This is a genomic window from Cellulomonas sp. P4_H12, from assembly GCF_056400905.1.
In genome coordinates this window covers 1-99,474 of the sequence record NZ_JBFUKJ010000016.1, presented here as the reverse complement: position 1 = coordinate 99,474, position 99,474 = coordinate 1, and the positions used below count along the sequence as shown (strand labels likewise).

The window sequence follows — 99,474 nt, the reverse complement described above, 5'->3', positions numbered from 1 at the left end:
CGGCCCGTCCCGCACCCGCCGGCCCACCCGACGCCGTCCGCGGTCGCGGCCGCGCCCGCGGCACCCGTCGCCCCGCCGCAGGACGCCGCCGAGGCGGYTCACGCAGCGACGTTCGGCAGCGTCGACGCCGAGGGCAACGTCTCGGTCCGCGAGGCCGCGGGCGAGCGCGTGGTCGGCCAGTACCCCGGCGCGACGCAGGAGGAGGCGCTCGCCCTCTACGTGCGGCGGTTCCTCGACCTGCAGGCCAAGGTGACGCTCTTCGAGGCCCGCCTCGGCGCAACCGACCTCTCGGTCAAGGAGATCGACCAGACGCTCGCGCGGCTCACCGAGGAGGTAGCCGAGCCGGCCGCCGTCGGTGACCTGGACGGGCTCCGGGCGCGCCTCGAGGCGCTCCAGGCGACCGCGGCCGAGCGCCGCGCGGCCGCGGAGGTCGAGCGCGCTGCGGCCCGCGAGGCCGCGGTGGCCGCCCGGACTCAGATCGTCGAGCAGGCCGAGAAGATCGCGGCGACGGACCCGTCCCGCATCCAGTGGCGGCCCGCCGGCGAACAGCTGCGCACGCTGCTGGACCAGTGGAAGGAGGCGCAGCGCTCCGGGCCGCGCCTCGACCGGCCGACGGAGGAGTCGCTCTGGAAGCGGTTCAGCCACGCCCGCACCACGTTCGACCGCGAGCGTCGCCACTTCTTCGCCGAGCTGGAGACGCGCAACGCCTCGGCCAAGAGCGTCAAGGAGGGCCTCGTCGCCGAGGCCGAGCGGCTGCAGTCCAGCACCGACTGGGGCGCCACCGCGGGGGTCTTCCGTGACCTCATGACGCAGTGGAAGGCCGCCGGGCGTGCCAGCCGCGCCGACGACGACGCCCTCTGGGCCCGGTTCCGCGCCGCGCAGGACGCGTTCTTCGCCGCGCGCGACGCGCAGTCTGCGGCGACGGACGAGGAGTTCCGGGCGAACCTCGAGGTCAAGGAGGCCCTGCTGGTCGAGGCGGAGGCCCTCGTCCCGGTGACGGACCTCGCGGCGGCCAAGTCGGCGCTGCACCGGATCCAGGACCGCTGGGAGGCGGCGGGCAAGGTGCCTCGCGGCGACGTCCAGCGGGTCGAGGGTCGCCTCCGCGCGGTCGAGACCGCGATTCGCGACACCGACCAGGCGCAGTGGCGTCGCACCAACCCCGAGACCCGCGCGCGTGCCGAGGGGGCGGCCGCCCAGCTCGAGCAGGCGATCGCCGGTCTCGAGGCCGACCTGGACCGCGCGAAGGCGGCCGGCGACGCTCGCCGGATCGCCGACGCCCAGGCGGCACTCGACGCGCGCCGTGCGTGGCTCGAGCAGGTGCAGCGCGCCGCTCAGGACGCCCGCGGCTGACGGCACCCGCCCGGCTCCCAGGCCCTCGCCCCGTCCGGGGCGGGGGCCTGCGTCGTCCACAGATCGGCGCGACGGCCGCTCTGGCCGCCGCGCTGACGACCATGCTGGTCGCGTGGGCACCAGTCTGGAGGCGTATCGGGCCAGTGCGCCGGTCCTCCCCCGCACCGTGACCCGCGACGACGTCGGCGCGGCCGCGTGGTTCGGCCTCCTGCGCGACGGCGTCGTCCGGATCGTCTGGGGCGACGTGGCGATCGCTGCCGACCTCGTCGACACCCCTGAGCTCCGCGCCCTCGCGGTGGCCTCTCTCGTCCCCTCGCGCGGCGTGCTGGGCCGCCGGACCGCCGCCTGGGTGCACACGGGCCGCTACCCGCCCGTCCGCGTCGAGGTGCTCGTCCGCGCCGGCGGCCGGCGGACCGACCCGCACCCGGCCCGGATCGCGGCGGAGGCCGTGCTCGAGCCCGCGGACGTCGTGCACGTCGGCGGGCTCCGGGCCACGTCGGTCCAGCGGACCGGCATCGACGTCGCCCGCATGCTCCCGCGCCGAGAGGCCCTGCCGGTGCTGCACGCCCTGCAGGACGTCGGGCTCGACCCCGAGCGGGCCTGCGAGCAGCTCGCGACCCTGCGGGGGTACCGCGGGATCCGTCATGCCGACGCGACCCTGAGGTCCCTGGACCTCAGGCGCGGATGACGGGTTCCTCGGCGGCCTTGGCGCCGGTGATGCGGTAGACGTCGAACACGCCCTCCACCTTGCGGACGGCCGCGAGCACCGACGCGAGGTGGTTCGGCTCGGCCATCTCGAACACGAACCGCGACAGGGCCACCCGGTCCCGGGACGTCGAGACGGACGCCGACAGGATGTTGACGTGCGAGTCGGACAGCACGCGCGTGACGTCGGAGAGCAGGCGGCTGCGGTCCAGCGCCTCGACCTGGATCTGGACCAGGAACAGCGACGTGCTGTTGTGGCTCCAGGCGACGTCGACCATGCGCTCGGGCTCCGACCGCAGGCTCTGCACGTTGATGCAGTCGCTGCGGTGCACGCTCACGCCCGCGCCGCGGGTCACGAAGCCGACGATGTCATCGCCGGGCACGGGCGTGCAGCACTTGGCCAGCTTGACCCAGATGTCGTCGACGCCCTTGACCACGACGCCCGGGTCGCCCGTGCGCACCCGCCGCTGGGTCTGGCCGGGCCGCGCGACCTCGGCGAGGTCCTCCTCGGCGGCCGTCTCGCCACCCATCGACTGCACGAGCCGCTGCACGACCGTCGCCGCGGAGACTTGTCCCTCGCCGATCGCCGCGTACAGCGCCGAGACGTCGGCGTACCGCATCTCGTTGGCGAGGGCGACCAGGGACTCGTGCGACAGCAGGCGCTGGATCGGCAGGTTCTGCTTGCGCATCGCCTTGGCGATGGCGTCCTTGCCGTGCTCGATCGCCTCCTCGCGGCGCTCCTTGGAGAACCACTGGCGGATCTTGTTGCGCGCCCGGGGGCTCTTGACGAAACCGAGCCAGTCGCGCGACGGACCCGCGGTCTCGGACTTCGAGGTGAAGACGTCGACGACGTCGCCGTTCTCCAGCGACGAGTCGAGGGGCACGAGCCGGCCGTTGACGCGGGCGCCCATGGTCCGGTGCCCGACCTCGGTGTGCACGGCGTACGCGAAGTCGACCGGGGTCGAGCCCGACGGCAGGCCGATCACGTCGCCCTTGGGCGTGAACACGTAGACCTCGGAACCGGCGATCTCGAACCGCAGCGAGTCCAGGAACTCGCTGGGGTCGGCCGTCTCCTTCTGCCAGTCGACCAGCTGCCGCAGCCACTGCATGTCGTTGCCGGCGGTGTCCGGGTCCGCGGAGCTGCCGTTCTTCGCGCTCTCCTTGTACTTCCAGTGCGCGGCGACGCCGTACTCCGCACGACGGTGCATGTCGTGCGTGCGGATCTGGATCTCGACGGGCTTGCCGCCGGGGCCGATCACGGTGGTGTGCAGCGACTGGTAGAGGTTGAACTTGGGCATCGCGATGTAGTCCTTGAACCGGCCCGGCACCGGGTTCCACCGCGCGTGCAGCGCGCCCAGCGCCGCGTAGCAGTCCCGCACCGAGTCGACCAGGACGCGCACCCCGACGAGGTCGTAGATGTCCGCGAAGTCGCGGCCGCGCACGATCATCTTCTGGTAGATCGAGTAGTAGTGCTTGGGACGCCCGGTCACCGTCGCGCGGATCTTGGCCTTGCCGAGGTCCTGACCCACCTGCTCGCGGACGGTCGCCAGGTACTCCTCACGGGCCGGCGCGCGCTCGGCCACCAGGTGCACGATCTCGTCGTAGACCTTGGGGTACAGGGTCGCGAACGACAGGTCCTCGAGCTCCCACTTGATGGTGTTCATGCCGAGCCGGTGGGCCAGCGGCGCGTAGATCTCGAGCGTCTCGCGCGCCTTCTTCTCGGCCGACGCCGCGGCGACGAACTTCCAGGTCCGCGCGTTGTGCAGCCGGTCCGCCAGCTTGATCACCAGCACGCGGATGTCGCGGGACATCGCGACCACCATCTTGCGGACGGTCTCGGCCTGGGCCGCGTCCCCGTAGGTGACCTTGTCCAGCTTGGTGACGCCGTCGACGAGCATCGCGATCTCGGGCCCGAACTCGCGACGCAGCTGGTCGAGCGAGTAGTCGGTGTCCTCCACCGTGTCGTGCAGCAGCGCGGCGGCCAGCGTCGAGGGCGTCATGCCCAGCTCGGCGAGGATCGTCGCCACCGCGACGGGGTGCGTGATGTACGGGTCGCCGGACTTGCGCAGCTGACCCCGGTGCGCCCGCTCGGCGACGACGTACGCCTGCTCGACGACGGCCAGGTCGGCCTTCGGGTGGTTGGTGCGCGCGGCCTGGAGCACCGGCTCGATGGCCGGGAACGCAGCCCCGCTGCGTGCGCCGAACCGGCCCAGGCGCGAACGCATCCGGCTCGACGGAGAGTCGCTCTGCGTCGCCGGGACACCGGTCTCAGGCGTGCGGACGTCCTCGCTCATCACACCCCCTCCCACGGTCGAGGCGACAGTCTACGACCGCGCAGAGGGTGGGACGGTCACGGGGCGACGATGCCGGGGCAGGTCAGGCCACCGCGACGAGCACGTCGATCGCGCGGCCGGGCAGCTGGTCGCGCCCGCGGAGCGCCTCGAGCTCCACGAGGAACGACAGCCCGACGACCTCGGCGCCGCAGCGCTCCAGGAGGGCGACCGTGGCCGCCGCCGTACCGCCGGTGGCCAGGACGTCGTCGATGACCAGCACGCGGGCGCCCGCCGGGACGGTGTCCGCGTGGATCTCGATCGTCGCCGTCCCGTACTCGAGCTCGTACGACTCTGCGGCCGTCGGACCGGGAAGCTTGCCGGCCTTGCGCACCGGCAGCACCCCGGCACCGAGCGCGACGGCGACGGGGGCGGCGAAGAGGAACCCGCGCGCCTCCATGCCGGCCACGAGGTCGACCGGGCCGTCGACCCGACGGGCGATCTCGGCGACCACGTCGGCGAAGGCCCGGGCGTCGGCGAGCAGCGGCGTGATGTCGCGGAAGAGCACCCCGGGCTGGGGGTAGTCGGGGACCAGCCGCACCAGCTCGTCGATGCGGCGCAGCACGTCCGCACGCGCGGCGGGGACCCCCGAAGGAGTCCCCGCCGCGCCGACCGGACCGGTCATCGCTTGCGCTTCGGCTGGGCGGCGACGCCCTGGTGCGAGCCGGGCTTGAGGGCACCCACCGTGACGTGCACGGGGCCGACCTGGTCGGCCTCGACCTCGCCGTCGGCGACGCGCGCCGCCCGGGCCGCCAGGACCTTGCGGGTGTGCTCGCGGATCGGGGCCTCCTGCTGGCGCAGCACGACCTCGAACGGGGTCGCCAGGAAGATCGACGAGAACGTGCCGATCAGCATGCCGACGAAGAGCGCGAGAGCGATGTCGCGCAGCGTGCCGGCACCGAGGATGAACGCGCCGACGAACAGGATCGCGCTCACCGGGAGCAGTGCGACGACGGACGTGTTGATCGACCGGACGAGCGTCTGGTTGACCGCGAGGTTGGCCTTCTCCGCGTACGTGAACCGCGTCTGGTCCAACGTGTCCGCGGTGTTCTCGCGCACCTTGTCGAAGACCACGACCGTGTCGTAGATCGAGTACCCGAGGATGGTGAGGAACCCGATCACCGTCGCCGGCGTGACCTCCCAGCCGACGGCCGCGTACACGCCGACGGTGATGATGAGGTCGTGGAACAGCGCGATCAGTGCCGCGACGGCCATCCGCCAGTTGCGGAAGTAGATCGTCATCACGATCGTCACGAAGACGAGGAACACCAGGATGCCGGTGATCGCCTTCTTGGAGACGTCGGCGCCCCACGACGGACCGATGAACGAGCTGGTGACGTTGGTCGCCTCCGGCACGTTGTACGCGGTGGCGAGGGAGGACTTGACCTCTTCCACCTGGTCGTTGGTCAGCGTCGACGTCTGGATCCGCAGGCTGTCGTCGCCGACGGTCGTGACCTTCGGCTCCTCGTTGGGCGCGACGGCCAGCACGGTGTCGATCGCGAGCTGCTGGTCGTCCTGGGCCACGCCCGACACGACGAACTCGGAGCCGCCCCGGAACTCGATGCCGGGGTTGAGGCCGGGCTTCACGAGGAAGATCGCCGACAGGATCACGAGCACGGTCGAGATCGTGAACCAGATCTTGCGCCGGCCGACGATGTCGTACGACCGCCGGCCGGTGTACAGGTCGTTGCCCCACTGGGCGAATCCGGCGGCCATCAGTGCTCGTTCCCCTCGGTGCGCCCGGACTCGGGCTCGGACTCGGTCGGCGGTGCGTCGACGGGAGCGTCGGACACGGCGGCCTTCTGCTCCGCGGCCTTCGCCGCGGCGCGACGCTCGGCGATCGTCAGACCGCTCGTGCCGCCGCCGACCGCGACCGGCACGCGAGGCGCAGCGCCGGCCTCGACCGGCGCGTCCTCCACCGGGGCGTCCTCGACGCCACTGGTCCGCGGGCCGGTGACCGTGCGCCCGCGGCCCACGTAGCGGGTCCCCGTGACGCCGAGGCGCCGGGGGTCCAGACCGGACCAGCGGTGCCCCTCGCCCCAGAACTTCGTCCGGGCGACCAGCTGCATGATCGGGTGCGTGAACATGAAGACCACGAGCACGTCGATGAGCGTGGTGAGACCAAGCGTGAAGGCGAACCCACGCACGCCTCCGACGGCGAGCAGGTAGAGCACGATCGCCGCGAGGAAGTTCACCGCGTCGGACGCCAGGATGGTGCGCCGGGCGCGCGACCAACCGCGCTCCACGGCGGCCGGCAGCGTCCGGCCCTCGCGCAGCTCGTCGCGGATGCGCTCGAAGTACACGATGAACGAGTCGGCGGTGATACCGATGGCGACGATCAAGCCCGCCACGCCAGGCAGCGAGAGCCGGTAGCCCTGCGTCCACGACAGCAGGGTGATCACGCCGTACGTGACCGTCGCGGCGATGACCAGCGACGCGATCGTCACCAGGCCGAGCGCGCGGTACTGCAGCAGCGAGTAGAGGACGACCAGCACCAGGCCGATCAGGCCGGCGAGCAGACCCTTCTCCAGCTGCTCGGACCCGAGCGTCGCGGAGATCTGCTCCTCGCTCTGGACCTCGAACGTCAGCGGCAGCGAACCGAAGTTGAGCTGGTTGGCCAGGTTGGCCGCGCTCTCGCGCGTGAACGTGCCGGAGATCTGGGCCTTGCCGTCCGAGATGATCACGCCGGTGTCGAGGCTCGGGGCCGAGATGACCAGCCCGTCGAGGACCATCGCGAACTGGTTCTGCGGCGGCGACGACGCCAGGCCCTGCAGGCGGGTGGTGACGTCGGTGAACTGCGTGGTGCCCTTCGAGTCGAACGTGATGTTCACGACCCACTCGTTGCTGGTGCCGCCGTTGGGCAGCTGCTTCAGGCCCGAGCTCGCGCCCGAGATGCGCGCGCCCTCGATCTCGACCGGACCAAGGATGTACTTCGCGCTGCCGTCCTGGCTGCACGTGACGAAGGCCTTGTCCGGGTCACCGTTGACACCACCGGTGAGGTTCTTGGGGTCGGTGCAGTCGAGGGCGTCGAAGTCCGCCTGCACCTTCGGCGTGACGTAGTACGCCGTGTCGCTCGGGCTGTCGGGCGCCGCCTTGGTCGGCTCGTCCGACGGCTCCTCCGCGGCCGCCACGCTGGGCGTCGGCGTCGGGGTGGCCGCGGCATCCGTGCCGGCCGCGGAGGCGGTCGGGGACGGCGTCGCGGAGGTGTCCGTCGGGGTCGGGTTACCGACCGCGAGCACGGGACGGAAGGCCATCTGCGCCGAGGTCCGGACGAGCTCGAGGGTCTGCTCGCTCGGGTGACCCGGCAGGGCGACGACGATGTTGCCGCCGCTCTGGCTCGTGATCTCCGCCTCGGCCACGCCCGACGAGTCGACGCGCTGGCGGATGACGTCGATCGCCTGGGAGATCGTCGCCGAGTCCGGCGTGCCGCCGCCCTCCTCGAGCACGGGCTTGAGGATGATCTGCGTCCCGCCCTCGAGGTCGAGCGCAAGGTTCGGGGTCCACGAGGCGTCGGACCACTTGACGCCCGCGGCGATGGCGCCGAACAGGGCGAGGATGATGACGCCGAGCACGGTGAGCGTGCGGACGGGCCTCTGACGGCGGGTTGGAGGAGCCAACGGAGTTCTTCTCTCGTGCGCGCACCGACCGCGCGGAGCGGCCGGTGGGGTCAAGGTCCGGGCGTCGTCACCCAGACCAAACGGTCTACTTGGTGTCCGGGTCCCCGTCCTTGCGGGCGGGCGGCAGCGAGGACAGGTCGTCCGGGACGTCGATCACGTCGTCGTTCGCGTGGCTGATGCGGTCGGCATCGGCCACCGCGTCCTGCACCTCGTCGTCTGCCTCGACGTCGTCCACGTCGTCGATCTCCTCGACGACCGGGTCGATCTTCTTCGCGATGGCGGCGCGGATCCAACGCGTCTGGCTGCCCGGCGCGGACTCCAGCGTGATGACGTCGTCCTCGACGTCCACGACGGTGCCCAGCAGACCCGACGCCGTCATGACCTCGTCACCGGCGACCAGGTTGTTGCGGAACTCCGCTGCCGTGCGCTGCTGCTTGCGCGTGCGGTTCGACATGAGCCACAGGGCGCCGAGGGCGACGGCAAGGATGACGAGGAAGGAAGGATCCACGGCTGACAGGCTCCGATCGGGTGGTGTGTCCGCCGCAGTCTAGGCGCAGCGGCTCGCCGCTCCAACGCACGGAGCCCGCGAAGGGTTCCGACGTGCGAGACCGGCTCAGCCGAACAGTGTGCCCGATCCGTGGGGCATCTCGAGACCAAGGTGCGCCCAGGCTGCCGGCAGCGCGACCCGACCGCGGGCCGTCCGCCCGATCAGGCCCTCCCGCACGAGGAACGGCTCCGCCACGGTTTCCACCGTCTCCGCCTCCTCCGCGACGGCGACCGCCAGCGTGGTGAGACCCACCGGGCCTCCCCCGAACCGGGTGCAGAGCGCGGTGAGGACCGCGCGGTCCAGCCGGTCGAGCCCGAGCTGGTCGACCTCGTACACCTCGAGCGCCGCACGCGCCGCCGCCAGGCTGAGGGTGCCGTCTCCGCGCACCTCGGCCCAGTCCCGTACGCGTCTGAGCAGCCGGTTCGCGATGCGGGGAGTGCCCCGGGACCGGGACGCGATCTCGGCGGCGGCCGCGTGGTCGAGCGGCACGCCGAGCAGCCCGGCGGACCGCACCAGCACCTGCTCGAGCTCGTCGGCTGAGTAGAAGTCCAGGTGCGCTGTGAAGCCGAACCGGTCGCGCAACGGGGCCGGCAGCAGGCCCGCCCGCGTGGTGGCGCCGACCACGGTGAACGGCGGCAGGGTCAGCGGGATCGCGCTGGCGCCCGCCCCCTTGCCGACGATGACGTCGACCCGGAAGTCCTCCATCGCCATGTAGAGGAGTTCCTCGGCGGGCCGCGCGATCCGGTGGATCTCGTCCAGGAAGAGCACCTCGCCGTCCTCGAGCGAGGACAGGACGGCTGCGAGATCGCCCGCATGCTGGATGGCCGGTCCACTGGTGACGCGCAATGACGCCCCCATCTCGGCGGCGATGATCATGGCGAGCGTCGTCTTGCCCAGCCCCGGCGGACCCGAGAGCAGCACGTGGTCGGGCGCGCGGCCGCGACCTCGCGCGGCGTCGAGCACCAAGGAGAGCTGGTCGCGCACGACGCGCTGCSCGACGAACTCCTCGAGCCTGCGCGGGCGCAGCGCGGCCTCGGCGGCACGCTCCAGGTCGTCGGCCCCGGAGCGGACCAGCGACTCGGCGGCGAACCGCTCGGTCACCAGCTCCTCGTGCTCGTCAGCCACGACCGCCGCCCAGGGTCCGCAGGGCCGCCCGCAGCACGCCCGCGACCTCGTCGGCGGCCACCGGCCCCTCGGTGCCCTCGAGCACGGACGACACGGCGTCGCCCGCCGCGCGAGCGTTCCAGCCGAGACCGACGAGCGCCTCCACCACCTGGTCGCGACGGTCGCCGCCGAACACGGCGGCCGCCGGCGCGGAGACGCTAGAAGGGGCGCCGATCCGGTCCTTGAGCTCGAGGACGATGCGCTGCGCGCCCTTGAGGCCGATGCCGGGCACGCGCTGGAGCGCCTTGACGTCCTCCTCGACCACCGCGCGGCGCAGGCCGTCGGGCGTGTGCACGGCCAGCATGGCCAGAGCGAGCCGGGGGCCGACGCCGCTCACGGTCTGCACGATCTCGAAGATCTCGCGCTCCTCGGCGTCCGCGAACCCGAACAGCGTGAGCGCGTCCTCCCGGACGATCAGCGACGTGGCCAGCTGCGCGGTCGACCCCACCCGCAGCCCCGCGAGCGTCGCGGGGGTCGCGTGCACCAGCAGGCCCACTCCCCCGACCTCAACCACCGCCGCATCGAGCCGGACCGCCTGCACCGTGCCGTGGACCGACGCGATCACCGGTCACCCTCCTTGGGTCGAGAACTGAAGCCGGGAACACTCTGGCACACCGAGGCGAACAGGTGTACGAAGACACGCGGTCAGCCGCGGCGGCGCGCCGCCTGCTCGGCGGTGGCCCACGCGCGCTGGGCGGCGGTGAGCGAGCCGGGCGCGCGCTGCGGGGTGCCGAGCGCGCCGGCCGGCCGCCACAGGTGGCAGACGGCGAGGGCKAGGGCGTCGGCGGCGTCGGCAGGGCGGGGCAGCTCCTCGAGGCGCAGCAGCCGCTGCACCATGGTCTGGACCTGGACCTTGTCCGCGCGCCCGTTCCCCGTGACGGCGGCCTTGACCTCGCTCGGGGTGTGCAGCGCGACGGGGATCCTGCGGCGCGCGGCGGCCACCATCGCGATGCCCGCCACCTGGGCGGTGCCCATCACCGTGGGCAGGTTGTGCTGCGCGAACACGCGCTCCACGGCGACCGCGTCGGGCGCGTGCTCCTCGAGCCACTCCTCGATCTGGCGCTCGATCGACAGCAGCCGCTGGTCCACGTCCCAGAGCGCGTCCGACGTCGCGACGCCGACGGCGACCATGGCCAGGCCGCGGGACGGGAGCCCGTCGACGACCCCCAGCCCGCACCTGGTCAGGCCGGGGTCGACTCCGAGGACGCGCACGCCGCCATCGTCCCAGCCCCGGCGGTGCGATCCCGGGAGGCCACGCCCGGCACGACGAAGGGGCCCGACCGCCGCGCGGCCGGGCCCCTCCGTGACGCTCCGGCTCAGTCCTCCTCGTTCGTGGTCGGACCGAGCCTGCGCTCCGCTACGGCCGAGTGACGCTCCGCGCCCCTCGACCTCCGCTGCGCTCCGGCTCAGTCCTCCTCGAGCTCCGCCATGACCTCGTCGGACGCGTCGAAGTTCGCGTAGACGTTCTGCACGTCGTCGGAGTCCTCGAGCGCGTCGATGAGGCGCAGGATCTTGCGGGCGCCCTCGGCGTCGACCTCGATCTGCGTCGCGGGCCAGAACACGACGTCCGCCGAGTCGTACTCGATGCCGGCGTTCTGCAGGGCGGTGCGCACGGGCACGAGGTCGGTGGCCTCGGAGAGCACCTCGAAGGCCTCGCCGAGGTCGTTGACCTCCTCGCCACCCGCGTCGAGCACGGCCTCCACGACGGCGTCCTCGTCGGTGCCCTCCTTCGGCACGATGACGACGCCCTTGCGCGAGAACAGGTACGACACCGAGCCGGGATCGGCCATCTGACCGCCGTTGCGCGTGAACGCGACGCGCACGTCCGACGCGGCGCGGTTGCGGTTGTCCGTGAGGCACTCGACGAGCACCGCGACGCCGCCCGAGCCGTAGCCCTCGTACATGATCGTCGTGTAGTCGGCGCCGCCGGCCTCCTGGCCGGACCCGCGCTTGACCGCACGGTTGATGTTGTCGATGGGGACCGAGTTCTTCTTGGCCTTCTGCACCGCGTCGAAGAGCGTGGGGTTGCCCGCGAGGTCACCGCCGCCGGTGCGCGCGGCCACCTCGATGTTCTTGATGAGCTTCGCGAAGAGCTTGCTCCGCTTGGCGTCGACCACGGCCTTCTTGTGCTTGGTGGTGGCCCACTTGGAGTGACCCGACATCGCTTCGCTACCCCTTCGTCTCCCGCGCGGCTACGACGCCGACCCTCACAGGGTGTCGCGGACGATCTCTACGAACAGTTGGTGCACCCGGGTGTCCCCGGTGACCTCCGGATGGAACGAGGTCACGAGCAACGGCCCCTGACGCACCGCGACGATCCTACCGGCGGCGGGCCCGGACTCCACCCGCGCCAGCACGGTGGCGGCCGGCCCGACCTCCTCGACCCACGGTGCGCGGATGAACACGGCGTGCACCGGGCCGTCCACACCCTCGATCGACAGGTCGGTCTCGAACGACTCCACCTGCCGGCCGAAGGCGTTGCGGCGCACCGTGACGTCGACCCCGCCGAGCGTCTGCTGCCCCTCGATCCCGCCGAGCACGCGGTCGGCCAGCAGGATCATCCCGGCGCACGAGCCGTAGGCGGGCATGCCGCCGCGCAGGCGTTCCTGGACCGGGTCGAACAGGTCGAACGCGCGCAGGAGCTTGTCGATGGTCGTCGACTCGCCGCCGGGGATCACCAGGGCGTCGACGGCGTCGAGCTCGCGCCGGCGGCGCACCGGCACAGCCTGCGCCCCCACGGACGTGAGGGCGTGCACGTGCTCGCGCACGTCACCCTGCAGGGCGAGGACTCCGACGGTCACGGTCACGACGGGCGAGTCTAGGCGTCGCGCGCGCCGGCGCCACGACGTGCCCGCGCGCTGGATCCCGGCGAGACCGGCTCCCGGCGAGCGTCGGATCCCGCCGCACTTGGTGCCCCAGTGGCGTGTGGGACGCCGCGGACGCCACTCGAGCCCCGTGGGCACCAAGTGCGGCAGGGTCGGACGGCACCCAGGCGCCCAACGCGGCACGGCGGACGACCCCGGGGCGCGAAGCGGCGCAAGGGCGGCCGCGGCACGACCGTCGTCGTAGGCTCGCGGATCGTGACCCTCGACGAGCTCGACGCCCTCGCCGCGACCCTCGACGCCGCGCACGCCGCGACGGACCTGCGCGACCGCTTCCTGCTCCCGCCCGGCGTCGTGTACCTCGACGGCAACTCGCTGGGCGCGCTGCCGGTCGGCGTGCCCGAGGCGGTCGAGCGGGTGGTGCGGCAGGAGTGGGGCCACGACCTCATCGCGTCGTGGAACACGCACGGGTGGTGGGACGCGCCGGTCCGCGTGGGCGACGCGATCGGGCGGCTGGTCGGCGCCGCGCCGGGGCAGGTCGTCGTGGGCGACTCCACCAGCGTGCGCCTGCACCAGTCGCTGCACGCGGCCGCCGCGCTGCGTCCCGACCGCTCCGTGGTGCTCACCGAGCCGGGCTCGTTCCCCACCGACCAGTACGTGATCGCCGGCGTCGCCGCGCAGGTCGGGTGGCGCGTCGAGCACGCGACGCCCGCGGAGATCCCCGGCCGGCTCGGGCCCGACGTCGCGGTCGTCGTGCTGTCGCACGTGGACTACCGGACCGGCGAGCTGCTCGACCTGCCGGGGCTCACGGCCGCGGCGCACGACGCCGGCGCGCTGGTGGTGTGGGACCTCTGCCACTCCGCGGGCGCGGTACCGGTCGGGCTCGACGAGCACGGCGTCGACCTGGCCGTCGGCTGCGGCTACAAGTACCTGAACGGCGGCCCTGGAGCGCCGGCGTTCGGCTACGTCGCCGCGCGGCACCAGGACGCGTTCGTCAACGTGCTGCCCGGCTGGCACGGACATGCCCAGCCGTTCGCGATGGCCGACGAGTACGAGGGCGCGGCCGGGATCGCCCGGGCGCGCATCGGGACGCCGCCGCTGCTGTCGATGCTGGCCCTGGAGGCAGCGCTGCACGCGTTCGACGGGGTCGCGATCGAGGACGTCCGGCGCCGGTCGCTGTCCCTCACGCGGTTCCTGCGCGACGCCATCACGGCGGTGCTGCCCGCCGCCGAGTTCGCGTCGCCCGAGGCGGACGACCGGCGCGGCTCGCAGGTCGCCCTGCGACACCCGGACGCGTACGGCATCGTCCAGGCGTTGGCCGCGCGCGGGGTGGTCGGCGACTTCCGCACCCCCGACGTCGTCCGGCTGGGCGTCGCCGCGCCGTACCTGACGCACGCCGACCTGGTCACCGCGGTGCGCGCGCTGCGCGACGTGCTCGACGCGGGCGAGCACCGGGATCCCGCGTGGACGACGCGCAACGCCGTCACCTGACCTACTCGCGCGCGAGCCCCAGGTGCCGCGTCTGGCCGTCCCAAGCCGGCAGGAGCCCGCGCACGAGCGCTACCAGCGACTCGGGGAAGACCTCGATCTCGACCCGGTCGAGGTCGTCGAGCGACCACCACCGCAGCTCGTCGATGACGTCGTGCTCCAGCTCGGTCCAGCCGGCGCGGTCGACGGCCGCGAACGACGCCGCGGGCACCCGAGCCAGGTAGATCGTCTCGTCCTGCCGGCAGTGCTCGAGGAAGAAGTCGAAGATGGCCGAGCGCGTGAACACCGGCCCGACGAGCTGGGCGGGGTCGAGCACGATGCCCGTCTCCTCGCGGACCTCGCGCAGGGCCGCCGACAGTGGGTCCTCGCCGTCGTCGATGCCGCCACCGACCGTGAACCACCAGCTCCGCTCGGGCTGGTCGACGTCGTGCCCTCGGATCAGCAGCACCCGGTCGTCCTCGTCGAGCAGGATCACGCGCGCGGCCTCGCGGAACAGCAGGCCGTCGTCGCCGCGGCGCCACTCGGGCCCGAGCCCGTGCACCGGTCCGCCGCCGTGGGCGCTCGACCGGCCGGCAACGGCAGAGGCCGCGGACGGGTCGTCCGCGGCCTCGGCCACCGTGTGGTCCTGCGTCACCAGCCGCGCTCGGCCAGGCGGTGCGGCTCGGGGACGTCCTCGACGTTGATGCCGACCATGGCCTCGCCCAGGCCGCGCGAGACCTTGGCGATGACGTCCGGGTCGTCGAAGAACGTGGTCGCCTTGACGATCGCGGCAGCCCGCTCGGCGGGGTTGCCCGACTTGAAGATCCCGGAACCGACGAACACGCCCTCGGCGCCGAGCTGCATCATCATCGCGGCGTCGGCCGGGGTGGCGATGCCGCCCGCGGTGAAGAGCACGACGGGCAGCTTGCCCGCCTCGGCGACCTCCTTGACCAGGTCGTACGGCGCCTGCAGCTCCTTGGCGGCGACGAACAGCTCGTCCTCCGGCAGCGAGGTCAGGCGGCGGATCTGGTCGCGCAGAGTGCGCATGTGCGTCGTCGCGTTGGAGACGTCACCCGTGCCCGCCTCGCCCTTGGAGCGGATCATGGCCGCGCCCTCGGTGATGCGGCGCAGCGCCTCGCCCAGGTTGGTCGCGCCGCAGACGAAGGGAACCGTGAAGCCCCACTTGTCGATGTGGTGCGCGTAGTCCGCCGGCGTGAGCACCTCGGACTCGTCGATGTAGTCGACGCCGAGCGACTGCAGCACCTGCGCCTCGACGAAGTGGCCGATGCGGGCCTTCGCCATGACGGGGATGGAGACGGCCTCGATGATGCCGTCGATGAGGTCGGGGTCGCTCATGCGCGCGACGCCGCCCTGTGCGCGGATGTCGGCCGGCACGCGCTCGAGGGCCATCACGGCGACGGCTCCGGCGTCCTCGGCGATCTTCGCCTGGTCGGCGGTGACGACGTCCATGATGACGCCGCCCTTGAGCATCTCGGCCATCCCCCGCTTCACGCGGGCGGTGCCGATGACGCCGGCGTGCGTCGCGGTGGTGGGCTGGCTGTTCTCGCTGGTCACGTCGAGCCTCGCAGATCGTGGTGCGGTCGGGGTACGGCTGCCACGTGGGGACACGGCGGCCTGATCGGCCAATCGTAGTCCGTCGAGGACGGACTCCTCCGCGCGTCTCAGCGCGATGGCGGGGTCCCGACGGCGCCGGTCTGGGTGCCCGGTCGGCCGAGGTTCTCCGGCCAGGCGTCGTCCAGCTCGAGGCTCGTCGGCTCGGGCGCGTGCCCGGCGAGCCGGAGGAGCCGGACCAGCGGACCTCGTCGGGCGCGCCGGGTCTGGACCACGGCCTCGTTGGCGAACCGGCGGGCCAGCTGCACCCGGTACCAGGACGACGCGAGCAGGTCGACCAGCTCGGCGCCGGCGRGGTCGGCGCGGAGCGCGGCGACCTCGTCCGGGTCGTCGAGCGCCTCGCGGAGGGTGGCCGACAGCTCGCTCTCGATCCCGCCGCGGTCCACGGCGAGCAGCTCGGCTCCCCCGGGCGGCGCGTCGTCGGGACCGAGCAGCTCGAGCAGGTCGGGCGGGAGCTCGTTCGTGCTGGTCGACAGCGCAGCCCAGGCCGCCTCGCCGACGAGCACCGAGCTGACCGGGTCGAGCAGCCCGGACGTGGCGAGCTCCGCCGCGACGGTGGCGCGACGGACCAGCTGGGCGTCGAGCACCGCACGGGACGTGTTGACCTTGCGGTGCAGCCGGTCGAGGCGCGACGCCGTGACCCACAGCCACCACAGGACGAGGGCGACGACGATCGTCACGTAGACCGTGATCTCCGACCACCTCATCGGGACTCACCCCGCCCACGACGCATCTCGATCAGGCGCGCACCGCGCACGGACGACGGGTCCTCCCGGACGGGGGTGTGCCGCCCCGCGACGACCATCTCGTAGACCGCGAGCACCTGGTCGGTGACGGTCGCCCAGTCGTACTGGCGCACGACGTCGAGCGCGTGGGCCGAGACGCGGGCGCGCAGCTCGGGGTCACGCAGCACCCGCACGAGCGTCTGCGCCAGGTCGGCGCTGTCGCCGGTGCGGAAGAGGACGCCGGCCTCCCCGTCGTCGAGCACGCGAGAGAACGCCCCGAGGTCGCTGGCGACCACCGTGGCGCCGGCGCTCATCGCCTCCACGAGCACGATCCCGAAGCTCTCGCCCCCGGTCTGCGGGCCGCAGTAGACGTCGACCGACGCCAGGAGAGCCGCCTTCTCGTCGTCGGAGATCCCGCCGACGAACTCGACGGCCGCCGCGGCGTGCTCGCCCACCAGCTCGCGGACCTCGTCCGGACCGGTCTCGCCCCGACCGGCCACCAGGAACCGCGCACCCGGGATCTCGGCCAGCACGCGCGGCACGGCCTCGAGCAGCACCGGCAGACCCTTGCGCGCCTCGTCCAGCCGTCCGAGGAACGCGATCGTGGGCCGCTCGGGCGTCCCAGTCCAGCGGGGGTCCGGCTGCGCCGCGGCGAACGCGTCGACGTACACGCCGTTCGGGATGACGACGGCGTCGCCGCCCATGTGCTCGACGAGGGTGCGGCGCGCGTCCTCCGACACCGCGATCCGGGCCGAGATCTTCTCCAGCGACTGCCGCACCAACGGGTACGCCATCTGCAGCGGGCGCGACCGGATGAGCGCCGTGTGGAACGTCGCCACGATCGGTCCGTCGGCGATCCACAGCGCGAGCATGCCGAGGCTCGGCGTGACCGGCTCGTGCAGGTGCAGGACGTCGAACTCCCCCGCGCCCAGCCACTTGCGCACCCGCGCCGCGGTCACCGGGCCGAACGTCATGCGCGCGACCGCGCCGTTGTACCGGACCGGGATCGCCCGGCCGGCCGAGGTCATGTACGGCGGGATCGGCGTCTCGTCGTCGGCCGGCACGAGGACCGAGACCGAGTGGCCGCGCGCGATGAGGGCCTCGGCGAGGTCCCGCACGTGGAACTGGACGCCGCCGGGGACGTCGTAGGAGTACGGGCACACGATGCCGATCCGCAGCGGCCGCGCCGGGGGCTGCGGCCTCATCCGGCGGCCGCGATCGTCGCCGCGTAGCGCGCGGGGTCGAGGTCCTCGACGAACACCTTCTGCAGCATGTGCCAGTCCTGCGGCCGCTGCCGGACCCCGGCCGCGAACTGGTCGACCCAGGCCTGCGTCATCGCGCGCACCTGGTCGGCCCGAGGCACGCCCGGCGGGATCTCGATCGCCTTGTTGAACTGGATGACGATGCCCCACGGTGAGCGCGCCGCACGTCGGCGGGCACCACGGAGGCGTTCGTAGTAGATGACGGTGGTGACCAACGGGGCGCCCGTCGAGATCGAGAGGGCGGCCGGTCCCGCGGCGACCCGGGCGCGGTGGCCGAGGAAGTCGACCTCGATCCCCTTGGCGGTGAGGTCACGGTCGGCCAGCAGGGGCAGCAGGCCGGCGCCGGCGCGGGCCGCCCTGACGAGACCGCGGAACACGTCGCCGTCGCCGGTGAGCGCGAAGATCGTGATCCCGATGCTCTCCCGGAACGCGACGAACTCCTGGAACAGCTCCTCGGGCTCGAGCCGCTCCGCCACGGTGGTGACGGGCGCGACCGCGCGCGCCGCCCAGGCGCCGGCGAGGTCCCAGTTGCCGGTGTGCCCGAGCGCCAGGACGACCGCCTGGTCGCGGTCGGTGTGGACCCGCAGGTTCTCCGTGCCGACGGCGCGCACCCGCGCGTCGACGCGGTCCTGGGGCAGCGTGGCCAGCGCGAACGCCTCGCCGAAGTACCGCATGTAGGAGCGCATGCCGGCGCGGCTGAGCCGCCGCAACGCGCGGTCGTCGAGCTCGGGCCGCACCCGCTGCAGGTTCCGTTCCAGCTGGCGCACCCCGCCGCCGTGGCGCAGCCAGGCGAGGTCGGCCGCGGCGTCGCACGCCGTGCGCAGCACGGAGCCGGGCAGGCGCCCGGCCACCTTCCACGCGGTCGCATAGGCGCGCGCGACATCCAGCTTCACTCGGTCACCTGCGTGGCCTGCCGGTGCACCTTGCTCATCCGCTGCACGATCGTGACGGCCGACGCCAGGGCGAGCAGCCCGAGGACGACCGTGAGCACGACCGTGGGCGCGCCGACGCCGACCGCGAACGTGGCGACGAGCACCAGCGCGAGCCGGTCGGCGCGCTCGGCGATGCCGCCCGACGCCGTCATGCCGAGGCCCTCGGCGCGCGCGCGGGCGTAGGGCACGATCGAGCCGAGCACCAGGCAGGCGAGTGCGAGCACCGCGGAGAGCCGGTCGTCGCCGCCGGCGGTGAACCAGAGGACGAGCCCCGCGAAGATCGCGCCGTCGCCGAACCGGTCCATCGTCGAGTCGAGGAACGCCCCCCACGGCCCGGAGCGGCCGGCCTGACGCGCCATCACCCCGTCGAGCGAGTCCGTGAGCACGAAGACCGTGATGATCAGCGTGCCCGCCAGGAAGTGACCGGTCGGGAAGGCCCAGAGCGCCGTGAGGACCACGACGAGCGTGCCGCCGACGGTCACGGCGTCCGGTGAGACGCCGGCACGCAGGAGCGCCCGGGCGACGGGCGTGAAGACGCGGGTCATGGCACCGCGCAGTCCGTTCAGCACGTGCCGATCATCCCTTCGCCGGGGTCGGCCACGCGGCTGCGAGGCGCGCCCGCGTGTCCCCGAGCAGCTCGGGCAGCGCGCGGCTGCGCGCCACGATCGGCAGGAAGTTCGAGTCCCCGCCCCACCGCGGCACCACGTGCTGGTGCAGGTGGGCCGCGATGCCCGCGCCGGCCACCTCGCCCTGGTTCATGCCGAGGTTGAACCCCTGCGGCGCGGACACCTCCCGGACCACCCGCATCGCGGTCCGCGTGAGCTCGGCCACCTCGGCCACCTCGGGGTCGGTGAGGTCCGTGTAGTCGGCGACGTGCCGGTACGGGCATACGAGCAGGTGCCCCGAGTTGTACGGGTAGAGGTTGAGCACCACGTAGGCGACCTCGCCCCGCGCGACGATCAGGCCGTCTTCGTCGGACAGCGTCGGGATGCGGCAGAACGGGCACCCGTCCCCGGCCTCACGGTCGGCCGGCTTGTCCTGCCCGCCGAGGTAGGCCATGCGGTGCGGCGTCCAGAGTCGCTCGAACCCGTCCGGCACGCCGGCGAAGTGATCGGCTGGTTCGCTCACCGCTCAGACCTGCACGCGGTCGCGCACCGCCGACGCGATCCGTTCGATCGCCTCCGCCACGGGCACGCCGTTGTCCTGGCGCCCGTCGCGGTAGCGGAACGAGACGGCCCCGGCCTCGGCGTCCTCACCGCCCGCGATGAGCACGAACGGGATCTTCTGCGTGCTCGCGTTGCGGATCTTCTTGCCGAACCGGTCGTCGGAGCGGTCCACCTCGGCCCGGATCCCCTGGGCCCGCAGCTGCCGCACGACGTCGTCGAGGTAGGGCTCGAACGGCTCGGCCACCGGCACCGCCAGCACCTGCACGGGCGCGAGCCACGCGGGGAACGCGCCGCCGTAGTGCTCGGTCAGCACGGCGAAGAACCGCTCGACCGAGCCGAACAGCGCGCGGTGGATCATCACGGGCCGCTGCCGGCTGCCGTCGGACGCGGTGTACTCGAGCTCGAACCGCTCGGGAAGGTTGAAGTCGAGCTGGATCGTCGACATCTGCCAGGTGCGTCCGAGCGCGTCCTTGACCTGCACGGAGATCTTCGGACCGTAGAACGCCGCGCCGCCCGGGTCGGGAACAAGGTCCAGCCCCGACGCCTCGGCGACCTGGCGCAGCGTCTCGGTGGCCTCGTCCCAGACCTCGTCGGAACCCACGAACTTGTCGGGGTTCTTGGTCGAGAGCTCCAGGTAGTAGTCGTCGAGCCCGTAGTCCTTGAGCAGGTCGAGGACGAACTTGAGCGTGGTGGTGAGCTCGTCGGCCATCTGCTCGCGGGTGCAGTAGATGTGGGCATCGTCCTGGGTGAAGCCGCGCGCGCGGGTCATGCCGTGCACGACGCCGGACTTCTCGTAGCGGTACACGGTGCCGAACTCGAAGAGCCGCAGGGGCAGCTCCCGGTAGGAGCGTCCGCGCGCCGCGAAGATCAGGTTGTGCATCGGGCAGTTCATCGGCTTGAGGTAGTACTGCTGCCCCGCCTTGCGCACGTGCCCCTCGGCGTCGCGCTCCTCGTCGAGGGTCATCGGCGGGTACATGCCGTCGGCGTACCAGTCGAGGTGCCCCGAGATCTCGTACAGCTTGCTCTTGGTGATGTGCGGGGTGTTGACGAACTCGTACCCGCCCTGCACGTGCCGCAGGCGGCTGTAGTGCTCCATCTCCATGCGGATGACGCCGCCCTTGGGGTGGAACACGGCCAGGCCGGAGCCGATCTCGTCCGGGAACGAGAACAGGTCGAGCTCGGTCCCGAGTCGCCGGTGGTCGCGGCGCTCGGCCTCGGCGATCCGCTCCAGGTAGGCGCGCAGCTCGTCCTTGGTGGGCCACGCGGTGCCGTAGACGCGCTGGAGCTGCGGGTTCTTCTCGGACCCGCGCCAGTACGCCGCCGCCGACCGGGTCAGCTGGAAGCCGTTGCCCAGCAGACGGGTGCTCGGGATGTGCGGGCCGCGGCACAGGTCCTGCCAGACGACCTGCTCGCTCTCGCGGCCGGCCCCGCGCACGTTCTGGTAGATGCTCAGGCCGCCGAGCCCGACCTCGACGGACGCGCCGTCGGCCGCGGTCGGGTCGCCCTTGAGGCCGATGAGCTCGAGTTTGTACGGCTCGTCGCGCAGCTCCTTGCGGGCCTCCTCCTCGGTGACGTCCCACCGGCGGAAGGTCTGGCCCTCCTTGACGATCCGGCCCATCACCTTCTCGATCGCCTTGAGGTCCTCGGGGGTGAACGGGGTCTCGACGTCGAAGTCGTAGTAGAAGCCGTCGGTGATGGGCGGGCCGATGCCCAGCCGGGCGGAGGGGTTGACCTCCTGCACCGCCTGCGCGAGCACGTGCGCCGCCGAGTGGCGCAGGACGGCGAGGCCGTCGGGCTCGTCGAGAGTGACGGCCTCCACGACGGCACCGTCGGCCAGCGGGAGGTGCAGGTCGCGCAGCTCGCCGTCGACGCGGGCGACGACGACGTCTCGCCGGGAGGAGTACAGGTCGGTACCCGTCGTCCCCGGCTCCACCGTGGTCGCGATCCCGTCGACGGTGAGGGTGATGAGCTCGGGCACCGGTACAGCCTCCTTCGTGGCCGCTCGCCCTGGCGGCGAGCCCCTCGATGCTACCGGCGGCCCTACCGCCTGCCGGACCTCATATGGACGACAGGAGGGGCCGGCCCGCTGGGCCGACCCCTCCTGATCGAGTGGGCGATACCGGACTCGAACCGATGACCTCCTCGGTGTGAACGAGGCGCTCTACCAACTGAGCCAATCGCCCGTCTGCCGCGAGAACATCGTGCGCGACACGCCGGGCGTCACGAACGACCGTCACCCGCGGGTGACATCGAGGAGGATGCTACCCGGCTCGGCACGAGAATCCGAAACGGGAGCACTGCAGGTCATCGCGACGGCGTCAAGGGCCACGCCGTCGCCAAGATGGGTGCTGTCACCCCTGCGTCCCCGTTCAGGGGCGCGTCCCTCCGGGTGAACTCGCGCCATCTACCGGTCCAATCGGGCATCTGGCCTGCCATGATGGGACCTCCAGCCCTTGCGAACAGGAGGACCCGATGACGAGCTCGACTTACGACGTCGTCGAGGTCGTCGCCATGCAGCTCATCGGCTCTGACGCCAGCGTCATCCCGGTGAGCGCCGAGTTCTCCTTCCGGACCACCGATCCTTACACGGTGCGCGCGGTCTTCACCGGCCCGCACACCATGTCGACGTGGCTGATCGGCCGCGAGCTCCTCTCCCTGGGGATGCACGCGACGGCCGATGCTCCCGCGGGGACCGGAGACGTGCAGGTGTGGCGTGACGAAGACCCCGACTACACGCTGGTGTCGCTCAGTGGAGTCGAGGGGAGCGCGCTCCTCGCCGCGCCGACCGAGCCGATCGAGCGGTTCCTCGCCGGGACCGAGGCCCTCGTGCCGCTCGGCACCGAGAGCGACCGCATGGAAGGCGAGATCACGGCGCTCATCGCCGCTCTGCTGACCGCCTGACCGTCCTCACCACGACCGGTTCCGCCTGCTGGCGGGGCCGGTCGTCGCATGTCCGGACACGTCAGGGGTCGAGGTCGTCCGCCAGCCGGGCCTGGAACAGACGCTGCGCCTCCAGCGAGATCGGGCCGGCCGCGACGGCGGACCCGTCCAGGCTGACCACCGGCGACACGTTGCGGATCGAGCCGCTCATCATCAGGTGCGTGGTGCCGTCGCCGACCTCGTCGAGCACGTCGTAGCGCAGCTCCCCCGGCGCGCCCTCCCGGACCGGCAGGCCGGCCGCCGCGGCCCACTCGAGCAGGAGCTCACGCGTGATGCCCGCCAGGCAGCCGCTCGACAGCGGGGGCGTCACCAGCTCGCCGCCGCGCTCGACGAAGACGTTCGATGCCGTGCCCTCGCACAGGTCGCCGAGGGTGTTGGCGAGCACCGCCTCGTCGGCGCCCAGGCGGTACGCCTCCGAGACCGCGACGACGTTCTCCGCGTACGACGTGGTCTTGAGGCCGGCCACCGACGACCGCTCGTTGCGGACCCACGGGACGCGCACGACGCGCGAGACCTCCGACGACGCGCCGGGCCCCGCCAGGACCAGCACCGTCTGGCGCTGCTGCTCCGGGGCGAAGCGGTACGAGCCCAGCGGACCCGGTCCGCCCGTGAGGGTGATGCGCAGGCGTCCCACCTCGGGGCCGGCGGCGGCCAGGACGGCCGCGACGCCCTCGCGGACCAGGTCCAGGTCCGGCTCGGCCAGCCCGATGCCCACTGCGGACCGCGTCAGCCGGCGCAGGTGGCGGGTCAGCGCGAAGGCCGTCCCCTCGTACACCGCACAGGTCTCGAAGACGCCGTCACCGACGGTCACGCCGTGGTCGACGCCGGACAGAAGGAGGTCGTCCGGGCCGTAGAGACGACCGTTCGACCAGATCACGACACCCATGGCGTCAGTCTGTCATCCGTCCGGGAGCACCGTCGGACGCGAGGCCGACGAGCCGGCGGGCCTTGAGCTCCGTCTCGGCCCACTCCCCCTCGGGGTCGCTTCCCCACGTGATCCCCGCGCCGGTGCCGAACCGCAGGACGTCGTCTGCCCACCAGAACGTCCGGATGCCGACGGCCAGCTCGGCGCGGACGGAGCCGTCGGCACCGACCTCGATCCACCCGACGGCCCCGCAGTAGGGCCCGCGCGGGACGGTCTCCAGCGCGGCGATGATGTCGAGCGCCGACGACTTCGGGGCGCCCGACACCGAGCCCGGCGGGTAGGTGGCGTCGAGCAGCCGCGCCCACAGGTCTTTCGCCTGGGCCACGTCGTCGTCGAGCACGCCCTGCACCGTGCTCACCAGGTGGACCAGCCCCGGGTGACGTTCCTCACCCAGCAGGGTCGTGACCTCGACGGTGCCCGGGACGCACACCTTCTGCAGGTCGTTGCGGACGAGGTCGGTGATCATGACGTTCTCCGCGCGGTCCTTCTCCGTCAGCCCGTCCGGCGTGGCCGCGGTCCCCTTGATCGGACCCGACGACACGACGCCCCCCTCGACGCGCAGGAAGAGCTCCGGCGAGGCGGTCACCACCCAGACCTCGCCGGGCACCTGCACGCCGCCCGAGAACGGCGCGGGGTTGCCGGCGTCGAGCACCGCGCCGAGCGCCCGCGCGGCGGGTTCGCCACCTGCCGCGGGTAGGGGCGCGCTCAGCACCCGACAGAGATTCGCCTGGTAGACGTCGCCTTCCTCGATGTGGTCGCGCACGCGCCCGACCGCGGTCACGTACTGCGCACGGTCCAGCGACGACACCCACGCGGCCGGGTCCGGGCCGGACCACCTGCCCGGAACGGCGCCCGTCGCGGGTCGCGTCCGGGCGAAGCGCCAGGCGCGCACCGAGCCCTCGAAGTCCCCCACGACCGCCCACCAGCCGGGCTCCGTGAGCCGCTCGGGCTGCGCGCGCACGTCCACGACCTCGACCACGTCGGACGCCTCGACGCCCGCGAACCACGCGACGCCCCGGGTACTGACGGTCGGCTCGGGCACCCGCACACGCTACCGATCCGGGCCCCGACACCCGATGTTCCGCGCGATCACCCGGGTGCCGGGAGCCAGTTGGACTCTCGCCGAGATCGTCAGTTAGAGTTCGGGACGCACACGGAACACCGGTGAAAGCCGGAGTGGCGTGCTGTGCGGACGTGGCTCAGTGGTAGAGCATCACCTTGCCAAGGTGAGGGTCGCGGGTTCGAATCCCGTCGTCCGCTCGGAGGCAGACATCCTGATCGGCATACCGAGCCGCTCTGGACTGCGGTCTCAGGGTGGAGTGGCCGAGAGGCGAGGCAGCGGCCTGCAAAGCCGTATACGTGGGTTCGAATCCCATCTCCACCTCGTAGCACCTCATGCATGACCCGGCTTGATCCCCGGGCGATTGGCGCAGCGGTAGCGCGCTTCCCTGACACGGAAGAGGTCACTGGTTCGATCCCAGTATCGCCCACCAGCGTTTATGCAGATCAGCCCCGGTTCCCACCGGGGCTTTTTTGTTGCGTGCCACCGACGACGGGCCAGACATCCCCACTGGCGTCCGTCGCGCAGTACACCTGCGCGGCCACGAATCCCGGCCCTGCGCATCAGCACCCCCCTCCCCCCGGGCAGAAGACCTGTGAATGGGTGATCAAGCACCCAGGCCCTAGGTGGCGGCCAGATGAAGAAGGCCACCGCCACGACGTTCTCTGCTAGGCAGTCCGCCCCTTTCCTGAGCCCACGAGACGGCGGCTCGGACCTCGGGTCCGAGCCGCCCGTGGCCACGGTCGTCCGAGAAGTCCGCGCAGCCGGTCGGGACCGGTCTTGTGAGGGGCTGACCGAGCGGCGCGAGCAGGAGTTCAATGGAGACCTGCTCGCGTTCATCCTGACCTGCCTTGCCGCGGCACACCCGATCCGGCCGGATCGCCGCCGCGTCCGGTGACGGCTGCGCTCCCCCATGTCGACTGCCACGGAGCCCCGCCGGCGACACCGGACCACCGGAAGGAACTCCCGATGGCAGCAACTCCTGGCTCCACGACGGTCGTCCTTGTCCACGGTGCTTTCGCCGACGCGGGGAGCTGGGTCCCGGTCATCGAACGGCTCCAGGCCGCCGGCGTACCTGTGCGCGCACCCGGTCTGCCGATGCGCGGCCTCATGTCGGACTCGGCGTACATCGCCAGCGTGATCGCGCAGGTCCCGGGGCCGGTCCTCGCGGTCGGGCACTCCTACGGCGGCGCGGTCATCAGCAACGCCGCGACCGAGGCGACGAACGTCGTCGGCCTGGTGCTCGTGTCCGGGTTCGCGCCGGAGGAGAACGAGGCCCTCAGCGAGGTGGAGGGAACCTCACGGGACAGCGCTCTGGGGCCCGCGCTCATCCAGGCACAGTTCCCGACGGGCACCGGCGACGAGACGGCCGTCGAGCTCTACGTCGACCCGGAGAAGTTCGCGGCGGTGTTCGGCGCTGACCTGCCCGAGGCGCAGGCCAACGCCTTCGGTGCGTCGCAGCGGCCCATCGCCGCGTCGGCGTTCGACGAGAAGTCCGGGCCGCCGGCGTGGAAGCACCTTCCCACCTGGTCTGTCGTGGCGACGGGCGACAAGGCTGCCGGCTCGGACGTGCTCCTGTCGATGGCGCACCGGGCGAACGCCGAGCTGCTGACGCTCGAGGGCTCGCACCTGATCATGGTGTCGCAGCCGGAGCCCGTGACCGACGTCATCCTGCGCGCCCTCGAATCGGTCGGGTCATCGCGATGAGCACCCCCGAGCCGGTGGACGAGCTCGCCACCAAGCTCAAGCGCACGGAGCTGCAGCGCCAGGCCTCCTCGATCCCGGGCAGGGAGATCGTGCAGGTCCTCACGGAGATCCCGGTCGGCGTCGAGTCCGGCTGGCACACGCACCCGGGTGAGGAGGTCGGCTACATCCTCGCCGGGACAGTCGAGATGAGGATCGAGGGCGAGGCCACGCTGACGCTGCACGCGGGCGACCCGTTCCTGATGCCGCCAGGCACACCTCACAACGCGCTGGACGTCGGCCCGGGCCTGGGGATGATGCTCTCCACCTACATCGTCGACCCGACGCAGTCCCTGGCCACGTTCGTCCACGTCTCCTGACCCATGGGGACTCCCGACCCCTCCCAGCTGCGTCGCGTCACCACACCGGCCCTCGAGGTCAGCATCCTCGAGGCCGGTCCGGCCGACGGCGACCCCGTGATCCTGCTGCACGGGTTCCCGTACGACGTCCACAGCTACGACCCCGTCGTCCCGCTGCTGGTCCGGGCGGGCCGACGGGTGATCGTCCCGTACCTGCGGGGACACGGCCCGACGCGTGCGCGCAGCGACGCCGGTCGTTCCGGCCAGCAGGCCGCCCTGGGCGCCGACCTGGTCGAGCTCCAGGACGCGCTCGGGATCGAGCGCGCCACGTACGCGGGGTATGACTGGGGCGGCCGCGCGGCCTGCGTCGCCGCCGCCCTGTGGCCGGAGCGCTGCGCCGGCGTCGTCGCCGTGAACGGGTACCTGATCCAGGACATCGCTGCCTCGACGACCCCGCTCGCGCCGGCCCTCGAAGCCGGGTTCTGGTACTTCTGGTACTTCGCCACCGAGCGCGGCCGCGCCGGCCTGGCGGCCAACCGGACGGAGATCGCTCGGGTGATCTGGCAGCGCAACTCGCCGCTGTGGCAGTTCGAGGAGGCCGACCTGGAGCGGACGGCTCGCTCGTTCGACAACCCGGATTACGTCGAGGTCGTCATCCACTCGTACCGCCACCGGCTCGGCCTCGCGCCCGGCCACCCTGCCTACGCCCCGCTCGAACGGCGCCTGGCCGAGGCGCCCGAAATCACCGCGCCGGCCGTGACGCTGGACGGCGGAGCCGATGGCAACTTCCCGCCGACCGACGGCACGCGGTATGCCACCCACTTCACGGGTCCGCACGCGCACCACGTCGTCCCGCGCGCCGGGCACAACCTTCCGCAGGAGGCGCCGGAAGCGTTCGCGGACGCCGTCCTCGAGGTGGCCGAGCTCTCGACGGAGGCCTCGTGAGCACCCGCTACGGGTGCGTCGCCTTCACCGACGACGTCCGTCAGGCCCAGGTGGACTACGGGAGCGCCGAGTTCTACGCGCGCATCGCCGCGCGGGGGCGCGACGTGTCCGGCTACGACCGGCTCGGCCCGCGAGAGACGGAGTACCTGAGCGCACTCGACGGCTTCTACCTCGCCACCGTCAGCGAGACGCACTGGCCGTACGTGCAGTTCCGAGGCGGGCCGCCGGGCTTCGTGCAGGTGCTCGACCCGCACACGATCGCCTGGGCCGACTATCGAGGCAACCTCCAGCACGTCTCCGACGGCAACCTCCGCGGCAGCGACCGGGTGGCCATGATCGGCGTCGACTACGCCACACGTCGCCGGCTGAAGCTGTTCGGCATGGCGCGCGTGGTCCGCCCGGACGACGACGAGAGCCTCGTCGGCCGGCTGGCCGCCTCGGGCGAGCCGGGCGCGACGGTCGAGGCGGCGTTCGTCGTGACCGTGGTGGCGTTCGACTGGAACTGTCCGCAGCACATCCCCCGACGCTTCACCGCCGCGCAGGTCGACGGGCGCGAGGCGCAGCTGCGCGAACGGATCACGCAGCTGGAGGCCGAGGTCGCCGGGCTCCGGTCCGCCCGCACCTCCGCGGCAGGGCCGGCCGAGCGCGAGACCCCACCGTGAACGCGACGACCGCACGGTCTGCGGCACCGCGGCGGATCGGCTCCCGGGCACCCGTGAAGCTCAACGTCTTCGCGATCCCGTTCGGACTGGCGGGCCTGGCGGGCACATGGACCGCGGCCGAGCTCTTCCTCGACGGCCCCGCCGTCCTCCCCGCGGCGCTCTGGGTCGTCGCGTGTCTGGCCTGGGTCGCGACTGTCCTGCTGTACGTCTACTGGTCCGGCGGACGGGCGGCGATCGCTGCGGACCTGGTCGACCCGGTGCTCGGGCCGTTCGCCGCGCTCGTGCCGATCACGGCGATGCTGCTGGGGGCCCGGCTCAGCGCCACCTTCGTCGTGGCCGGCACCGCGGTGGTCTGGATCTCCGCGGCCGCGGCGTTCGGGTACGGCGCGTGGTTCACCGTCCGGCTGTTGACGGCGCCTGCCGCCCTCGACGCGATCCACCCCGGCTACCTGCTTCCCACGGTCGCGGGCGGGCTCCTCGCGGCGCAGTCGTTCGGCACCGTGCATGCCTCGGTCGCCGCGATGGCCGCGTTCGGCGGCGGGATCTTCTGCTGGATGCTGGTCGGGGCACTGCTGCTCGTCCGGTTCCGCACCGGCGGCCCGCTCCCCGACCCGTTGGTGCCCACGCTGGCGATCTTCTCGGCACCGCCCGCCGTCGCCGGGAACGCCTGGTTCGCGCTCACCGGTCGGGCCGCCGACGGGGTGCAGGCGGCGCTGCTCGGGACGTTCCTGCTCCTGGTCGCGGTGCAGGTCGGGCTCCTCCCCCGGTACGCCCGGCTGAGCTTCACCCCGGGCTTCTGGGCGTTCACGTTCACCACCGCGGCCAGCGCGACCTACGCCCTCCACTGGGTGACCGCCGCGGACGTCCCGGCCTGGGTGTCGCAGGCGGCCGGCTGGGGCCTCGTCGGCGTCGCGACGGCCGTCATCGCCGCGATCGCCGCTGTTGCTCTGAGGAGTCTGCGCCCGCGCGTCGTCGCCCCGCGGCGCCTCAGGAGTTGAGGGTGCCGGCCGGGCCCTGGTTCTTGGGGTCGTCCGGGGACGCGGGCTCGGACATGGGTTCCTCCCGGGCGGCGGGAGCCGGCGGCGGCGGCGGCGCCGAGGTCGCGGCGGCGTCCGAGGACTGTGCAGAGCCGTCGGCTGCCTTTGCGCCGGCGTCGGCCTGAGTCTCCACGACCCGCGCCACGATGAACACCGCGAACACGGGCAGGTACAGCACGAGCGACGCCAGCGGACTGACGAATGCAACGCCGACACTCAGGCCCGCGACGATGACCGTCCCCGCAGAGATGGAGGCGTGCCTGTGCATCCAGGCCACATCGGCAGACGCCGTGAGCAGCTCCCGATGTCGCGCGAGGTAGAGGTCCAGCACCACCCACGGCACGGCGATGAGGACCGCCACGCCGGCGAAGACGAGCATGGCGGCGATCTGATCCGCCCGATCCCCCTCCCGCAGTGCGTTCGACACGAGAACTGTCGGCCAGGGGACCAGCGAAGTGCCGAGCAGCACCGCGAGGTTCAGGAGCAGCACGATCGGGTCCGTGGCACGCACCCGCGCGAAAGCCTCGTTGTGGTTCAACCACATGGTGCCGATCGTCAGGAAGGCCGTCAGATAGGCGAGATAGGAGGGCCAGCTCTCGAGGAGCTCGTGCGGCGCCTGGGCGCCCTCCGGCAGGAGGTCCAGCACCAGCAGCGTGAGCGCGATCGCGAACACAGCATCACTGAACGCCTCGAGACGCCCTGTCCGCCTCTGGGGTTCGGTGTCTGCCATGACCGGATCCTGACAGACGGGCGCAACCGCTCGATCGACCACCGGCCGATGGCTACCTCCGGGCCGCTAGTCGACCTCCGGCTCCATCCGGCGGGTCGTCGCGCGATGGAGCCGGATCCAGCGGAACCCGTAACCGCCCAGTCGGAGGGCCCGGAGGTCGAGCTCGTCGCCGTAGTCGGCGTCGGTGAGCACGTCGAACGGGTGCAGGCGGATCTCCGGGTCCAGAGCAGCACCCGGCTCGAACGCGACCGTGCAGGCGGTGTCGGCGAGGTTGTGCAGGAACAGCATCTGGCCTGACGGACCGGTCGCCGTGTGCACGAGGACGTGCGAGGGGGCGCCGTCGTGCAGCTCGTGCCGGCCGTTGCCCACCTCGGGGCACTCGCGCAGGGTGTGCAGCGTGCGCTCGAACCAGGTGAGCAGGCTCTCGGGGTCGCGGCGTTGAGCGGCCACGTTGAGCTTGTCGTAGGCGAAGCGACCCTCCCGAATCGCGGCGATCGGCCAGGCCCCCGAGTCCGCGCTGGAGAACCCGGCCCCCGGGATGGCATCCCACTGCATCGGCGTGCGGATCGCCTCGCGCTCGGGGAGGGAGAGGTCCTCGCCCATGCCGATCTCGTCGCCGTAGCGGATCACCGGCGTGCCCGGCATCGTGAACTGAAGGCTGTAGGCCATCCGCAGGCGTCGGCCGTCGCCGTCGAGCATCGGCGCCATCCGCCGGCGCAGACCGCGACCGTAGGCCTGCATGTCCGCCTCGGGGCCGAAGGCGTCGAACACCTCGTCGCGCTCGGTGGCCGTGAGCCACCCGAGGTCGACCTCGTCGTGGTTCCGCAGGAAGGTGGCCCACTGCCCGTTCCGGGGCAGCGCAGGAAGCTCCTCCAACGTGGCTCTCAGCGACGTCGCGTCCTGCCGGGCGAGAGACAGCATGAGCGCCTCGTTCAGACGGAAGGCGAACACCACGTCGATCCGGCTGGCGGAGCCGTCCGCCGTGCCGAAGTACTCGACGATCTCGTCGTCGGGCACGTTGGCCTCGGCGAGGAGGATCGCATCACCGCGCCGCCACGACACCGATTCCTGCAGGCGACGCAGGAGCGAAAAGTCGTGCGCGGGCGCGCGGCCGTCCGGCGCCCGGCCGTGGCGTGGCCGGCGCTCGATGAGGAAGGGCGCGGCGTCGATCCGGAACCCCGAGACGCCGAGCCGCAGCCAGAACCCGGTGATCTTCTGGATCTCGGCACGGACCGCAGGGTTGTCGGTGTTGAGGTCGGGTTCGAATCCGTAGAACCGGTGCCGGTACCAGGCACCGGCGTGCTCGTCGTAGGTCCAGGTCTCCGCTTCCACCCCGGGGAAGACCTGACCCTCGAAGCGGTCCGGCGGCTCGTCGTCGGACCACACGTACCAGTCCCGGTACGGGGAGCGCCGGTCGGACCGCGCGGCCTGGAACCACGGGTGCTCGTCGCTCGTGTGGTTCACCACGAGGTCGAGAATGATCCGTAGACCGCGTTCGTCGGCTTCGTCGATCAGCGCCGCCATGTCTCCGAGGCTGCCGATCTGCGGGTTGATCCCGTAGTAGTCCGTCACGTCGTACCCGCCGTCCCGGCCCGGAGACGGGTGCACCGGGTTCAGCCAGAGCGCCGTCACGCCGAGTCGAGCCAGGTAGTCGAGGCGGCTCATCAGACCGGGCAGGTCGCCGATGCCGTCGCCGTCCGAGTCCTGGAAGCGGCCGACATCGACGGAGTAGATCACCGCGTTCCGGTACCACCGCCCCGTCACCAGACCTCCCGATCTCGCTGTACGCGCACACCGATCGGGCGTGCCGGCCACCGCCAGTACTACTGGCTACCGGCGCTGCCCGCACGCCGACCCCGCGACTCGACGCCGTGGGGATGCGTGCCATCGCCCAGCGCGTGCCCGCCACACCTCTCGCGGCGCCTACCCCTGGGCGGTCACCTCGGTGGTCATCACGCAGTTGCCCAGGCCCTTGGGGCGCTGGTAGATGAACCCGAGCTGCTCGTACATCGTCCGTGTGGCGTTGTAGAGGAAGGACGACGACGTCTTCTTGCCCGGCGGCAGGTCGTGCGGGTACGACTCGACCAGGCCACCGCCCGCGTCCGCGATCAGCGCGAGCGCGCCCCGGACGGCGACCGACGCCATGCCCTTGCGCCGGTAGCGGCGGTCGACGAACAAGCAGGTGATCCGGAAGTCCGGCCGGCGCACGAGCCCCTTCTCCCACTCCTTGCGGTGGTGGAGGTTCGGAAGCTCGTCGACCGTCCCGAACTGCGCCCAGGCGACCGCCTCGTCGCCGTCGAGCACGAGCGCCGCGTGCGTACGGCCGGCCATGACGAGCTGCCGCTTGAACTCGCGGTTGCCGATCTGTCGGCGCTCGTCGATGGGGTCGGGGTAGAGGTGGAACCAGGTGCACCAGCACCCGCCCCAGACACCGTTGTGCCGCTCGGCCAGGTCCGCGAACGCGTCCCACGTCTGCGGACCGAGCGGTTCGATCCGGTAGCCGTCGACCGTGTGACCCCCAGCGCCCATTCTCGCGAATGTAGTCCCGGAGCCGCGCCCGCGCGGCGGTCAGCCGCGCGCCCGGTCGTCCCGACCCGGGCGGGTCACCCGTAGTCGCGCCGGTAGCGGGCGTCGACCTGACGAGCCAGCCGCTGGCGCTCGTCCTCGAGCGCGACGCCGTGCTTGTGCGCGAGCGCCGCGAGGATGACCTCGCAGATCACGTCCAGATCGCCGCCGGCGAAGCGCCCGTTCGACGTCAGCCAGCGCTGGTCGGCGGCATGGCGGATGTACTCCCCCACGGCGGCGTCCTCGGTCCGCAGGACGGTGCCGCCGTCGCCGAGGAGCGGACTGCCGTCGGGGTTCGCGATCCCGGGACCGGTCGGAGGCGCGACTGCCGGCGCAGGTGCTTGGGGGCTCCAGGCATGCGGAACTTCCTGCAGCGGCCGGTGCACCTCGGCCGGGGCCGGGGGCGGGGGCGGGGGCGGCGCCGGGGCACGAACCGGCAAGGCCCCGTCCGCAACGTCGACCGCGGGAACCTCCCCGGCATCGTGCTGGCGCAGCTGCTCGGTCGCGACCTCGAGCCGCGCCGTATAGCTCTCGATCACCGCAAGCTGCTCGTCGAGCGGCACCTCGGGGTCGCCGCTAAGCAAGTCCTGGGCGTACGACTGCCGAGCACGCACCAACCGCTGGGACATGCGGTTGATCTCGTCGCGCAGCTTCGAGGGGCTGTCCGCCGCGCTCGAGCGCGCTGCTGGCGGGTATGCGTCGAACACGGATGCCATGGCTACCCTCCTTGGTCGCTCGCCGCCTCGCCACTACATCGACGGTTCGAGGGCACAACATGAGCGGCAACGCGTGGCAAGTTCACGCGGCCCGACCGGCAGGACGAGTCCGTCGGTGCACGGTGCGGCTGTGAGGAGTCACCGTCCTGCCCGGTGGCGGCAGTATCTCCCACCGGGCGGTGGCGAGACCTACCGTCGAGTCATGGACCTGAAAGCCGAGACCCGCGAGTTCCTCACCTCGCGCCGGGGCCGGATCACGCCGGAGCAGACCGGGCTCGCGGCGTACGGCGGCAACCGACGCGTGCCCGGCCTCCGTCGCGAGGAGGTCGCGATGCTCGCCGGCATGAGCGTCGACTACTACACGCGGCTGGAGCGCGGGGACCTCAGCGGAGCGTCCGAGTCGGTGCTCGAGTCGCTGGCGGAGGCGCTGCAGCTCGACGAGGCGGAGCGCGGTCACCTGTTCGACCTCGCCCGCGCGGCCAACGCCTCGGGGGTCGCGCGGTCCCGTGCGCGGCGCGCGAAGACCGCCGTGCTGCGACCCGCCGTCCAGCGCATCGTCGATGCCCTGGAGGGAGCGCCCGCGTTCGTCCGCAACGGGCGCCTGGACATCCTGGGAGCGAACCGCCTGGGTCGCGCCCTCTACGCACCGCTCTACGACTCGCGCGAACGTCCGCGCGACGCGCCCGTCAACACGGCCCGGTTCCAGTTCCTCGATCCCTCGGCCGCGCGGGCGTTCTGGGGTGACAAGGCCGACCGGATCGCCCACGACGCGGTCGCCATCCTGCGCGCCGAAGCGGGGCAGAACCCGTACGACAGGCACCTGACCGCCCTGGTCGGCGAGCTGTCGACGCGCAGCGAGGACTTCCGCCGGCTGTGGGCGTCCCACGACGTGCGCTACCACCGCAGCGGCACCAAGGTGTTCCACCACCCGGCGGTCGGGCAGCTCGAGCTGGACTACGAGGCGCTGTTCCTGGCCGCCGACCCGGGCCTGCAGCTCAACGTCTACACGGCACGCCCCGGGTCGACCTCCGAGGACGGCCTCAAGCTCCTGGCGTCGTGGGCCGCCACGACACTGTCCGACGAGCCCCTGCCCGGTGTCCGGGCCGGGGGCGGGGTCGCCTGACCCGCGGGCCGGCGCGCGGCGGTCGGGCGACCCGTCACCCCAAGAGCTGGGCCATCCGACGGGCGATGATCTCCGCGGCGCGACGCGGCGCGAGCCGTGACAGCCGGTCGAGCGAGCGGGCGTCGGAACCGATGCAGACGCGGAACGGGCCCGTGCGGACGGCGTCGACGATCTGCGCGGCCGCGTCGGACGGCGTGGTGAGCTTGGCCTCCATCGCCGACGTGTCGCCGGCACCGGGGATGGCCGAGCCCGAGTTCTCCGCGATCCCGGTGGCGACACCGCCGGGGAAGACGACGGTCACCGCGACGGGGGTGCCGCGAAGCTCGGCGTACAGCCCCTCGGTGAACAGCTTGACCGCGGCCTTCGACGCGCCGTACGCGGCCTGCCCGGGCACGGGCGCCAGCGCACCCATGCTCGACACGTTGACGATCGCCGCCGCGGGCCGGGTCTGCAGCTCGGGCAGGAACGCGGTCGTCGTGTTGACGACGCCCCAGAAGTTGACCTGGAGGACCTTCCCGATCTCGGCGCGCTCGAGGTCGGCGACCTTGGCGAACCGCTGGATGATGCCCGCCACGTTGATCAGACCGTCGACCCGTCCGTGCGCGGCCAGGACGTCCCCGACGAGGGCGGTGACCGCCGCCTCGTCGCCGACGTCCACGGTGTGCAGCGTGAGGCGGGGGCCGGCCGCGGCCAGGCGGGCCGTCTCGGTCAGTGACGGCTCCCGCAGGTCGACCGCCGCGACCCGCGCGCCCTCCCGCAGCAGGGAGAGGACGACCTCGCGGCCGATGCCGTTGCCGCCCCCGGTGACGACGAAGACGTTGCCCTGGATGTCCACCGCCCGGGCCCTCAGTGCTTCGCCATGTGCCGCGCGGCGCGCAGCCCGAACACGGCGGCCGGACCGATGGTCGAGCCGGGTCCGGGATAGGTGCGGCCCATCACGGACGCCGAGTTGTTCCCTGCCGCATACAGGCCGGGCACGATCGTGCCGTCCTCCCGCAGGGCTCGTCCGTCGGCATCCGTGACCACGCCGCCCTTCGTCCCGAGATCACCCAGGACGACTCTGTACGCGAGGAACGGGCCCTTCTCGATCGGTCCGAGGTTGGCGTTGGGGTGCACGGTCGGGTCGCCGTAGTAGCGGTCGTAGGCCGAGTTGCCGCGGCCGAAGTCGCCGTCGACGCCGGACCGGGCGAAGCCGTTGAACCGCTGCACGGTCGCCGCGAGGCGGTCGGGCTCGACGTCCATCGCGCGGGCGAGCTCGGCCAGCGTGCCGGCCTTCACCGCGATTCCCGCCTCACGCATCGCCTTGCTCGCACGCGGGTCCATGGCGAACGTGCGGAAGTAGCGGCGGACGTTGCGCGCCTCCAGGACCAGCCAGTAGGGGCCGGCACCTCCGTCGCGCGCGAGCATGTCGTGGCCGAGGTCGACATAGGACTCGGACTCGTTGGCGAACCGCTCGCCGCGGGAGTCGACCATGATCGAGTACGGCATCGAGCGCTCGCCGACGATGAACGAGGGCCGACCCTCCGGCGGCGCCGCGATCGATGCCCCCCACCACGCCTCGTCCATGAGCTCGACGGCCACCCCGATCTCCTGCGCGGCCGCGATCGGGACCCCGACGTTGCCCAGGTTGCCGGAGGGCGCCCCGTCGATGCCGTGGTGCTTCTGGCGCCAGTCCGTGTTCCCCTCGAACCCTCCGCCGGCGAGCATGACCCCGCGGCAGGCGCGGATCGTCACGGGTCGGCCGTCGCGCTGCACGCGGATCCCGACCACGCGCCCGTCCTCGACGAGCAGCTCCTCGAGCGGCGAGCTCAGCCAGAGCGGGACGCCGCGCCGGACGACCAGCGCGTGGCCGAACGCGGTCGCCCAGGCGTTGCCGATGCCGACCAGGCGCTTGCCGGTCGCGACCCCACCGAGGATGCGGGAGACGACCTTCGCGCCGCGGACCATGCCCGACGGCGTCGACCAGGAGCGGCTCAGCAGCCACACGTCGTCGGTCATCGCGGGCAGCGGCACCGCACCACGGAGCGTCTGCCACCAGGTGCCGAGGATCTTGGAGTCGAGCGGCTTGACCTCGATCGAGCGCCCGATCTTCCCGCCGGGCAGCTCCGGGTAGTAGTCGGGGTAGTCGGTGGCGCGGGCGAACACGACGCCGAACTTCTCGGCCGTGCTCACAAAGTCCTCGACGCCGTCGACGAACGCCTCCTTGCGGGCCTGCGTCGACGCCAGCCCGACCTCGCCGACCGTCGCCTCGAGGTAGGTCAGCGCCTCCTCGCGCGAGTCGCCGACGCCGTCGCGCTTCATGAGCGGGTTGTTGGGCAACCACATCCCGCCGCCGGACATCGCGGTCGAGCCGCCCCACTTGTCGGTGGACTCGACCATGAGCACCGAGAGGCCCTCGTCGACGGCGCCCATGGCGGTGGCGAGGCCGGCCGCTCCTGTGCCGACCACCACGACGTCGTAGACGCGGTCCTCGGAGGTCCTCGGTGCCATCACGTGCTCCTCTCGGCATACCGGACAACACTGTCCGGATCTAGGATGCAGCATGCCTCCCGCCCGACGAGCCGTCAACCGTGGCCCCGCCGCAGCGCCCGAGAACCGCGCCGCGATCCTCGCGGCGGCGCGCCGGCTCTTCTCCGACCGCGGCTTCCTCGTGCCCCTCACCGCGATCGCACAGGAGGCGGGGGTCGGCCAGGGCGTGCTCTACCGGCACTTCCCCACGCGCTTCGACCTGGCGTTCGCGGTGTTCGAGGACAACTTCGTCGAGCTGGAGGACGCCGCCGCCACCGGCGGCCCCGACGCGTTCGGTGCACTGTGGGCGGTCCTGCTGGAGCAGACCGTGCGCGAGGCGGCTTTCGTGGAGATGGTCGTCGAGGCCCGCCGGTCCCAGCCGAGCTACGACGGCGACGATCGGCTGCGCGCGCTCATCGCGCGCACCCTGCCGGACGCGCAGGCGGCCGGTCGGGTACCCGCCGGGGTGAGCGTCGACGAGGTCATCCTGGCCTGGCGCATGGTGTTCGGGGTCGTCGCCACCGCGGAGTCCGCCTCGACCGCGCGGGCGGACGTCGCGCGAGCGGTCGCGTTCTTCGAGCTGGCGCGCTGAGCGGGTCGCCCCACGGCTTCCTGTCTGGCCGGCACACGTCGGAGCCAGTTGTCGACGCAGGTCACGCAGTTGGTGCCGACGCCGGTCCGAGAACCAGCTGCATGCCCGTCTGGTCGGGGGTGAACGCCGTGAAGCCCGCGTGCTCGTAGAGGCGGCGGCCGGCGGCGTCGGCCAGCGTCACGTAGGGCTCGCCGGGTGCGCGTCTCTCGATGTCGGCGTGCAGGTGGTCGATGACCGCGCGCCCCAGGCCCCGGCGTTGATGGTCCGGGGCGGTCGCCATGTCGGCGACCACGAAGTACCAACCGCCGTCGCCGATCGCGCGTCCCATCGCCACCGTCGCGCCGTCCGGCGCGGTGACGTAGCAGGTCGACCAGCTGCCGCGCAGGGCGTGCGCGGCCTGCTCGGCCGACTTCGGGCGAAGACCCGAGTGACGCCGGAGGCGCGCAGGTAGTCCTCGAGGCTCGGCGGCCCCACGTGGAGTGCGTAGCTGTCGGGCAGGACCATCCGCCCATGATCGCGGCGCGGATCCCGTGCGCGAAGGCCGGGTGTCAGCGCGCGCCGCGCCGCAGGTCGGCCACCTCCGGCAGGGCGCGGAAGCCGGCCGCGACGTAGGTCGCGACCCCTCCGACGTTGGCGCTCGGGGTGCACACCGTGGCCGAGGACGCCCCCATCTCCTGCAGCGCGGCGGCCGCAGCGAGCGTGATCGCCGTCCCGTGTCCGCGACCGCGGTGGTCCCGGTGCACGCCCACCGGTTCGAGCAGACCCGGGCGGCCGGGGCCGGCCGACCACACCGTCGCGACGGCGACCGGGACGCCGTCGTCGTCGTACCCGACCAGGCACCTGGCGTCGGCGTACGCGGGACCGGCGGCCATGGCGTGCCACCGTTGCGGCGTGAAGGTCGACCCGTCGAACGCCGCGACCTGGACTGCGCACCGCTCCTCGACGAGCTCGGGGCCCACCACCCGGACCCGCAGGCCGACGTCCCGCACCCGCTCCGCCAGGTCACGCACCAGCGGCGTCCACGGCTCGTCGTCAACCCATCCGGCGGCGGCAAGTGCGTTGCGCAGGGCAGCCCCGAACCGCGCCTCGATGCATGCCACGCCTACCGGCAGAACGCCGGTCAGATCGGCGACGAGCCGCTCCGCGAGACCCACGTCGTGGTCGGCGTCCGGCGCGATCGCCATCCGCAGCAGGTCGGGTCCGTCCCGCATCCCGACCGCGACGATCCGGTCGTCCCGGCTCCACGTCCGCACGGCGGCCGCCGTCGCCTCGGCGCCGAACCTCCAGTGCCACCCGACGTCGCCCGGGTGCAGCTGGACTGGCGCGCCGTCGTGCTGCCAGCACCGCAGGGCGTCCAGCACACGGCCCAGGTCCGCGACGTCCGGCTCCGCCAGCTCGATCGCCATGCCCCGATCGAACCTCACGGTGTCAACGCGAAATCACCGCCGGCGGGCGGTCACGATCCACGCCCGGGAGCCGAACCACACCCCGTCGTCGCGAAGATGTGCCGCCAGCGTCTCGCGGAGGCGGGCGAGGCTCCGTGCCGAGCGTTCGGGGTCGAGCCGCCCGATCAGTTCGCGGGTGCAGGTGAAGCCGCGGACCCAGGCCTCGGCGCGCTCGGCGTCGGCGCCGTACCAGACCGGCTCGGCGACGTCGGTGCGGTCGACGTCGGTGAACCCGGCGGCGTCCAGGATCTGCGCCGTCAGGGCCGGGTCGGCCAGCGAGAAGGCGTCGGAACCGGCGGGATCGACGGCCCGGCCCTCACCGCCGACGGCCCGGCGGAGGGCGACGTCCCACTCGTTGAGATCGCGGGCCTGCCAGACCATCATCACCAGGCGCCCCGCCGGTCGCAGCGCCCGGGCGACGTTGGTGAACGCCGTGACCGCGTCGTCGAAGAACATCGTGCCGAACCGGCTGATCGCCAGGTCGAAGCCGGCCTCGGGGAACGGGTGGCGCTGCGCGTCGGCGCACGCGAACGCGACGTTGCCGAGCCCCTCGCTCACGGCCAGGACGCGGGCGCGCTCGACAGCCGCCGGCGAGACGTCCACGCCGAGCGCACGGCCCCGGTGAGCCGCGCGGGCCGCAGCCCGCGTCGTCTGGCCCGTGCCGCAGCCGATGTCGAGGACGCGGTCGTCCGCCGCGATCCCCCACGCGGGGCGGAACACCGCGTCGAGGCGCCGCAGCTCTGCGTCGTATCCGGTCAGCGCGGCGTCGGCTCCCAGCCTCGTGTTGCTCCGCGTCACGACGCCAGTTCATCCGCCTCGCACGCGGTGCGCAATGGACCCCGGAAAGTCACACCGGCGCCGTCGTGGCCACGGGCGTCCCGGCAGTGATCACCCGAGCGATCACCGCGAGGGCGACCGCCACGCCGGCCCCGACCAGGTAGACGCCCGCCAGGCCGATGCCTGTCAGACCCTCGAGCGGCGCGACGCCGAAGGCGGCCAGCCCGTAGCCCACCTGGTAGGCCGCGATGAGCTCACCCGAGGACGTGGCGCCGAGCCGGGGGAACTCCTCGCCGGCGAGGCTGAGGTTGAGAGGCAGCATCGCGGAGCAGGCGAAGCCGGCCGCGGCGAACGCCAGGACCGCGACGGCCGCGTTGTGCGCGGACGACACCGCGAGGTTGGACCCGGCGATCAGCAGCGGCAGCACGACGAACACGACTGTCGCCGGGACGCGCACGGTCAGCGCGGCGACGATCACCCGGCCGAGGGTGACGCACGCCCAGAACACCGCCAGCGCCAGCGACGCCACTTGGGCCGACAGAGCCCGCTCCCCCGTGAGGTAGACACTGGACCAGTTGCCGAAGAGCGTCTCGCACACGCCGTAGAGCACCGCCGCACCGGCGTACCACCAGAATCGGCCCGGCAGCTTCTGCCGACCGCCGGCGGCCCGCTGCGGGGCCGGTCCGGCGTCCAGCCTCGTCCGCACCGCGAGGAGCAGGAAGACCGCGAGCCCGACGGCGGCCAGCACGGGCAGGAGCCACCACGCGCCGAGCGCGAGGAAGAGCGCGATCAGCAGGGGCGCCAGTGCCGTGCCCGTCCCGAGCAGCGCGTTCAGCGTGAGGATCGACCGGTCCTGGTCCGACGGGTGCAGCCGCGCGGCGAACGTGTTCAGGGCGGGGACGGTGGTGCCGAAGCCGAAGCCCAGTGCGCCCGTCGCGCACAGCAGCACCGGGTACGCGGCGGGCGACGTCGACACCGACTGGCTCAGCACCAGCAGCAGCATCGCGAGCAGGTTGGCGACGAGCCCCGCCTGCAGCACCCGCTGGAGGGTCCACCGTGCCGCCAGCAGCGGTGAGGTCGCGGCCCCCGTGATCGCGAGGATCACCTGCGGCACGAACATCAGGCCGTACTGGGTGGTGCTGAGGTCGTAGCCGGTCGGACTGGTGAGGATCGAGCTGGCCGCGGGGAACGAGACGAGCGCCAGGCCCTGGACCAGCCCGGCCCCGTAGACGAGGACGGACCGGGCGCGGGGCACGGCGTCGACGGTCGTCATCCGGCGGCGAGCCCCCAGGCGCCGCTCCAGGACTCCCCCGGCGCGAGCGTGACGACGTCCACCCCGGACCGGAACGCGTGCGGGGGGCAGGTCATCGGCTCGACGGCGATGGACCGCCGGCGGCGCTCGGCCGGGAACACCCCGTCGGCGGAGTAGACCATGAGGTACGGAAAGGCCTCGTCGACCCAGAGCCGCACCGCCCGGCCGCTCGCCGGGTCGGCCAGGCGGACCTCGGCACGTCCGTCGCCGCCGCGCTCCAGATCCGTGAACACGGTGTCGAAGACGACCGGCCCGACGGCCCGCGCGGAACGGAAGTCGAGGGACGTGCCCGCGACGTCGACGTGCGCTGGCTGCTCGTCGCGGTCGGCGGGCACCGGGCAGTGGCTGGCCGCGGGCACCCGCAGCTCCAGCCCCTCGATGCTCGCGCCGAGGCCCAGGTAGGGGTGGAAGCCCAGCCCGAACGGGGCCGGTTCGTCCCCGGTGTTGGTGGCCGCCGTGATGACGGTGAGCCCGTCCGCGTCCAGGTGGTAGCCGACCTGGAGGCTGAGCTCCCACGCGTACCCAGGCTGCGGGCGCAGGGTGCAGCTCAGCACGACGTCCTGCTCTGTGCTCGACACCTCGGTCCAGTCGAGCCAGCGGACCATCCCGTGGATCGCGTTGGCGGTCTCCGGCTCGTCGAGCGCCACCTGGCAGGTGCGGCCGCCGAAGGTGTACAGCCCACCGGCGAGGCGGTTCGGGAACGGCGCCAGCACCTGCCCTCGACCGTCGGGGGCGCGCTCCGCGACGTCGTACCCGTCGATCGCCGGCTGGCCGCCGAGCACGCACTCGCGCAGACCCGCGCCCACCTGGGTGACGACGGCCTCATGGTCGCCGTGCGTGATGCGGTACTGGTGGCCGGAGGGCGGGCTGCTCGGCTGTCGGGGCATGAGGACGAGTCCAGCACTGCCGGGGGCGCGACGTCGTCATCCACTCCGGATGATGGTGCTCCCGCGGCGCTTTCATCCCGACGGGATGATGCTCGGCCTCCGGGCGCGGTGCGACGCTCGACAGCAGTCGGCACGCCTTCAGCGCGGGTCGACAGCCGGACCGTCGACCTCGGGGAGGACCGGTGTCCGACCTCGACCTGGCTCGTCTGCAGTTCGCGTCGACGAGCATCTACCACTTCTTGTTCGTCCCCATCACGATCGGCCTGGGGTTCCTGGTCGCGGTGCTGCACACGATGTGGTTCCGGTCCGGCAACCCCGACCACAAGCGGCTGACCAAGTTCTTCGGCACGCTGCTGCTGATCAACGTGGCCGTCGGCGTGGTGACCGGGCTGATCCAGGAGTTCCAGTTCGGCATGAACTGGTCGGCCTACTCGCGGTACGTCGGCGACGTGTTCGGGGCGCCGCTGGCGATGGAGGGGCTCGCCGCCTTCTTCCTCGAGTCCACGTTCATCGGGCTCTGGGTGTTMGGCTGGAACGTGCTCCCCCGCGGGATCCACCTGCTCACCGTCTGGCTCGTCGCCCTGGGGGCTGCGGGGTCGGCGGCGTTCATCATGGCCGCGAACTCCTGGATGCAGCACCCCGTCGGGTACACCGTCGACCAGTCCACCGGCCGGCCGGAGCTGTCCGACATCGGTGCGGTGATGACCAACCCCGTGTTCCTCTGGGGGTACGCGCACGTGCTCACCGCGTCCCTGGTCACCGGGACCGTCCTCATGCTCGCGGTCTCCGCCTGGTACCTGCGTCGCAAGCAGCACGAGGAGGTGTTCCTCCGCTCCGCCAAGGTGTCGATCGCCGTGCTGCTGCCCTCGATCTTCCTGGCGCTCGGCGTCGGCAGCCACCTCGGCGTCATCGAGGCCACCTACCAGCCGATGAAGATCTCCGCGGCCGAGGGCCAGTGGGAGACGTGCCAGCCGTGCTCGTTCTCGGCATTCCAGATCGGCGGCGGCAACAACGACCAGAACCCCACCAAGATCATCGAGATCCCGCACCTGCTCTCGATCCTGGCGACCGGGACGTGGGACGGCGAGGTGCAGGGGCTGAACGAGCTCAACGCCCAGTACCAGGAGGACTACGGCCCGGGGAACTACGTGCCGAACGTCTTCGTCCAGTACTGGTCGATGCGCGTGATGGCCTACCTGGGCTCGCTGGCCGCGCTCGTCGCGCTGTGGGGTCTGTGGCTCATCTGGCGACGACGACTACCCACCGCCCGCGTGTTCTTGTTCGTCGCGACGTGGGCCGTCGCCTTCCCGTTCCTGATGAACACGGCGGGCTGGATGCTCACGGAGAACGGGCGGCAACCCTGGATCGTGCAGGGCCTCATGCTCACCAACGACGGCGTCTCGACGTCCGTCGGCAGGACGGAGCTGATCCTCAGCCTCGTCGTCTTCTACGGGATCTTCCTGCTCCTCGGCGCCGTCAACGTGTTCCTGATGATGCGCTACGCGCGCCGCGGCCTCGAGCTCGAGGAGCCCGAGGAGCACGTCGACGACGACCTGCCCCGCGTACCCGCCCTGACGTTCTGAGGAGGTGTCCCGATGACCCTGCCCGACCTGTGGTTCCTGATCATCGCGTTCCTCTGGACCGGGTTCTTCGTGCTGGAGGGGTTCGACTTCGGCGTCGGCATGCTGCACAAGGTCGTGGGCCGCACGGACACCGAGCAGCGGGTGGCGATCAACTCGATCGGGCCGTTCTGGGACGGCAACGAGGTGTGGCTGATCGTCGGAGCGGCGGGGATCTTCGCCGCCTTCCCGGGCTGGTACGCCACCTGGTTCTCGGCGATGTACCTGCCGCTCGTCCTGCTCCTCGTGGCGCTCATCGCCCGCGGGGTCTCGTTCGAGTTCCGCGGGCGTCTCGACGCGACGCGGTGGCGGCAGACGTGGTCGTGGAGCCTGACCCTCGGCAGCCTGCTGTGCCCGCTGCTCCTCGGCGTCGCGCTCGGCAACCTGCTGGCCGGCCTGCCGGTCGACTCCACCGAGGAGTTCACCGGCTCGGTCACCGACACGATCACGGGCTACGGCCTGCTCGTGGGGCTCACCCTCACGGCCCTGTGCGTCCTGCACGGGGCGACGTTCCTCGCCATGCGGACCACGGAGCAGGTGCGCGCGCGGGCACAGCGCGCCGCGAACGTCGCGCTCGTGCCGGCGATCGTGCTGCTCCTCGCCTTCGCCGTTGCCACGCCGGGCGTGTCCGGCGCCCCCGCGGTCCGCGGCGTCGTGCCACCGGTGCTCGCCGTCGTCGCCGTCCTCGCCGCCGCCCTGCTCGTGCGGGCGCACCGGGACGGCTGGGCCTTCACGGCCACGGCCGTCGCGATCGGCCTGACCGTCGTGACCCTGTTCGCCAACCTCTACCCGAACGTCCTGGTGTCCAGCACGTCCGCCTCCGACAGCCTCACGGTGACCAGCGTGGCCTCCGGCGAGTACGCGCTCAAGGTCATGACGATCGTGGCCCTCGTGCTGGTGCCGCTGATCCTGCTCTACCAGGGCTGGTCGTACTTCGTCTTCCGCCGGCGGGTCATCGGCCCGCCGACGGCCGCACCACCGGACCCCACCAGAGGTCCGTCCGCACCCCTCGACGAAGGAGCAATCAGATGAGCCTGCACGGGAAAGTAGCGGTGGTCACGGGCGGCAACAGCGGCATCGGCAAGGCCGTGGTGCTCGCCCTCGCCGAGGCGGGCGCGAACATCGTCATCGACTACGTCGCGCACCCGGAGGCCACCGAGGAGCTGGAGAAGCAGGTGCACGCCCTGGGCGACCAGGCGATCGGGGTCGACGCGGACGTCAGCAAGGTCGCCGACCTCGAGATGCTCGTCGCGCGCACCGTGGAGGCGTTCGGCCGCCTCGACATCATGGTGAACAACGCGGGCATCGAGACGCGCACGTCGGTGCTCGACACCACCGAGGAGCAGTACCAGCGCGTCATGGACATCAACCTGAAGAGCGCGTTCTTCGGCACGCAGATCGCCGCCAAGCAGATGATCAAGCAGGGCACCGGCGGTCGGATCATCAACATGACCTCGGTGCACGAGGACTGGCCCATGCCGGGCAACACGGCGTACTGCCTGTCCAAGGGCGGCATGCGGATGCTCACCCGGACCGCGGGCGTCGAGCTCGGGCCGCAGGGCGTGCAGGTGGTCGGCGTAGGCCCGGGCGCCGTCGCAACGCCGATCAACACGTCGACGATGAACGACCCCGAGAAGATGAAGACGCTCGAAGGGGCGATCCCGCTGGGCCGGATGGCCGAGCCCGAGGAGATCGCGAGCCTGGTCGCCTTCCTCGCCGGCGACGGCGCCAGCTACCTCACCGCCACCACGGTCTTCGCCGACGGCGGCATCATGCACAGCAGTCCTGGTCTGTGAGGCGGACGAGATGACCGAGCACTTCGACGTCGTCATCATCGGGTCGGGCGCCGGCGGCGGGACGCTGGCGCACCGGCTGGCCCCGTCGGGCAAGAAGATCCTCATCCTCGAGCGGGGTGACTGGCTCCCGCGCGAGCCCCAGAACTGGGACGCGACGGAGACCTTCGTCAAGAACCGGTACGTCTCCAAGGACACCTGGTACGACCACCAAGGGAAGGCCTTCCAGCCGCAGGTGCACTACAACGTGGGGGGCGCGACGAAGTTCTACGGCGCAGCGCTGTACCGGCTGCGCGAGAAGGACTTCGGCGAGCTCCAGCACCACGGCGGGATCTCGCCGGCGTGGCCCGTCGCGTACGACGAGTTCGAGCCGTACTACACCCAGGCCGAGGACCTCTACCAGGTGCACGGCGCGCGTGGCGAGGACCCCACCGAACCACCGTCCAGCGGCCCGTACCCGTACCCCCCGGTCTCGCACGAGCCGCGCATCCAGCGCCTCTTCGACGACATGTCGAAGATCGGCCTGCACCCGTTCCACTCCCCCTCCGGCATCATGCTCGACGAGGGCAACCCCGCCTACAGCCCGTGCATCCGTTCCGCGACGTGCGACGGGTTCGCGTGCCTCCTGCACGCCAAGTCCGACGCCGAGGTGATCGCCGTCCGCCCCGCGGTGCTGCACCCGAACGTCACGCTGGTGCGCAACGCCGAGGTCCGTCGGCTCGAGACCGACGACTCGGGCCAGACGGTCAGCTCGGTCGTGGCGGACGTCGACGGCGTCGAGCAGCGGTTCTCCGGCGACGTCATCGTGGTCTCGGCGGGCGCCGCCAACTCCGCGAAGCTGCTCCTGGCCAGCGCCAACGACCGGCACCCGAACGGGCTGGCCAACGGGTCCGACCACGTCGGGCGCCACTACATGTTCCACAACAGCAGGGCGTTCCTGGCGATCTCGATCGAGAAGAACGACACCCGGTTCCAGAAGACGCTCGGCGTCAACGACTACTACTTCGGCGACGAGAGCTTCGCGTTCCCCATGGGCAACGTACAGATGGTCGGCAAGTCGTCCGCGCCGATGTACCGCGGCGAGAAGCCGATCGCCAAGCTCGCGCCGCTGTTCGCGCTCGGAGAGGTCGCGGAGCACGCGGTCGACTTCTGGCTCTCGGCCGAGGACCTGCCGGATCCCGACAACCGCGTGACCCTGGGCAACCACGGCGACATCGTGCTGACGTACACGCCGAACAACCGGCAGCCGCTCGAGGAGCTCTACAGCCGCGTAAAGGGAAACCTCGGGCATCTCGGCATGCACCCGCACCACCTGGTCCCCCGCGACCTGTACATGAAGAACGACATCCCGGTCGCCGGGTGCGCGCACCAGGCCGGCACGGTCCGGTTCGGCGACGACCCGACGACGTCCGTCCTCGACCGCGACTGCCGCACGCACGAGGTGGACAACCTCTACGTCGTCGACACGAGCTTCTTCCCGAGCATCGGAGCGGTGAACCCGGCCCTCACCGCGATGGCCAACGCGCTGCGGGTGGGCGACCACCTGCTCGCGCGCCTCGGCTGAGCAGACCCGCCCGACCAGGAGGAACCCATGGACTCGAACAGCCCCACCTCGCCTTTCCCGCCCATCGCCGAGTACGCCTTCCTCTCCGACTGCCACACGGGAGCACTGGTGGCGCCGGACGGGTCGATCGACTGGCTCTGCGCGCCGAGGTTCGACAGCCAGAGCGTGTTCGGCAGCCTGCTCGACCGCGGCGCGGGGTACTTCCGGTTCGCGCCGTACGGCATCAACGTGCCGACGTCGCGCGCGTACGACCCCGGCACCAACGTCCTGGTCACCACCTGGCACACGCCGTCGGGGTGGGTCGAGATCCGCGACGCGCTCACCATGGGCCGGCGCGACGCGCCCGACGAGACGACGCCCCACACGCGTCCGCCCGCCGACGACGACGCCGAGCACGTGCTGGTGCGGACCGCCACCTGCCTCGAGGGGGCCGTGCGGATCGAGCTCGTGTGCGACCCAGCGTTCGACTACGGCCGGAGCCGGGAGCCGTGGTCGCTCGCCGCGCCGGGCGCACACACGGCAGACATCACCGGGTCGGGGCTCTCGATGCGCCTCAACACCGATCTCGCGCTCGGCGTCGAGGGCGACTCGCTGCGCGGCCGGCACGAGCTCCGCGCGGGCGAGACGGTGTTCTGCTCGCTGTCCTGGGCTGCCGACCTCGACGGCCCGACCGATGCGCAGGACGCCGTCGCGCGCATCGCCGCAACGCGGGACTTCTGGCGCCGCTGGCTGGGCCGGGCCCTGATGCCGGACCACCGCCTGCGGCCCTACGTCGAGCGCTCCGCCCTGGTGATCAAGGGCCTCACCTACATGCCGACCGGCGCCACGGTCGCCGCGCTCACCACCTCCCTGCCCGAGACCCCCGGGGGCGAACGCAACTGGGACTACCGCTACACGTGGATGCGCGACTCGACGTTCACCCTGCAGGCGCTGCACTACCTGCGGCTCGACTGGGAGGCCGACGAGTTCATGCAGTTCGTCGCCGACGTCGAGCCCGACGAGGACGGCGCGCTGCAGATCATGTACGGGATCGACGGCCGGCGTGACCTCACGGAGACCACCCGCGACGAGCTCACCGGCTACCAGGGTGCGCGTCCCGTCCGCCTGGGGAACGGTGCCTTCGACCAGAAGCAGAACGACGTCTACGGGTCGGTGCTGGACTCGATCCTGCTGCACACGCGGCGCAGCGAACGCCTGCCCGCCCGGCTCTGGCCCATCGTCAAGGCGCAGGCCGAGTGTGCGATCGCGATCTGGCAGCAGCCCGACCAGGGTATCTGGGAGGCCCGCGGCAAGCCGCAGCACTACGTCTCGTCCAAGATCATGTGCTGGGTGGCCATGGACCGCGCCGCCCAGCTGGCGGGCATCCGTGGGGAGCCGGACCTGCAGGCCAGCTGGGCCGCGACGGCCGAGCAGATCAAGGCCGACATCCTCGAGCACGGCGTCAGCGAGCGCGGCGTCCTGCGGCAGCACTACGAGACCGACGCGCTCGACGCGTCGACGCTGCTCGCCGCGCACTTCGGGCTGCTGCCGGGCACCGACAAGAGGCTGCACGCGAGCGTCCTGGCCATCGCCGACGAGCTCTCCGAGAACGGCTTCGTCCTTCGCTACAAGACGGACGAGACCGACGACGGGATGTCCGGCAAGGAGGGGACGTTCGTCATCTGCTCGTTCTGGCTGGTCTCCGCCCTCATGGTGGTCGGCGAGAGGCAGCGTGCGCTCGACCTCATGGAGCGGCTGCTGCGGATCGCCTCGCCGTTCGGCCTGTACGCCGAGGAGTTCGAGGTGGACGCAGCCCGGCACCTGGGCAACATCCCGCAGGCGTTCTCGCACCTGGCGCTCATCGAGGCCGCGGCGCGGATCATCCTTGCCGAGCGTGTCCAGGAGATGTCGCTGTGACGGAGGTGATCGTGCTCGGCGGGGGCCTGGCGGGTGTGGCCGCCGCCCAGACGCTCGGCGAGGCGGGCGTCCACGTCACGCTGGTCGACCGCGCGGACTACCACCAGTTCCAGCCCCTGCTGTACCAGGTGGCCACGTCGCAGCTGCCGGCCGAGGACATCGCGCGACCACTGCGCACTATCTTCGCCGACGTGCCGTCCGTCGACGTGGTCGTCCAGGGCGTCGCGCAGGCGTCGTTCGCGGACCGCACCCTCGTCCTCGACGACGGCCGCTCGCTGTCCGCCGACCACCTGGTGATCGCCGCCGGTGGGCGCCCGAACTTCTTCGGCATCCCCGGGGCGCGGGAGCACGCGTTCCCGCTCTACTCGGTGCCGGACGCCGAGCGGCTACGCCGGCACCATCGCGCCCTCGTGGACGACGAGGCCGCGCACGGCGGCTCCGGCCCGCACGCCCGCGACGTCGTCGTCGTCGGCGGCGGACCCACGGGAGTCGAGGTGGCGGGGGCGCTCGCCGAGCTCGTCGCCGCCCTCAAGACCCAGGGCCGGCTGCCCGACGACGTCCGCGTGCACCTCGTCGACCGCGGGACGGTCGTGCTCGGCCAGTTCTCCACGCACGCGCAGGAGTACGCCCACCACCACCTCACCAAGGGCGGGGTCGAGCTCCGCCTGGGCACCGGGGTCGCCGCCGTGCACGCCGACCGGGTCGAGCTCGACGACGGGACCACCCTGCCGACCGCGACGGTCATCTGGGCGGGCGGCGAGTCGGCCGCGGTGATCGCCGAGGACGCCGGGCCGAGCACGGGGCGCGGCGGGCGGATCGACGTCCGGCCGGACCTCGGCGTCGAGGGCTTCCCCGGGGTGTGGGCCGTCGGTGACGTGGCGAACATCCCGTCGGGACCCGAGCACGGTGCTCCGACGCTCCCCCAGCTCGGCTCGGTGGCGCAGCAGTCCGGGCGCTGGGCAGCGCAGAACATCCTGCGCTCGTCGCAGGGCGACCCGCTCGCCCCGTTCCACTACAAGGACAAGGGCATCATGGCGATGATCGGCCGCAACGCGGCGGTCGCCGAGGTGGGCAAGCACCGCCACGAGGTCGACGGGCCCCTCGCCTTCGCCGCCTGGCTGGGCGTCCACGCGATGCTGCTCAGCGGCGTGCACAGCCGCACCGACGCGTTCCTCAGCTGGGCGTGGGACTACTTCGACCGCGACCACGCCGCGACGGTGGAGTCGCACGACGCGCCGCGCCGGATCGCGTGGGGCGACGACTCCGACGACGTCCCGCACATCGACCTCGGGACGCCGCGCCCGCAGTGACGTCGGCGGGCCAGGCCGACGCGAGAAGTTCACCTTCGTGGGTGAACGGCGGCGCGACCGCGCGGTAGCGTGGCCGATCGTGGGGGAAAACACCGTTTGGTCCCATTCATCCGCACCTGGTCACGGCCCGTCGAGAAGCGGCGAGCATCACCCGATCGGTGCCCGTCGTCTGCGCGCTCGGACCAGCCTGGTGGCTCGGACCACGGTGCTGGACGCCATCGACGTCTCGCCCGCGCGGGTGGTGGCCCTGATCGCGGGTCCGGGGTACGGCAAGACGGCCGTGCTMTCGCAGTGGTCGGACCGATGGCCCGGCGCAGCTGCCTGGCACTCCTGCTCGGAGGCCGACAACGACCCGGTGGGCCTGCTCACTGCGCTCGGCCGGGAGATGGGCGCGGACCGCGGTGTCGTCACCGTCGCCGGTCTGGTCGAAGCGGCCGGCGGCGTCGCACCGCGCACCCTCCTGCTCGACGGCATCGACACGATCACCAGCGCGGGCAGCCTCAACGTGCTCACCGACGTCATCGACCGGCTCCCCGAGTCGTGGCGGGTCGTGATGACCTCGCGCGCCCGGCCGCGGCTGCCGCTGCCACGGCTCCGGGCGGCCGGCGACCTGCTGGAGATCGGCGTGGAGGAGCTGTCCCTCGATCCTGACGAGACCGCCGCGGTGCTGGCGCGCGCCGGCGTCTCCCTGGCACCGCCGGCGTTGACCGACCTGCTCGCCCGGACCGAGGGCTGGCCGGTCGCCGTGTCGCTCGCGGCGATGGCCCTGCACGCGGACGGGCCTCCGACGACGCCCTTCACGGGCGATGACCGGTTCATGCGCGAGTACCTACGCACCGAGCTGCTCACCGGCCTCGGCGCGCGCGACACCGCGCTGCTGGTGCGGTGCGCGATCCTCGACGAGCTCTCGGGCCCGGTGTGCGACGCGGTCCTGCATGTCCACTCGTCGGGAGCGGCGCTCGAGCACCTCGCGGCGCACGGCGTCATCCAACCCGTCGACCGGGGCGGCGAGCGCTACCGCTGCCACCCGCTGCTGCACGACCTCCTGCGCGCGGAGCTGCACCGCAAGGAGCCGTCGCTGGTGCCGCAGCTGCACCGCCGGGCGGCGCGCTGGTACGACGACGCGCGCCTCCCGGACCAGGCCATCGACCATGCGCACCTCGCGGGAGACCTCGTCCACCTGGGCCGACTGGTGCTCGAGTGGGCCCAGCCGACCTGGACCGCGGGACGGATCGACACGGTGCAGCGGTGGATGTCGTGGCTCGAGGAGGCGCACGACATCGAGACCTTCCCGGCGGTCGCGGCGCACGCGGCACTCATCTTTGCGCTGCTGGGCGAGTCGGCGCACGCGCAGCGGTGGTCGGACATGGCGCGCACCGTCCCGGGCTCGGGAGCGCTCGCGGACGGCAGCACGGTCGAGGGAACCGTCGCCTACCTCCGGGCCATCGAGGCYAGGGACGGCACGGAGCAGATGCGGGTCGACGCGCGGACCGCCCGCGAGGGTCTCTCGCCGGCCAGCCCGTTCCGCGCGGCGATGCTCCACACCGAGGGCCTCGCCGAGCTGCTCGACGGCGCCCTCGACCGCGCCGACGACCTGTTCGTCGAGGCGATCGAGTCCGCCCAGCTCGCCCGCGCGGAGCCCGTGGTCGCCATGGACCTCTGCGAGCGCGCGTCGGTCGCCGCCGAGCGCGGCGACTGGACGTCTGCGGTGGACGCCGTCCGTCGCGCCTCGACGATCGTCACCGACGGCGGCTTCGGCGCGTACTGGACCAGCGCTATCGTGCACGCCTGGGCGGCCCGCGTCGCCATGCACCTCGGGCTGCGCGCGGACGCGGTCGACCACACCCGCAGGGCGCTCGCTCTGCGCCCCCTGCTCACCTATGCGCTCCCCGTGGTGTCGACCCAGGCCCTGCTCACCACCGCGCACGCGTGCCTGGGGCTCGGCGACGTGCACGCCGCATCGCAGACCGTGCGGCAGGCGCAGGAGATCCTGCGGCGCCGACCGGGTCTCGGGCACCTGCCCGAGCGCGCCGAGGCGCTCGCCGCGAGGGTGCACGAGGCGTCGGCCGAGGGGCTGCCCGGGTCGCTCACCCCGGCCGAGGTGCGGCTCATGCCGCTCCTCGCGACCCACCTGACCTTCCCCCTCATCGCCGAGCGGCTGGGCCTCTCCCGCAACACCGTGAAGACGCAGGCGATCTCGACCTACCGCAAGCTCGGCGTCTCCTCTCGCAGCGAGGCGGTCGCCCGCTGGGAGCTGCTCGACGGCACCGGTCGCTCCTGAGGTAAGGGCTCACCACCACGGGAGGTCGGGCGTGACCGAGGCGGACGCGGCTGGGCTGTACGCGCCACTGAGCGCTCGCCTGGCGCCCCTGAGCGCGGTGGCCGTCGCCGTGCTCGCCCAGGTGCTCATGCGCGACCGCATCGTGCTGGGCCCGCTCCTGCTGGTGCCGGTGATCGAGGTGGTGCTCGTCGTCGCGATCATCGTGGTCGACGGCGTACTGCGCTCGCACCGACGCCGCGTCGACGTCCTGCGGTACGCGCTCGCGCTCGTGCTCGCGATCTCGGGGACCACGTCGGCGGCACTGCTCATCTCGGACGTGCTCACGGTCCGGCCGGTCACCGTGCAGCAGCTGCTGGCCGAAGGGCTGCAGATCCTCGTCGTGGTGACGGTCGGGTTCGCGCTGCTCTTCTGGCAGCTCGACCGGGGCGGCCCGAACGGCCGCGTGCAGCAGAAGGTCGAGCTGACGTCGTTCTGGTTCACGCAGGACGCCATCCGGGAGTACTCGGACCAGTTCGACAGCTGGCAGCCGCGCTTCCTCGACTACCTGTACCTCGCGATCACCAACCTCGTCGCGTTCTCACCGACCGACACCATGCCGCTGACCCGGACCGCGAAGATGCTGATGGTGTGGGAGTCGGTCGTCTCGCTCGCCACGTCCGCGGTCGTCCTCGCGCGTGCGGTGAACATCCTGAACTGACCGCGTGCGTCTCCTCAGAGGCTGCCGAGCAGGGCGCCCAGCGGACGGGGCAGTGCCCCCGCGGCCTCCACGAGCACGCGGGCGTAGCGCAGCTTGCGCCGCGCACCGCTGGCCAGGAAGCGGTGCAGCTGGGCCTCGGGCGTGGCGCCGCGCCAGGCGGGCTGGGCCTGCAGCGACCGGAACGATCCCAGGTCGCCCTGCGCGTCGAGGACGGACAGGACCCGCTCGACACCGACGGCGCGGACCAGCTCGTCCTCGAGGTCCTCGACGCACGCGAAGAAGCCGTGCTCCTCGAGGCCGGTGACGGGGACCGACGGGACCACCGCGGCGTCGACCAGGGCGCGCCGGACGACCTCCTGCTCGCGGACGTCGCAGAGCCCTGCCAGCCGCACGTCCGGGTTCAGCCCGCGGATCGTCGCGAGGACGCGCGCGACGGCGTGGGCTCCACCCATCGGGACGACGACGACCCGGTGCGCGTCGAGGCTCAGGCCCAGCCCCGCCGCGGCGGTCTCGAGGGCGATCTGGTCGCTGACGCCCTCCACCAGCACGACCGTCGAGGCGCCGGGCACCATTCCCAGCGCCCGGGCAGTGGCTCGCAACGGGGCCGCCGGACCGCTCGGGTATCCCTCGAGCGCGCGGCGGGTGAGCGCCGACCGTCTGTCGCCGTTCGCGTGGCCGCCGAGATCCGTCAACGGCGCACCCGGAAGCGCAGGTGAAGCACCCGGTTGCCCTGGATCACGACGTCGGGGTCGTCCAGCAGGTGCTGGGCCTGCACCGAGCCGAAGTAGCGCTTGCCGGAGCCGAGCACGACGGGGGCGAGGTCCATGCGCACCTCGTCGACCAGGCCCGCGGCAAGCACCTGGCCACCGACGTCGCCGGCGGCGACCTCGACGACGCGGTCACCCGCGAGCTCCTGGGCCCTGGCCATGGCTGCCTCGACGCCGTCGACGAAGTGGAACGGCGCCTCGGGGTCCCATCCCTCGGGCTGCGGCCGGTGCGTCACGACGACCACGTGGTCGATCCCGCTCGGAGGCTCCCCGTCCCAGCCGTCCGTCAGGTCGAAGACGTGGCGGCCGACGACCGTCACCCCGATCTGGTCCCAGTACGGCCGGACGTAGTCGTACGACGCCTGCGACACCGTCAACGCGCCGCTCTCGTCCAGCGGGACGTCACCGTCCGACAACCAGTCGAACAGCGGTCCGGGCTGGTCGTCCTCGTCCGCGACGAAGCCGTCCACCGACACCGAGCCGTACATGACCACCGTGCCCACGAGACTCTCCTCTGCGCTGGGGTGCCGACAAAACTAGCGCCGGCCGGTCGACGTCGCTCAGCGCGGACGGACCCTCACGGCCCGGGCAGCTCGTCGCGGCGCCGCGCGAGGAACGCCGTCTCGGCGGCGTTGCCGGCGACCGCGACGGCCTCGTCGTACGCCGCTCGCGCGTCCGCGTCCCGACCGAGGCGGCGCAGCAGATGGGCACGCGTGGCGTGGAACGCGCGGTAGCCGGTCAGCGGCAGTCCCTCGACCTCCCGCAGCGCGACCTGCGGACCATCCACCTCGGCGACCGCGATGGCCCGGTTGAGCCGCACGACCGGCGAGGGGTCGATGCGGACCAGCTGGTCGTAGAGCGCCACGACCTGCGACCAGTCGGTGGCGCCGACGTCCGGCGCGTCCGTGTGGACCGCGTTGATCGCGGCGAGGAGCTGGTACCGGCCGGGCGCCTGGCCGGACGCGAGCCGCGCACGCACGAGGGCGTGGCCCTCGGCGACCAGCTCGCGATCCCACGCGGCCCGGTCCTGGTCCTCGAGGGCGACCAGCTCACCGTCCGCCGACACCCGGGCGGCCCGGCGGGCGTCCGTGAGCAGCATCAGAGCCAGGAGGCCCGCGACCTCGCCGTCCCCAGGCATCAGGTCGCGGACGAGCCGGGTGAGGCGGATCGCCTCGGCGGTGAGGTCGGCACGGACCGCCTCCTTGTCGGGCTCCGACGCCAGGTAGCCCTCGTTGAAGACGAGGAAGAGCACGGTGAGCACCCCGGTGACCCGCGCCGGCAGGTCCTCCCGGAACGGCACGCCGTACGGGATCCTCGCGGCCGCGATCTTGGCCTTCGCGCGGGTGATCCGACGGCTCATGGCCGACTCCTGGACCAGGAACGCGTGGGCGATCTCGGCAACCGTGAGCCCGCCGACCAACCGCAGGGTCAACGCCACCCTGGCCTCCATGGCCAGCGCGGGGTGGCAGCAGGTGAACAGGAGCCGGAGTCGGTCGTCGTCGATGGCGCCGAGCGGCTCAGGGGTGTCGACGAGCATCATCGCCTCCCTGTGCTTCGACCCCCGCCTGGCCTCGCGGCGGAGCCGGTCGATGGCCCGGCGGTGCGCGGTGGTGGTCAGCCAGCCCCCGGGGTTGGGCGGCACCCCGTCGACGGGCCACCGCTCGACGGCGGTCGCGAAGGCGTCGGCAGCCATCTCCTCGGCGAGGTCGAGGTCGCCGAAGCGGCGGGCCACCGCCGCGACCACCCGGGCCCACTCCTCACGGTGGGCCCGCGCGAGGGCTGCGTCGACGTCGGTCACTCACTCAGGACGGGCCGCAGCTCGACCCGTCGGTCGCAGTGCTTCGAGCCCTGCGCCGCGAGCCGCAGCGCCGCGTCCAGGTGCGGTGCCTCGATGATCCAGAAACCGGCCACGTACTCCTTCGACTCAAGGTAGGGACCGTCGGTGAACACCGGCTCGCCGTCGCGACCGTCGACGACGGTCGCCGTGGCGGGAGCTCCGAGCCCACCGGCGAACACCCAGTTCCCGTCGGCCACCAGCTGCGCGTTGAAGACGTCGATCGCGGCCATCTCGTCCGGAGTGGCGGACCCGGACGTGTCGTCGAGCACGGACAGGAGGTACTGCGCCATGGGGATCTCCAGTCGTCGCGGTGCAGCCCGTCGGGCTGACCTCTCACCCGTACCACGGATGCGGGCGCCTCGATCCGACAGGTGCGACCGGCTCGTCGTCAAGCACCCGGCGGCGGCTCAGTGGGAGCGGTGCTCGCGGCGGAAGTCGTCGGCGATCTGCTGCGCCTGCGCGCTGATGAGCCGGACGTAGTCGGCCCGGAGCAGCTCGACCCGGGCCGGGGTCGCTCCGCTGGAGTCCGCGAGCTCCCACCGACGCCGCGCGTCCGCGATGTCCGCGCCGGTCACTTCCACTCGTAGCCCCATGGGTCGAGCCTCTCCCGGGACGGGCGACCCGACCACCCCGGGGCGCCAGGATCACCCAGCGGTTCCCTCGTCCGAGTGACGCGATCTCCACGCCCCGAGGCTCGACCGCGGACCTGAGCGGCTACAGCCCGAAGGTCGTCCAGCGTCCTTCGGAGATGACCTCGACGGTGCCGTCGACCACCGCGATGGCCGTCTGCTCGTCGATGGCGTAGGCAGGAGCTCCGAGGTCGGCGGCCCAGCGCTCCGCGTCGGCCAGGGTGTTCTCGGTGAAGGCGTCCAGGTGCGGGAAGATCGAGAAGTCGACCACGCCGAGGGTCGTGTCGTCGGCCGCGCCGGACCACTCGACGAAGTACGCCCCGATCCGCGGCGTCATCACCATGCTCCCGGCGCTCACGCCCACCCAGACCGTGTCGGCCAGCGAGGGCAGCAGGTCCGCCAGCCCCGACTCGCGCACCCAGTGGGCCAGGTACGTCGCGTCGCCGCCGTCGACGAGGAGCACGTCGGCGTCCCGCACCCACGGCACCCATCGCTCGGCGCCGATGCTGGGCAGCGCGGTGAGCTCGAGGACACCGAGCGACGCCCAGCCGAGGCCGGTCATGTCCTGCCAGCCGGGCCGGGCCGCGACGAAGCCCTGGACCGACGTCGGGCCGCACATCGGGTGACCCCACTGGGCCGTCGGCACGCACAGGGCGTGGCACTCGCTGATCGGCTTGCACAGGAGCTGCACGAGCGCTGACCGGATGCTGGGGTTGGTGACGCCGCCGGACGTGAGCAAGAGCTTCATCGGGTCTCCGGGCTCAGAAGGGTGGAACGGCCTTCATCTTCCCCCGCGCAGCGCGGTGAGGGGTACTGGCAGTACACGGACGGGCGGAGACTCCCTCGACACGCTCGAGTGGCGTTGGCTAGGGACGTCTGGGAGTTCGCGACGGAAGGAGAGAACGACATGGAGATCACGCCGCTGCCGGCCACGCAGAAGGGACCGGCGGAGTGGTTCACGGGCGACGTCTGGTTCGACGTCCTCGCTGCACCGCCCCAACCGGCCGGGTTGCGCGTCAATGCCGTCCGGTTCGCGCCGGGGGCCCACACGTTCTGGCACCGGCACGTGAAGGGACAGACCCTGCACGTGACGGAGGGGGTTGCCCGTGTCGGCACGCGGGACGGGCGCGTGGTCGAGCTGGTCGCCGGCGAGACGGTCTGGACCCCGCCGGGCGAGTGGCACTGGCACGGGGCCGGCCCCGAGCGGTTCATGACGCACCTGGCGATGTGGGAGATCGGGGACGGGACCGCCGGCCCGGACACGGAGTGGGCCGAGGAAGTCACCGACGTGCAGTACGGAGGCCAGGGCGCATGAGCGGGTGGCGAGCTGACGAGATCGGCCAGGTCCAGCGGGTCGACGAGCTCCGGGTCGCGTCCCGCCGGCCCGACGGGAGCCTGCGGCCGTTCGTGACGATCTGGTTCGTCACCCACGGCGACGACCTGTACATCCGCTCGGCGCACGGCCCGCAGAACGGGTGGTTCCGGCGCGCGCGGGAGTCGGGTACGGGACGCGTCCGCGTGGGATCGCTGGAGAAGGACGTCGTGTTCGAGCGGGCCGACGACGCACCGCACGAGGCCCTCGATGCCGCTCTGCACGCCAAGTACGACCGCTACGGGCCCGGCCCGGTCGGCGCCATCGTCGGACCCGATGTCGTCGGTGTCACGCTGCGCGTGGTGCCGGCCGCCTGACCACCGCCGACGGGACGGGGGCGCTCGCTACAGTCACGGCATGAGCGTCGTCGACTACCTCGCACCGTTGCTGGGCGACTGGCGCGGCACCAACCGCCTGCGGCTGATGCCCACCGACGAGTACCAGCCCTCGAGCGCGACCGCGACCGTGGCCGTCACCGCCGCTCGGTTCGTCACCATCGCCTACAGGTGGTCGGACGGGGACGCACCGCAGGACGGTCTCCTGCTGGTGGGCGGCTCCGCCGACGCGGCCGAGGCGGTCTGGGTGGACTCGTGGCACACGGGATCGTCGTGGATGAGCTTCTCGGGCGACGTCGGCGAGGACGGGGAGCTGCGGCTGCTCGGGTCCTACGCCGCACCGACCGGACCGGACTGGGGCTGGCACATCCACCTGCGCCCGCAGGACGCCGTCCTCACGATGCACAACGTCGTGCCCGGGTCGGACCCGTACCAGGTGGTCGAGCTCGCACTGGAGCGGACGGACTGACTCCCCGAGCCGCGGAGATGCGCCGCTCGGCGGCCGGTCGCACGATGGACGGCGACGCGGTGAAGCAGTCGCCGTCTCTCGCGCCGGCCGCACCGGTCGGCGCGTCGACGGAGAAGAGGCACCCCACGTGCGCGCAGTCGTCTACAACGGGCCCCACGACGTGACGGTGACGGACGTCCCGGACGCGCGGATCGAGGAACCGACCGACGTCCTCGTCCGGATCACCACGACCAACATCTGCGGCTCGGACCTGCACATGTACGAGGGCCGCACCAGCGTCGAGACCGGCACGGTCTTCGGGCACGAGAACATGGGCGTCGTCGAGGAGGTCGGACCTGCGGTGACCCGGATCCGGGTAGGCGACCGGGTCAGCGTCCCGTTCAACATCGCCTGCGGCACGTGCCGCAACTGCACGCACGGGTGGACGTCGTTCTGCCTGCGCACCAACCCGACCGAGGGTGTCGACGGCGCCGCCTACGGCTACGCGAACATGGGGCCGTACCGCGGGGGGCAGGCCGAGGCGCTGCGCGTGCCGTTCGGTGACGTCAACCTCCTGACGCTGCCCGAGGGCACGGACCACGAGAACGACTTCACCATGCTCAGCGACATCTTCCCGACCGGCTGGCACGGCACCGAGCTGGCCCGGATGGAGCCGGGCGACGACGTCGCCGTCTTCGGCGCCGGACCGGTCGGCCTCATGGCGGCGCACAGCGCGCTGATCCGCGGGGCGGCGCGGGTATTCGTCGTCGACAAGGAGCACGACCGGCTGGCCCTCGCGGACAAGATCGGCGCGATCCCCGTCGACTTCTCCGCGGGCGACCCTGTGGAGCAGATCATGGATGCGACGCAGGGCCGCGGGACGGACTGCGGCGTCGAGGCCGTGGGCTACCAGGCGCACGACCCGGCCGGCGACGAGCACCCCGAGCTCGTCCTTGACAACCTGGTCCAGGTGGTCCGGTCCACCGGCGGCATCGGCGTGGTCGGCGTCTACGTCCCCGAGGATCCCGGCGCGGCGACCGACCAGGCGAAGCAGGGACGCATCCCGTTCGAGTACGGGACGTTCTTCAGCAAGGGCCAGCACATGGGCACCGGGCAGGCGCCGGTGATGCGCTACAACCGCCAGCTGCGCGACCTCATCGTCGCCGGGCGCGCGCACCCGTCGTTCCTCGTCTCCCACGAGCTCGGGCTCGACGAGGCCACCGACGCGTACGCGCACTTCGACGCCCGGGACGACGGCTGGACCAAGGTGCTGCTGCACCCCGAGAGCTCTCGCTGAGAGCCGCGCCCGCGGCAGGAGGGAAGCATGACGCGCGCCACGGTGGTCACGGGCGGCGGCCGCGGCATCGGCCGGGCGGTCGTGGAGCGCCTGCTCGCCGACGGTGAGGCGGTCGTCGTCGTCGAGCTCGACGACGAGGCCGTGGCGTGGCTCCCCGAGGGGCGCGCCGCGGCCGTCGTCGGCAGCGCTGCCCGGACGGACGTCGCCCAGGCAGCGGCCGACGCGGCCGACCGGCTCGGCACGCTGACCGGGTGGGTCAACAACGCGGCGGTCTTCCGGGACCCGGACCCGTCGGACTGTCCCGACGAGCTCCTCGCGCTCGTCGTCGAGAACCTCGCCCCGGCCGTCGTCGGGACCGCGGTCGCCGCGCGTCGGTTCCGGGGCGCCGGCTCCGTCGTCAACGTCTCGTCGCACCAGGCGCAACGACCCGTGCGCGGCTCGCTCCCCTACGCGACCGCGAAGGCCGCGATCGAGGGCCTGACCCGCGCGGCTGCCGTGGAGCACGGCGCGCGGAAGATCCGGGTGAACGCCGTGGCCCTCGGCTCGATCGTCACGGCGCGCTACGAGGCCCTCCTCGCGGCACAGGATCCCGCGCGAGGTCGGTCCGTCGAGGACGAGATGCGCCGGCTCCACCCGCTCGGCCGGGTCGGACGGGCGGACGAGGTGGCGGCGACGATCGCGTACCTGCTCTCCGACGCCGCCTCCTTCGTCACCGGCGCGGTGCTGCCCGTCGACGGCGGGCGCGCCGTGCTCGGCCTGGACCCCGAGGGGACCTGACGCCGGGCCGTCCGCAGACCGGGCGGCGGCCCGCGCCGCGTGCCAGGCTCGTCGGGTGGCCGAGATCCTGCTGCTGCACCACGTCCTCGGGCTCACGGACGGCGTGCGCTCGTTCGCCGACCGGCTCCGCGCCGGCGGTCATACCGTGCACACGCCGGACCTCTTCGACGGCCGCACCTTCGACGACGTGCGTGCGGGCATGTCCCACGAGGAGGACGACCTCGGCTGGGATGTGATGACGTCGCGCGCCGCGGCGGCGGTCGAGGGTCTGCCGGACGAGCTGGTGTACGTCGGCATCTCGATGGGCGTCGTCTACTCGCACCTGCTGGTGAACCGACGTCCCGGCGCGCGCGGAGCCGTGTTCCTCGAGTCCAGCACGAGCCTGGAGGACTTCGGCGGCTGACCGGCCGGTGTCCCGGTGCAGGTGCACGGGCACGCGGACGACGAGTTCTTCGGCGACGAGGGCGTGGCCGCTGCCCGCGCACTGGTCGCCGCCGCCGGCAGCGGTGAGGTGTTCGTCTATCCGGGCGACACGCACCTGTTCGTCGACGACTCGCTGGCGACCTACGACGCCGAGCAGACCGCCACGGTCGTCGACCGGATCCTCACGTTCCTGGCGACCGCGTAGGGATCCGCCCCGAGCCCTGGTCGTCCGCGGGGTCGAGGAGGGCCCGCATCAGGTCGCGGATCGGTCCGACCAGCTGCGCGGGAGCCATCGACGCGAGCGGCTCGAGCGTGGTCGACGAGCGCAGCACCGCGATGCCGAGGGCCGCGCAGAGCGCGAGCTGGGCGCGGACGAGGACCTCCGCCGGTGGCTCGATCGGCCCGTGGACGGCCTCCGCCAGACGCCGCGCGTACGAGTCCATCGTGTCCCGACGGATCGCCTCGGCGCGCTCGTCGCCCGAGCTCCGCAGCAGCAGGACCAGCTGGTTCGGGTGCTCGCCGGCGTCGGGTCGGGTCAGCTGGTAGGCGATGGCGCCGGCCACCTCCTCGACGGTGGACGCGGGTCCGACGGAGCTGCCGAGCTCGGCCGAGACGTCACGCAGGCAGGCCTCGAACAGCCCCTCCTTGGACTCGAAGTAGCGGCTGATGAGCGCCGCGTTGACCCCCGCGTCGTCGGCGATCTCGCGCACGGTGGTGGCCGCATAGCCCTGGGCCGCGAAGCGGCGGCGGGCCGCGGTGAGCAGGAGCTGCCGGGTCGTGTTGGCGTCCCGGCGCCTCGAGGTGGGCTCGGACGCCGGCGCGGCCGCGGTGACGCGCATGGGACCTCCTTCGGTCGGGTGCAGCGTAGCGAGCGTGGGGCGACCAAGTAAACGCTTGTTGACTTCGGTTGCGCGGGGCATCGATACTTGGCCTCAACAAGCGTTGACCTCTACTCCCCCGAGGACCCCGTGTCACACTCTCCCGCCCTCCCCGACGTCGCCGAACCCACCGAGCTCCGCACCGGCAGCCGGTTCCTCGTCCTGTACCTGTCGCTGGGTGGCCTCGCGTTCGCCGTCCTGCAGTCCCTCGTCGCGCCGGCGCTGCCGGTCCTCGCGGAGGACCTCGCCGTCTCGACGGCCGACGCCAGCTGGATCCTCACGGCCTACCTGCTGGCCGCGTCGGTCCTCACGCCGATCCTGGGCCGCCTCGGCGACATGGTCGGCAAGCGCCGCGTGCTGATCGGCGTCCTCGCCACCCTCGCCGTCGGCACGCTGGTCGCGGCGCTCGCCCCCAACCTCGGCGTGCTCATCGTCGCCCGCGTCCTGCAGGGCTCCGCCGGCGCGATCCTGCCGCTGTCCATCGGCATGGTGCGCGACGAGCTGCCCCGGGAGAAGGTCAGCGTCACCGTCGGCCTCCTGTCGGCGATCTTCGGCGTCGGCGCGGGCGTCGGCATCGTCGCGGCCGGTCCGATCGTCGACCACCTCTCCTGGCACTGGCTCTTCTGGCTGCCCCTCGTGCTCGTCGTCATCGCCCTGCTCGGGGCCGTCTTCGGCATGAAGGAGTCGCCGGTCCGCACGCCCGGTCGGCTGGACACCCTCGGCGCCGGCATCCTCACGGTCGGTCTCGTGTCCCTGCTGCTCGCCATCAGCAAGGGTCAGTCGTGGGGGTGGCTCGAGACGAAGACCGTGAGCGTGTTCCTGCTCGGCGTGGTCGCCCTCGCGGCGTTCGTCGTCGTGGAGCTGCGCGTCAGCCAGCCGCTCATCGACATCCGCCTCATGACCAACCGCGGCGTCTGGGCCACCGACCTGGTCGCGCTGACGCTCGGCTTCGCCATGTTCGGCACGTTCCTGCTGGTCCCGACCCTGCTCGAGCTGCCGCCGGTCGCCGGCGTCGGCTTCGGCAAGTCGGTGTCCGAGGCCGGGCTGTTCCTCCTGCCGACCGTCCTCATGATGGTCGTGTTCGGCCCGATCGCCGGTCTGCTCGACCGCCGGTTCGGGCCCAAGCTGCCGATGTTCCTCGGCACGTTCCTGGTGGTCTGCGCCTTCGCGCTGCCCGGCCTCGTGCACGACCACCTCTGGCAGGTGCTCGCGTCCGGGCTGCTCACCGGCGCCGGCATCGGCCTGGCCTTCGCGGCCATGTCGAACGCGATCATCGAGAGCGTCCCGGCGGCGCAGACCGGTGAGGCCAGCAGCGTGAACGTCATCTCCCGGACCATCGGCAGCAGCATCGGCACGGCGGTCGTCGCCGCCGTCATCACGTCGCACAGCACGCCGGAKGGGATGCCGACCGACGACGCGTTCACCTACGGGTTCCTCGTGTGCGCTGCGGTCGCCGTCCTCGCGGTGCTCGCCTCGGTCGCGCTGCCGTCGGCCCGTCACCGCCGGGAGCAGGCGCTCGCGGCCGGCGTCGGCGACCTCCCGCCCGAGCCCGTCGAGCTCCACGTGCCCCACCCGCGCCACCACGCGCACGACGCCGACACCCCGGCCTGACCCCGGGCCGAGAGCCGAGTCCCGTCACGGCGGGGCTCGGCTCTCGCGTTCCCGCGAGAGCCCCCAACCCCGGGCTGAGCGATCACCTATCGTGATCCGGCGCGCCGGCCGTCGGCCCGGGCCGGCCCGCGGACCACACACCCGAGGAGGTGGCGATGAGCCGCGCGGTCCCTGCCCCGCTGTTCACCGACCCCGTGCACCACGCGCCGACGGACCCCGTCGTCGTCGAGGCTCCGGACGGCACCTGGCGGCTGCTCTACACGCAGCGCCGGGCGGCCGACCGCTCCGGGGGCGTCGCGTGGGTGCACGGCACCGAGATCGGCATCGCGTCGTCGGACGACGGTGGCCTGAACTGGACGTACGCCGGCGTCGTCGACGGTCTCGACCACCTCCCGGGGACGAACACGCTCTGGGCCCCGGAGGTCGTGCGCGTCGGCGCCGAGTACCACCTGTTCCTCTCGCACGTCCCCGGCACCCCGACCTCGTGGGACGCGACGCGGAGCATCACCCACCACACGTCGCCCGACCTCGTCACGTGGACGTACCGCGGCACGCTGCCGCTGTCCTCCGACCGGGTCATCGACGCCTGCGTCGTCCCGCTGCCGTCGGGCGGGTACCGCCTCTGGTACAAGGACGAGGTGGCCGGCTCCCAGCAGTGGAGCGTCGACTCCCCCGACCTGGTCACGTGGTCCGAGCCGCGACCGGTCATCACCGAGCCGCCCGGCGAGGGGGCCAACGTCTTCCGCCTCGGCGGGTGGTGGTGGCTGCTGGTCGACGAGTGGCGCGGGCTGGGGGTCTACCGCTCGCGCGACCTCGAGTCGTGGGAGCGCGACGGGCTCGTGCTGGACACCCCGGGCACGCGGCCGTGGGACGCGGGCACGGGCCGGCACGCCGACGTGGTCGTCGGCCGCACGGGCTCCGGCGACGAGGTCGCGTGGGTCTTCTACTTCACGCACCGCGTGGAGCCCGGGCCCGACAACGCCGGCACCTCCGAGGAGCTGGACGAGGAGGGCATCCCGCTCGCCCACCGCACCGACGTGCAGGTGGCCGCGGCCGTCGTCGTCGACGGCCACCTGGTGTGCGACCGCGACGCCGACCCCGACCTCGACCTGCGGCGCGCCGCCGACCGCTGACAGGAGCCCACCCGTGACCTTCACCATCTCGATCGACGACCCCCAGGCGCCGGACGTCCTGGAGCTGCTCGGCGAGCACCTCGCCGACATGTTCGCGACCTCACCCGCCGAGTCCGTGCACGCCCTCGACCCGACGGCGCTCGCGGCGCCGGGAATCACGTTCTGGACGGCGCGCGACACCGAGGGCAGGCTCCTCGGCTGCGCGGCCCTCTCGCAGCTGAGCGGCACGGACAGCGAGCTCAAGTCCATGCGCACGACGACCGCGGCGCGCGGGCGCGGCGTCGGCGCCGCGGTGCTCGCCCACGTCCTGGCGTCGGCGGCCGAGCGCGGGCTGCGGACGGTCCACCTCGAGACGGGGACACAGGACTACTTCGCGGCCGCTCGCCGCCTCTACGAGCGGGCGGGCTTCGTCGAGTGCCCGCCGTTCGGCGACTACCAGCTCGACCCGCACAGCGTGTTCTACCGGCTCACGCTGCGCCAGGGCTGACCTCAGGTCGTCCGCAGCACCAGCAGGAACTGCCCGCCGCCCGGCTCCACAGCCGCCGCGACCCTCAGGTCCGGCGCGAACCTCGAGAGCCGGTCGACCAGCCAGGTCGCCGCCTCGTCGGCGTCCGCCCGGGTGGGGCACCGCGCCACCACCTCGCGGCCGCCCTTGCGGGTCAGGCGCTCCGCGGTCGCCACGATGGGCGCCGGCTCGACGACGAACAGGTCGGGCGACCACGCGACGACGGGCTTCACGGCGCCCTTGCGGGTGTTGCAGGCGCGGTGCGCGAGACGCTCGGAGCCGGGTGCCGGCTTCTTGCCCTTGGGCGTCGCCCCGCCGTCGATGCTCGGGCCCCGGTCCGCGTTGACGGACGCGTCCGGGTCGACCGGCTCGTCGCAGAGCCAGCATCGCCATCCGTCGCGCTCGCCGACCTCGTCCAGGGTGCTCATGGGGCGGAGCCTACGGGTCAGCCGGTCCCGAGCTTCTCGTCGAAGAAGTCGAGCACGCGGGTCACGGCCGTCTCGTCGCGGTGCTCGGTGAGGGTGGCGTGCCGAGAGCCGGGCAGCTCGACGGTGAGGAAGTTGTCCCCCAGGGCGCGGCGAAGCGTCTCGAACCGGGTGCCGACGGCGGGGTCGCCGACGTAGCGGACGCCGAGCACCTGGCAGCCGGCGTCGACCTTGGCGCGCACGGCGGCGACGTCCTCCGGACCGAGGCCCGGGTCGGCGGACCGACGGCGGCCGACGGCGAACGGGGTCGACGGCTGGGCCAGCACGGGCGCGGCGATCGGCGCGTCAGCCAGCATGGCGAGCGCGAACCCGCCGGTGAAGCACATCCCCACCGCGCCGACGCCTGGGCCGCCGAGCTCGGCGTGCAGCTCGCGCGCCAGTGACCGGAGCCACCCGGCGACAGGACTGGTCCGGTGGAGGGCGAGCGCATGGAACTCCCGGCTCACGCAGACGCCGGCGAGCGACGCCGCAGTCGCGCGAGGCGTCTTCGGGGCACCCGGCACGCCGAAGAGCACCGGCATCACGACGGTGTGGCCGCGCTCGACGATCTCCTCCGCGAAGCGGATGCACGGGGGCGTGAGTCCGGGCAGCTCGTGGATCATCACGACGCCCGGGCCGTGCCCTCGGCGGTAGACCGGGTGGGTGACGCCGTCGGCGGTGTGCTCACCGACGACCCAGCCGTCGAGAAGGCTCATCGGCGAGCTCCGTTCCTGGGGTCGGTCCACGGTCCCACGGCGCGTCCCTGCGTGCCCGACGGCCGTGGGTCTCGCACCCCGAGACCGGCAGGACCGAATGTTGACGCCGCCGCGGTGCCGGTGTTGCGTGATCCCGACCGTCCGACAGAGAGCGAGCCGACCGTGGGCCTCACGACCGTGCTGGTCGGCGCCGGGTCCGGCGTCGGCGGCCGCGCCGCGCTCGTGATCGTCCTGCTCGCCGTGACGACCGTCGCCTGGCTGCTCGTCCGCCGGCACACGCAGCGCTTCCGGCCGGTGCACGTCGGCGCCGGTCCGGACGAGCCGCGCCTGACGGATGCGGACCTCGGCGTCGCGCTCGGCAGCCGGGCGACCTTGGTCCAGTTCTCCGCGCGCACCTGCGCGACCTGCCCGCAGGTGCGGCGCGTGCTCGGCGCGCTCGCCGCGGGCGAGCCCGGCGTCGTCCACGTCGACGTCGCGTCCGAGGAGCACCTCGACCTGGTCCGCCGGCTCTCGGTCTTCCGCACGCCGACCGTGCTGCTGCTCGACGCGAGTGGGCGGGTCCGTTCGCGGGCGTCCGGTCCGCTCACGGCCGACCACGCGCGGGCCGCGCTCCAGAAGCTCACCCCGCCTCTTGCGAGCCGCTGACCTCGCCGCCACTAGGGTGTCGAGGATCACCGGATCCGCGAGGAGGGGAACCGTGCCGCGGTTGACGAGTGCCGACGTGGCCCGCGAGAGCGGCGTCTCGCGCACCACCGTCAGCTACGTCCTCAACGGCAAGGTCGGCGTCGCGATCCCCGAGGCCACGCGCCAACGCGTCCGGGACGCGGCTGAGCGGCTGGGCTACACCCCGTCGGCCGCCGCACGGGCGCTGCGCTCCGGCAAGAGCGACCTCGTGCTCTGCGTCCTGCCCAACTGGACCATCGGCCCGGTCATCGACACGCTCCTCGACCACCTCACCTCGGAGCTGGCCGACCGCGGGCTGTCCGTCCTCGTGCATCACGACCGCGGTCCGCGCCCGCTCGCCGAGCTGTGGCGAGCGGTCACCCCGCGCGCCGTCCTGGGCCTCGCGCCGTTCGCCGAGGCGGACGAGCGCGCGATGCGGCTGGCCGGGATCAAGGTCGTCGGCAGCGCGCTGGACGTGGACTCGCACCCGGGGACGTTCTCCGCGCCCCAGACCGAGATCGGGCGGCTGCAGGTGGAGCACCTGGCCGAGCGCGGCCACCGCGTCCTCGCCTACGCCGCGCCGAGCGACCCGCGCCTGACGGCGTTCGCGGACCGCAGGCTCGCGGGGGTCTCGCTCGCGTGCGAGCGGCTCGGGCTGCCCGCACCGCGGGTCCAGGCCGTCGACCTCGACACGGCGTCCGCAGCCTCCGCGGTCCGGTCGTGGCGGGCGGCACCGTCCCCGGTCACCGCCGTCGCGGCGTACAACGACGAGGTGGCCCTGGCCGTCCTGTCCGGGCTGCGCGCCGAGGGGCTGCGCGTGCCCGAGGACGTCGCCGTCATCGGCGTCGACGACATCCCCGCCGCGCGACTCGCCGCCCCGGCGCTGAGCACGGTGTGGCAGGCGATCGACGCGCAGGCCAGCTACCTCGCCGCGGCCGTGCTCGCTGCGCTCGACGAGTCGCTCGAGCCGCCCGCACAGCCGGGCGACGTGTTCCACGTCATTGCCCGCGACTCGACGTAGCGCCCGCCTAGCTGAACGTGAACCAGTTGACGTTGACGTAGTTCGCCGGCTGCCCGGAGTCGAACGTCAGGTACACCGTGTGCGTGCCGATGGTGGGCACGATGTTGCCGGGGACGGTCCGCCACGCCTGCCACCCGCCCGTGCTGCTGATCGCGAAGCTGCCGATCGACGGGCTCGTGAGGCTGTCCAGGCGCACGTTGACCAGGCCACTGATTCCGCCGGCAGCCCCCGAGGCGACGCGCGCGGTGAACGTCGCCCGCGGCGTCGAGCCGAAGCGCACGTCGTCGAACCGCAGGTGGTCGCCGTTCGCGATCCACCCGACGTCCTGACCGCCGTCGACGTCCTGCGTGGTCTCCTTCGCCACGCCGGACATCCCGGAGTACGCCTCGGCCTGGATGCGGGACGTCGCATCGACGCCCGTCACGGTGCCCGATGCCGTGGTCACCGAGACGGCGCTGCTCGCGGCCGACCGGTTGCCCGCCGCGTCGTAGGCCCGGACGCGGAACGCGTAGGCGGTCGAGGCCGCCAGGCCCGTGGCCGTGTAGGTCCGGTCCGTCGTCGAGCCGACGACGCTGCCGTCGCGCAGGACGTCGTACCCCGTGACGCCCACGGCGTCGGTCGAGGCCGACCATGCGAGCGTCGTCGCCGCCGAGGTGGTGCCGGACGCCGCGAGGCCGGTCGGCACGGAGGGTGCCGTCGTGTCGGCGCTCCCGGCCGACGTGGTGACCGTCACCGCGCTGCTGCTGGCCGACCGGTTGCCGGCCGCGTCGAGCGCGCGAACGGTGAACGAGGAGGTGGTCGAGGTCGGCAGGCCCGTCACCGAGTAGGTGGTCCCTGGCACCGTGCCGACGACCGCACCGTCGCGGAGCACCTCGTAGGCCGTGACACCCACGTCGTCGGTCGAGGCCGTCCAGGACAGGACCGTCGAGGTCGACGTCGTGCCGGAGGCCGCCAGCCGCGTGGGCGCCGAGGGCGCCGTCGTGTCGGTCGACGCGGTCGCGTTCGAGCTGGCGACCGACCGCGCGGGGACCGTGAGCCGCACGCCGTCAGAGAACGTCACCGTGAGAGCCGACCCGGTCATGTTCGCGGCCTGGTACGTACGGGTGCCGTGKGCGACGAACGCCGCGGCGAGCGGGTTGTCCGCCGTGACGGACCGGTCGACCGTGCCCAGGCCGGCCAGGTTCTTCAGCCAGTAGAACGTGTGCGCCCTCGACTCGCCCTCCTCGACCGCGTAGCTGTCGGCCTGGGATCGGAACTGCGCGAGCGCCGTCGGGGCGTCGGCGAGCGCCTGGAACTCCCAGAGGATGTCCTTCCACACCGTGGCCGGGCCGCCGTTGTTGCGCTCGAGCTCAGCCAGGTTGCGCCGGACGTAGGCGGGGTCGTAGCCGAGGTAGAGGTGGCCGGCGGTGCTGGGCAGCAGGTTGATGCCCTGGATCATCTCCGGCTCGGCGCTGAACCAGGTCGAGTACGACCCGCCGTCGCCCCACACCATGCCGACCGCGGAGTGTCCGAACGCCGCCGGGAACGCCTCGTCGTCGGTGTCGAACCAGTAGTTCTCGATGGCCGACGCCTGCGTCGTGTACAGGTAGATGCCCAGGTCGCGCACCGTCGTGTTGCCCGTGGCCTGGCCCCACTGGATGAGCCCGCTGGCGAAGTTCATGCCCTCCGACGACGACTCCTGGTTGTTGCCCGCCGCGAAGGCACCGTGCCCTGCGGCCCAGTCGTGGCCCGCGTAGATGTCGAAGTCGCGCAGGAACGGGAAGCGGGTGTCGGTGCGGTCCCAATTGGCGGCGTCCTTGATGACGGTGTCGACCATGCCCCCGTACGCCGAGTCGGCCGCCCACGCCGGGTCGAACTCCGCGACCGTGGCCGCCCCGACGACGAAGTACCCGTAGTGGAAGTGGTGGTCGTTGAGGTCGGTGTCCGAGCCGTACGAGGCCGGATAGCCGATGAGCGTGCCCCACGCGGGGTTGTACCAGAACGAGCGCGACGTCTCCCCGGGCGAGGCCGTGAGCCAGTCGCTCAGGCGCGTCTTCATGGCGCCTACCAGACGGTCCCGCGCTCCTGTGCTCCCGGTCAGCTGGGCGATCTGGGCCACCTGCGCGGCCCGTCCCAGCGCCTTGCCGGTCCAGTAGGTGTCGTCGCCGAAGCCGGCGAACGGGTCGCCCGTCGCCACCTGCTCGACGTACCCGCCCAGCTGCGCGGCGTCGGACGAGCCGGCGGCGAAGCCGGTGTCGGCCAGCTGCGGCAGCACGCCGTGGAACGGCGTCACGGTCTGGAACTGCGAGCTGCCGACCACCACGCGCATCGGGCCGCGGGGGGACACGTAGGAGTAGCCGCTCAACGTGGCGCCGGCCAGGTGGTCACGCTGGTGCGGGTAGAGCGCGTACACCGTGCCGCTACCGGATCCCTGCCGCGCCGTGGTGGTGAACGCGTACGTCGCGGTCATGCTCGCGCTGGCCTCGTCGTAGGACCACGAGACCGTGGTGCCGGTGACGTGGTTGTGCGCGTACGGCGCGTAGGCGGTCAGGGCGGCGAGGCGGTTCGCGTTCGTGCTGGTCGGCGTGGTCGGCAGCACCGCGACCGAGAAGAAGCCCTTGCCGGCGAGCGACGAGCGCAGGGTGCTCCCGGACAGCGTCCACGTCGAGCCCGTCGGCCCGAAGGCCGCGTAGTCGTGCCCGTTGATGGTGTAGCCGACCGCGCCGTCGGCGTTGCTCCAGACCGTGGGCGCGGCCGCGCCGGTGAGGGTCGCGTCGCCCCCGGTCTTCGTCGCGAAGACGAACGGCAGGCCGTGGCCGAACGTGGTCCGCAGGCTGCTGGTGCCGTTGGTCCACAGCTCGCTCACGGTCCAGTCGGAGTAGCCGTCGACCTTGCCGTCCGCGTCGAGGCCCGCGATGCCGAGGCGGAAGTCCTCGGCGTACGGGTAGTGGTACTCCCCCACGCCCGTCGCCGTGCCGGAGATCGTCGCGGTGGTCGGGTAGCTGACCCCGAGCCCGTCGGTGTACGCGTGGTACGCCAGCGGGTGCGCCATGAGGTTCTCGGACACCGAGGCACAGCTGAACTTGCGCCAGAGCAGCGACGTCCACCAGTCGTTGGTCGGCACCGCGCCCGCCGGGAAGTTCGCCGTCACGTGCGCCCGCGGGTCGGTCACCGGCTTGTTGTCGCACTCGGTCGGGACCGCGCCTCCCGTCGGCGTGCCCTCGGCATAGCTGCCCTGCCCGACCGGGACGGCCGCGTCGGCCCGCGTCACCGGCAGGACGAGCACCTGCACGAGGTAGGCCAGCATCGCGGCGACCACGGCCAGGGCGACGATCCGTCGTCGGTCCGGAGCCGGGCGCGAGGCTGTGGCGGAAGTTCGCGGTCGAGCAGACATCGTCGTCTCCTTCTCGCCCGTGTTCTCAGGCGATCGGCGACGGATGCGTCGCCCACGGCCGCCGGGTGCGGCTGCGCCAAGCACCGGGGTGCGCGCAGCCCGGAGGCCTGCGGGATCTCGGTCAGCCACGGTGAGGCGGCCATCTCCCCGTCGAGACGTCCCCTGCAGTGACTCGTGTCACCGGGCTGAGCACCACACTCCGTCCGGGTGAACGCGTTGTCAAGTGGAAGCCGCGCGCACGACGGCGCCCGCCCCGCGGGCTGCGGGGCGGGCGTCGTCGGGAGCGGGCGTCAGCCCGCGGACGGGTGCGCCTGGGCCGACGCGATGAACGCGAGCATGGCGGACCGCGAGCTGCCGTCGTCGATCGACGTGTCCGGCAGGGTCGTCGCCTCGGTCCACGCCGCCGACGCGTCGTCCGCGCCGGCCAGCGCCCGGTACATCAGCAGGTAGTCACCGAACTGCACGCCGTACCCGCCAGGCGTGGCCTCGTCGACCGACGCCCGGATCTGCTCAGGGTCCACGCCGGTGGCGAGGTACGTCTGCACCGGACCCATCGGGATCAGCTGGATGCCGAGGATGGCGTTCGGCTCGGGACTGAACCACGTGGCGTAGTCCCGCTTGCCGCCCCAGTTCAGCGACACCATCGTGTGGTCGAACCCGTCGAACTGCGTCAGGTCCGGCGCCGTCCAGTACGTCCGCGCCGTCGAGGCCTCGGTCGACGCGAGCCAGGTGGCCTCCGTCGAGAGCGCCGTCTGCCCGGAGGCGTCCGCCCACAGGCCCAGCCCGTTCCAGGCGTTGACCGCCTCCGACGACGACTCCTGGTTGTTCCCGTCCGCGAAGGGCGAGGTTCCCGACGCCCACGAGTGACCCGCGTAGGGGTCGAACGACCGCAGCTGCGGCAGCTCGGCGGACGGCTTCGCGGCGGCGATGTCCTGCGCGAGCAGGTTCATCACCGGTGCCAGCTGCTTCGCCAGGGACGGGTCGTCCTTGGCCAGCAGACCGGCCGCCGCGAGCAGGTAGCCGTAGTGAAAATGGTGGTCGTTGAGCTCGTCCGACCCGAAGGACGGCGTCAGCCCGATCGCCGAGCGCGCGGCCTGGTCGTAGACGACGCACCGCGCGTCGCGCTGCGTGCAGCCGTCCGGCTCGGTCCACTCCTTGAGCGCGTCGACCGTCTTCTTCTTCAGGTCCGCGACGACGTCCTGCGCGCCCAGCTGCTCGCCCAGCACCACGAGCGACGCCGCGCGGTTGAGCGCCTTGCCGCCGAAGTACGTGTCCGACGGGAACGCCGGCGTCGACGCGACGTCCTGCTCGAGCGCGTCCACGATGGCCGATTTCTGGTCGGCCGTGATGCCGTCCAGATCGATCGCGCCCGCCGCCGGCAGGGCCGGCGCGTAGGAGGTGAGCTGCGAGCCGGTGCACAGCTCGAGGTCCCCGTAGACGCTGGCGTACGAGCCGAGTCCGCAGTCCGACCGCGTCGGCTGGTCGCCGGTGCGGTGGTGCGGCATGGTCACGTAGGCCGTGGGCGACCCGCCGGCCGTGCGGTAGGTCAGCGTGGTGCGGGCGACCGAGTCGTCCACGCCGTAGCTGACGTCGACACCCGTGACAGGGTCGGCCGCGGCCTTGGCCAGGGCGGTCGCGGCCGCGGGCTTCGCGTCCGGCGGCAGCGCGTACCAGGTCGCCGTACGACCGGCGGCCAAGGTGGTCGAGCCGCCGTCCGTCCCGCCACCGACCAGGCCCCACGTCGAGGTCCCGGCGTCGGCGCTCTGCGCGCCGTCGTCGCCGGCCTCGAAGGAGCCCCCGGCGACCGCGGAGCTCACTGTCATGTCCTTCTCGGCCGTGAGGCTCACGAACGGCGAGCCCTCCGCGAGGACGACATTTCCGAGCGCGGCGCCGGAGGCGTCGAGCAGCTCGATCGTGACGCTCACGGGGTCCGCGGCGCTGATCTGCGCCGAGGCGGCGCCGGCGTCCACGGTCACGGCCGGCACGTGCGGCGCCATGATCGTCTGCGCCGACGTCGTCGGCGTCGGGAGCCCCAGCGTGAAGCCGCTGTCCGTCAGGCCGAACGACAGCGGCTCGGCGAAGACCGGCTGTGCCTGGTCGCCGAACACGAGCCCGCTGTACCAGCGGTTGGTGGGCGGCACGACGCCGTCCTTGAGCCTGACCGGGTCGATCTTGGCGACCGACTTCGCCGGCACCCCGGCGACCAGGGCCGCCGCGTCGACGGTGGGCGTCTGGGCGTCCTTCGGCCCGGTGGTGGGTTCCTCCGGCGCCGAGCCGCGCCCGCCGCCCGCGGTCGTCGCCTCCGAGGTCGACCATGGGGTCGTGATCGCGAGGACCGCGGCGACGGCGACCACGACCGCGACGGCGGCAGCGATCAGCACGCGCCGGCGCCGGCGGTCTCGGGGCGGGGGTCGCACGTCCGTCGTGTGCTCTGTGAGGTGTGCCGTCATCCGAAGATCCCTCCGATGTAGGTCTTGACGGAGTCAGCGGTCCGAGTCACCACGCCGTTGTTGCGCAGGTGCAGCTCGGCCGTCACGGGGGTGCCCGCGGACACCAGCCCGTTCTGCGCGCCGTCCTTGAGGGCGGCGCCCGTGAGGGTCATGACCGCCTGGGCCTGGCCGGCCACCGTCTCCACCTTGACCTTGGAGACGTGGGCCGTGATCGTGCGGTGGTTGGGCAGCTCGACCGTGGCCGTCGCGTTGTCCTCGACGCGGGCGTACTCGTTCGGCGTGAGCGTGTACTCGGCCTGGACGTAGAGGGTGTTCGCGCGCTGGACGGTCGCCAGCTCCGTGGCGGACTGGACGAACGTGCCGCGCTCGGAGCTGATCGCGGTCACGGTGCCGTTGCCGGCCGCCAGGAGAACGAGGCGGCCCTGGTCGTCCACCTGCGTGGCCTCGGTCTCGGGCTTGGCGAACCCGTTCTTGAGGTCGTACTGCAGGCTCGAGGAGTCGATGACGAACAGCGGCTCCCCCTTCGTCACGGTGTCACCGACGTCGACCATCTGGTCGACCACGAGGCCGGCGTACGGCGTGCCCACGTCGTAGGTCCGGGCGAGGATCTGCGCGGAGTCGCTGGCGGCGACGCCCTTCTTCTGGTTGAGCTGGTAGGTGGCCAGTGCGGCCAGGACGAGCACGAGGATGGTGCCCACGAGCAGTCGGAAACGGCTGGCCCAGGTCATGCGACACCTCCGGTGGGTGCGGTCTCGAGACGGGCGTGGCTGGTGCGGCGCACGGCGCGCTCCGCCTTGGCGGTGAGTCGGCCGCGGTGGCCCTCCCGCCAGGCGGTGAGCACGAAGCTGCCGAGGATCAGGGTGTTGGTCGCGTTCCACGCGAGCGCGAGGCTCGGGTAGCCGTTGCCGAGGTCCTTCCAGGCGCCGACCACCGTGGTGATGAGCAGGAACTGGAAGAAGAGGACCTGCGGCATCATGAAGGCGAAGGGCGAGCGGTACGCGCCCTTCTGGCCCGTGACGTGCCACTTCTGGTCCCGGCGGAAGATCGCGTTGATCAGCGCGCGCGTGTAGATGGGAAACGACACCGCGGCCAGCAGGAGGACCTGCCAGCGGAACGAGCCGAGCGTGTAGAACGCGAGCACGATCTGCAGCACGTAGAAGCCTGAGTAGTAGAGCAACCACGTCAGCGGCGTGATCGTGAGGTTCATCGGGGTGAGGTTGAAGTAGATCTGCAGCGGCGGCACGAGGATCAGCAGCAGGGGCGCGATCCCGGTGAGGTAGTGCGTCGCGGTCACCTGGTACTGCAGCCTCTGGTCCATCGTGAGGTTGCGCTTCCGGGAGAACGGGTTGTGCGTGAGCATGATCTCGAAGCCACCGGTCGCCCAGCGCAGCTGCTGCTTCGTGTACGTCTCGACGGTCTCCGGGGTGTCCCCCACGGCCAGCTCGGTCGGGATGTAGACGGTCCGCCAGCCCTTCTCGTGCAGCATCAGGGACGTCCAGACGTCCTCCGACTTGGAGTCGGAGTAGATGCCGCCGATCGACTCGACCGCGGCCCGTCGGTAGATGACGTTGGTCCCCACCGAGAACGCGGCGTTGAACCGGTTCCGGCCCGGCTGGATGAACTTGTAGAACACCGACTGCATGTAGCCGGCGCCCTTCGAGATGACCGAGTTCAGGTTCCCGTACACCTGGGGCGTCTGCACGAAGGCCACGTCGTCGCTGGCGAAGAACGGGACCGTCTCGTGCAGGAACTCCGGCTTGGGCACGAAGTCGGCGTCGAGGATGACGAAGAAGTCGCCCTTGGCCAGCGTCAGGGCGTGGTTGATGTTCCCCGCCTTGGCCCCGTTGCTCGACAGCCGGCGCACGTAGCGCGCACCCACCCGTGCCGCCAGCGCGCGGACCTCGTCCGACCGGCCGTCGTCGAGGATCCAGGTCTCGTGCCGGCCGTGCATGGCGACGGCCGCCATGGCGGTCCGCCGGATGGTGTCGAGGTCCTCCCCGTACGTGGTGATGAAGACGTCGACCGTGATGGGCCACTCGTCGAGGTACATCCGCCAGTCCTGCGGGGACTTCTCGGCGCCCTCGCGGATGATCTCGGCGAGGTCGTACAGCCGGTCCTGCGCGAGGTGGAACGCGAAGCCGCGCGGGTTGTGCCCGCTGGACAGGACGGTCCACATCGCCAGCAGCGCGTGGACCACGAGGATCGTCTCCGCGACGATCACGAGCGTGTACGGCAGCCAGTCGCCCCGGTTCGCGGGGTTCAGCAGGAACGCCGCGTACACGATGACCCCGGCGCACGCCAGGAGGACGAGGAGCATGAGCGAGGGGCTCTGCGCGGCCTCGTTCTCCGCCCGCCTCGTCGGTCTGATCTTGATCTGTTCGGTCTTCCGAGGCTCGATCACGAGCCTGTCGAACGTGGTCGTCATGGCTCTGCCCTCTTCTCGCTGTCGTCCGTTCGGATGGCAGTGGTGGGCGCTGGGCTCGACCCACCTTGTGAGGCAGCGACGTCGGCACCAGGTGCACGAAAGGGCGGCGACGGCGAGGGACCGGCCGGAGCCGGACCTCACGCAGCGTCACCGCCCTCGTGGATGGCTAGGAACGTACGTCGGATCCGCGGCACCGTCCACAGCACACGCTGTCCGACAGGTCACATCACCCACTCGAGGACGAAGCGGGAGCAACCGCCCGCCCGCTCGCTGCTACCCGCTGGACGGACCCCGGCATCGCCGGTGCTGACGTCGACCACGGCGGAGCTCGGCGCCCACCGCCGGACCGACGCGGAGACCGCGTCCCTCGAGCGCGCCGTACGTCGCACGACCTTCTCGCGCCACCGTCGGCGACGACGGCGCCAGCCGCGTCGCTGCTGGTCAGCGGAAGGGGTTCGACTGCTGGCGCGCCCATCCCCTCGGCGCGGCAGCGGACGCGACACCCACCGGGAAGACGCTGGACGCGCGCTGGCGACGGTCCTCGGGTCGTGGCCCGGTCGACGAGCCCCGCCGACTCCCGAGGGTCCCGGCAGACCCACGTGCACGCGTCCGACGGAGGCTCGGGAGCGCCCCGGGGTCGCGTTCCGGCATGCGATCTACTTCACCCGGAGTGTCCACACAACGGACAGCTCGAGCACCGCCGCTCGGGCGTCTCGGGGACGTCGGAACCACGTTCAAAGGGTGTTCCCAGGCAGGGGACCTACCGTGCGCTCACGCACTCTCGTCACCCCGGAGGTCGTCATGTCGGCTCAGTCGAACCCCCCAGGCCCGGATCCCGCACCGGTGCCTGCTCCCCCGCCCCCGGCCACGGCGCAGATCCCACTGCCCACTGCGACGCCGCCGCCGCCGGCCGCACCCGTCGGCTGGGTGATCGCGGCGATGATCCTGTTCTGGCCGACCGGGATCCCCGCCCTGCTCGCGTCCCACCGCGCGGCGCGGGCCGTCGGAGCCGCCGACGCCGGGACGGCGTACCGGGAGTCGACGAGCGCCCGGCGGTGGGGCATCATCAGCGTGATCGTGGGCGCGGCGCTGATCGTCCTGTCTCTCCTGGTGTCGATCGCGTGGGCCGTCCTGGCCGCCGTCGTGGTCCACGAGCACCGCGGCGGCATCGACTGGCAGCAGGGTGGCCCCGGCCCGCGCCACGAGCTCCCCTTCGGCGAGCCCGGCCGTCCCGGCTTGCCCGACCGGTCCGGGTCCGGCAGCTGATCGCGTCCACCATCCGGGACACCGCGCCCAGGCATTGACGGCGCCGGTCACCGGGTGCTTGTTTGTGCCCGCCCTGCACCGCCACCTCTCGGCACCGACGAAGGGAGCCCACGATGACCGCGCCGCGCGCCTCGTCGCCCTCCCGCCGTGCCTGTCTGCACCTCTGTACCGCCTGCTGTCAGACGCACTGACGCACCGCCCGGCCCCGAGCCGGGAGCAGGCCCCTCCGACGCGCCGCCCACGAGCGCCGTCGGTCCGCAGACGCACTCGAGAGGCACCACCATGTCCGTCGACCTGTCCGCCCGCCCCGACACCGTCCTCGGCGTGGCCGAGCTGAGCGCACTGACCCGCTCCCTCGCCGCCAGGCCCGAGCTCTGGCAGCCCCTCGTCCGATACCAGGCGAGCGGCCGCTGGTGGACCCGGCTGGACGCGCCTGCCGGCGTGGACGTGTGGCTGATCTCGTGGCTCCCGTCGCAGGGCACCGAGCTGCACGACCACGGCGCCTCGTCCGCGGCGTTCACCGTCGTGGCCGGCACCCTGACGGAGATCAGGCCCGACGACGGCCGGTTGGTGCCGCAGGAGTTTCGTGCGGGCCGCACGCAGACCGTCGACCCGGGCGACCTGCACGACGTGCTGAACGCCGGCACCGAGCCGGCGGTCAGCATCCACGCCTACTCGTCACCTCTGACGCGGATGACCTACTGGGCGCGGGACGCCGAGGGCACGCTCGTGCCCACCCGCACGGTCGAGACCGACGAGCCGGAGACCGAGGCGTGAGCGCCGTCGCAGGTCGGCGCCGCCGGACGATCGACGACGTGCTGGCCGAGGCCCGTGCGCGCCTGGTGCGCCTGTCGCCGGCGGAGACGTGGGCCGCGTTGCAGCACGGCGCCCTGCTCGTCGACATCCGCCCCGCGGCTCAGCGGGCGGCCGAGGGCGAGGTGCCGCAGGCCGTCGTGATCGAGCGCAACGTCCTCGAGTGGCGCCTCGACCCGGCCAGCGCCCACCGGATCCCGGCGGCGACCGGGTACGACCTGCAGGTCGTCGTGCTGTGCTCCGAGGGCTACACGTCGAGCCTCGCCGCCGCGGCGTTGGCGGACCTCGGCCTGCACCGTGCGACGGACGTCGTGGGGGGCTTCCACGCGTGGTCTGCGGCCGGCCTGCCGGTCAGCTCCGACGCCCGAGAACTGGTGGGCGCCGGGCCGGCGCACTGAGTGCGCCTCGGGACGACGACATCCCGAGGCCCAGGAGCGATGCTCGAACCGGGACCTCGGGATGCGCGCGTCGAGCGTGCCACACCGGCCGTTTCCGCGAGGTTTCGCGAACCGGCCCGTGCGTGACCACCCCGCACGGAGGACGATCGCCGAGGGGTGGCGTCGCCCCGTCGCGTCGCGACTCCCGCCATCCGCAGCCCGGACCAGGGAGAGCCATGACCCACGAGAGCGTGCACACCGACAAGGCCCCTGCGGCGCTCGGGCCGTACAGCCAGGCCATCGTCGCCGGCGGGTTCGTCTTCTGCTCGGGCACCGCCGGCATCGACCCCGTGACCGGGGAGATCCCCGACGGCATCGAGGCCCAGACGGACCTGGCGCTGCGCAATGTCGCGGCGACGCTCGAGGCGGCCGGCTCGTCGATGGCCCAGCTGGTCAAGACGACGATCTTCTACGCCGACGTGGCCGACTTCGCCGCCCTCAACGCCGTGTACGCCCGGCACATGCCGACGCCGCCGCCCGCCCGGTCCGCGCCGGGCAACGTCGACCTGCCCCGCGGCCTGCTGGTGTCCATCGAGGCCATCGCGACGGTCTCGGCGACGTAGACCGTCCGCGCAGGCGCCCCTCGGACCTGCCGGGCGCCGTGTCGACGGCGTCCGCGCCCCCGCGGACACAGATGGGTTGACTCGTGTCACTGGCCGCAATAACGTGTGCCCGGCGGCAGCGCCCGATCACCGCGACCGCCTGAGAAGACAACGACGTCCCTCCACATCCGCTCCCCTGGAGCTCCTGGCGGGAGCGCACCGACGCGCTCCCGACGCACCGACCCTCGACGCCCGCGACCGCTTCGTCGCGCCCGTCGACCGTCGGTGATCCGACGACCGCTCCCGTCACCCCGGAAGAGGTGCATCCCATGACTGACCCCCGCACGCCCTCAGCACGCCGACGCTGGTTGCCGCGCACCGCTCTCGTCGCAGCCGGCCTGGCCGCCGCGGCGCTCAGCGGCATCGGCGGCGCGACCGCAGCCGTCCCGCCGACGCCGTCGGGCTGGACGCAGCAGTTCGCCGACGACTTCAACGGTTCCGCCAACACCGGGCTGAACACGGCGAACTGGCTCTACGACCTGGGGCACGGCTACCCCGGCGGCGCCTCGAACTGGGGCACGGGCGAGATCGAGTCGAACACGAACAGCACCGCGAACGTCTACCAGGACGGAGCCGGTCACCTGGTCATCAAGCCGATCCGCGACGGCGCCGGGAACTGGACCAGCGGGCGCGTCGAGACGCAGCGCACCGACTTCGCCGCACCGGCCGGCGGCAAGCTCCGCTTCGAGGCCTCGCTGCAGCAGCCCAACGTCAGCGGCGCCGCCGCGGCGGGCTACTGGCCCGCGTTCTGGGCCCTGGGAGCGGCAGCCCGCGGCACCGGAGCCTCGGGCTGGCCGGGCATCGGCGAGATCGACCTCATGGAGGACATCAACGGCCGCAGCTCCGAGTTCGCGACGCTGCACTGCGGCGTCTCCCCCGGCGGTCCGTGCAACGAGACGACGGGTCTCGGCAGCGGTGAGCGCGCGTGCCCGGGGTGCCAGACCGGCTTCCACACGTACGCCATGGAGCTCGACCGCAGCGTCTCGCCGGAGCAGATCCGCTGGTACCTCGACGGTGCCAACTTCTTCACGGTGAACGCGAACCAGGTGGACGCCACGACGTGGAACAACGCGACGCACCACGGGTTCTTCATGATCCTCAACGTCGCGATCGGCGGGGGCTTCCCCGACGCGTTCGGCGGTGGACCGACCGGTGCGACGCAGTCCGGCGTGCCCATGCTCGTCGACTACGTCGCCGCCTACACGTCGGGCGGCGGGGGCGGCACCACGCCCCCGCCCGCGACGGGCGGATCGCTGACCAACGCCAACGGTCTGTGCCTCGACAACAACGCCCAGAGCACGGCCAACGGCAACAAGATCCAGATCTGGGGCTGCAACGGCTCGGTCGCGCAGCGGTGGACCTTCGTCCAGGCGGGCACCACGCTGCACGTCCAGGGCAAGTGCCTCGACATCGCGTCCGGCGGCACCGCCAACGGCACCAAGGTCCAGCTCTGGGACTGCAACAACACCGGCGCCCAAGTCTGGATCCCGCAGAACGGCGGGTACTACAACCCGGCGTCCAACAAGTGCCTCGACGACCCCGCGGCGTCGACCACGGCCGGCACCCAGGTCCAGATCTGGGACTGCAACGGCTCCGGCGCCCAGAAGTGGACCCTGCACAGCTGATCCACCGGTGCCGGGGAGTCGTGACCTCCCCGGCACCGTCCCCGTCCGGCACCCCTGACGAAGGAGCACACCCATGAGGACCAGGTTCGCCGCGGCATGCGCCGCGCTCGCGATCGCCCTGACGACGGCGGTCGCCGTCGCAGCCCCAGCACAGGCGGCAGGCCCCGACCGCCTGCCGGTCACCCTCACCAACTCGAGCGGACGCGGCGAGGCCGTCTACGTGTACGTGCTCGGCACCAACCTGAGCACGGGCCGGCTGGGGTACGTCAACGCCGCCGGCACGTTCACCGCGTGGCCGGCGGGCGCCAACCCGCCGTCGCCCGCGCCCGACGTCTCGATCGCCGGTCCCGGCAACGGCGGCAGCACGACGATCCAGGTGCCGCGCGGCATCTCGGGCCGCATCTACTTCGCGCTCGGCGAGAAGCTGAAGTTCTTCCTCACGCCCGACGGGCTGGTCCAGCCGGCGCCGTGGGCGGCCGGCGACGCGAACCGGAACATCCTGTTCGACTGGAGCGAGTTCACGTACAACGACGCCGGGCTGTGGCTCAACAGCTCACAGGTCGACATGTTCGCGGTCCCCCACACCGTGACCGTGACCGACGCGTCGGGGACCAGGCGGTCCGGCGCGCTCGTCGCCAACGGCCGCGACAGCACCATCAACGGCATCGCCGCGCAGGCCGGCTGGGCGAGCACGGTGGTCAAGCGTTCGGACGGCAAGGTCCTGCGTGTCCTCGCGCCCGGCAAGGCGGCCGGCGCCGGCCTGCTCAGCACCACCTACCTGGATCCGTACATCGCCTCGGCGTGGAGCGCGTACTCGAGCAAGACGCTCACGGTCGTCCCCTTCGCCGACCAGCCGAACACCAAGTACTTCGGCCGCACCTCCGGCACGGTGATGACGTTCACCAACGCCTCCGGCGGGCAGGTGGCGTCGTTCAGCCGCCCGAGCAGCGCGGACGTCTGGGGCTGCGACGGAGCACTGCACGCGCCGAACGACCTCGTCGTGGGTCCCCTCGCCCGCACCCTGTGCGCCGCGCTCAACCGCGGCACGCTCGGCACGGTCGACACGCAGCCCAGCACCGACGCGTCCGCGTTCTACCGGAGCAACCCGACCAACCAGTACGCCCGGGTGGTCCACGCCAACATGGCGGACGGCAAGGCGTACGCGTTCGCGTTCGACGACGTCGGCAACTTCGAGTCGCTGGTCAACGCCGGCTCCCCGACCGCCGCCGGCCTGATCATCCAGCCGTTCACCGGGGGTGGCGGCACCACGCCTCCGCCCGCGACGGGTGGCGCGCTGACCAACGCCAACGGTATGTGTCTCGACAACAACGCCCAGAGCACGGCCAACGGCAACAAGGTCCAGATCTGGGGCTGCAACGGCTCCGTGGCCCAGCAGTGGACCTTCGTCCAGTCGGGCACGACCTTGCGGGTCCAGGGCAAGTGCCTCGACATCGCGTCCGGTGGCACGGCCAACGGCACCAAGGTCCAGCTCTGGGACTGCAACAGCACCGGTGCTCAGGTGTGGATCCCGCAGAACGGCGGGTACTACAACCCCGCGTCGAACAAGTGCCTCGACGACCCCGCGGGGTCCACGACGGCCGGCACCCAGGTCCAGATCTGGGACTGCAACGGCTCCGGCGCCCAGAAGTGGACCCTGCAGACCTGACGTGAGGCCGTCCGGCACGGGCTCCAGCCCGTGCCGGACGCGCCGGTCAGCGGGCCGCGGCCAGCAGCGCCAGCAGCTGCGGCACGTCCACCAGTGCGACCCGGACGGTCGCGTCGCTGCACCCGTACGGCAGGACGAGCGTGCTCCCGTGCCGCAGGGCGCCGCAGGAGTAGACGACGTTCGGCACGTAGCCGTCACGCTCGTCCGGCGCCGGTGACAGCAACGGCTCGGACAGGCTGCCGAGCACTCGGCGGGGGTCGTCCAGGTCGAGGAGCATGGCCCCGATCCCGTACTGGCGCATCGGTCCGACGCCGTGCGTCAGGACGAGCCACCCGGCGGGCGTCTCCAGGGGCGACCCGCAGTTGCCGGCCTGGATGATCTCCCAGGGGTGCACCGGCGCCGTCAGCGTCCCCAGGTCGTCCCAGTGCTGCAGGTCGGTGGACGCGGCCAGCGAGTTGTTCTCCCGGTCCCAGCGGGACAGGGCGAGGTACCGACCACCGACCCGGCGAGGGAACAGCGCCATGCCCTTGTTCTTGGCCCCGGGCCCGGTGAGCCGCGTCATCCGGAACGACCGGAAGTCGTCGGTCGCCAGGAGGTGCGGCGCGACCGCCTCCCCGTCGAACGCCGTGTAGGTGCCCAGGTAGCTGCGTCCGCCGGTCGTCGCCTCGACCTCGACCAGACGGAGGTCCTCGATCCCGTTGCGCTCGGCCGGGCTGCCGGGCAGCAGCACCCGCGAGTGCACCGCACTGTCCGCCGGGAAGACGACGCCGTACGTGCAGGCAGCCAGCCACTCGAGCCGCGGGCTGCCCTGGACCGCCTCCGACGGAAAGGTCGCGGGCAAGGAGCGGAGCAGGGCGTCAGCTCCGTCGCGGTCGCCGCCCAGCTCGTCGTTCTGCCGGAGCAGATCCTCGCGCGCGTGCACGGTCTCCAGGCGTCGGGGCACGCTCGTCGTCGCGCCGACGTCGTCGAACGTGAGCTCGCCGACGACGTCGACGACGCCCGTTCTCAGCTCGACGCAGGAGACGTGGCCCTCGCCCACGCCCCGCACGCTCATGACGAACCGGACGCTCCCGGCAGGCAGTCCGCCCTGGTCGGGGTGCGCGACCATCGACGGGTTGAACAGGGCGGCCGACTCGATCGCGTACTCCTGGCTCATGCAGGCTCCGATGAGCCGCCGCCGCTCGAGCGAGACCAGCGTGGAGTCCTGGATGTGCCCTTCCACCAGGGCGAAGCGCGCGTCGAGCATCCCGACCAGGTCGTCGTGCCGGGTGCTGAACGACGTCAGGACGTCGATGAGCGCGGAGTCCACCTCGGCGTCCGTCAGTGCCAGCAGTCGACCGAGCACGGCGGCCCGGCGCGAGACCCCCGCGCCGTGGATCTCCTCGCCGGGCAGGAACGGAGTGCTGACCACCCTCGTCGCGTCCGGGCGCAGCACGTGGCTGGTGCGCCGGACGAGCGTCACGAGACCGCCTGGACGAGCGCGAGCCGGCCCAGCTGCAGCGTCGACAGCGCCGCCAGGGTCGACTCCGCACCCTGGTTCTCGTTCACCCCGTGCGCGTGCAGGCCGTCGTGCCCGCCGCCGGAGACGTCGTCGTAGAGCACCATCCCGGAGTCGTTGTCGCCCAGGAACCACCCGACGCAGGTGTCGAGATAGGCGAGCCAGACCTCCTGCCGCGTCGCGCGGAACGCCCGCCAGCACGCCTCCGCCAGCGCCGCGACCTCGATGGGCTGCTGGTCGAAGCCGGGCCGCTCGTCGCCGACCCGTCGACCGCCCACGGGGGTCATCGAGAGGTGGCCGTCGTGGGTCTCCTGCGCGACCAGCCAGTGCACGAGGTCGAGCCCGGCGCGCAGCGTCCGGCCGTCCCCCAGCGCGGTCCCGATCGCGACGAGCGCCTCGGGCAGCACCGCGTTGGCATAGGTGAGCCGCGCGTCAGGCCAGGGCCACGACGGGTCGGCAGGCCGAGCGAGCAGGTCGCGGGCGTCGGCCAGCAGCCCGAGAGCGGCACGGTTGCCGGGCTGCACCTCGAGCACCTCGGCCGCGCCCAGCGACGCGTAGGCCATGGCGTGCCACCAGGGCGAACGTTGCTGGAGGCTCACCGCCGCGGCGGCCAGGGCGGCCGACCGCACCCGCGCGTCGACGGTGGCTCCGGCGGCCGTGCCCAGCGCCCACAGCGCGCGGCCCCAGTGGTCCTCCGCGGTGGCGCTGTCGGTCCACCTGCCCGCGACGTCGCGACGGTTGTGGAACCGCCCCAGGCCGTCCTGGGCGAAGAGCGTGAACCGGAGGTAGGTCGCCGTGAGGACCTCGACCTGCGGAGTCGGGCGCGGCTCTCGTGCCGTCACGACCAGGCCGCGCGCGACGTCGTCCAGGCAGTAGCCGTGCTCGGGCCGCGGCTCGCTGAGCAGTGCGTGCTCGAAGAGACCGATCGGCGTGCTGAGGTGCGCGAGGTGGTCGAAGACCGGTGTCGGGTACATCAGGCGGCCGACAGCGTGCGGGCGTGCAGCAGTCCCGCGCCCAGCTCCACGTACTGCCGGGCGACCGCCGTCCACAGCAGGCTGGGCGCCACTGCGCGGGAGGCGGCGGCCATCGACGCGGCGAGACCGGGCTCGGTGAGCACGCGCCGCAGCGCGTCGCGAATCGCCGCCGGGTCCCGGCGCGGCACGAGGATCCCCGCGCCGCCCGAGAGCAGCTCGACCGCGTGCGGGAACGCGGTGGACACCACCGGCCTGCCCGCGACCACTGCCTCGGTCAGGACGCCGGACGTCACCTGGTCCGGGGAGTCGTACGGGAGGAGCACCACGTCCGCCGCGCGCACGATGCGCTGCAGCGTCGGGACGTCGAGATATCGCGCGTCGAACTGCACCATGCTCGCGAGGTCGAGCCGGTCGACCAGCCGCTCGAGCCGGCGGCGGTACGCCTCGCCGTCCCTCTCGAGGACCTTCGGGTGCGTCTCGCCGACGACCCGGTAGGTCGGCCGGGGACGCAGGTCGCCGAGCCCGGCCAGCGCCTCCAGCGCCCACTCGATGCCTTTGCCCTCGCCCAGGAGACCCCAGGTCAGGATGGTCGGCGAGGTCCGTGCCGCTCTGACCGTCTCGGTCTGCCCCCCGTCGTCCCGCGCGCCGTGCGCGATGACGACGACGGACGCGGGGTCGACGCCCCAGCCCGTGACGAGCCGTTGGCGGCCCGCAGCCGTCATCGTCACGGTCACGGTCGACGCGGCCACCACCCGGGCGAGCACCTCGTGCTGGTGGGGCGTCGGGTGCTCCAGGACGGTGTGCAGCACGGTGACGACGGGGACGTGCACGCGCGCAAGGACGTCGAGGACGTCGGCGCCGTCGGCGCCGCCGAAGATGCCGTACTCGTGCTGGACCAGGGCGACGTCGCACGCGTTGAGCGCCGCCGCGGCCGCGCGCGCCTCGCCAGGCGCGCCGGTCACCAGCTGGTGGGACACGAGGGGCATCGGAGGCTGCAGGCGGTCGACGACGCGGACCACCGAGACGTCGGCCCCGGCATCGACCAGGTGCGTGGCGAGCGCCGCCGAGAACGTGGCGAGGCCGCACTGCGTGGGAGGAAAGGTGCTGAGGACGCCGAATCTGATGGCCATGGAGGCCCTTCGCGCTGGTGATGCTTCGCAGCGGAGTGCGCTACCGACCTCGAGCGGGGCCTGATCGACATCCCCGGGCGTCCTGGGCCCGCCGGTGATGTCTCGGCCGGGCCTGGCGCCGCGTGGTTAGGCTACCAGTCGCGGTCGGTGCCTCCGGGTGCCGGTCGACCGGCACAGCCCGCCCCAGCCGTGGAGGCACCCCGTCAGGATCGCCGTGCTCGCCTCGATCGCCCATCGCACGCCACCACGCTCGTACGGGCCGTGGGAGCAGGTGGCCTCGACCCTGACCGAAGGCCTCGTCGCCCGTGGGCACGACGTCACCCTCTTCGCCACGGCGGACTCGAGCACCCAGGCCCACCTGCACGCCGAGGCACCCACGGGGTACGAGGAAGACCCGACGATCGACGTCAAGGTGTGCGAGTCGCTGCACATCGCGGCGGTCTTCGAGCGGGCCGCACAGTTCGACGTGATCTCCAACCAGTTCGACTTCCTCCCGCTGACCTACAGCCGGCTCGTCGCGACGCCCGTGGTCACGACCGTGCACGGCTTCTCGTCGGAGCGGATCGTGCGCGTCTACCGTGCCTACGACGACGTCGCGCACTACGTGTCGATCAGCGACTCGGACCGTCACCCCGACCTCTCCTACGCGGCGACGATCCACCACGGACTCGATCTGGCGCAGTTCTCCCCCGGCAGCGGCGACGGCGGGTACCTGGTGTTCCTCGGCCGGATCCACCCCGACAAGGGCACCCACCTCGCGGTCGACGTCGCCCGACGAGCCGGGATGCCGCTCGTCATCGCCGGTGTGGTGCACGACGAGCCGTACTTCCGCTCGCTGGTCGAGCCGTACGTCGACGGGCAACGCGTGCGGTTCGTCGGGTCGGTCGGACCGGACCAGCGCGACCGTCTGCTGGGCGGGGCGGCGGCCCTGCTCCACCTCATCGACTTCGAGGAGCCGTTCGGCCTGTCCGTCGTCGAGGCGCTCGCGGCGGGCACACCCGTCGTCGCCACCCCGCGGGGGTCGATGCCGGAGCTGGTCCGCGACGGACTCACCGGGTTCCTCGTACGCGACGCCGACGAGGCCGTCGCCGCGATCGGGCGGCTGTCGACGATCGACCGGGACGCCTGCCGGCGGGACGCCACGTCTCGCTTCAGCGCGGACCGCATGGTCGACGAGTACGAGCGTCTCTTCGCGCGGGTGGTGGCAGCCGCTCGGTGAGGTCGACAACAGGCGGGCGCGACCCTGGAGTCGCACACTGGGTGTGGCGCCAACCCGGCGTCGCGTCAGCTGGCACGGCAGGACGAAGGAACATCTGATGACTGTGGGAGACGAGACGACCAACGCGGCGGGCACCACCGCCCGCGAGACCACCGAGGCCGAGAAGATCAGGGCCGACGGGCTCCCCGCCACCCCCGATGCACCGGACCTGACGACCGAGGCCGACAAGATCGAGGCGGACGGGCTGCAGGGCCCGGGCGCCACCGAGAGGGAGCGGACCACCGAGGCCGACAAGATCGAGTCCGACGGGCTGCGCGGCCCGGGCACCGGCCACGCTGTGCACACCACCGAGGCCGAGGAGATCGAGTCCGACAGGCTCCGCTGACACCGGCTCGCCCCGCACGAGGAGGCCGCACCGGGCGACCCGGCGGCCCCTCGCTCGGTCGCTCGCGGCCGGCGCTCGCAGATCCCGCGCGGCTCGCACCGGAGGCCCCTGTGGACATCCACCTGATCACCGACGACGGGGTCCGCGAGGGGACCGTCGACGAGCTGCCCGAGCTGCTCACCGGGCGGCACGGCATCGTCTGGGTCGACATCCCCGAGTGGTCGCCCGAGGCCGCCGAGATGCTGTCGACCGTGTTCGGGCTGCACCCCCTGGCGGTGCACGACTGCGAGGTGCGCAACCGGCTGCCCAAGCTGCACGCCTATCCGCACGCGCTGTTCCTCGTCCTGCACGCCCCCGAGCGCGGCGTCGGAGGTCACGTCCACCACGTCGAGCTGGACCGCGTGATCGGTCCGCGCTACCTCGTCACCGTGCACGGGCCGGTCAACCCCGCGGTCGCCCCCGACGTGCCCCTGCGGGACACGCGCGAGGTGCTCGAGCGGATCCGGTCCGGCCGGCTCAGGCCCCGGACGTCCTTCGACGTCTCGCACGCGATCGTGTCGGCGCTCACGCGGCGGATGGAGAAGTTCGTCGAGGAGCTCACGGCGGACGTCTGGGAGCTGGAGCGGCGCGTCACCGACGGCGCGTACGACGACCCGGAGAAGTTCCTCGACCAGATGTTCCGGACGCGGCACGGCCTCCTGGCGGTGAAGACCATCGCGGCGCAGACCGCCGAGATCTACCGGCGCCTGGTGGGACTGCCCCGTGCCGTCCCCGAGGAGAGCCGGCACCTGGTCGCCGACCTGGTCGACCAGTTCGACCGCATCGCGGGCCTGGCCGGTGAGGAGAGGGACTACCTGCAGGGCGTGATCGAGTTCTACCGGACCCGCACGGAGACGAAGATGACCATCGCGGCCGAGCGGCTCGCGGTGATCGCCGTCGTGACGCTGCCCATCACGGCCCTCGCGTCGGTGCTCGGCATGAACATGATCGTGAACAGCCACACCGTCCCCGTCCCGCTGAGCATCGCGCTCGCCGTCATGGTGGCGATGTCCGGCGGCCTCCTGTGGTGGGCGAAGCGCCAGGGCTGGTGGTGAGCAGGAGTCAACGCGCCCGTCACCCGATAGAGGTGTGCATGTCACCCGACCGGGCTACCGTGCCCGGGTGCACCGCAACCCGGTGCACAACCGACAGCACGGGAGGACTCCGGCATGGGTAACAACGTCCTGCAGCGAGGCAGGGTCAGGCACGGTCTGAGAGCGGGTGCGGTCGCAGCCGCCACGGTGCTGGCCGTCGGCCTCGCCTCACCCGCGATGGCCGGCGACGGACACGGGAACGGGCACGGGAACGGGGGGTCGAACGACTTCCAGCTCACCGTGATGGGCACCACCGACCTGCACGGCAACGCCCTGAACTGGGACTACTTCAAGAACGCGGAGTACGACGACAGCGCCCACAACGACGTGGGGCTGGCCAAGGTGTCGACGCTGGTCAACCAGGTCCGCGCCGACCGCGGGGACCGCAACACGCTCCTCATCGACGCCGGAGACACGATCCAGGGCACCTCGTTGGCGTACTACTTCGCCAAGATCCAGCCGATCTCGAAGAGCGTCGAGCACCCGATGGCGGCCGCGATGAACGCGATCGGCTACGACGCCGCCGCCGTCGGCAACCACGAGTTCAACTACGGCATCCCGTACCTGCGCACGTTCGAGAAGCAGCTCGACTTCCCGCTGCTCGCCGCCAACGCGCTCGATGACGGCACCGGCCGGCCGGCGTTCAAGCCGTACGTCATCAAGACCGTCAAGCCGGCGCACGGCAAGCCGATCCAGGTGGGCATCCTGGGCCTGACCAACCCCGGCATCGCCATCTGGGACAAGGCCAACGTCGAGGGCAAGATGCACTTCGACGGGCTGGTCGAGCAGGCCAAGAAGTACGTCCCCGAGATGAAGCGCAAGGGCGCCGACGTCGTCATCGTCGCCGCGCACTCCGGCGCCGACACGTCCTCGTCGTACGGCGACACGCTGCCGTTCCCCGAGAACGCCTCGACGCTCGTGGCCCAGCAGGTGCCGGACATCGACGCGATCCTCGTCGGGCACGCGCACCAGGAGATCGCCTCGCGCACCGTCACCAACGCGGTCACGGGCAAGCCCGTGGTCCTCTCCGAGCCGCTGAAGTGGGGTGAGCGGCTGTCCGTGTTCGACATCGACCTGTCGTTCGCGCGCGGTCACTGGTCCGTGCAGTCGGTGGGCGCCCAGGTGCTCAACTCGAACACCGTGCCCGAGGACCCGAAGATCGTCGGCCTGCTGCAGGCGGACCACCAGAAGGTGGTCGACTACGTGAACGGCGTCATCGGCACGGCCACCGAGGCCATGTCGGCCGCGACGGCCCGCTACGAGGACACGGCCGCGCTCGACTTCATCAACTACGTGCAGGCCGGGGCGGTCAAGGCCGAGCTCACGGGCGCGGACGCCGACCTGCCGGTGCTGTCGATCGCGGCACCGTTCAACAAGGACGCGGCCATCCCGCAGGGCGACGTCTCCGTGCGGGACATCGCCGGGCTGTACATCTACGACAACACGCTCCTGGGCATCAAGCTCACGGGCGCGCAGGTGAAGGCGTACCTGGAGAAGTCGGCGGAGTACTTCAAGGCCGCCCCGACACCGGGCACGTACGCCTCCGCCGACCTGACCAACGCCGTCACGCCGACGGCGCCCACCGGGACGCCCGACTACAACTACGACGTCATGGGTGGTCTCGACCAGCCGCTGACCTATGACATCGACCTGGCGCAGCCCGTGGGCAGCCGGATCACCGGTCTCGCCTACGGCGGCGTCCCGGTGACCGACACCCAGGAGTTCGTCGTCGCGATCAACAACTATCGGCAGTCGGGCGGTGGCAACTTCCCGGGCGTGGTCGGCGCCCCGGTCGTCTACAACCGTCAGGTGGAGATCCGGCAGCTGCTCATCGACTGGGTGACCGCCCACCAGGTGGTGGACCCGGCGGTGTTCTCGTCGACCAACCCCGACTGGCAGCTGACGTCCGGCGGCACGCCGCTGACCGTCACGCCGTAGCACCGCGGCGCGGGCGCCGGGGACTTCCCCGGCGCCCGCGTCGTGCTCAGGCCGAGGCCCGGTTCGTGGACACCGCAGCGCGCCCCGCCTCCAGCCGGGCGATCGGGACGCGGAACGGGGAGCACGACACGTAGTCCAGCCCGACGTCGTGGAAGAAGTGGATCGACTCGGGGTCTCCGCCGTGCTCACCGCAGACGCCCATGTGCAGGCCCGGCTTCGTCGCCCGGCCGCCCTCGACCCCGGCCCGGACCAGAGCGCCGACGCCGTCGGCGTCGAGCGTCTCGAACGGGGAGATCGTCAGGACCCCGTTCTGCAGGTAGTCGGCGAAGAACGCGCGCTCGACGTCGTCGCGCGAGAAGCCCCAGGTGGTCTGCGTGAGGTCGTTGGTGCCGAACGAGAAGAAGTCGGCCTCCTCCGCGATGCGGTGCGCCGTCAGGGCCGCCCGAGGAAGCTCGATCATGCAGCCGATGGGGATGTCGAGGGGCACGCCGGACGCTGCGCTCACCTCGGCCAGCACCCGCACCGCCTCGTCGCGCACCAGCTGCAGCTCCCGGACCGAGCCGACCAGCGGCACCATGATCTCCGGCCGCGGGTCGCGGCCCGCCTGACGCAGCTGGACGGTGGCCTCGGCGATCGCCCGGACCTGGAGCGCGAAGAGGCCCGGGAGGGTCAGGCCCAGACGGACCCCGCGGAGGCCGAGCATCGGGTTCTGCTCGTGCATCCGCTCCACGGCCGCGAGCAGCGCGACGTCTTGCGGGTCGGGCTCGGGGGCGACCGCCACCCGGACGGCGAGCTCCGTGCGGTCGGGCAGGAACTCGTGCAGCGGCGGGTCGATGAGCCGGATGGTCGTCGGCAGGCCGTCCATCGCCTCCAGCAGCCCGACGAAGTCGTCGCGCTGCACGGGCAGCAACGCGTCGAGCGCCGTGCGCCGGGCGTCGTCGGAGTCCGCGAGCACGAGGCGCTCGATGTACTGCCGACGCTCGCCGAGGAACTGGTGCTCGGTGCGGCACAGCCCGACCCCCTCGGCGCCGCGGTCGCGCGCGCGGCGCGCGTCGAGCGCGGTGTCGGCATTGGTCCGCACCTGCATCCGGCGGACGGAGTCGGCGTGCCGCAGCACGCGGTCGACCGCAGCCACCAGGGCCTTGGCCTCCGGGTCCGCCGCGGCGGCGAGCCCGGCCTCGAGCCCCTCGGACACGTAGACCATGACCGGCGAGTCCACGACGGGAACCGCGCCGCGGAACACTTCGCCGGTGGATCCGTCGATCGCCAGGATGTCGCCGGCGTGCAGCACCCGGTCCCCGAAGCGGACCTCGGACCCGTCGACCTCCATGCCCTCCGCACCGACGACGGCGCACGTGCCCATGCCGCGGGCCACGACCGCGGCGTGCGACGTCTTCCCACCGCGCGCGGTCAGCACGCCGTCGGCGACGATCATGCCCTGCAGGTCGTCCGGGTTGGTCTCGCGCCGGACCAGGATCACGTGTGCCCCGGCCGCGGTCCGCTCGAGCGCCTGCGCGTTGTCCAGCACGATCTCGCCCACGGCGGCGCCCGGCGACGCCGGCATGGCACGGGTCAGCAGCTGCTGGGCCGTGCCCGCGTCGCTCGTGTCGAACTGCGGGAACAGCAGCTGGCTGAGCTTGTCCCCCGTGCACCGGGTGATCGCCTCGTCCATCGTGATCAGGCTCTCGTCGACCAGCTCCGTCGCGATCCGGAACGCCGCGGCGGCGGTGCGCTTGCCCACCCGGGTCTGGAGCAGCCAGAGCTTGCCGCGCTCGATGGTGAACTCGATGTCGCACAGGTCGCGATAGTGGGTCTCGAGCCGCCGCATCGCCTGCCGGAGGGCGTCGTACGACGCGGGGTCCAGCAGCTCCAGCTCCGCCAGCGGCAGGGTGTTGCGGATCCCGGCCACGACGTCCTCGCCCTGCGCGTTCGGGAGGTAGTCGCCGTACACCCCGGACTCCCCCGTCGACGGGTCGCGCGTGAAGCACACGCCTGTGCCCGAGGTCTCGCCCAGGTTGCCGAACACCATGCTCACCACGTTGACCGCGGTGCCGAGGTCGTGCGGGATCCGCTCGCGACGCCGGTACAGCCGCGCGCGGTCGGTGTTCCACGAGTCGAGGACGGCCTCGATGGCCATGTCGAGCTGCTCGCGGGGGTGCTGGGGGAACTCGCGGCCGGTCTGCTCGACGACGATGTCCTTGAACGTCTGCACGAGCACCCGCAGGTCCTGGGCGGACAGGTCGACGTCGCTCGCCGCGCCGACGGCGGTCTTGCGCTCGTCCAGCGCCGAGGCGAACAGCTCGCCGTCGACCCCCAGCACGGTCTTGGCGAACATCTGGACGAGCCGCCGGTAGGAGTCCCACGCGAAGCGCTCGTCGCCCGAGAACTCGGTCAACCCCTTCACGGACGCGTCGTTGAGCCCGATGTTGAGCACCGTCTCCATCATCCCGGGCATCGAGAACTTGGCACCGGACCGCACGGAGACGAGCAGCGGCTCGTGGAAGTCGCCGAGGCGCCTGCCGATCGCGTCCTCGATCTCGCGGACGGCGAGCGTCACCTCGACCCGCAGCTCCGGCGGCACGTGGCCGTCGCGCATGTAGGCGCGGCACGCCTCGGTCGTGATGGTGAAGCCCGGCGGGACGGGCAGGTCGAGGTTGGTCATCTCCGCGAGGTTGGCGCCCTTGCCGCCCAGCAGGTCCTTCTGGTCCTTGTCACCGTCGCGGAACCGGGAGACGTAGCGGGCCATGGAGCACTCCTGTCGTCTGGTCGCGAGGATTTCCCGCTTCCTTCAGGATCCGGCGAGGCCCGCGGAGGATTCAACGACGGGCAGCGCGCAACATCGGCTGTTCTTGCTCTACCGTCAACGACATGACGATGAGCTCCTCCCGACCCGTCATCGACCTGCCCGCCGACCCGCGGTCGACCTCGCCGTCGGGCGGCGAGCTGCTCATGCTGGGTCGCCGCATCCGGCATGCGCGCACCGAGCGCGGGCTGACGCTCGACGAGCTCGGCCGCCAGGTGGGCAGCACGGCGAGCCAGCTCTCCCTCGTCGAGAACGGCCGACGAGAACCCCGCCTGAGCCTGCTGCAGGCGCTCGCGGCCGCGCTGGGCACCACGACCACGGACCTGCTCGACGCCACCCCGCCGTCCCGCCGCGCCGCCCTCGAGATCGAGCTCGACCAGGCGCAGGGATCCGGCGCCTACGCCGCGCTCGGGCTGCCGACCGTCCGGCCCGCCAAGAACCTACCGACCGAGGCGCTCGAGGCGCTCGTCGGGCTGCACCGCGAGCTCGCCCGTCGGGACGACGCCGCCATCGCGACCCCCGAGGAGGCGCGGCGCGCGACGACGGCGCTGCGGCTGTGGATGCGGGAGCGCAACAACCACCTGCCCGAGATCGAGGAGGCCGCCGAGGACCTGGTCCGGCGCGCCGGCTACACCACGGGCGCCCTGACGCACAGCGCGGTCGCGCAGATGGCGGCGGACCTCGGCTTCTCGCTCCTGCACGTCGACGACCTGCCGCACTCCACGCGCACCGTCACCGACCTGGCGAACGGCCGCATCTACCTGCCGCCCGCGTCGATCCCGGGCGGCCACGGTCTGCGGTCGCTCGCGCTCCAGGCGATCGCCCACCGGGTCCTCGCCCACTCCACGCCCCGCAGCTACGCCGACTTCCTGCGCCAGCGCGTCGAGATCACCTACTTCGCCGCCGCCTGCCTCATGCCCCGCACCGCGGCGGTGGCGCACCTCAGCGCGGCCAAGCGGCGCAAGGAGCTCGCCGTCGAGGACTTCCGCGACGCGTTCGGCGTCACGCACGAGGCGGCCGCCCAACGGCTGACCAACCTGCTCACCGAGCACCTGGACATCCGCCTGCACTTCCTGCGCGTCGGCGACGACGGCACCCTGTTCAAGGGCTACGAGAACGACGCAGTGCGGTTCCCCACGGACGGCACGGGTGCGATCGAGGGTCAGGTCGTGTGCCGGGAGTGGGCGGCCCGGTCGGCGTTCACCCGGCGGAACCGCGCGACCGAGTATTACCAGTACACCGACACCGCCGAGGGCACCTTCTGGTGCACCACCCAGACGGGGTCGACGTCGGCGGGTGGGTTCTCGATCACGGTCGGCGTGCCGTTCACCGCCGCGAAGTGGTTCCGTGGCCGGGACACGTCGACGCGACGCCAGTCGCGCTGCCCCGACCCCTCGTGCTGCCGCCAGGCCGACCCGGCGCTCGCCGCGCGGTGGGCGCCCCACGCCTGGCCGAGCGCCGCGGTGCACGCGCACGTGCTGTCCCCCCTGCCGACCGGCGCGTTCCCGGGCGTCGAGGACGCCGAGGTCTACGCGTTCCTCGAGCGGCACGACGGCGGCACGGCGACCGCCTAGCCCGTCGAGGAACGCACGCCCGGCAGCAGCCCGGCGAGGCCCACGCCCCAGGACCGGGCCCGCTCGAGCTCACCGTCGCGCAGCGGGCCGGCCGTGCCCAGCACCCAGAAGCTCTCCGCCTCGGCTGTCACGACGAAGCCGGCGTGCCACAGCACCCGCCAGGCACCGACGGCGGCCGACCCGGGGATGTGCGGGCTGTGGATCCGGGTGTCGAAGGTCGCGCCCTGCACGGAGCGCTCGAGCGGGTCCAGGGAGTCCAACCACTCGCGCACGCCGATGGTCGGGACCGCCGACGAGGCGCCCGCCTGCACCTGGGCGTCCGCGCGGGTGGCGGGGCGGCTCATGCCGAACACGTGGGTGGGCGCGCCCACCACCAGGAGCTCGAGCTCGGGCGGCAGGCGTCGAGGAGCCGCACCCACCTCGAGCAGGCTCACGTCGGGCAGCCGGGAGAACATCCCCTCCCAGACCGCCTGCGCCACGCGCGCCGTGTTCCCGAACGACGACTCGTACACGATCAGAGCGCGCATCGTCGCCACCTCCTCGTCCCTCGTCGTGCCTCCAGGCTGTGCCCGTGGCGCGCGGCGTCCTAGGGCCGAAAGGCCCAGTTCTCCGCCTCGACCAGCAGGGGGCGTTCTGACACGATCGCTCCATGATCAGCACCGACGCCGGATGGACCGAGGGCACCCTCGAGGTCGACGGCCACGACGTCTTCTACCGGCGCAGCGCCGACGTGCCCGGCCACCTTCCCATCGTGCACGTGCACGGCTTCGCCATCTCCGGGTCCTACCTGATGCCGACCGCCCGCCTGCTCGCCGGACGCGCCACCAACGTGGTCCCCGACCTCCCGGGTTACGGCAAGAGCGAGAAGTGGGGCTACACGCTGGGCATCCCCGCGCTGGCGCTCGCCCTGCTGAAGATGCTCGACAGCTTCGAGCTGGAGCAGGTGGTGCTGGTGGGGAACTCGATGGGCTGCCCCGTCAGCCTCGAGGTGGCGCACGCCGCCCCCGACCGGGTGGACCGCATCGTCCTCGTGTCGCCCGCGGGCGGCGTGCACAACCAGGGGCTCGGCCGGGCGATCCGGCAGCTCGCGCGCGACGGCGCGCGCGAGAGCCCGCGGATGGCCCGGGTCGCGGTCCCGGACTACCTGAAGTTCGGGCCGGTCAACACGTTCAACATGTTCGCCGAGCTCACCCGGTTCCCCTCGCTGGAACGCCTGCTCAAGTCGCCGGTCCCCACGCTGGCCGTCATCGGCAGCAAGGACCCGCTCATGCCCCCACCGGCCCGGGTGCGCGAGGTCAGCCGCCTCGCCGGACCCCAGACCACCGTGGCGCTCATCGAGGGCGCCGCGCACGCGATCAACTTCAGCCACCCCGGCGAGCTGTCGCACGTGATCTCGTCGTGGCTCGACGGCGTAGAGATCGTCGACGACCCCGACTCGCCCGGGTTCACGCGGGTGCTGCAGCTGCCCCGGGGCTGAGCAGCCGCTCCAGCAAGAGAGCGTGCAGCTCCGGGTCGGCCAGCGGGCGGAAGTGACCGGGCGTGGTCAGCACCACGTCCTGGGCGCCGTCCAGGGCGCTGCCCGCCGGGATGTGTGGGTCCCAGTCGCTGTAGACGGACGTGATCCGGGCGTTCACCTCGCGCTCGGCGGCGAGGGCGACGATCGTCGCGTCGGTCGGGATGAAGGCACGCACGGACGGCACCAGGAACCAGCGCGCATAGCTGGACCCGGCGAACGGTGTGTTGACCGCGATCATCGAGTCGATCCGCCCGTCCGGGTCCTCGCGCAGCATGGCCAGCTTGCCGATGAGCCCGCCCTTGCTGTGCGCGACGAGCACCACGTCCCGCAGGTCGCGCGCGTCGACGTACTGGCCGAGCACCTCGGCGGCGTGCTGCACGGGGCGACGGTTGTTGCCCAGGTCGGGGAGCACGTGCACGCGCAGGCCGTTGTCGTGCAGGAACCGGGCCAGGGGCAGCAGGAAGTGCCACGACTCGTACACGCCAGGCAGCAGCACGACCGGCGGCCCGACCGGATGCTCGGGGTGGCGCAGCGCCTCCGGGTCGACCCGCGAGAAGACACCCTCGGCCTGCCAGCGCAGCACCGCGGCGTAGTCGCGGGCGCGCCACCACGTCTGGCGAAGCAGGCGGCCGGGCAAGGGCGACGCGTCGGGCATGCGGTCATCGTCGCGCACGACCGCTCGCTCGTGTCCGGTTTGGCCCTATGTTGAGCCTGTGCAGCAGAGCGACTCTCCCGGCGTCACGTGAACATCGTCGTCGGCGCACTCATCACGATCGGTGTCACGGCGCTCACCATCACGGCGATGCTCGTCGTCCGGCGCCGCGCTCCGCAGGGCAGCTGGTTCCAGGACGGCGACCGCGCGTCGGGGGTCTTCGGCGTGCTGGCCACGGGTTTCTCCGTGCTCCTCGGTTTCATCATCTTCCTGGCGTTCCAGTCCTACGACCAGTCACGCTCGGGCGCCGAGACCGAGGCCGTCATCGTCGCCCAGCAGGTGCAGACGGCCCAGTACCTGCCGGCCGACGTCCGGGACCAGCTCACCGGTGAGCTGGTCTGCTACGCCCGCGCCGTCGTGGGTGTCGAGTGGCCGCAGATGCAGGCCGGCACCCTGGGCGACTCGTTCAACCCGTGGGCGGCGGACCTCTTCCGCTCGATCCGCTCGGTCGAGCCCCAGACCGACGTCGAGCAGTCCGCCTACGACCGGTGGATGGACCAGACCGCCAATCGCGAGCAGGCCCGGGTCGATCGGGTGCACGGCGCGGAAGGACTCATCCCGCTCCCGTTGTGGCTGGTCCTCTACGTGATCTCCGCGGTGATCTTCGTGTACGTGCTCTTCTTCGCCGACAGCGACGAGGGTCCGGTCACGCAGGGCGTCCTCATGGGCAGCGTCACCATCGTCATCACGCTCCTGCTGCTGCTGCTGTCCTTCTTCGACCACCCGCACGGCGACCAGGTGGGCAAGGTGCAGCCGGTGGCGATGGAACGGACGTTGCGACTGATCGACGCGGAGATGGCCGAGCTGGACCTGCACATCACGGTGCCGTGCGACGCCGAGGGCCGGGCCGGCTGACGCCCCGCACCGGCGCCGCATCGAGCGGGTCGTCGGGCCACGCGTGCTTCGGGTACCGCCCGCGGAGCTCCGCGCGGACCTGCGGGTAGCCCGTGCGCCAGAACGACTCGAGGTCCGCGGTGACGGCGGCGGGCCGCCCCGCCGGCGAGAGCAGGTGCAGCAGCACCGGCACCCGCCCGTCGGCCAGGCGGGGCGTCGCCCGCCACCCGAACGTCTCCTGCAGCCGGACCGCCAGGACGGGCTGCTCGCCGGTGTAGTCGAGGCGCACGGTGGAGCCGCTGGGCACCGGGAGCCGCTCGGGCGCGAGCTCGTCGAGCCGCGCGGCCTCCGGCCACGGCAACAGCCGGCGCAGCGACTGGTGCACGTCGATGCGCGCGAGGTCCTGCGGTCCCCGGACGCGGGAGAGGTCCAGCCACGCGTCCTGGTCGGCCAGGAGCGCCGCGTCGGACACGTCGGGCCACGGCGCGCCGAGTGCGCGGTGCAGGAAGTCGAGGCGTCGGCGCAACCCGGTCGCGGCCTCGGACCAGCGGAGCGTGGACAGCCCGTCGCGGGCGAGGCCCTCCCGCACCGCCGCGAGGACGAGCGCGCGAGGCGGGTCCGCCAGCGGTGCGGACGTGAGCTCGATCGCGCCCAGCCGGCGCACGCGCCGGGCGACCACCGCACCCTGCACCCACGCGACCGTCTCCTCGTCGCGCACCAGCGCGGGTGCGGCCTCCATGGCCAGGTCGAGGTCGAGCGGGGCGGCGGACCGGATGGTCGCGTCGCGCCGGCCGACGCCCCAGTCGGCGTCGGCCACCGCGAGCCACGGGAGACCGACGAGGGCCGAGCCCGCCGGCAGCGCCGCGCCCGTGCCGGACGTCATGAGGTAGGTCGAGCCGCCCGGTCGCAGCCGCGCGATGCGGTCGGGGTGCGCGAGCGCCACGACGAGCCCGACGGCGAGGTCGTCGCCGAGGTCCTCGACCGGCCCTCCGGGCGGCGCCGACGACACGAGCCGGCCCACCTGCGCGCGCCAGGCCGACGCCTGCGGTCCGCCGCGCCGCGCGGACCGCAGGGCCGCGA

96 protein-coding genes and 4 tRNA genes are annotated in these 99,474 nt (G+C 72.4%); 48 read left to right on the top strand and 52 right to left on the bottom strand.

Features of this window, described 5'->3' with window-relative positions; all coding sequences use genetic code 11:
- The coding region (locus AC1DQC_RS10965) for a DUF349 domain-containing protein (RefSeq protein WP_477051267.1) at positions 1-1,350 on the top strand (1,350 nt) is incomplete at its 5' end.
- Between the two features lie 112 nt (positions 1,351-1,462).
- Complete coding sequence (locus AC1DQC_RS10960; RefSeq protein ID WP_477051266.1) at positions 1,463-2,038, top strand: hypothetical protein; 576 nt, start codon at positions 1,463-1,465, stop codon at positions 2,036-2,038.
- On the opposite strand, the gene AC1DQC_RS10955 is transcribed toward AC1DQC_RS10960, so the two are convergent.
- The 10 genes from AC1DQC_RS10955 to pdxT all read right to left on the bottom strand — a co-directional run bounded on the left by AC1DQC_RS10955 (position 2,025) and on the right by pdxT (position 12,520).
- Positions 2,025-4,349 (bottom strand): RelA/SpoT family protein, encoded by a 2,325-nt coding sequence (locus tag AC1DQC_RS10955; RefSeq protein WP_477051265.1) that lies wholly within the window; start codon positions 4,347-4,349, stop codon positions 2,025-2,027. The genes AC1DQC_RS10960 and AC1DQC_RS10955 overlap by 14 nt on opposite strands.
- Before the next feature lie 82 nt (positions 4,350-4,431).
- Positions 4,432-5,010, bottom strand: a complete 579-nt coding sequence (locus tag AC1DQC_RS10950; RefSeq protein WP_477051264.1) for an adenine phosphoribosyltransferase — start codon at positions 5,008-5,010, stop codon at positions 4,432-4,434.
- A complete protein-coding gene (gene secF / locus AC1DQC_RS10945) occupies positions 5,007-6,101 on the bottom strand; it encodes a protein translocase subunit SecF (protein ID WP_477051263.1) in 1,095 nt (364 codons plus the stop codon). Before secF ends, AC1DQC_RS10950 begins: the two co-directional genes overlap by 4 nt.
- Positions 6,101-8,002, bottom strand: a complete 1,902-nt coding sequence (gene secD / locus AC1DQC_RS10940) for a protein translocase subunit SecD (protein WP_477051262.1) — start codon at positions 8,000-8,002, stop codon at positions 6,101-6,103. The genes secF and secD overlap by 1 nt, the downstream gene beginning before the upstream one ends.
- Positions 8,003-8,087: 85 nt before the next feature.
- Positions 8,088-8,510, bottom strand: coding sequence for a preprotein translocase subunit YajC (gene yajC, locus AC1DQC_RS10935; protein WP_477051261.1), 423 nt, complete (start codon positions 8,508-8,510; stop codon positions 8,088-8,090).
- A 105-nt stretch (positions 8,511-8,615) separates the two neighbouring features.
- Positions 8,616-9,674 carry a Holliday junction branch migration DNA helicase RuvB gene (ruvB, locus tag AC1DQC_RS10930; RefSeq protein WP_477051260.1) on the bottom strand — a complete coding sequence of 353 codons (1,059 nt, stop codon included), beginning with the start codon at positions 9,672-9,674 and terminating at the stop codon, positions 8,616-8,618.
- Complete coding sequence (gene ruvA, locus AC1DQC_RS10925) at positions 9,667-10,278, bottom strand: Holliday junction branch migration protein RuvA (RefSeq protein WP_477051259.1); 612 nt, start codon at positions 10,276-10,278, stop codon at positions 9,667-9,669. The genes ruvB and ruvA overlap by 8 nt, the downstream gene beginning before the upstream one ends.
- Positions 10,279-10,358: 80 nt before the next feature.
- Entirely contained in the window at positions 10,359-10,925 is a 567-nt protein-coding gene (gene ruvC, locus AC1DQC_RS10920) for a crossover junction endodeoxyribonuclease RuvC (RefSeq protein WP_477051258.1), read from the bottom strand.
- A 194-nt stretch (positions 10,926-11,119) separates the two neighbouring features.
- The gene (locus AC1DQC_RS10915) at positions 11,120-11,875 is read right to left on the bottom strand and encodes a YebC/PmpR family DNA-binding transcriptional regulator (protein WP_456825740.1); all 756 of its coding nucleotides are present in this window, start codon (positions 11,873-11,875) and stop codon (positions 11,120-11,122) included.
- A gap of 45 nt (positions 11,876-11,920) precedes the next feature.
- The gene (gene pdxT, locus AC1DQC_RS10910; protein ID WP_477051257.1) at positions 11,921-12,520 is read right to left on the bottom strand and encodes a pyridoxal 5'-phosphate synthase glutaminase subunit PdxT; all 600 of its coding nucleotides are present in this window, start codon (positions 12,518-12,520) and stop codon (positions 11,921-11,923) included.
- 273 nt (positions 12,521-12,793) lie between these two features.
- Between pdxT and kynU the strand changes: the two genes are divergently transcribed.
- Positions 12,794-14,026: a kynureninase gene (kynU, locus tag AC1DQC_RS10905; RefSeq protein WP_477051256.1), complete on the top strand. Its 1,233-nt coding sequence runs from the start codon at positions 12,794-12,796 to the stop codon at positions 14,024-14,026.
- A gap of 1 nt (position 14,027) precedes the next feature.
- On the opposite strand, the gene AC1DQC_RS10900 is transcribed toward kynU, so the two are convergent.
- The 9 genes from AC1DQC_RS10900 to AC1DQC_RS10860 all read right to left on the bottom strand — a co-directional run bounded on the left by AC1DQC_RS10900 (position 14,028) and on the right by AC1DQC_RS10860 (position 21,902).
- Positions 14,028-14,657 carry an NUDIX hydrolase gene (locus AC1DQC_RS10900; protein ID WP_477051255.1) on the bottom strand — a complete coding sequence of 210 codons (630 nt, stop codon included), beginning with the start codon at positions 14,655-14,657 and terminating at the stop codon, positions 14,028-14,030.
- Positions 14,654-15,577, bottom strand: coding sequence for a pyridoxal 5'-phosphate synthase lyase subunit PdxS (pdxS, locus tag AC1DQC_RS10895; RefSeq protein WP_477042485.1), 924 nt, complete (start codon positions 15,575-15,577; stop codon positions 14,654-14,656). The genes AC1DQC_RS10900 and pdxS overlap by 4 nt, the downstream gene beginning before the upstream one ends.
- Before the next feature lie 107 nt (positions 15,578-15,684).
- Positions 15,685-16,341, bottom strand: coding sequence for a hypothetical protein (locus AC1DQC_RS10890; protein WP_477051254.1), 657 nt, complete (start codon positions 16,339-16,341; stop codon positions 15,685-15,687).
- Positions 16,338-17,537 carry a glycosyltransferase family 4 protein gene (locus tag AC1DQC_RS10885; RefSeq protein WP_477051269.1) on the bottom strand — a complete coding sequence of 400 codons (1,200 nt, stop codon included), beginning with the start codon at positions 17,535-17,537 and terminating at the stop codon, positions 16,338-16,340. The genes AC1DQC_RS10890 and AC1DQC_RS10885 overlap by 4 nt, the downstream gene beginning before the upstream one ends.
- Positions 17,538-17,560: 23 nt before the next feature.
- Positions 17,561-18,514 (bottom strand): phosphatidylinositol mannoside acyltransferase, encoded by a 954-nt coding sequence (locus tag AC1DQC_RS10880; RefSeq protein ID WP_477051253.1) that lies wholly within the window; start codon positions 18,512-18,514, stop codon positions 17,561-17,563.
- Positions 18,511-19,122 (bottom strand): phosphatidylinositol phosphate synthase, encoded by a 612-nt coding sequence (gene pgsA / locus AC1DQC_RS10875; protein ID WP_477051252.1) that lies wholly within the window; start codon positions 19,120-19,122, stop codon positions 18,511-18,513. The genes AC1DQC_RS10880 and pgsA overlap by 4 nt, the downstream gene beginning before the upstream one ends.
- Before the next feature lie 7 nt (positions 19,123-19,129).
- Complete coding sequence (locus tag AC1DQC_RS10870; RefSeq protein WP_477051251.1) at positions 19,130-19,681, bottom strand: HIT family protein; 552 nt, start codon at positions 19,679-19,681, stop codon at positions 19,130-19,132.
- A gap of 3 nt (positions 19,682-19,684) precedes the next feature.
- On the bottom strand, positions 19,685-21,697 hold the full coding sequence (gene thrS / locus AC1DQC_RS10865; RefSeq protein WP_477051250.1) for a threonine--tRNA ligase: 2,013 nt from the start codon (positions 21,695-21,697) through the stop codon (positions 19,685-19,687).
- A 132-nt stretch (positions 21,698-21,829) separates the two neighbouring features.
- Positions 21,830-21,902: transfer RNA gene (locus tag AC1DQC_RS10860), tRNA-Val, on the bottom strand.
- A gap of 289 nt (positions 21,903-22,191) precedes the next feature.
- Between AC1DQC_RS10860 and AC1DQC_RS10855 the strand changes: the two genes are divergently transcribed.
- Positions 22,192-22,620: an SsgA family sporulation/cell division regulator gene (locus tag AC1DQC_RS10855; protein WP_456844993.1), complete on the top strand. Its 429-nt coding sequence runs from the start codon at positions 22,192-22,194 to the stop codon at positions 22,618-22,620.
- Between the two features lie 61 nt (positions 22,621-22,681).
- Here AC1DQC_RS10855 and AC1DQC_RS10850 read toward each other — a convergent pair whose 3' ends face one another.
- Positions 22,682-23,545 (bottom strand): aminotransferase class IV, encoded by an 864-nt coding sequence (locus tag AC1DQC_RS10850; protein WP_477051249.1) that lies wholly within the window; start codon positions 23,543-23,545, stop codon positions 22,682-22,684.
- Between the two features lie 4 nt (positions 23,546-23,549).
- Positions 23,550-24,626 (bottom strand): chorismate-binding protein, encoded by a 1,077-nt coding sequence (locus AC1DQC_RS10845; protein ID WP_477051248.1) that lies wholly within the window; start codon positions 24,624-24,626, stop codon positions 23,550-23,552.
- Positions 24,627-24,772: 146 nt separating this feature from the next.
- Here AC1DQC_RS10845 and AC1DQC_RS10840 point away from each other — a divergent pair.
- The 9 genes from AC1DQC_RS10840 to AC1DQC_RS10800 all read left to right on the top strand — a co-directional run bounded on the left by AC1DQC_RS10840 (position 24,773) and on the right by AC1DQC_RS10800 (position 29,291).
- Positions 24,773-24,844, top strand: a tRNA-Gly gene (locus AC1DQC_RS10840).
- 53 nt (positions 24,845-24,897) lie between these two features.
- Positions 24,898-24,968, top strand: a tRNA-Cys gene (locus tag AC1DQC_RS10835).
- Between the two features lie 34 nt (positions 24,969-25,002).
- Positions 25,003-25,077 (top strand) — tRNA-Val (locus AC1DQC_RS10830).
- Positions 25,078-25,281: 204 nt separating this feature from the next.
- Positions 25,282-25,542: a hypothetical protein gene (locus AC1DQC_RS10825; protein ID WP_477051247.1), complete on the top strand. Its 261-nt coding sequence runs from the start codon at positions 25,282-25,284 to the stop codon at positions 25,540-25,542.
- Positions 25,543-25,613: 71 nt separating this feature from the next.
- Positions 25,614-26,351, top strand: coding sequence for an alpha/beta fold hydrolase (locus AC1DQC_RS10820; RefSeq protein ID WP_477051246.1), 738 nt, complete (start codon positions 25,614-25,616; stop codon positions 26,349-26,351).
- Complete coding sequence (locus AC1DQC_RS10815) at positions 26,348-26,707, top strand: cupin domain-containing protein (protein WP_477051245.1); 360 nt, start codon at positions 26,348-26,350, stop codon at positions 26,705-26,707. The genes AC1DQC_RS10820 and AC1DQC_RS10815 overlap by 4 nt, the downstream gene beginning before the upstream one ends.
- Positions 26,708-26,710: 3 nt before the next feature.
- Positions 26,711-27,631 carry an alpha/beta fold hydrolase gene (locus AC1DQC_RS10810; protein ID WP_477051244.1) on the top strand — a complete coding sequence of 307 codons (921 nt, stop codon included), beginning with the start codon at positions 26,711-26,713 and terminating at the stop codon, positions 27,629-27,631.
- Positions 27,628-28,293, top strand: a complete 666-nt coding sequence (locus AC1DQC_RS10805; protein ID WP_477051243.1) for a pyridoxamine 5'-phosphate oxidase family protein — start codon at positions 27,628-27,630, stop codon at positions 28,291-28,293. The genes AC1DQC_RS10810 and AC1DQC_RS10805 overlap by 4 nt, the downstream gene beginning before the upstream one ends.
- Positions 28,294-28,346: 53 nt before the next feature.
- A complete protein-coding gene (locus AC1DQC_RS10800; RefSeq protein ID WP_477051242.1) occupies positions 28,347-29,291 on the top strand; it encodes an SLAC1 family transporter in 945 nt (314 codons plus the stop codon).
- On the opposite strand, the gene AC1DQC_RS10795 is transcribed toward AC1DQC_RS10800, so the two are convergent.
- From AC1DQC_RS10795 to AC1DQC_RS10780, 4 genes are all read right to left on the bottom strand, one after another.
- Positions 29,281-30,060 carry a TMEM175 family protein gene (locus AC1DQC_RS10795; RefSeq protein ID WP_477051241.1) on the bottom strand — a complete coding sequence of 260 codons (780 nt, stop codon included), beginning with the start codon at positions 30,058-30,060 and terminating at the stop codon, positions 29,281-29,283. The genes AC1DQC_RS10800 and AC1DQC_RS10795 overlap by 11 nt on opposite strands.
- A gap of 66 nt (positions 30,061-30,126) precedes the next feature.
- On the bottom strand, positions 30,127-31,824 hold the full coding sequence (locus tag AC1DQC_RS10790) for an alpha-amylase family protein (protein ID WP_477051240.1): 1,698 nt from the start codon (positions 31,822-31,824) through the stop codon (positions 30,127-30,129).
- 159 nt (positions 31,825-31,983) lie between these two features.
- Entirely contained in the window at positions 31,984-32,589 is a 606-nt protein-coding gene (locus tag AC1DQC_RS10785; protein ID WP_477051239.1) for a GNAT family N-acetyltransferase, read from the bottom strand.
- Between the two features lie 74 nt (positions 32,590-32,663).
- Positions 32,664-33,341, bottom strand: coding sequence for a hypothetical protein (locus tag AC1DQC_RS10780; RefSeq protein WP_477051238.1), 678 nt, complete (start codon positions 33,339-33,341; stop codon positions 32,664-32,666).
- Positions 33,342-33,543: 202 nt separating this feature from the next.
- Between AC1DQC_RS10780 and AC1DQC_RS10775 the strand changes: the two genes are divergently transcribed.
- Positions 33,544-34,464, top strand: coding sequence for a helix-turn-helix transcriptional regulator (locus tag AC1DQC_RS10775; protein WP_477051237.1), 921 nt, complete (start codon positions 33,544-33,546; stop codon positions 34,462-34,464).
- A gap of 34 nt (positions 34,465-34,498) precedes the next feature.
- Here the strand turns inward: AC1DQC_RS10775 and AC1DQC_RS10770 are convergent, their stop codons facing one another.
- Positions 34,499-35,299, bottom strand: coding sequence for an SDR family NAD(P)-dependent oxidoreductase (locus AC1DQC_RS10770; protein WP_477051236.1), 801 nt, complete (start codon positions 35,297-35,299; stop codon positions 34,499-34,501).
- 11 nt (positions 35,300-35,310) lie between these two features.
- Entirely contained in the window at positions 35,311-36,954 is a 1,644-nt protein-coding gene (locus AC1DQC_RS10765) for an FAD-binding protein (RefSeq protein WP_477051235.1), read from the bottom strand.
- A 52-nt stretch (positions 36,955-37,006) separates the two neighbouring features.
- Between AC1DQC_RS10765 and AC1DQC_RS10760 the strand changes: the two genes are divergently transcribed.
- The gene (locus AC1DQC_RS10760) at positions 37,007-37,564 is read left to right on the top strand and encodes a TetR/AcrR family transcriptional regulator (RefSeq protein WP_477051234.1); all 558 of its coding nucleotides are present in this window, start codon (positions 37,007-37,009) and stop codon (positions 37,562-37,564) included.
- Between the two features lie 61 nt (positions 37,565-37,625).
- On the opposite strand, the gene AC1DQC_RS10755 is transcribed toward AC1DQC_RS10760, so the two are convergent.
- The 5 genes from AC1DQC_RS10755 to AC1DQC_RS10735 form a co-directional block, all read right to left on the bottom strand.
- Complete coding sequence (locus AC1DQC_RS10755) at positions 37,626-37,949, bottom strand: GNAT family N-acetyltransferase (protein WP_477051268.1); 324 nt, start codon at positions 37,947-37,949, stop codon at positions 37,626-37,628.
- Positions 37,950-38,112: 163 nt separating this feature from the next.
- On the bottom strand, positions 38,113-38,970 hold the full coding sequence (locus tag AC1DQC_RS10750) for a GNAT family N-acetyltransferase (protein WP_477051233.1): 858 nt from the start codon (positions 38,968-38,970) through the stop codon (positions 38,113-38,115).
- Positions 38,971-39,003: 33 nt separating this feature from the next.
- Entirely contained in the window at positions 39,004-39,807 is an 804-nt protein-coding gene (locus tag AC1DQC_RS10745; protein ID WP_477051232.1) for a class I SAM-dependent methyltransferase, read from the bottom strand.
- A gap of 49 nt (positions 39,808-39,856) precedes the next feature.
- Positions 39,857-41,059 carry an MFS transporter gene (locus AC1DQC_RS10740; RefSeq protein ID WP_477051231.1) on the bottom strand — a complete coding sequence of 401 codons (1,203 nt, stop codon included), beginning with the start codon at positions 41,057-41,059 and terminating at the stop codon, positions 39,857-39,859.
- Entirely contained in the window at positions 41,056-41,985 is a 930-nt protein-coding gene (locus tag AC1DQC_RS10735; RefSeq protein WP_477051230.1) for an aldose 1-epimerase family protein, read from the bottom strand. Before AC1DQC_RS10735 ends, AC1DQC_RS10740 begins: the two co-directional genes overlap by 4 nt.
- A gap of 182 nt (positions 41,986-42,167) precedes the next feature.
- On the opposite strand from AC1DQC_RS10735, the gene AC1DQC_RS10730 reads away from it, so the two are divergent.
- From AC1DQC_RS10730 to AC1DQC_RS10695, 8 genes are all read left to right on the top strand, one after another.
- The gene (locus tag AC1DQC_RS10730) at positions 42,168-43,568 is read left to right on the top strand and encodes a cytochrome ubiquinol oxidase subunit I (RefSeq protein ID WP_477051229.1); all 1,401 of its coding nucleotides are present in this window, start codon (positions 42,168-42,170) and stop codon (positions 43,566-43,568) included.
- Positions 43,569-43,580: 12 nt separating this feature from the next.
- Positions 43,581-44,636, top strand: coding sequence for a cytochrome d ubiquinol oxidase subunit II (gene cydB, locus AC1DQC_RS10725; RefSeq protein WP_477051228.1), 1,056 nt, complete (start codon positions 43,581-43,583; stop codon positions 44,634-44,636).
- Entirely contained in the window at positions 44,633-45,400 is a 768-nt protein-coding gene (locus AC1DQC_RS10720; protein ID WP_477051227.1) for a glucose 1-dehydrogenase, read from the top strand. The genes cydB and AC1DQC_RS10720 overlap by 4 nt, the downstream gene beginning before the upstream one ends.
- A gap of 10 nt (positions 45,401-45,410) precedes the next feature.
- Positions 45,411-46,961, top strand: coding sequence for a GMC oxidoreductase (locus AC1DQC_RS10715; protein WP_477051226.1), 1,551 nt, complete (start codon positions 45,411-45,413; stop codon positions 46,959-46,961).
- A 27-nt stretch (positions 46,962-46,988) separates the two neighbouring features.
- A complete protein-coding gene (locus AC1DQC_RS10710) occupies positions 46,989-48,857 on the top strand; it encodes a glycoside hydrolase family 15 protein (RefSeq protein WP_477051225.1) in 1,869 nt (622 codons plus the stop codon).
- The gene (locus AC1DQC_RS10705; RefSeq protein ID WP_477051224.1) at positions 48,854-50,167 is read left to right on the top strand and encodes an NAD(P)/FAD-dependent oxidoreductase; all 1,314 of its coding nucleotides are present in this window, start codon (positions 48,854-48,856) and stop codon (positions 50,165-50,167) included. The genes AC1DQC_RS10710 and AC1DQC_RS10705 overlap by 4 nt, the downstream gene beginning before the upstream one ends.
- 190 nt (positions 50,168-50,357) lie before the next feature.
- Complete coding sequence (locus tag AC1DQC_RS10700) at positions 50,358-52,448, top strand: winged helix-turn-helix domain-containing protein (protein ID WP_477051223.1); 2,091 nt, start codon at positions 50,358-50,360, stop codon at positions 52,446-52,448.
- Between the two features lie 31 nt (positions 52,449-52,479).
- Positions 52,480-53,145, top strand: coding sequence for a hypothetical protein (locus AC1DQC_RS10695; RefSeq protein WP_477051222.1), 666 nt, complete (start codon positions 52,480-52,482; stop codon positions 53,143-53,145).
- A gap of 14 nt (positions 53,146-53,159) precedes the next feature.
- Here AC1DQC_RS10695 and AC1DQC_RS10690 read toward each other — a convergent pair whose 3' ends face one another.
- The 6 genes from AC1DQC_RS10690 to AC1DQC_RS10665 form a co-directional block, all read right to left on the bottom strand.
- Positions 53,160-53,837, bottom strand: coding sequence for a TOPRIM nucleotidyl transferase/hydrolase domain-containing protein (locus AC1DQC_RS10690; RefSeq protein WP_477051221.1), 678 nt, complete (start codon positions 53,835-53,837; stop codon positions 53,160-53,162).
- The gene (locus tag AC1DQC_RS10685) at positions 53,834-54,415 is read right to left on the bottom strand and encodes a dihydrofolate reductase family protein (protein ID WP_477051220.1); all 582 of its coding nucleotides are present in this window, start codon (positions 54,413-54,415) and stop codon (positions 53,834-53,836) included. Before AC1DQC_RS10685 ends, AC1DQC_RS10690 begins: the two co-directional genes overlap by 4 nt.
- Before the next feature lie 74 nt (positions 54,416-54,489).
- A complete protein-coding gene (locus AC1DQC_RS10680) occupies positions 54,490-55,710 on the bottom strand; it encodes an RNA polymerase sigma factor (protein WP_477051219.1) in 1,221 nt (406 codons plus the stop codon).
- The gene (locus AC1DQC_RS10675; RefSeq protein ID WP_477051218.1) at positions 55,707-56,039 is read right to left on the bottom strand and encodes a YciI family protein; all 333 of its coding nucleotides are present in this window, start codon (positions 56,037-56,039) and stop codon (positions 55,707-55,709) included. The genes AC1DQC_RS10680 and AC1DQC_RS10675 overlap by 4 nt, the downstream gene beginning before the upstream one ends.
- 117 nt (positions 56,040-56,156) lie before the next feature.
- Complete coding sequence (locus AC1DQC_RS10670) at positions 56,157-56,324, bottom strand: hypothetical protein (RefSeq protein WP_477051217.1); 168 nt, start codon at positions 56,322-56,324, stop codon at positions 56,157-56,159.
- A gap of 139 nt (positions 56,325-56,463) precedes the next feature.
- Positions 56,464-57,126 carry a Type 1 glutamine amidotransferase-like domain-containing protein gene (locus AC1DQC_RS10665; RefSeq protein ID WP_477051216.1) on the bottom strand — a complete coding sequence of 221 codons (663 nt, stop codon included), beginning with the start codon at positions 57,124-57,126 and terminating at the stop codon, positions 56,464-56,466.
- A gap of 159 nt (positions 57,127-57,285) precedes the next feature.
- Here AC1DQC_RS10665 and AC1DQC_RS10660 point away from each other — a divergent pair, with 159 nt between their 5' ends.
- The 7 genes from AC1DQC_RS10660 to AC1DQC_RS10630 all read left to right on the top strand — a co-directional run bounded on the left by AC1DQC_RS10660 (position 57,286) and on the right by AC1DQC_RS10630 (position 61,235).
- Positions 57,286-57,693, top strand: a complete 408-nt coding sequence (locus AC1DQC_RS10660) for a (R)-mandelonitrile lyase (protein ID WP_477051215.1) — start codon at positions 57,286-57,288, stop codon at positions 57,691-57,693.
- The gene (locus AC1DQC_RS10655; RefSeq protein ID WP_477051214.1) at positions 57,690-58,067 is read left to right on the top strand and encodes a DUF2255 family protein; all 378 of its coding nucleotides are present in this window, start codon (positions 57,690-57,692) and stop codon (positions 58,065-58,067) included. The genes AC1DQC_RS10660 and AC1DQC_RS10655 overlap by 4 nt, the downstream gene beginning before the upstream one ends.
- A gap of 40 nt (positions 58,068-58,107) precedes the next feature.
- Entirely contained in the window at positions 58,108-58,554 is a 447-nt protein-coding gene (locus AC1DQC_RS10650) for a DUF1579 family protein (protein WP_477051213.1), read from the top strand.
- A 127-nt stretch (positions 58,555-58,681) separates the two neighbouring features.
- Positions 58,682-59,830 (top strand): glutathione-independent formaldehyde dehydrogenase, encoded by a 1,149-nt coding sequence (locus AC1DQC_RS10645; RefSeq protein ID WP_477051212.1) that lies wholly within the window; start codon positions 58,682-58,684, stop codon positions 59,828-59,830.
- 27 nt (positions 59,831-59,857) lie between these two features.
- The gene (locus AC1DQC_RS10640) at positions 59,858-60,607 is read left to right on the top strand and encodes an SDR family NAD(P)-dependent oxidoreductase (protein WP_477051211.1); all 750 of its coding nucleotides are present in this window, start codon (positions 59,858-59,860) and stop codon (positions 60,605-60,607) included.
- A 55-nt stretch (positions 60,608-60,662) separates the two neighbouring features.
- On the top strand, positions 60,663-61,010 hold the full coding sequence (locus tag AC1DQC_RS10635; protein WP_477051210.1) for a dienelactone hydrolase family protein: 348 nt from the start codon (positions 60,663-60,665) through the stop codon (positions 61,008-61,010).
- A gap of 15 nt (positions 61,011-61,025) precedes the next feature.
- Entirely contained in the window at positions 61,026-61,235 is a 210-nt protein-coding gene (locus AC1DQC_RS10630; RefSeq protein ID WP_477051209.1) for a hypothetical protein, read from the top strand.
- On the opposite strand, the gene AC1DQC_RS10625 is transcribed toward AC1DQC_RS10630, so the two are convergent.
- Positions 61,213-61,869 (bottom strand): TetR/AcrR family transcriptional regulator, encoded by a 657-nt coding sequence (locus AC1DQC_RS10625; RefSeq protein WP_477051208.1) that lies wholly within the window; start codon positions 61,867-61,869, stop codon positions 61,213-61,215. The genes AC1DQC_RS10630 and AC1DQC_RS10625 overlap by 23 nt on opposite strands.
- A 129-nt stretch (positions 61,870-61,998) precedes the next feature.
- On the opposite strand from AC1DQC_RS10625, the gene AC1DQC_RS10620 reads away from it, so the two are divergent.
- The 3 genes from AC1DQC_RS10620 to AC1DQC_RS10610 all read left to right on the top strand — a co-directional run bounded on the left by AC1DQC_RS10620 (position 61,999) and on the right by AC1DQC_RS10610 (position 65,139).
- Positions 61,999-63,519 (top strand): MFS transporter, encoded by a 1,521-nt coding sequence (locus AC1DQC_RS10620; RefSeq protein ID WP_477051207.1) that lies wholly within the window; start codon positions 61,999-62,001, stop codon positions 63,517-63,519.
- Positions 63,520-63,674: 155 nt separating this feature from the next.
- Positions 63,675-64,652, top strand: coding sequence for a glycoside hydrolase family protein (locus AC1DQC_RS10615; RefSeq protein WP_477051206.1), 978 nt, complete (start codon positions 63,675-63,677; stop codon positions 64,650-64,652).
- Positions 64,653-64,665: 13 nt separating this feature from the next.
- Positions 64,666-65,139 carry a GNAT family N-acetyltransferase gene (locus AC1DQC_RS10610; RefSeq protein WP_477051205.1) on the top strand — a complete coding sequence of 158 codons (474 nt, stop codon included), beginning with the start codon at positions 64,666-64,668 and terminating at the stop codon, positions 65,137-65,139.
- 2 nt (positions 65,140-65,141) lie between these two features.
- Here AC1DQC_RS10610 and AC1DQC_RS10605 read toward each other — a convergent pair whose 3' ends face one another.
- Positions 65,142-65,585, bottom strand: a complete 444-nt coding sequence (locus AC1DQC_RS10605; protein WP_477051204.1) for a hypothetical protein — start codon at positions 65,583-65,585, stop codon at positions 65,142-65,144.
- A 17-nt stretch (positions 65,586-65,602) separates the two neighbouring features.
- On the bottom strand, positions 65,603-66,337 hold the full coding sequence (locus tag AC1DQC_RS10600; RefSeq protein WP_477051203.1) for a dienelactone hydrolase family protein: 735 nt from the start codon (positions 66,335-66,337) through the stop codon (positions 65,603-65,605).
- Between the two features lie 162 nt (positions 66,338-66,499).
- Here AC1DQC_RS10600 and AC1DQC_RS10595 point away from each other — a divergent pair, with 162 nt between their 5' ends.
- A complete protein-coding gene (locus AC1DQC_RS10595) occupies positions 66,500-66,982 on the top strand; it encodes a TlpA family protein disulfide reductase (RefSeq protein WP_477051202.1) in 483 nt (160 codons plus the stop codon).
- 52 nt (positions 66,983-67,034) lie between these two features.
- Positions 67,035-68,021 (top strand): LacI family DNA-binding transcriptional regulator, encoded by a 987-nt coding sequence (locus AC1DQC_RS10590; RefSeq protein ID WP_477051201.1) that lies wholly within the window; start codon positions 67,035-67,037, stop codon positions 68,019-68,021.
- 7 nt (positions 68,022-68,028) lie between these two features.
- Here the strand turns inward: AC1DQC_RS10590 and AC1DQC_RS10585 are convergent, their stop codons facing one another.
- From AC1DQC_RS10585 to AC1DQC_RS10570, 4 genes are all read right to left on the bottom strand, one after another.
- Positions 68,029-71,394, bottom strand: coding sequence for a glycosyl hydrolase (locus tag AC1DQC_RS10585; protein WP_477051200.1), 3,366 nt, complete (start codon positions 71,392-71,394; stop codon positions 68,029-68,031).
- A 290-nt stretch (positions 71,395-71,684) separates the two neighbouring features.
- Positions 71,685-73,844, bottom strand: coding sequence for a glycosyl hydrolase (locus AC1DQC_RS10580; protein ID WP_477051199.1), 2,160 nt, complete (start codon positions 73,842-73,844; stop codon positions 71,685-71,687).
- Positions 73,841-74,572 (bottom strand): HlyD family secretion protein, encoded by a 732-nt coding sequence (locus tag AC1DQC_RS10575; protein WP_477051198.1) that lies wholly within the window; start codon positions 74,570-74,572, stop codon positions 73,841-73,843. Before AC1DQC_RS10575 ends, AC1DQC_RS10580 begins: the two co-directional genes overlap by 4 nt.
- Positions 74,569-76,269 (bottom strand): glycosyltransferase family 2 protein, encoded by a 1,701-nt coding sequence (locus AC1DQC_RS10570; protein WP_477051197.1) that lies wholly within the window; start codon positions 76,267-76,269, stop codon positions 74,569-74,571. Before AC1DQC_RS10570 ends, AC1DQC_RS10575 begins: the two co-directional genes overlap by 4 nt.
- Positions 76,270-77,112: 843 nt before the next feature.
- Here AC1DQC_RS10570 and AC1DQC_RS10565 point away from each other — a divergent pair.
- The 6 genes from AC1DQC_RS10565 to AC1DQC_RS10540 all read left to right on the top strand — a co-directional run bounded on the left by AC1DQC_RS10565 (position 77,113) and on the right by AC1DQC_RS10540 (position 82,678).
- Positions 77,113-77,535, top strand: coding sequence for a CD225/dispanin family protein (locus tag AC1DQC_RS10565; protein ID WP_477051196.1), 423 nt, complete (start codon positions 77,113-77,115; stop codon positions 77,533-77,535).
- 282 nt (positions 77,536-77,817) lie between these two features.
- Positions 77,818-78,312, top strand: a complete 495-nt coding sequence (locus AC1DQC_RS10560; protein ID WP_477051195.1) for a cysteine dioxygenase — start codon at positions 77,818-77,820, stop codon at positions 78,310-78,312.
- Entirely contained in the window at positions 78,309-78,746 is a 438-nt protein-coding gene (locus AC1DQC_RS10555; RefSeq protein ID WP_477051194.1) for a rhodanese-like domain-containing protein, read from the top strand. The genes AC1DQC_RS10560 and AC1DQC_RS10555 overlap by 4 nt, the downstream gene beginning before the upstream one ends.
- A gap of 215 nt (positions 78,747-78,961) precedes the next feature.
- Positions 78,962-79,348 carry a Rid family detoxifying hydrolase gene (locus AC1DQC_RS10550; protein ID WP_477051193.1) on the top strand — a complete coding sequence of 129 codons (387 nt, stop codon included), beginning with the start codon at positions 78,962-78,964 and terminating at the stop codon, positions 79,346-79,348.
- Between the two features lie 308 nt (positions 79,349-79,656).
- Entirely contained in the window at positions 79,657-81,012 is a 1,356-nt protein-coding gene (locus AC1DQC_RS10545; protein ID WP_477051192.1) for a ricin-type beta-trefoil lectin domain protein, read from the top strand.
- 73 nt (positions 81,013-81,085) lie between these two features.
- Positions 81,086-82,678, top strand: a complete 1,593-nt coding sequence (locus tag AC1DQC_RS10540; RefSeq protein WP_477051191.1) for a beta-1,3-glucanase family protein — start codon at positions 81,086-81,088, stop codon at positions 82,676-82,678.
- Between the two features lie 46 nt (positions 82,679-82,724).
- Here AC1DQC_RS10540 and AC1DQC_RS10535 read toward each other — a convergent pair whose 3' ends face one another.
- The 3 genes from AC1DQC_RS10535 to AC1DQC_RS10525 are packed head-to-tail and all read right to left on the bottom strand — an operon-like array spanning position 82,725 to position 86,280.
- Complete coding sequence (locus tag AC1DQC_RS10535) at positions 82,725-84,140, bottom strand: glycoside hydrolase family 130 protein (protein WP_477051190.1); 1,416 nt, start codon at positions 84,138-84,140, stop codon at positions 82,725-82,727.
- Positions 84,137-85,150 carry a glycosyltransferase gene (locus AC1DQC_RS10530; protein WP_477051189.1) on the bottom strand — a complete coding sequence of 338 codons (1,014 nt, stop codon included), beginning with the start codon at positions 85,148-85,150 and terminating at the stop codon, positions 84,137-84,139. The genes AC1DQC_RS10535 and AC1DQC_RS10530 overlap by 4 nt, the downstream gene beginning before the upstream one ends.
- The gene (locus tag AC1DQC_RS10525) at positions 85,150-86,280 is read right to left on the bottom strand and encodes a glycosyltransferase (RefSeq protein ID WP_477051188.1); all 1,131 of its coding nucleotides are present in this window, start codon (positions 86,278-86,280) and stop codon (positions 85,150-85,152) included. The genes AC1DQC_RS10530 and AC1DQC_RS10525 overlap by 1 nt, the downstream gene beginning before the upstream one ends.
- A 214-nt stretch (positions 86,281-86,494) precedes the next feature.
- Between AC1DQC_RS10525 and AC1DQC_RS10520 the strand changes: the two genes are divergently transcribed.
- The 4 genes from AC1DQC_RS10520 to AC1DQC_RS10505 all read left to right on the top strand — a co-directional run bounded on the left by AC1DQC_RS10520 (position 86,495) and on the right by AC1DQC_RS10505 (position 90,955).
- A complete protein-coding gene (locus tag AC1DQC_RS10520; RefSeq protein ID WP_477051187.1) occupies positions 86,495-87,499 on the top strand; it encodes a glycosyltransferase family 4 protein in 1,005 nt (334 codons plus the stop codon).
- Positions 87,500-87,596: 97 nt separating this feature from the next.
- Positions 87,597-87,884, top strand: a complete 288-nt coding sequence (locus tag AC1DQC_RS10515) for a hypothetical protein (RefSeq protein WP_477051186.1) — start codon at positions 87,597-87,599, stop codon at positions 87,882-87,884.
- Between the two features lie 110 nt (positions 87,885-87,994).
- Positions 87,995-88,978, top strand: a complete 984-nt coding sequence (locus AC1DQC_RS10510) for a magnesium transporter CorA family protein (protein ID WP_477051185.1) — start codon at positions 87,995-87,997, stop codon at positions 88,976-88,978.
- 114 nt (positions 88,979-89,092) lie between these two features.
- Positions 89,093-90,955 (top strand): bifunctional metallophosphatase/5'-nucleotidase, encoded by a 1,863-nt coding sequence (locus AC1DQC_RS10505; RefSeq protein WP_477051184.1) that lies wholly within the window; start codon positions 89,093-89,095, stop codon positions 90,953-90,955.
- 46 nt (positions 90,956-91,001) lie between these two features.
- On the opposite strand, the gene ppdK is transcribed toward AC1DQC_RS10505, so the two are convergent.
- Complete coding sequence (ppdK, locus tag AC1DQC_RS10500) at positions 91,002-93,701, bottom strand: pyruvate, phosphate dikinase (RefSeq protein ID WP_477051183.1); 2,700 nt, start codon at positions 93,699-93,701, stop codon at positions 91,002-91,004.
- A 122-nt stretch (positions 93,702-93,823) separates the two neighbouring features.
- Here ppdK and AC1DQC_RS10495 point away from each other — a divergent pair, with 122 nt between their 5' ends.
- Positions 93,824-95,332, top strand: a complete 1,509-nt coding sequence (locus AC1DQC_RS10495) for a helix-turn-helix domain-containing protein (RefSeq protein ID WP_477051182.1) — start codon at positions 93,824-93,826, stop codon at positions 95,330-95,332.
- Here the strand turns inward: AC1DQC_RS10495 and AC1DQC_RS10490 are convergent.
- Positions 95,329-95,859 (bottom strand): flavodoxin family protein, encoded by a 531-nt coding sequence (locus AC1DQC_RS10490; RefSeq protein WP_477051181.1) that lies wholly within the window; start codon positions 95,857-95,859, stop codon positions 95,329-95,331. The genes AC1DQC_RS10495 and AC1DQC_RS10490 overlap by 4 nt on opposite strands.
- A 122-nt stretch (positions 95,860-95,981) precedes the next feature.
- On the opposite strand from AC1DQC_RS10490, the gene AC1DQC_RS10485 reads away from it, so the two are divergent.
- Positions 95,982-96,809, top strand: coding sequence for an alpha/beta fold hydrolase (locus AC1DQC_RS10485; RefSeq protein WP_477051180.1), 828 nt, complete (start codon positions 95,982-95,984; stop codon positions 96,807-96,809).
- Here AC1DQC_RS10485 and AC1DQC_RS10480 read toward each other — a convergent pair.
- Positions 96,778-97,503, bottom strand: a complete 726-nt coding sequence (locus tag AC1DQC_RS10480) for an esterase/lipase family protein (protein WP_477051179.1) — start codon at positions 97,501-97,503, stop codon at positions 96,778-96,780. The genes AC1DQC_RS10485 and AC1DQC_RS10480 overlap by 32 nt on opposite strands.
- Positions 97,504-97,590: 87 nt before the next feature.
- On the opposite strand from AC1DQC_RS10480, the gene AC1DQC_RS10475 reads away from it, so the two are divergent.
- Entirely contained in the window at positions 97,591-98,415 is an 825-nt protein-coding gene (locus tag AC1DQC_RS10475; protein ID WP_477051178.1) for a bestrophin-like domain, read from the top strand.
- Here the strand turns inward: AC1DQC_RS10475 and AC1DQC_RS10470 are convergent.
- The coding region (locus tag AC1DQC_RS10470; protein ID WP_477051177.1) for an ATP-dependent helicase C-terminal domain-containing protein at positions 98,378-99,474 on the bottom strand (1,097 nt) is incomplete at its 5' end. The two genes, AC1DQC_RS10475 and AC1DQC_RS10470, sit on opposite strands and share 38 nt — an antisense overlap.

What these genes read in the sequence shown, in the direction of transcription:
- AC1DQC_RS10765 (WP_477051235.1), bottom strand. Translation starts at nt 36,954, where the DNA reads ATGGCACCGAGGACCTCCGAGGACCGCGTCTACGACGTCGTGGTGGTC.
- secF (WP_477051263.1), bottom strand. Translation starts at nt 6,101, where the DNA reads ATGGCCGCCGGATTCGCCCAGTGGGGCAACGACCTGTACACCGGCCGG.
- AC1DQC_RS10650 (WP_477051213.1), top strand. Translation starts at nt 58,108, where the DNA reads ATGAGCGTCGTCGACTACCTCGCACCGTTGCTGGGCGACTGGCGCGGC.
- AC1DQC_RS10715 (WP_477051226.1), top strand. Translation starts at nt 45,411, where the DNA reads ATGACCGAGCACTTCGACGTCGTCATCATCGGGTCGGGCGCCGGCGGC.
- AC1DQC_RS10955 (WP_477051265.1), bottom strand. Translation starts at nt 4,349, where the DNA reads ATGAGCGAGGACGTCCGCACGCCTGAGACCGGTGTCCCGGCGACGCAG.
- AC1DQC_RS10750 (WP_477051233.1), bottom strand. Translation starts at nt 38,970, where the DNA reads ATGGCGATCGAGCTGGCGGAGCCGGACGTCGCGGACCTGGGCCGTGTG.
- AC1DQC_RS10575 (WP_477051198.1), bottom strand. Translation starts at nt 74,572, where the DNA reads ATGACCTGGGCCAGCCGTTTCCGACTGCTCGTGGGCACCATCCTCGTG.
- AC1DQC_RS10665 (WP_477051216.1), bottom strand. Translation starts at nt 57,126, where the DNA reads ATGAAGCTCTTGCTCACGTCCGGCGGCGTCACCAACCCCAGCATCCGG.
- AC1DQC_RS10655 (WP_477051214.1), top strand. Translation starts at nt 57,690, where the DNA reads ATGAGCGGGTGGCGAGCTGACGAGATCGGCCAGGTCCAGCGGGTCGAC.
- AC1DQC_RS10640 (WP_477051211.1), top strand. Translation starts at nt 59,858, where the DNA reads ATGACGCGCGCCACGGTGGTCACGGGCGGCGGCCGCGGCATCGGCCGG.
- AC1DQC_RS10505 (WP_477051184.1), top strand. Translation starts at nt 89,093, where the DNA reads ATGGGTAACAACGTCCTGCAGCGAGGCAGGGTCAGGCACGGTCTGAGA.
- AC1DQC_RS10540 (WP_477051191.1), top strand. Translation starts at nt 81,086, where the DNA reads ATGAGGACCAGGTTCGCCGCGGCATGCGCCGCGCTCGCGATCGCCCTG.
- AC1DQC_RS10785 (WP_477051239.1), bottom strand. Translation starts at nt 32,589, where the DNA reads ATGGGCGCTGGGGGTCACACGGTCGACGGCTACCGGATCGAACCGCTC.
- AC1DQC_RS10560 (WP_477051195.1), top strand. Translation starts at nt 77,818, where the DNA reads ATGTCCGTCGACCTGTCCGCCCGCCCCGACACCGTCCTCGGCGTGGCC.
- AC1DQC_RS10615 (WP_477051206.1), top strand. Translation starts at nt 63,675, where the DNA reads ATGAGCCGCGCGGTCCCTGCCCCGCTGTTCACCGACCCCGTGCACCAC.
- cydB (WP_477051228.1), top strand. Translation starts at nt 43,581, where the DNA reads ATGACCCTGCCCGACCTGTGGTTCCTGATCATCGCGTTCCTCTGGACC.
- AC1DQC_RS10815 (WP_477051245.1), top strand. Translation starts at nt 26,348, where the DNA reads ATGAGCACCCCCGAGCCGGTGGACGAGCTCGCCACCAAGCTCAAGCGC.
- AC1DQC_RS10495 (WP_477051182.1), top strand. Translation starts at nt 93,824, where the DNA reads ATGACGATGAGCTCCTCCCGACCCGTCATCGACCTGCCCGCCGACCCG.
- AC1DQC_RS10580 (WP_477051199.1), bottom strand. Translation starts at nt 73,844, where the DNA reads ATGACGGCACACCTCACAGAGCACACGACGGACGTGCGACCCCCGCCC.
- AC1DQC_RS10550 (WP_477051193.1), top strand. Translation starts at nt 78,962, where the DNA reads ATGACCCACGAGAGCGTGCACACCGACAAGGCCCCTGCGGCGCTCGGG.
- AC1DQC_RS10735 (WP_477051230.1), bottom strand. Translation starts at nt 41,985, where the DNA reads ATGCCCCGACAGCCGAGCAGCCCGCCCTCCGGCCACCAGTACCGCATC.
- AC1DQC_RS10660 (WP_477051215.1), top strand. Translation starts at nt 57,286, where the DNA reads ATGGAGATCACGCCGCTGCCGGCCACGCAGAAGGGACCGGCGGAGTGG.
- AC1DQC_RS10820 (WP_477051246.1), top strand. Translation starts at nt 25,614, where the DNA reads ATGGCAGCAACTCCTGGCTCCACGACGGTCGTCCTTGTCCACGGTGCT.
- AC1DQC_RS10720 (WP_477051227.1), top strand. Translation starts at nt 44,633, where the DNA reads ATGAGCCTGCACGGGAAAGTAGCGGTGGTCACGGGCGGCAACAGCGGC.
- AC1DQC_RS10490 (WP_477051181.1), bottom strand. Translation starts at nt 95,859, where the DNA reads ATGCGCGCTCTGATCGTGTACGAGTCGTCGTTCGGGAACACGGCGCGC.
- AC1DQC_RS10485 (WP_477051180.1), top strand. Translation starts at nt 95,982, where the DNA reads ATGATCAGCACCGACGCCGGATGGACCGAGGGCACCCTCGAGGTCGAC.
- AC1DQC_RS10795 (WP_477051241.1), bottom strand. Translation starts at nt 30,060, where the DNA reads ATGGCAGACACCGAACCCCAGAGGCGGACAGGGCGTCTCGAGGCGTTC.
- AC1DQC_RS10825 (WP_477051247.1), top strand. Translation starts at nt 25,282, where the DNA reads ATGAAGAAGGCCACCGCCACGACGTTCTCTGCTAGGCAGTCCGCCCCT.
- AC1DQC_RS10855 (WP_456844993.1), top strand. Translation starts at nt 22,192, where the DNA reads ATGACGAGCTCGACTTACGACGTCGTCGAGGTCGTCGCCATGCAGCTC.
- AC1DQC_RS10740 (WP_477051231.1), bottom strand. Translation starts at nt 41,059, where the DNA reads ATGACGACCGTCGACGCCGTGCCCCGCGCCCGGTCCGTCCTCGTCTAC.
- AC1DQC_RS10780 (WP_477051238.1), bottom strand. Translation starts at nt 33,341, where the DNA reads ATGGCATCCGTGTTCGACGCATACCCGCCAGCAGCGCGCTCGAGCGCG.
- AC1DQC_RS10760 (WP_477051234.1), top strand. Translation starts at nt 37,007, where the DNA reads ATGCCTCCCGCCCGACGAGCCGTCAACCGTGGCCCCGCCGCAGCGCCC.
- AC1DQC_RS10950 (WP_477051264.1), bottom strand. Translation starts at nt 5,010, where the DNA reads ATGACCGGTCCGGTCGGCGCGGCGGGGACTCCTTCGGGGGTCCCCGCC.
- AC1DQC_RS10605 (WP_477051204.1), bottom strand. Translation starts at nt 65,585, where the DNA reads ATGAGCACCCTGGACGAGGTCGGCGAGCGCGACGGATGGCGATGCTGG.
- AC1DQC_RS10850 (WP_477051249.1), bottom strand. Translation starts at nt 23,545, where the DNA reads ATGGGTGTCGTGATCTGGTCGAACGGTCGTCTCTACGGCCCGGACGAC.
- AC1DQC_RS10570 (WP_477051197.1), bottom strand. Translation starts at nt 76,269, where the DNA reads ATGACGACCACGTTCGACAGGCTCGTGATCGAGCCTCGGAAGACCGAA.
- ppdK (WP_477051183.1), bottom strand. Translation starts at nt 93,701, where the DNA reads ATGGCCCGCTACGTCTCCCGGTTCCGCGACGGTGACAAGGACCAGAAG.
- AC1DQC_RS10545 (WP_477051192.1), top strand. Translation starts at nt 79,657, where the DNA reads ATGACTGACCCCCGCACGCCCTCAGCACGCCGACGCTGGTTGCCGCGC.
- AC1DQC_RS10775 (WP_477051237.1), top strand. Translation starts at nt 33,544, where the DNA reads ATGGACCTGAAAGCCGAGACCCGCGAGTTCCTCACCTCGCGCCGGGGC.
- AC1DQC_RS10625 (WP_477051208.1), bottom strand. Translation starts at nt 61,869, where the DNA reads ATGCGCGTCACCGCGGCCGCGCCGGCGTCCGAGCCCACCTCGAGGCGC.
- AC1DQC_RS10810 (WP_477051244.1), top strand. Translation starts at nt 26,711, where the DNA reads ATGGGGACTCCCGACCCCTCCCAGCTGCGTCGCGTCACCACACCGGCC.
- AC1DQC_RS10515 (WP_477051186.1), top strand. Translation starts at nt 87,597, where the DNA reads ATGACTGTGGGAGACGAGACGACCAACGCGGCGGGCACCACCGCCCGC.
- AC1DQC_RS10710 (WP_477051225.1), top strand. Translation starts at nt 46,989, where the DNA reads ATGGACTCGAACAGCCCCACCTCGCCTTTCCCGCCCATCGCCGAGTAC.
- AC1DQC_RS10600 (WP_477051203.1), bottom strand. Translation starts at nt 66,337, where the DNA reads ATGAGCCTTCTCGACGGCTGGGTCGTCGGTGAGCACACCGCCGACGGC.
- AC1DQC_RS10530 (WP_477051189.1), bottom strand. Translation starts at nt 85,150, where the DNA reads ATGTACCCGACACCGGTCTTCGACCACCTCGCGCACCTCAGCACGCCG.
- AC1DQC_RS10480 (WP_477051179.1), bottom strand. Translation starts at nt 97,503, where the DNA reads ATGCCCGACGCGTCGCCCTTGCCCGGCCGCCTGCTTCGCCAGACGTGG.
- AC1DQC_RS10675 (WP_477051218.1), bottom strand. Translation starts at nt 56,039, where the DNA reads ATGGCGCAGTACCTCCTGTCCGTGCTCGACGACACGTCCGGGTCCGCC.
- AC1DQC_RS10525 (WP_477051188.1), bottom strand. Translation starts at nt 86,280, where the DNA reads ATGGCCATCAGATTCGGCGTCCTCAGCACCTTTCCTCCCACGCAGTGC.
- AC1DQC_RS10915 (WP_456825740.1), bottom strand. Translation starts at nt 11,875, where the DNA reads ATGTCGGGTCACTCCAAGTGGGCCACCACCAAGCACAAGAAGGCCGTG.